Raw genomic sequence first — 82,164 nt, forward strand, 5'->3', positions numbered from 1 at the left:
CGCGACCGTCCCGGTGCCCCGACCCTGCTCGCGACCTGGCTGTCCGACTACCGCGACCTCGCCCGCCGGGCGATCGCCGAAGGCGATCTGCGCGCCGAGGACCCCGACGCTGTCGCTGAACTGCTGGTGGAAACCTTCACCGGGGTCCACCTGCTGGCCGCGGCCACCGGCCACGTCGATGAACTGCCCGCCCGGTGGGCCACCTCCTGGGATCTGCTGCTGCCCGGCCTTCTCGACCCCATCAGACTCGACCACTTCCGGCGCCTCGCGACTCGATACGTGGCCGGGGTTCCCGGCCGTCGCCCGGCACTCCCACCGTCGGTGCCGCCGCATGAGCCGCGCCAGCCGAACAGGGGAAAGCGAAGGAGACCGTCTCCACGGACCCGCCGGCACGGGCGCGGCGAGCCACCGACGGTCGTTGCCCACACAGCGGGCAATTGACGTACCCGGCTCTTCCGGGAGTTACGCGGCAGAGGGCGGCCCTCACCTGATGAGCGCGCTGCCGCTGGTGTTCGGTGGTCCGCTTCCTATCGGGCCAGGTCGACGACCATTCGGGTCTTGCCCAGCACGGCCCGTCCCTTACTGCGGACGGTCAGATCGTTGCGGGCGGTCGCAGCAGCGCGGTCGGGCGGTCTTTTCGCGGAGGTGGAGCAGAGCGCGGACGTATCCGGCTTCGGCCGCCGTTGCAGGTCCGGCACCGCCCCTTCACAGGCGAGGGTGAGGTTGCCTGGGGCGTCGACTTGTTTCCCGTGCCCATGCGGCCAGCCACCCGATCTCCACGGCGGCGTCCAGCAGATACATTTTCGGTATTCGGCCCGCCGGAACGTAGAGGAGGTCGATCGTGAGCAATACCGTGGCGGTGGCCACCCCCAGATCGCGTGCACGCCGCCACCCTTCCGCGGAGTCAGTCGAGAGGATCTGCACGACACCGTTGCCGGTGAGCAGGCCGCCGACGGTGTAGAGCAACCATCGATCGTTCTTTGTCCCGAAGAGTGCTTCGAAACTCCGGCGATGCAGCAGGGGCCACAGGCCACCGAGCATGTTGAACAGTCCGTGCGCGTGAGCGATGGAGTTACCACCTGGAAGGCCACCGCGGTGCCATGTGCCCATGCTCGCGGATACCCGCTCGATCATTGGGTGAATCCGTGTGGGCGGCGGCCGGGTGGCGAGAGATCGGAAGCCCGGCAGGTCTGTCCATCGGGGACGAAGCCGAACGGTGCAGCCCGCAGAGCGGGTGCGGCGGGTGTACGGGCGCCCCGGCACCGGCGTCCTTGAAGGGGCGCCTGGTCTTCGCCGCGACCACCCGGGTGATCCCTGGACGGGTCAGCGGTCTCCACCCCTCCCACTCAGTGACCGGGGGACGGCGGGTATCGGCATGCACAATCGAGGCGGCGTAGAGAAGCGCGAGACGGCGTAGTGGAGCGGCCGTCGACTACGTCCTCGGTGGTAGCGCGGACACCGCCGCAACCCTGTCGTATCGCCGGGTGCCCTTCGCGTCGAAATAGTCACCGCCCTTGCGTTTCGCGTCGCCGGTTCCCCAGTCCCCGTGGTGCGCAGCGGGCTCCATGCGGGGGATGTGCTTGCGGCAGTGAATGTATGCCTCTTCGACCTCCACCATCACCCACCGCTGCGGGATGCGTCCCGGCGCGCAGTCGCCCGGTAGATCCGGCAGTTCGGAGCGCAGTACCTCGTCCTCGACGATCCGCGCCGCACCGTTGATGTGCAGCCCGATCAGATCGTGGACGAAATCGACGAGCACGAGTCCGACGTGCGGGTTCTCGGCGATGTTGCCGAGACTGGCCATCACCCCGTTGCCTCGGTACTCGGGGTAGGCGAGGGTTTTGGGGTCGATCACGTGCAGGAATCCGGGTGCGCCGGCGCGCAAGCTGTTGTCACATTCGCCGGCCGCGTCCGCGGTGGCGACAAACGCGATCTCCTGGCGGCCGACGAAGTCGATCATGGCCGGAGTGAGATGGTCGAGCACCTGTTCGGCGTAGAACCGGCCGGCACGCTCGACGGTGCCGTACCGATGCTGGAGGTGTCGTTCTCCCGCGCTACCGATCTGCCTCATCTGTCTCTCCATTACGGTTCGGCATCATTGGCCGGTTCACCCTACGGGACACACGCGGGTGCGTCGCGCCGCGCAACAACACCGGTGGGAGGGCTGCAACGCGGGCGATCCCGGGGCAGTATCGGTCGGTGAACTGGGCGTACGGTGAATGGATGAAGACCAAATCCCCTCGAGACGTGCTTGCCCACCGGCTGGCCGAGCGGGACGAGTTAGTGGTGGAAATCCTCGAACTCGAGGGCCGGCTGGAGAGGGCCAAACGCCGCCTCGACGAGGTATCCGCCGAGATCGACTCATCCGGGCACATCGAGTAACCATCTCCCTCGGGCGTCAGCACGACGACTTCACTCCTCAGGCTCGAGGGTCGCTTACCGACGCCTCGGCAAGTAGCGGACACCTGCCTCATCCGACCTACGGGCGGTATTCGCGGAGGTGGAGGAGGGGCGCGGACGCATCCGGCCAGGACCACTACGGCACCTGCGGCGGCTGCAAGGATGATCTTTCTCCTGGCTGGCTCTCTCTTAGAACGGGCATTCGTCTGGAAGCTCGTTACTCGCCGATGCACAGTCGCAGCACCCGGCGGGCCGCGGCCTGCACCGAATGATGCGGTGAATCCTGCTCGGCGAGCTCGGACAGAATCACCGCCGCCTGCTCGTCGCTGACCGCATGCGCGGCCATCAACACCCCGATCGCCCGGTCGACCTCTGCTTTCGAACTCACTCCACGGCGCAACTGCGCCAACACTCCCGCCAAGGCCCGGCGACGCCGAGCCTCCGACAACGTTGCCGACACGGTGGTGGTCACCAACTCCAACCCCGCCCACCACCGCGCGTCCTCGATCCCTTCCCCGCCGCTGGCGCGGGTGTAGGCGCCGACCACCCCGACCACCTTCTGATCGGGATCGCCGTCCGCGAACACCGGCACTGCCACCGCCTCGCCGAAGCCGGCCTCCCGTGCGGCCGCGGTGAACGCCGGCCATGCCTGGGCATACTCACCGATCCGCGCCTGCACCCGGCGCCGCTCATGAGCGGCCCGCTCCCCCGGCCCGGCACCGGCAGCGTACTGCGCCTGCTCCACCACCCGCACCGTCTCATCGGTGACCACACAACGCGGCCGCCCCACTCCCAACCCTGTCACCGACACCACCGCATCGACACCACCGACAGTGCGCAGGACCACCGAAGCCGATGCACACACCCGCTCGAGGGTGCGGTCGAGAACCTCGTCCGGGACCGGCACCGCACACCCCGCGAGAGCGACCAGCGCCGCGGTCATCGCATCCGAGGACACCACACCACCGGCCGGCACCACCGTCGGGGACGGGCCGGTAGTCCGGAAACGTTGTGACGTCATCGCTTTCACCCCGACACTCGCGCGTGTACCTTCGGCCGGGAACGGAAAGGCGATTACCCACCCCGCACGCCCCGGAAAACAGTGCCGCACTATGGGAAAGAGACGACACCGGCATCTCCCCACGCATACCCCATCACACGACTACCCCAAACGCATCGACCCCTCAACGCCACACAGCCACTGGCGATGGTCTCGGCGGAGGTGCGGCGAGGGTGGTCGCCGGGCGGGTGTAGTGGTTGCTCGGAGTCACCGATACTGCCTAAACCGCAGGTAAAGATAGGTTTACGTGCTGCCCGGCGGGGTGCGGGCAGGCGTCGGTGGGAGCCAGGGTTTGGCCGGTGGTCGAGTCGGGGTCAGCGTGCGCCGGGGGTGTAGGGGATGGTGGCGGCGCTGTTCTCGTCGACGTTGATGGTGCGGCCCAGTTGCGGGAAGGCCCGCTGGGCGCAGTTGGGGCGCTCGCACACCTTGCAGCCGGCGCCGATCGGGACGGCCGCGGTGGGGTCGTCGACGTGCAGGCCGTGCGAGTAGACGAGTTTGCTGGCGTAGGTGAGGTCGCAGCCGAGGCCGATGGCGAAGTCCCGTTTCTGGGAGAGGTAGCCGGGGGTGGACTCGTCGGTGGTGCGGGCCAGCCACAGATAGCTACGGCCGTCGGGCATCTGGGCGATCTGGGTGCGGATCCGACCCGGGGTGGCGAACGCCTCGTGTACCACCCACAGTGGGCAGCTGCCGCCGACGCGGGAAAAGTGGAAGGCGGTGGCGGACTGGCGTTTGGAGATGTTGCCGGCGCGGTCGGTGCGGACGAAGAAGAACGGCACCCCACGCCGGCCGCGGCGTTGCAGGGTGGACAGGCGGTGGCACACCGTTTCGAAGCCGACCTCGAACTTCATGCCGAGCAGGTCGATGTCGTAGCGCAGCGCTTCCGCGGCGGTCAGGAAGTGGGTGTAGGGCAGGATCAGGGCGCCGGCGAAATAGTTGGCGAGCCCGACCCGGGCCAGGGCCCGGGACTGGTCGGGCAACGATTCCGCCCGGGTGACGATGGTGTCGATCGTCTCGGCCTGGGTGAGGAAGGCGAGCTGGGTGGCGAGCTGGAAGGCCCGCTGGCCCGGGGACAGGCGCCTGGCCAGGGTCAGGATCCTCGCGGCCGGGTCGAAGGTCCGTTTGGGGCCGGGCCGGGCCGGGTCGTCGGTGCGGATGGACACGGTGATCCCGTGCTCGTCGGCCAATAACCGGCTCAGCTGCAGATCCAACCCGCCGAGGGTCAAACCCCGTGAGGTGAACAGGTTTTCGGCGGCGGTGTCGAGGGCGGGGATGTGGTTGCGCTGGTCGTAGAAGAAGTCGCGGACGTCCTCGTAGGGCATCGCCGTCGACCGGTCCGGTAGTTGGCCATCGATGCCGGAGGAGAACTGCTCGAGTTGTTCGGTGGCGCCGCGCAGGCGGCGGTGCAACCCCACCAAGACCCGGGCGGCGTCCGGGACCCGGGAGATGAGTTCGTCGATGTCGGTGGCGGAGATGTCGGCGGCGTCCGGGTTCTCCCCGAACACCTCCTGCAGGTCGGCGAGCAGCCGGGCGTCGGTGTCGGCGGCGAAGAATCCCATGTCGAGATCGAGTTCGGAGTTCAGCTTCAACAGGACCTGAACCGTCAGCGGGCGTTGGTCGTTCTCGAGCTGGTTGAAGTAACTCGTCGACAACCCGAGGGTCTTCGCGAGCGCGGACTGGGTCAGCCCGCGCTCCTCCCGCAGCCGGCGCAGACGAGCGCCCGCGTACATCTTCTGCATGCCCGAAATGTAGCACCACCGGGTTACGCAATGTTCGCAATATTGCAGGTTTCGGTCCGCAAAAATCGGCATCTGCAAGGCATTTTGCTGATCACGGCAGCTGTGTAGCGTGCGAAAGCGAGACAGCTCAACGATGCCGGAGGACCGACTGTGAAGACCCATCTCGTACGCACCCACCGCTCCGCCGAGGACTTCCCGCGCGAGGAGCACCTGGCGTTCAAGATCGCCGAGGTCGCCACCGACCCGGTCGAGGTGCCGGCCGAGACCGCGGAGATGATCGTCAACCGGATCATCGACAACGCCGCCGTCGCCGCGGCCTCCCTGACCCGCCGCCCGGTGTCCAACGCCCGGGCGCAGGCGCAGTCGCATCCCTACAGCCAGTCGTCATCGAACAAGGACGGGTCGACTGTGTTCGGGATCGATGGCACCTTCTCGCCCGAGTGGGCGGCCTGGGCCAACGGGGTCGCGGTCCGCGAACTCGACTTCCACGACACCTTCCTCGCCGCCGAGTACTCACATCCCGGCGACAACATCCCGCCGATCCTCGCCGTCGCCCAGCACACCGGCCGGTCCGGCGCCGACCTGATCCGCGGCCTGGCCACCGGCTACGAGATCCAGATCGACCTGGTCCGCGCAATCTGCCTGCACGAGCACAAGATCGACCACGTCGCCCACCTCGGCCCCTCGGCCGCGGCCGGGATCGGCACCCTCCTGGGCCTGGGCACCGACACCGTCTATCAGGCGATCGGGCAGGCCCTGCACACCACCACCGCCACCCGCCAGTCCCGCAAGGGTGAAATCTCGTCGTGGAAGGCCTACGCCCCCGCGTTCGCCGGGAAGATGGCCGTCGAGGCCGTCGACCGGGCACTGCGCGGCGAGGGTGCACCGTCCCCGATCTGGGAGGGCGAGGACGGTGTCATCGCCTGGCTGCTCGGCGGACCGAACGCCGAATACCAGGTGCCGCTGCCCGGCCCCGGCGAGGCCAAGCGGGCGATCCTCGACAGCTACACCAAGGAACACTCGGCCGAATACCAGAGCCAGGCCCCCATCGACCTCGCCCGCCGGATGCGCGACCGTATCGGCGACCTGGACCAGATCGCGTCGATCGTGCTGCACACCAGCCACCACACCCACGTCGTGATCGGCACCGGCTCGAACGACCCGCAGAAGTTCGACCCCACCGCGTCGCGGGAAACCCTGGATCACTCGGTGATGTACATCTTCGCGGTCGCTCTGCAGGACGGCACCTGGCACCACGAACGCTCCTACGCCCCCGAACGGGCCCAGCGCCCCGACACGATCGAGTTGTGGAACAAGATCTCCACCGCCGAGGACCCGGAGTGGACGCGTCGCTACCACTCCACCGACCCGGACGAGAAGGCATTCGGCGCCCGCGCCGAAATCACCCTCAAGAGCGGTGAAGTGATCGTCGACGAACTCGCGATCGCCGACGCACACCCCCTCGGCGCCCGCCCGTTCGCCCGCGAGCAGTACATCGCGAAGTTCCGCACCCTCGCCGACGGCGTGATCGCCCCGGCCGAGCAGGACCGCTTCCTCGCCGCCGCCGCCCGCACCCCGGAACTTGCGGCCGGGGAACTCAGCCAGCTCACCTTCACCGTCACCGATGACGTCCTCGCCCGGGCACCGAAGTCGCCGAAGGGACTGTTCTGATGACCGGACTCATCGCCTCGTCCACCTCCGCCGCCGACAAACGCATCGCCTTCCGAGCCGGCCTGTCCTCGGGCACGATCCAACGCCTGCCCGGCGCGATCAACCCGCTCACCGCGAAGCTGATCCAGGAGATCGGATTCGAAGGCGCCTACGTCTCGGGCGGTGCGTTCTCGGCCGCACTGGGTCTGCCCGACATCGGCCTGACCACCCTGACCGAGGTCGCCGCGCACAGCGCGCAGATCGCCCACGTCACCGACCTGCCGGTGCTGGTCGACGCCGACACCGGGTTCGGGGAACCGATGTCCGCGGCCCGCACGGTCACCGTGTTCGAGGACGCCGGTCTCGCTGGCCTGCACCTCGAGGACCAGGTCAACCCGAAACGCTGCGGGCACCTCGACGGCAAGGCCATCGTGCCCACCGAGGACATGGTCCGCCGGCTGCGGGCCGCCGTGGCCGCGCGCCGGGACCCGAACTTCGTGATCTGCGCCCGCACCGACGCCGCCGGCATCGACGGAATCGACGCCGCGATCGAGCGGGCCAAGGCCTACGCCGAGGCGGGGGCCGACCTGATCTTCACCGAGGCCCTCCGCGCCGAGGCCGACTTCGAAAAGTTCCGGGCGGCGGTGGATATCCCGTTGCTGGCGAACATGACCGAATTCGGCAAGTCGCAGCTGATTCCGGCGAAGACCCTCGAGTCGATCGGATTCAACGCCCTCATCTACCCGGTGACCACACTCCGGCTGGCGATGGGCGCGATCGAGACCGGCCTGCGCGAGATCCACGACACCGGCACCCAGGAAGGGTTGCTCGGCCAGATGCAGACCCGCTCCCGCCTGTACGAGCTGCTCGAGTACGAGCGGTACAGCGAGTTCGATTCCGGAGTTTTCAACTTCACTCTCTCCAGGAGCCAGTGATGACCGACACCGCGATCCCCACCATCTACAAGGGCCTGGCCGGCGTCGTCGTCGACACCACCGCCATCTCCAAGGTGGTGCCCGAGACCAACTCGCTGACCTACCGCGGCTACGCCGTGCAGGACCTGGCCGCGCACTGCAGCTTCGAGCAGGTCGCCTACCTGCTGTGGAACGGGGAGCTGCCCACCGACACCCAGCTCGCCCTGTTCTCCCAGCGCGAGCGCGCCGCCCGCCGCGCGGACCGTTCCCTGCTCTCGTTGGTGACGAAGATGCCCGACAACTGCCACCCGATGGATGTGGTGCGCACCGCGATCAGCTACCTCGGCGCCGAGGACCCGGCAGAGGACGACAATTCCCCGGCCGCCAACCGCACCAAAGCTTTGCGGATGATGGCGGTGCTGCCGACCATCGTGGCCGCCGATCACCGCCGCCGCCGCGGCCTCGATCCCATCGCTCCGCACAGCCATTTGGGGTTCGCGGAGAATTTCCTGAACATGTGCTTCGGGGAGGTGCCGCCGCCGGAGCTGGTCAAGGCGTTCGAGGTGTCGCTGATCCTGTACGCGGAGCACAGTTTCAACGCCTCCACCTTCGCCGCCCGGGTGGTGACCTCGACCCTGTCCGATATCTACAGTGCCGTGACCGCGGCGATCGGGGCGCTCAAGGGTCCGCTGCACGGCGGCGCCAACGAGGCCGTCATGCACGACATGCTCGAGATCGGCGACCCGGACCGCGCCGAGGCGTGGCTGCTCGGCAAGCTCGCCGCCAAGGACAAGGTGATGGGTTTCGGGCACCGGGTCTACAAGAACGGTGATTCCCGCGTCCCCACCATGAAGGCGGCCCTGCTCGACGTTGCCGCCCACACCGGCGGTGGGAAGTGGGTGCAGATGTACGAGATCCTGGAGAAGACGATGGCCGGCGCCACCGGTATCAAACCGAACCTCGACTTCCCCACCGGGCCGGCGTATTACCTGATGGGCTTCGACATCGAGGTGTTCACCCCGATCTTCGTGATGAGCCGGATCACCGGGTGGACCGCCCACATCATCGAGCAGGGCGAATCCAACGCCCTGATCCGGCCGCTCAGCGAATACGACGGCGTTCCGCAGCGTTCCGTCGTCGCCTGAGCCCCTAAAGTCTGCGTCCCGGGGTCAGCCGCGTGGGCATCACCGTCTCCTGACCCCGGGGCGCACCCAACCCCCTGTGGTCCCGCACCCGCGGGCTGTGGGCCGCCGGCGTCTGTGACCGGTTCCTCAGTCGTCGCCGGCGTCTGTGACCGGTTCCTCAGTCGTCGCCGGCGACTGGCGGGTGAGCGCCGTATATGGTGGCCGAGGCCGTCCGTACGGCCACGATCGGCGAGGGAACCCGGTGCGAATCCGGGACTGACGCGCAACGGTAACGAACCTTCATGGTCGGAGTCCGACTACTCACCGATCGAGTTCGGTGATCCTCGGCTCCGCGACTGGGCCCTGACGAAGGAGTTCAACGCTTCATGCGCACGTCCTGGCGGTACCTCGGTGCCACTGTCACTGCCGCTTCGGTCCTGCTCGTTTCCGGATGTTCGTCCACGGCGGACGAATCGGCACCGGAGACGGCCTCGGAGTCATCCGCCTACCCGATGACCATCGAGAACTGCGGCCACCCGGTCACGCTCGACGCACCCCCGCAACGTGCGGTCTCCCTGAACCAGGGCTCCACCGAGATCCTGCTCTCGCTGGGCCTGGCGAACCGGATGGTCGGCACCGCGACCTGGACCGACCCGGTCCGCGAGAACCTGGCCGCCGACAACGCCCGCGTTCCGCGGTTGGCCGACAACAAGCCGTCCTTCGAGGTGGTACTCGACACCGAACCCGACTTCGTGACGGCGTCGTTCGGCGGCACCCTCGGACCGGGCGGTGTCGCCGACCGCGACCAGTTCGACCAGCTCGGTGTGCCCAGCTACCTGTCCCCGACCGACTGTGACGGCAAGACGGACGAGAGCGTCAACGCGGACGGTGCCCGCACCGAACTCCTGCGCATCGACACGGTGTACAAGGAGATCCGCGAACTCGCCGCCATCTTCGACGTCCGTGACCGCGGCGAGGCGTTTGTCGCGGAATTGCAGCAGCGGTTCGAGGCGGCCTCGGGAACGGTGAACGCCGCCGGGGTGTCGCTGGCGTACTGGTTCGCCGACACCAAGACCCCGTACATGGCGGGCTGCTGCGGCTCGTCCGGGATCATCACCAACTCGGTGGGCGCCCAGAACATCTTCTCCGACACCACCGACGAGTGGCCGCAGGTGAGCTGGGAGAGCGTGCTCGACCGCGACCCCACCGCCCTCGTCCTCGCCGACCTCAGCCGCCGCAGCATCGACGGCGACGCCCTCGACAGCAAGATCGCGTTCCTCGAGTCGAACCCGGTGACGCAGCGGCTCACCGCAGTCCGCGACCAGCGGTACATCGTGGTCAACGGCGCCGACCTGAACCCGTCGATCCGCACCGTCGACGGCGTGGAGAAGACGGCGGCCGCGCTGAAGCAGTGGGGACCGGCCCGCTGACCGCGACCGCGACGCGGCGCGAATCCCGACCGACTCGGACGAAGTCCCGTCCGGTGATCGGGGTGCTCCTGTTCGTCGGACTCGCGGTGCTGGCCGGGTCCATTGCCGTCGTCATCACCATCGGCCCCGCCAGTCTCTCGGTCGGCGACGTCTACGCGGTGGTCCTCGAACACGTCGGTCTCGGCAGTTCCGGCGTGAGCAGGATCAAGGACGGCATCGTGTGGGAGCTGAGGCTGCCCCGGACCCTCCTCGCGGCGGTGTGCGGCGCCGGACTGGCGCTGTGCGGGACGATCATGCAGTCGCTGCTGCGCAATCCGCTCGCCGATCCGTTCGTGCTCGGCATCTCGTCGGGCGCATCCACCGGCGCCGTGCTGGTCGTCGTCCTCGGACTCGGCGCCGGGGCGGTGTCGCTGTCGGCGGGCGCCTTCGCCGGGGCGGTGCTCTCGTTCGCCCTGGTGATGCTGCTGGCGACCGGCGCCGGCGGCGGCACATCCAGGGTGGTGCTCGCCGGAGTGGCGGGAACGCAACTCTTCTCCGCGCTGACCTCCTTCATCGTGATCTCCTCCGCCGATGCGGAACAGACCCGCGGGGTCATGTTCTGGCTGCTGGGATCCCTGTCCGGTGCCGACTGGGCCGACGTGATTGTGTGCGGGGCCGTCACCGTCGCCGGCCTCCTGGTGTGCCTGACGCAGTCGTCGGCGCTCGACGCCTTCACCTTCGGCAACACCGCCGCCGCATCGCTCGGGGTCTCGGTGCGCGGGGTCCGGATCCTCCTGCTCGGCATCACCGCACTCGTCACCGCCGCCCTGGTCAGTGCCGCGGGGGCGATCGGGTTCGTCGGCCTGGTCCTGCCCCACGCCGCCCGATTCCTCGTCGGCCCCCGGCACAGCCGGCTGCTGCCCACCGCCGCCGTGGTCGGCGCGATCTTCATGGTGTGGATCGACGCGATCGCCCGCACAGTCTTCGCGCCACAGGAAGTTCCGGTCGGTGTCGTCACCGCCCTGATCGGCGTCCCCGCCTTCGCCGTCATCCTCTTCCGCATGCGGAGCACGCCATGACCCTGCGCGCGAAGAACGTCGGCTGGAGCCGTGGCGGACAACTCGTACTCGACGGGGTGTCCATCGAGCCGGCACCGGGCGAGACCATCGGACTGCTCGGCCCCAACGGCTCGGGCAAATCCTCGCTGCTGCGACTGTTCAGCGGGATCGCCGAACCCCACACCGGCCGGGTCCTCCTCGGCGACACCGACATCCGGACCCTCCGACGACGGCAGATCGCCCGCCGGGTGGCGATGGTCGATCAGCATTCCGACACCGAGGTCGACATCACCGTCGGCGACATCGTGCGGTTCGGGCGCATTCCGCACCGCGGGATGTTCGGCGGCGACGAGACCGCCGACGCCGTTGCTGTCGAGCAGGCACTCGAGCACACCGGCATGACGTCGAAAGCACATCGGCTGTGGCACACCCTCTCCGGGGGAGAACGTCAGCGCGCCCAGATCGCCCGGGCCCTCGCGCAGGAACCGGACGAACTGCTACTCGACGAGCCGACCAACCATCTCGACATCCGCCATCAACTCGACATCCTGTCCCTGGTCGCGCAGCTCCCCCTCACCAGCTACGTCGCCCTGCACGACCTCAACCTGGCCGCGATGTTCTGCGACCGCGTGATCGTCCTCGACCACGGGCGGGTCGTCGCCGCCGGCACCCCTACCGAGGTGATCACCGAGGCCCTCGTCGACCAGGTGTATCAGGTCCGGGCGTGCGTCACCGTCGACCCGGTCATCGGGTATCCCACCGTCACCTACCGGCCGCAATCCGCCCGCGACCCCGTACCCCGCTGATCGAATCCGCCGCCACCCGCCACGGTGACCGTCCCGTACAGGTACCGGCCCCCGTTCCACATCGGGTCTCACTCCTTCCGGCCGCCGGGACGCAATGGCGCCCCCGCACCACCCGGTGCGGGGGCGCCGTCGTCGTCAGAGGCTGGCGCGGACCAGCTTCGCGGCGTCGACCAGGTTGCGCAGCGACGCCTTCACCTCCACCGTGCCGCGGGTCTTCAGTCCGCAGTCCGGGTTGACCCACAACCGCTGCGCCGGAACCGCTTTGAGCGCCTCCTTCAACGACACCGTGATCTCCTCGACACTCGGCACCCGCGGGGAGTGAATGTCGTAGACACCCGGACCGACGCCGAGGTCGAAGCCGACCGCGTTCAGGTCACCCAGGACCTCCATGTGCGAGCGGGCAGCCTCGATCGACGTCACGTCGGCGTCGAGGTTCGCGATGGCGTCGATGACCTCACCGAACTCCGAATAGCACAGGTGGGTGTGGATCTGTGTCGAGTCCGCCACCCCCGACGTCGCCAGCCGGAACGCCCCGACCGACCAGTCCAGGTACGCGGGCTTCTCCGCCGCCCGCAGCGGCAGCAGCTCCCGCAGCGCCGGCTCGTCCACCTGCACGATCCGGATCCCGGCGCCCTGCAGATCCACCGTCTCGTCGCGAATCGCCAGGGCCACCTGGTTCGCCGAGTCCGCCAGCGGCTGATCGTCGCGCACGAACGACCACGCCAGGATCGTCACCGGACCGGTCAGCATCCCCTTGACCGGACGCTCGGTGAGCGACTGCGCGTACGTGATCCAGTCGACGGTCATCGGGTTCGGCCGTCGCACATCCCCGTACAGGATCGGCGGACGCACGCACCGGGACCCGTACGACTGCACCCACCCGTTCTCGGTGGCGAAGAACCCGTCCAACTGCTCGGCGAAGTACTGCACCATGTCGTTACGTTCCGGCTCGCCGTGCACCAGCACGTCGAGTCCCAACTTTTCCTGCAGCGCCACCACATCGGCGATCTCGGCGCGCATCCGGGCCAGGTACTCGGCCTCGTCGATCTCACCCCTGCGCAGCGCCGCCCGGGCCACACGAATCTGCGTCGTCTGCGGGTACGAGCCGATGGTGGTGGTCGGCAGCAGCGGCAACTCCAGCCCGGCCTGCGCCTGCCGGCGCTGATCCGCCGGGGAACGGCCGCCGTCGGAGCTCAGGATCGACTCGAGCCGGCCCCGGATCGCACCGTCGCGCAACCGGGGGTCGGTGGCGCGGGTCGACGCGGCCGCGCGGGCGAGGGCGAACTCCTCCTCGACCGTCTCGCGGCCCTGGGTGAGGGCAGCGGCGAGGGTGACGACTTCCCGGACCTTTTCGGTGCCGAACGCCAGCCACGAGCGCAGCGCCTTGTCCACGTTCTTCTCGGCGCCCAGGGTGTAGGGGACGTGCAGCAGCGAGCACGACGTCGAGACCGCGATCGACCCGGTACTGCCCAGCAACGTGCCGAGCGTGCCGAGGGCGTCCTCGAGGTCGGTGCGCCAGATGTTGCGGCCGTCCACGACGCCTGCCACGAGGTGCTTGCGGGACAGCTCGGGAACCGAGGCGAGGGTGTCGGATCCGGCGACCAGATCGACCGCCAGGCCTTCGACGCCGGTCGATGCGAGCGCAGGCAGTGCGTCGCCGAGGCTGCCGAAGTACGACGCGAGCAGGAGCGCGGGGCGGGATTCGACTGCGGAAAGCTGGTCGTAGACCCGCTTCGCGGTGGCGATCTCCTCCGGGGTGCGGTCGGCGACCAGGGCGGGCTCGTCGATCTGCACCCACTCGGCGCCGGCGTCGTAGAGCTGACCGAGCAGGTCCGCATACAGCGGCACGATCTCGTCGATCCGGTCGAGCAGGGGTGCGTCCGAGCCGACGGCCTTCGACAGCATCAGGAACGTCACCGGGCCGATCACCACGGGGCGGGCCGCGATCCCCAGCTCCAGTGCTTCGCCGAGCTCGGCGATCACCTTCGATGCATCCAGGGTGAAGGTGGTGTTCGGGGTGATCTCCGGGACCAGGTAGTGGTAGTTGGTGTCGAACCACTTGGTCATCTCCAAGGGGGTGACGGTGTCGGTGCCGCGGGCGGCGGCGAAGTACCGGTCCAGTGGGTTGTCGAGGTCGGCGACGCGGTCGGGCAGGGCGCCGAGCAGGACGGCGGTGTCGAGGACCTGGTCGTAGTACGAGAAGGTGCCCACGGGGATCGAGTCGAGGCCGGCGTCGCGCTGCGCGGTCCAGGTCTGCTCGCGGAGCTGGTTCCCGACGGTGGCCAGGGCGTCGGCGTCGATTCGGCCTGCCCAGTAGCCTTCGACGGCCTTTTTGAGTTCGCGGTTCGGACCGATACGAGGTGAGCCCAGTACGGTCGCGGTGAAGAGGGTGGTCACAGTGTCTTATCTCCAGTTACAAGCGTGGAAGGACCACCACCGGCAGAACGAGTACACCTCTCGAGCCCGAGAAAGAACATGCTGGCGCACGAGAAGGTCTACACGCCCATTCCCCGAGGCGGTGGACCGCCGGGCACGGCGTGCCCGACACAGTCGGCAGGTCTTCGGACTCGCGGGCACCCAGTGCTATCCACCGGACCTAGTGGCCGTCGCTTCCCAGACAAGGTGCCCAGTGCATGATGACGGCGGTCGTTCCCACTCACCGCTGCGGGACAGTCCCGGATTCTCACCGGGTTCCCTCTCACACCCCGAATCCCGAAAAGAGTTCGGCGTGCTTCGACGCCAGGTGCGGTCTTCGGGGCTCCTCACGACCGCGCCGGGCGAACCAGCTGCACCGGTGAGCATAAAGCACGCGCCCGGGCTCTGGTTCCCCCACCACCGGGGCTGTTCAGGTCCCTGACCACACCGCGCGTTCGCCCCGCAGGAACGCCGCCACCCCGGCCTGGAAATCGGTGCTGCCATACACCGCGCGGATCAGATCCGCGGAGTCCGGCAACCCAGCGACACGGATGCGGCGCAGCACCTCCCGCGTCGAGACCACCGTCAACGGCGCCGCCACCAATAACTCACCGGTCACCTCCGCCACGAGCGCATCGAAGCAGTCGGGGCCGGTGACCTCGGCGACGAACCCGATCGCCGCGGCCTCGACGGCGGGCAGCATCTTCGCTCTCGCGACCATTGCGGTCAGCCGGGCGGACCCGATCCGATCGGCGAGCAGTGCCAAGGGATACGCCGAGAGCGCATTGCCCAGGGTCCGGGCGATCGGCAGCCCGAACATCGAGCCCGTCGTCGCGATCCGGACATCGCACGCGGCCGCCAGCACCAACCCTGCCCCCGCGCACACCCCGTCGACCACCGCCAGCGTCGGCACCCGAACCCCCTCCAGCAGTTCGAGGATCGACACGAACCGGTCCTCGTACGCCACCCCGTCCTCCCCGTTGGCGAACGACCGGAAGTGCGCGATGTCCGATCCCGCCGCGAAGGCCCGACCCGATCCCCGCAACACCAGCAGCCTCACCGAAGGATCCGCGTTCACCCGGTCGCATACCTGCCCGAGCTCCTCGTACATCTGCGGTGTCAGCGCGTTGAGCTTGCCTGGCCGGTTGAAGGTGACGGTCACGACCGCGTCCACCTGGTCGACGATCAGCTCGCGTGTCGGGGGCTCGGGGGACACCGCCGCCCTGGTGGTTGTCATCGTCGTCATACTCGCCCTCACCGCTCAGCGTTCCAATTTTCCGCACCATGGTGGTCGGCCCCTGCAACGCTACGTCGGCAAGCAGAAAGGCGAAATACGTTGCAGCTGAGTTATTTTGCGGCATGATATGAGAAGATTTGCGAACCTTGCAACGACAGGCCACTCTCGGTGTCCCCCATATCGAGCTCCGCTGCGCTCCGCCCGGTGAAGAGCGTTCTTGTTTGTTCCCTTCTGGCCTTCCGACCTGACTTAGGACATTACTGGCGGGTAGATCCCCAGTCGCTGCTGTGACCAGCGGATTCGCGTGTTGTCGGGACCGGAATGGGGCACTAAGCGGGTAGGGTTCCGGTGTGACGTACGTGCGGAAGGTACGCACCGCGTCCGGTGCGGTGGCGGTGCAGGTCGTGCGCAAACACCGTGGTCGGCGGGAAATCGTGGCGCATGTCGGCTCCGCCCACACCGACGCCGAATTGGGTGTTCTGCTCGAGCAGGCCCGCCGGCTCGCCCTCGGTGACCAGGGCATGTTGGAGCTGGGTGTGCCCGAGCCAACCGCCCGGGTCGCCGAAGTGGCGGACTGGCGGTCCGGCCAACTCCCCGTTCCGACCGGCAAGAGTGGCGGGTTGGCTCCATCAGGGCGGACGGTGCGCACGAGCGCACGGCTGCTCTACGACGTGATCGGATCCGTCTACGACCGGCTCGGTTTCGATGTCGTCGACGACTCGGTGTTCAAGGACCTGGTGATCGCCCGGATCGTGGAGCCGACCTCGAAGGTTGACGCACTGCGGGTTCTCGGCGATCTCGGTGCAAACGACCTGTCCTACAAGACTGTTCAACGACACCTGGCGCAGATCGGCCCCGGAGGCTACCGCGACCAGATCGCCCGCCGGTGTTTCGAGTACGCCGCCGAAACCGGCGGACTGAGCCTGGTGTTGTACGACGTCACCACCCTGTACTTCGAGGCGGAGAAGGAGGACGACCTCCGCAAGGTCGGCTACTCGAAGGAACGCCGCGTCGACCCCCAGATCGTGGTCGGACTGCTCGTCGACCGCACCGGGTTCCCCCTCGAGATCGGCTGTTTCGAGGGCAACAAAGCCGAAACCCACACCATCGTGCCGATCGTCCGTCAGTTCCAGGCCCGGCACGACATCGCCGGCGTGGAGATGGTCGTCGCCGCCGACGCCGGCATGCTCTCCGCAGCGAACCTCAACTCCCTCGACGAGGCCGGGCTCAAGTTCATCGTCGGCTCCCGCATGACGAAGGCGCCCGGGGATCTGGCGAACCACTTTCATTGGAACGGTGACGTTTTCACCGACGGGCAGATCGTCGACACCGTCACCCCGCGACACGGGAACAGTGTCGTCAACAACGTGAAGAAGCGATCCGAGCCGGCGTGGGACCCAGCCGCGCACGCCAGTTCCTGGCGCGCGGTCTGGCAGTATTCGAAACGACGTGCGGTCCGCGACAACCAGACCCTCAATGCCCAGGAGGAACGCGCCCGTGCCGTCGTCGCCGGCGGGAAGGCGCCGAAGGCGACGCGGTTCGTCAAGACCACCGCCACCGGTCGCAGCCTCGACATCTCCGCGCTGGACCGTGCCCGGTCGCTGATCGGATTGAAGGGCTACATCCGCCATCATCCCCGCCTCGATCATGAACCCGGGTGAGGTGATCGCGAAGTACCACGACCTCTGGCAGGTCGAGCAGTCATTCCGCATGTCCAAGACAGATCTACGAGCCCGGCCGATCTTCCACCACACCCGCGACGCGATCGAAGCGCACCTGACCATTGTGTTCGCTGCCTTGGCGGTCGCCCGTTGCATTCAGGACCAGACCGGGATCGCGATCGCCAGGCTGGTCAAACAGCTGCGCCCCCTGCGGACATCCACCATCGACATCAACGGCGTCACGGAGGATTTCCCGCCGCAGGTACCGCCTGCTCAACGGGAGATCCTTACCCGACTCGGCCTCGAAACGGGGCACTAAGCGAAATGTCCTAAGTCAGGTCCGAGTCTCGCCGGCGGTGACCTGCGCACAACCGCCGACGCCTACGGCGGCCCAAGGGCTCCGAAAATTCTTTCCTGCGCTTCGCTCCCCCAAGGTTTTTCGGCTCGACAGTTGCACTCCGGCCCCCTCATACCGACGGACCTCTCCTTTGCCAGAAGGGCACAAAAAATGATCGGGCCGCGCAGGTGGCCCGGCTGAGCATCGGAGGTTCTGAGTGAGCACCACCATCGTCCTCGACACGGTCATCGACCCCATCGCCGTCGCACGCTATCAAGGCGGACGTGTCACTAGTAGCGTGTCGCTGCTTAGTTCCGGCCTGTTTCGTTGAGAGGGTGGGGAGCGGCAGACTTCCCTTCCCCTCTGCCGGTCAGGACTGTTGTCATGCCTTCGCAGAAGAAGCGTCCGGTGACGTTGAGCTCGGCTGATCGTGAATTCTTGGAACGATTGACCACCACCGGGGTGCATCCGGCCTCGATGATCCGCCGAGCCCGGGTGTTGCTGGCGCTGGACACCTCGGCCGGGGTGGTCGATGAGAAGAAGGTGATCGCGGCACGGCTGGGCGTCTCGGGTGAGACGGTGCGACTGGTGGCCAAGCGGTTCGCTGAAACCGGTCAGGACGTGGAAGCCACGATCGGACGCAAGCAGCGTGACCTCCCACCGGTGCCGTCGCAGATCACCGGCGAGATCGAGGCCAGATTGATTGCGTTGGCGTGCACACAGCCCCCGGCGGGGCATGCCCGGTGGTCGCTGCGACTGCTGGAGAAGCACGTCGCCCTGGTCGACGACATCCCCGACCTGGACCACTCGACCATCGGCCGGATCTTAAAAAAACGAAACTTCGTCCTCACCTGAAGAAGTGCTGGACCATCCCACCAAAGGCGAACGCGGAGTTCGCAGCCCGGATGGAAGATGTCCTGTCGGTCTACGCCCGCCCCCACGATCCCTCACGCCCGGTGGTGTGCATGGACGAGAAGCCCTACCAACTCCTCGCTCACGTGCGTGACCCGATCCCAGCAGGCCCGGGACGCGATCTGAAGGAGGACTGACGAGTACGTGCGGCACGGGACCTGCTCGATCTTCTGCTGGGTCGAGCCCCTGGCCGGCTGGCGGCGTGTCGATGCCCAGCCCCGGCGCACCAAGGTCGACTGGGCCCGGCAGGTCAAAGAGCTACTGTGCGTGGACTACCCGGACGCAGAGACGGTGGTGCTGGTGATGGACAACCTCAATACTCACGGCATCGGATCGCTCTACGAGGCCTTCGAGCCGGCCGAGGCGTTCGCGCTCGCGCAGCGGCTCGAGATCCACCACACCCCCAAACACGGCTCGTGGCTCAACATCGCCGAGATCGAGCTCTCGGTGCTGACCCGGCAGTGCCTGGACCGGCGCATCGAGGACCTCGAGACACTGGGCGCCGAACTCGCCGCCTGGCAACGACAGACCAATGCCGATCAACGTCAGGTCCAGTGGCACTTCACCACCGACGACGCCCGCATCAAACTCCGCCACCTATATCCCAAGACTTAGCGGCGACGGTCTACTAGTCCGGAGAAGCTGGTTGTGCGAGGAACGTCGGACCTGCACAAAGGTGCGTGGCCGTTGGGAGTGCCGAGGGTGCACCCGCGGATAGCTAGACCGCCCGTTCGGTGCGGCCGCTGAGAATCCCGCACCGAACGGAACTAGGAGGATTTCCGAACATCGGGGATAGTGTAGCCCCCGCCGAGTGCGGTCGAATTCCCATTCTCGCGCCATTTATGAAAGGGTTTGAATTACCTGTTCTAATTCTAGGGATTCGGTAATTCGAGCAGGTATATACGCTCGCTGCTGGGGCGAATTGCATTCCGGGGGAAGCCGCTTCTTCCTGGGGTGAAATACGTCGCCGTCCCGCCGTGCGCTCAACCGGGAGTCGATTCGATGAAAGTGGCATGTAAAGGCCACAATGTCGAAGTGGTGGCGAACTGGAGGCGGACGAAAGAAAGGCTCCAAATAGCTCGAAAAAGAGCCGGTATATGTAGAAATATCTCCAATTTCGACTACAATAAGAATTGCAGGTTCAGCGCAAATGGGGAGGATTAAAAATGTCGGTTCAGGTGTACAGCGAAAGCTCGTGTGTGCAATGTAATGCCACCTATCGGGCCCTCGATAAAGAGGGGATCGAGTACTCCGTGATCGATCTGGAGGGCGACCCTCACGCCGTGAACGCTCGGCTACAGCCAGGTCCCGGTCGTCATCGCCGGTGACCAGCATTGGGGCGGTTTCCGTCCTGACCGCATCAAAGCTCTCGTAGCTGCCTGAGTCCCGACCGACCCCGGCCCGACGACCATGCCATCACGAAAGGACCGCCCAGTGACCGCCGCCGCCCTCGCGCTCGTCCCGGATGACACCGCCGTCGACACCGACCAGATTCAGGGCCTCGAAATCGACACCAATACTCATACCGATGTCGAGGCCCTCTGCCTGTGTGCTCTCTTGTGGGCGCCCACTGAGGCTGCGGCCCGGGCTGTCGCCGCCCTCGAGGCCGAAGATTTCGAACGACCCATCCACCGCGAACTGTTCACCGTGATCGCCCGACTCGTGCGCGCCGGAAAACCCCACGACACCACGATGGTCGCCGCCGAACTCGAACGCACCGGAAACCTCGCCGGCCACCACGGCTCCGAACGGTCTCGCTACCTGGCGAACATCACCACCCGCGGAGCCGATCGCATCGCCGTCGACCACTACACCCGCACCGTTGTCAGCCAGGCGTACCGGCGCAGCTTCCGCGCCGCCGCCCAGTCCCTCGCGCAAGCCGCCGAGCAGCTGCCCGAAGATCAGCTCTTCGAGCACATGGTCGCGCTCGGGCGCCGGCAGCGAGTTGCCACCAATCGTCTCAACCACCTCAGAGGAGAAGGCCAGTGACCCTCCACGCCAACGGCATACACACCGACGACGAACGTGACGCGTGGAACCTCCACGAAGCGGGGCTCAGCTGGACGCAGGTGGGCCGGGAGATCGGCTGCACCGAATCCGCGGCCCGCGCGTTCGCCTCCGCCTACCAGCAGCGCACCGACGCAGCCGCGGGCGAGAACCAAGGCGCCTTGTTCTGATGCGGGAGAACCGCGTGAACGGAAATGCGGAAATACGGATAGGCGGAAATCCGTATGAGGAGAGTCCCCGGCCCGAGGCCGGGGACTCCCCTGGCGTTTGAGGTCTTGCGGGTCAGCTGCCGAACCGGAACCAGAACCTGACCACCCGGCCGACAGCGGCGATCACCTTCGCGAAGTCGCGGAGACCGACGGTGCTACCGGTGAGGATAACGATGAGGATGGCGGTGACCAGGCAGGCGGTCACGAAGAAGACGAAGCACGCGGCGATCACCAGGGCGATCGAGACCAGGATTTCGGGTTGGGCCATGTGGACCCCTTTCTGTTGGCGGACACACGACGACAGCAACCGTTGTGGTGCTGCCCAATGAGTGATCTCCAACAGAGGGGCGAGCCCTCTCCCCACCGCAGGTGGGATACCCCAATCATCACTTGGGCCTGGCGCTTCCGTCAATAGAGACGTCGCAAACAGCATGCGGGGTCGACACAGCCCCGCAGGGCCACGACGCCGCCGTCGTGCAGACCGTCGCCGACGAGGTCATCGACAGGCACGAACGACGATGATCCGGCGCGCCCGGCGGCCGGTGCGAACTCCCGGGTGATCACACGGCGGAGTCCGCGACAAGCCATGTCGGGACGGGGTGCGGGGACGCCTTTATCTCGCCCGGGGGTCGACCGCACGACGGTTTAGTGGTAATGATTCCCAATACTGATCATGTTTTTCTATCGAGGAGTTTCGCGTGTCTTGGTCCCGATCGTTCCGTGTCACCACTGTGGCCGCAGGCCTGTCCGTTGCCGCGGCCCTGACCCTCACCGCGTGTGGGTCCGACCAGGAGACCGACACGGCCGCCGGCCCGGTGACTGTGGTGGCCTCGACCAATGTGTGGGGCAGCGTCGCCCAGGCCGTCGCCGGGAACAGGGCCGAGGTCACCTCGATCATCACCGAGCCGTCCTCGGATCCGCACTCGTTCGAGGCGAGCCCGGCCGATGCCGCGACGATCTCCGACGCGTCCCTGGTCGTCTACAACGGCGGTGGGTACGACCAGTTCGTCGACGACATCCTGGGCAGCGGCAACGGAAACAGTGATCAGCGCACCGTCAACGCCGTCGACATTCTCGAAGGCGGAGGACAGGACCGGCACGAGAGCGCGGCGGCTCCCACCGGCGAGTCACCCGAGGGGCACGAGCACGGCGAGATCAACGAGCACGTCTGGTACGACGTCGCGGTGGTCGAGGCGACCGCGCATGCCATCGCGGACCAGTTGGGCGAACTCGATCCCGACAATGCCGGCGCGTATCGGGCCAACGCGGACGCCTTCTCCGGTCAGCTCGCGCAGATCACGGCGGTGACCGACTCGATCGCCGCGACCCATCGGGACGCCCCTGTCGCGGTGACCGAGCCGATCGCCCATTATCTCCTCGAGGAGGCCGCCCTGCGGGATGTCACTCCGGAAGGGTTCACCAGCGCCATCGAGAACGGCAACGACCCGGCGGCCGCCGACGTCGCCGCCGTCCGGCAACTGTTCGCGGACAAGCAGGTCAAGGCCCTGGTCTACAACGTGCAGACCCAGGACAACGTCACCGAGGACGTGCGGGCGACGGCCGAGGCGGACGGGATTCCCGTCGTCGAGGTCACCGAAACCCTGCCCGAGGGCCTCGACTACCTGCAGTGGCAGACCGACACCGCGAAGGCGCTGGCCGCAGCGCTCGATAGGGGTTGATCGTCTTGTGACCGAACCGATGTCGAGCAACGCCGACCACCGGCGCACCCCCGCGGTGCAGCTGCGGGGGGCGCGGCTGGCGTTCGGTGACCGCACCCTGTGGCAGGACCTCGACCTCACCGTGGAACCGGGCGAGTTCGTCGCCGTCCTCGGCCCCAACGGATCCGGCAAGACGTCGCTGCTGAAGGTCCTGCTCGGCCGGCTCGCCCTGCGCTCCGGCACCGCACGCATCGCCGGATCCCCGGCCCGGGCGGGCAATGCCCACGCCGGATACATCCCCCAGCAGCAGTCCCTCGACGACGGGCCGCGGCTGCGGGGACGCGACCTCGTCGGGCTCGGTGTCGACGGCCACCGGTGGGGCACCGGCCTGCGCCGGCGGAGGGCCCGGCGCGCGATCGTCGACGCCGCCATCGCCGAGGTCGGGGCGCAGGATTATGCGGACGCACCGATCGGGTCGCTGTCCGGCGGGGAGCAGCAGCGGCTGCGGATCGCGCAGGCCCTCGTCGGGGATCCGCAGGTCCTGCTGTGCGACGAGCCGCTGCTGAGCCTGGATCCGGCGAACCAGCGCCGGGTCTCGGGTCTGATCGACCGGCGGCGGCGCACCCACCAGACCGCGGTGCTGTTCGTGACCCACGAGATCAATCCGATCCTGCCGCTGGTCGACCGGATGCTCTACCTCGTCGACGGCCGGTTCCGCATCGGCAGATCGGGCGAGGTCATGACCTCGGCGGTGCTCTCGGAGCTGTACCGCACCGACGTCGAGGTGCTGCACGTACACGGCCGCGTCATCGTGATCGGGACCGGCGACGACCTCGACGCCCTCACCGGCGCGGGCGGACTGCGCCCCGGCGAGGGTGTGCGCCACCTCCCCGAGGAGGACCGGTGAGCAGCAGGTGACGACCGCTACGCGGCGGCGCCGTTGACGGTCCGGCGAGGACCGAGCAGGGCACCGGACCCTGCTACCTTTAACGGAAATGATTTCCATTACGGAGGTGTCATGGTTGCTCGCACCGACCCTGCCGACGAGGGTGGTCCGACGGTGGGACTGTGCGCGGGAATGCGGTGCGCCGCCCTGTGGCGCCGCCGCGGTGACGAATCCACGTCCGATGTGTTCCGCGCGGAAGGCCCCGAGCGGATTCGGAACCTGATCCGCACCACGAAAGGTGGGGTGCTGGTGCGACTCCCGTGTATGGGGTCGTGCAGCCAGGGTCCTGTCGTCGGTGTCGCCTACCGGCCCGCGCACAGCGCGACACCGGAGGGCGCGACGTGGATCGCTTGCGCCGATGCTCCGCGGACCTACTCCGCCCTCGTGGAATGGGTCGCCGCCGATTGGTCACGAGGTCCGGTGACGGCGCCACCGTCGCTGCGGCGGCGTCCGTAGCGCAGTACCGAGTGATGCGGGCGGCCGTGGCACCGGGTTGCCTCCGGTCGGGGCAGGCATGATGGGGCGCGTGCATGCTGCGACCGGGCCCCGTCTGACCTCGATGCACGTGTTCGGGGCGCTGCTGGTCGCGGCGTTGTTGTTCCGGCACTCGCTCATCGGCTTCGTCAACTCGTTTCCGACGCTGCAGACCGCTGCCACCGTGTTCACCGGCGTCTTCGTGCAGGCGACACCGTTCCTGGTGCTCGGGGTGCTGATCAGCGGGGCGCTCGCCGCGTTCGTGTCCCCGCGGGTGCTGCGCGCGGTGCTGCCCCGGCGTGAATCGGTGGCGGTCGGGGTGGCCGGGCTGGCGGGCGCCGCCCTGCCGGGATGTGAATGCGGGGCGGTGCCGGTGGCCCGCCGGCTGATGGATCAGGGGGCACCGAGCGCGGCGGCGTTGACGTTCCTTTTGTCCGCTCCGGCGATCAACCCGGTGGTACTGGTCGCCACCGCCGTCGCCTTCCCGGGTGAGCCGGCGATGGTGGTGGCACGCCTGGCCGGTTCGCTGGCGACCGCACTGGTCATGGGGTGGGTGTGGTCCCGAATTGGGGCGGGCCGAGTGGATCACCGCGAGGCTGCGCCACTACGACACCGACAGCGGTGGTTCCCGGTGGGTGGTGTTCGCCGAATCCGCCCGTCACGATCTGCTGCAGGCCGGGTCGTACCTGGTTCTCGGCGCCGCGGCCGCAGCCGGGCTGCACGTGTTGGTGCCGTCGTGGATCTACGAGCACCTTGCGGGGCAGATGCTGCTCGCCATCCTCGTGATGGCGCTGCTGGCGGTCGTGTTGGCCCTGTGCTCGGAGGCCGACGCGTTCGTGGCGGCGAGCATCTCGATGCTGCCGTTGCTGCCGCGGTTGGTGTTCCTGGTGGTCGGGCCCGCGGTGGACGTCAAGCTCATCGCCATGCAGGCGGGTAGTTTCGGCCGCGCGTTCACGATCCGGTTCGCCCCGCTCACCTTCGTCGTCGCGGTGGTGTGCGCCTGCGTGGCCGGGTATCTCGTGCTCGGTGGTGTCCGGTGAACCGCGAGACCGCGAACGTTCTGCTCCTGTTGGTCGGCGGGGCGCTGGTCAAGATCGCCGTCGACGGCAGCTACGTCCGCTACGTCAAACCCGGCCTGCTGCCGTATCTGCTGGCCGCCGCCCTGCTGATCATTGTCCTGGGAATCGCCGCGATTGCCCGCGATGTTCGCCGTGGGCAGGCGCCGGACGCAGACGATGACTCGGATGGGCACCGGCACGGCACCCGGCCCTACTGGATGCTGCTGGTGCCGGCCGCGGTGATCCTGTTCGTGGCACCGCCCGCGCTAGGGGCGTCGTCGGTGGGATCGTCGACGGCGCAGCAGACGATGGGGGCGCCGGAGAAGACGGCGTTTCCGCCGCTCCCGGACGGTCCCGCACCGGAAGTGCCGCTGCTCGAGGTCATCGGGCGGGCGGCCCGGGATTCGACCGGCAGCCTCGAGCACCGTCGGATCACCACCGCCGGGTTCGTGCTCGCCACCGGCCACGGCGGCTCCGCCCGGGTCGACGGCGGCCGTGACGGCCTGGACCTGGCCCGGGTGCTGATCATCTGCTGCGCCGCCGATGCCCGCACCATCCGGGTGCACCTCGACGGCAACCTCGGCGACATCCCCGAGGGGACCTGGCTGTCGGTCACCGGGGTCGTGCAGACCGGCTCCGCTACCGCCGGCACCGGCTACACACCCACCCTCACGGTCACGCACGCGTCCCGCATCCCGGCCCCGGTCAACACCTACGCGTACTGACCGGCCCGAACGACGGCCACACGAACCCACCCTCCCGCGCCCACGGCGGGCTGGGCGGTAACGGCCCGCTGACCAGAGTCTTTTCGGGTCCGGTGAGGGTGCGGCGCCCGGAGGTCGGTTCGACAGTGCAGCCACCCCACCCACCCTTATTGGCAATGGTTATCATTAATGGATGACTGCTGTACCCCCACCTTCGTCTGAGTCGCGTCCGCGGAGACCGCACCGACCGAGTCACCCGACCGGCTGGCCGATGCGCGCTCGGTGCCGCGGCACCGACACCGGGACGTTCTTCTCGCCCACCGGCGAGAGCCGCACGGCACGGGATCGGCGCGAGAATGCGGCGAAAAAGCTGTGCGCCCAGTGCACGGTGATGCGGCCCTGTCGTGACTACGCACTCGCAACGGGCGAGGCGTACGGCGTGTGGGGCGGGATGACGGAGCGCGAGCGCAGGCGCGCGGCAGCCCAGAGGCCGACGAGGCGCAGTGAGCAACAGTAGCTTCCGGCTTTCCCCTTGCGCAGGTCAGGGCGCTTGGCGGGGCACTAGCATGGGACACAAGTCCCCGGTAGAGAGGTCCTGCCGGCTCGGGCACCTGGGTGCGGGCACGGGATCCGTGACAAAGAGGAGTGGGTTCATGTTGCATGCGCTGGTGGTGAAGGCGGCGTCGACGGTCGTGACGGGCGCGGTCGGGGTGGCCGCGTACGAAGGGGTCAAGAAACTCGTCGGGAAGGCCCCGCTGCGGGGCGCCGCGGTGACGGCGACGGCCTGGGGTCTGCGCGGGGTCCGCAAGGCCGAAGAAGGCGCCGAGTCCGCCCGGCTCTCGGTCTCCGATGTCGTGGCCGAAGCCAAGGAGCGGATCGGTGAGGAGGCCTCCCTGCCCACCGAGCCCGAGCCCGGGCATGGGCATGGGCATGACCACGCCCACTGACATCGGCGCCGCCCCCACGGCACCCGGTGCGCTGACCGATGCCGACGTGCCGGACGGCGTGCGGGTCGTGGCCCATGCCGGTGGGCGCCTCCGGATCCGGGCGGACTGGCTCACATCCAGTCCCGGACGGGCGGTCGCCGTCGAGGACGCCGTCACCATGATCTCCGGGGTGCGGGCCGTGCACGCCTACCCGCGCACCGCGGCGGTCGTGGTCTGGTACTCCCGCACCCGAGCCGACCTGCACGAAGTCCTGGACGCCATCGCCACCGGTGAGAAGACTTCTCGGTCACACGTCCCGCATCGGCCACCCCGGTCGGCGGAGGTCACCACCGGTGATGTCCTGCGCATGGCGATCGGCGGCGCCGCGCTGGCCCTGCTGGGACTGCGCCGGTACGCCCTGCGCCGGCCGCCGATGCTCGGCCCCACCGGCCGTCTCGTCGCCACCGGTGCCACCGTCTTCACCGGCTACCCGTTCCTGCGCGGGGCGCTGCGCGCGCTCGCCGGCAAACGGTCCCCGGGCACCGACGCTTTGGTGTCGGCGGCCACCATCGCCAGCCTGGTGCTCCGGGAAAACGTGGTGGCCCTGACCGTGCTGTGGCTGCTCAACATCGGGGAATACCTGCAGGATCTGACCCTGCGCCGGACCCGCCGGGCGATCTCGGAGCTGCTGACCGGAACGCAGGACACCGCCTGGGTGCGGCTCCCGGACGGCTCCGAGGTGTCGGTGGACGTCGAGCGCCTCGAGGTCGGCGACGAGGTCATCGTCCACGATCACGTGGCGATCCCCGTCGACGGCACCGTCGTCGACGGACAGGCGATCGTGGACCAGTCGGCGATCACCGGGGAGACCCTGCCCGTCAGCATCGAGACCGGCAATCGGGTCCATGCCGGATCCGTGGTCATCCGCGGTCGCCTGGTGGTGACCGCCTCGGCGGTCGGCAAGGACACCACCATCGGGCGCATCATCACCCGGGTCGAGCAGGCCCAGGAGGATCGGGCCCCGATCCAGACCGTCGGGGAGAACTTCTCCCGCCGCTTCGTGCCCGCCTCCTTCGTGCTCTCGGCGGTGACCTTGCTGCTCACCCGCGATGTGCGGCGGGCGATGACGATGCTGCTGGTGGCGTGCCCGTGCGCGGTCGGCCTGTCCACCCCGACCGCGATCAGCGCGGCCATCGGCAACGGTGCCCGCCGCGGCATTCTCATCAAGGGCGGCTCGCACCTCGAGCAGGCCGGCCGCGTCGATGCGGTCGTGTTCGACAAAACGGGAACCCTGACCGTCGGGCGGCCGGTGGTGACCAACATCGTCGCCTTCGACGACGCCTGGACCCCCGAACAAGTCCTCGCCTACGCCGCCAGCTCCGAGATCCACTCCCGCCACCCCCTGGCCGCCGCCGTCATCCGCAGCACCGAGGAACGGCACATCGAGATTCCCCCGCACGAGGAATGCGAGGTCCTCGTCGGACTGGGCATGCGCACCATCGCCGACGGGCGCACCCTCCTGCTCGGCAGCCCCTCCCTGCTGCGCAACGAGAACATCACCGTCACCGGCGAAGCCGCGCAGTGGGTCAGCCGACTCCGCAGCCAGGCGGAAACCCCGCTCCTGTTGGCCGTCGACGGCACCCTCGTCGGGTTGATCAGCCTCCGCGACGAAGCCCGACCGAACGCCGCCGCCGTGCTGCGCAGACTCCGCGCCGACGGGGTCAAACGGATCGTGATGCTGACCGGTGACCACCCGGACACCGCGGCCGCGGTTGCTGCCGAACTCGGCATCGACGAATGGCGCGCCGAGGTCATGCCCGACGACAAACTCGAAGCGGTGCGCGCACTGCAGCAGGCCGGCCATGTCGTCGCCATGGTCGGGGACGGCACCAACGACGCCCCGGCGCTCGCGGCCGCACGGGCACCAACGACGCCCCGGCGCTCGCGGCCGCGGACATTGGCATCGCGATGGGGTTGGCCGGCACCGATGTCGCCGTCGAGACCGCCGACGTCGCCCTCGCGAGCGACGAGCTGGACCGGATCCTCGACGTCCGCGACCTCGGCCGCCATGCCGTCGCCGTCATCGGGCAAAACTACGGAATGTCCATCGCCGTCAATGCGATCGGACTCCTCGTCAGCGCCGGCGGTGCCCTCTCCCCGGTGCTCGCCGCCGTCCTGCACAACGCCTCCTCGGTCGCCGTGGTCGGTAACAGCTCGCGGCTGATCCGGTACACACTCTGAACTCGTCCACGAGGATGCAAGTTCGAGCAGCCGGCCATACTCTCCGCGGAAGACGTGGAGAGCTGGGAGGACCCCGGTGCACATCACCTGCGTGGCAACGGTAGTGGTTGCGGTGGGCTGCCTGGCAGCTGGGATGCTGTCCGCCTGCTCGTCCGGCGATTCGACGAGCGGCGGCGGCACGGGTCCTCCGACGGCGACTACTCGAACCCCGAGTTCGACCGGCTGCTGCGCGCGTCCGCCGGTGAGACCGATCCGCAGAAGGCGCAGGAACTCACCGATCAGGCGCAGGAGGTGCTGCTGCGTGACCTGCCCGCCGTCCCGATGTGGTACCGCAACGCCGCGAGCGGCTGGTCGGAGAACGTGTCGAACGTGACCATCGACTGGAAGGGCATCCCGATGTACTCCGACATCGAGAAGAACTGACATACCGAACAGCTGAAGGGCGCTCCGCCGCCCAGGGTTTCCGTCGACCACGGGGCGGGGCCGCGGTACTCGGCCGCTAGCCCGGCGAGGCAGGGACCGTTTGTTGTCGACGCATACCCGGCCGCGGCAGATGCCGTCGGGTATGCGGCGTTGACCGTCGTCGTCGTGACCCCGGTAGTGTCGGCCGCCCGTGTGCGGCATCAGATCGGGGACGGACCTGTTTACAAGGAATTGATTCCGATGACGGCCGCGACCGCGACGGCCGGGATCAACACACCCAGCCCGAGTGAGGCCAGCCGGGCCCCGGCGGTGCGGTGACGGGCGAGGTGGAACACCGCCAGTCCGGTCAATCCGAGGGCCGCCGCGGCCAGCACCAGGTAGATCGGAGTCACTACCAGCACTGCGCCGCCGCCGACAGCGACGCCAGCCAGAATCCAGCCCCACCGGACATCCTCGACTTCGAGACTCGACGCCGCACCCATCAGTCACTCCCTCGCTGACCGTGACCTTACCCGGCACGAGAAGGCGATGATAATCATTTTCGACAACGACGAAATTCCGATGTAGCGTTTCCGTTTACGTCATGACAATCGTTGTCGAAAGGGTGCTCGTGGGTGAGACAGTCGACGGCCGGACGCCGCTGATCCTGGTTTCCGGGTGGAACGGTCGCACCGAGGACGCGGCGCGGTCGCTGCTCCGCGACGGCACCGTTGTCGTGCATCACGACCTCGGCCTCGTCCGCGAAGGCGTCGTGCGCCGCACCGTCACCACGCTGGAGTCGGGGGCGCCGCGCGAGCGCCTCGGCATCCTCGAACTGGCGCACGGCTGCATCTCCTGCACGTTGCGCGAGGACCTTCTTCCGCTGCTCCGCCGCCTGCACACCCGCAGTTCGGTGCAGCGCATCGTGCTGCACCTCGACCGCAGGCTCGAACCCGAGGCGGTGTGCTGGGCGGTCGAGCACGTGGCGGTGTCCGGTGTGGTGGGGCAGATCGACGGCCCGGCGTCGCGGGACGTGCGCGTCGACGGCGTCGTCACCTGCCTCGACGCGGGATCGTGGCTGGCCGACGCCACCGGCGACGACGCGCTGGACGATGACCGCACCGTCGCTCAGGTCGCGGTCGGGCAGGTCGGGTTCGCCGACGCCCTGGTGGTGTCGGGTAGCGCAGGCGACGGCTGGCAGCAGGCCCGCCTCCACGCCGTCCTGTCCCGGCTCGCACCGGGCGCGCCGATCGACTGGGGCGGGGACACCCTCGATATCGAGCGGTTGCTGCTCCGCATCCCCGCCGACGCCCGACGCGGCGAACCGATGCACACCCATTCGCCGCTGCTGCGCGGGCAGCCGCCGCTGTCCCACGACTGCGGGGTGATGCTGGTCGAGTTCACCGCCACCCGGCCGTTCCACCCGGAGCGACTACACGAGGCGATCGACGTGCTGCTCGAGGGCGTCGTCACGGCTCGCGGACGGATATGGGTGGCGACCCAGCCGGACGAGGCGCTGTGGTTCGAGTCCGCCGGTGGGGGACTGCGGGTGGCGAGCGCCGACCGCTGGCTGGCCGCGATGACCCCGGAGGAACAGGGACAGGTCGCGGTCGGGCGGCGGGCGATGGCCGCGTTGTGCTGGGACGAGCGCTTCGGCGACCGGCACACGTCGATGGTGGTGCTGGTGCACGCGGCCGACCCCACCGAGATCGACCGCGCGCTGCAGTGGGCGCTCGTCACCGATGACGAACTCGCGGACGAGGACGGCTGGCAGTCGTGGCCCGACCCGTTCGGGCAGTTTCACGAAGATCCCTGCGAGAGCAGTGAATCACCCTATGCAGAAACCGAATCGAGAGAGGGACACGAATGAAACCAGGAATCCATCCCGACTACCACCCCGTGGTGTTCCAGGACGCGAGCACCGGAACGGCGTTTCTCACGCGGTCGACGGTGACGAGTGACCGCACCGCCCTGTGGGCGGACGGTAACACCTATCCGCTGGTGGTCGTGGACGTGACCAGCGAGTCGCACCCGTTCTGGACCGGCGCGCAGCGCGTGATGGACACCGCGGGCCGCGTCGAGAAGTTCGAACGCCGCTACGGAGTGCGCAAGCGCCCGTGAGTACTTCTCTAACCGCCTGCGGTTAACAAGTACTCACGGGTCGACGACGAAGGAGGAGACACACCATGGCAGTACCGAAACGCAGAATGTCGCGGTCCAATACCCGCAGCCGGAGATCGCAGTGGAAGGCCCAGGCGCCCGACCTCGTCGAGGTGACGGTGGGCGGCGCCACGCATCGCGTGCCGCGCCGGCTGGTGAGGGCCGTAAAGCTGGGAGTGGTGGACCCGGCCGGGAAGTGACGCTCCTCATGCGAACCTTGGCGGGTGCTGCTGTCCATCCTGGCACTGGTGGGTATCGCGATGTTCGCGGCCTCGGGCGCGCCCCGGTGTGGGTGACGAAGCGCCTCGACATCTTCGGTGTGCGTGGTCGGTGTCTTCACCGCTCTCGGTGGCGGGACCGTCCCAATCTCGGGATCACTCCGTACTCGAAAGGGTAGGCGAACAAATGCGCGGGCACGGTGCCACGTCGAGACGCGCCGGGCAGGCTCGCTGCACGAAAGGAGCCGTGCCCGGTTGACGAGACACTGCCCTCGTACCCGAGCCATTAATGAAAACAGTTATCATTATTGAATGACTGTTACTCGGCCGCCTCTCCCGGTCACCGTCCTGTCCGGGTTTCTCGGAGCGGGCAAGACCACCCTGCTCAATCACATCCTCGCCAACCGGGACGGACGACGGGTCGCTGTCATCGTCAACGACATGAGCGAGGTCAACATCGACGCGGCGCTCGTCGCCGGGCAAGGCCACTTGGACCGGACGCAGGAAAAGTTGGTGGAGCTCACCAACGGCTGCATCTGCTGCACCCTGCGGGAGGACCTGATCGAGGCGGTCGCGAGGTTGGCGGAGGAGGACCGGTTCGACCAGCTCGTCATCGAGTCCACGGGGATTTCGGAGCCGATGCCCGTCGCGGCCACCTTCGACTGGGAGTTCGAGGACGGGTTCAGCCTCGGCGCGGTCGCGGCACTGGACACGATGGTGACGGTCGTGGATGCGTCGACGTTCCTCGGTGAGCTGGCAAAGGGGCAGCGCCTCGACGAGCGCGACCTCGAGGCCGGAGAGGGCGATCAGCGCAGCATCTCCGACCTTCTCGTGGACCAGGTGGAGTTCGCCGACGTCATCCTGTTGAACAAGACCGATTTGGTGAGCGAGCGCGCCGCGGGGACGGTGGAGGCGGCGCTGCGCAGGCTCAACCCAACCGCAAAGCTACTGCGAACCAGGCAAGGGGTGGTTGACCTCGGCGAGGTCCTGGAGACGGGTCTGTACAACCCCGAGCTCGCCGCCCAGGCTCCGGGCTGGGCCGACGAGCTGGCCGGAGGTCACACCCCGGAGACCGAGGAGTACGGGATCCGCAGCGTCACGTACCGGGCGTCCCGCCCGTTCCACCCCGTCCGGCTCGAGCAGGCGTTGGGGCAGTTCACCGGACTGCTGCGCAGCAAGGGTTTCTGTTGGATCGCGAGCCGTCCCGACCTCGCGGCGATCTGGTCGCAGGCCGGTCCCAATCTGGTGATCGAGCCGGCGCAGCTGTGGACGTCGACCGAGGAGACACCCGGACAGGAGATCGTCTTCATCGGTGTGCGACTCGATCCGGACGGGCCCGCCCGCATCCTCGATCGTGCGCTGCTCACCGACGACGAACTGGCGGCAGGGCGCACCGCGTGGACCCGTTTCGAAGACCCCCTACCCGCGTGGGAGCCGGTGCACGACCACTAGACCGGCGATAGGAATGGGGACTCCAGTCTCGCCATTCTTGTCGAAAATTGTTGGTTTGACGACAACCGCTACGAACTGCGGAAATCGCCTGAAAATGCGTCGACAACACGTGTCGAGAAACTATGTCGAAAAACCTCTGATTGGGGTATTTTCGACATATGTTGCTTGGCTATGCACGTGTATCGACTGCAGACCAGAATCCCGAGCATCAAATCGACGCACTGCGCCGCGCCGGAGTGGCGGCCGCGGACATCCACGTCGACCATGCGGGTGGGGCGAAGGCATCACGGCCGCAGCTGGATCTGGTGCTGCAGCGGCTCCGCGAGGACGACGTCCTGGTGATCACCAGGTTGGACCGGCTGGGCCGGTCGATGCTGCACCTGATCACCCTCGGCGCCGACCTGCGCGAGCGGGGCATCGGTCTGAAGGTGCTCGAGCAGGGCATCGACACCGCCACTGCCGAGGACCGCGCCATGTTCGGGATGTTGTCGGTCCTGGCAGAATTCCAACGCGAGCTGATCGCCGCGAACACCCGCGACGGCCTGGCCGCCGCCCGGGCCCGCGGCCGCAAGGGTGGCCGCCCGTCGAAGCTCAGCTCCGACCAGATCGCGCTCGCGCAACGCCTGTACGACGCAGGCGAACACACCGTCGCGCAGATCGCGGACATGCTGAAAGTGCCGCGCACCACCGTGTACGGGCACCTGAGCAAGGAAAAGAAGACCCGATCGGTGCACGCGGCGCCGCCCGAACCTTCGCCGCCTCTACGGTCCTCGCGCATCTGCCCGACGTGCGGGCACGAGCCCACCACTCGCGCCGAGGCCGCGCATCAACGCGCCGACCTCGCGGTGGATTGGCTGCACCTGGATCCGGACAGGCCCGGACAGCTGACCATCAGACACCACTGCCGCCATTGCGAACCCGATCAGCCCGCCGTCGACATCGCCTGCACCGTCTGTGGTGACGGCCCCATCCTCACCGGACCGTCCGCCGCACCCATGGAGAGCGGTGCGCTTCCCGATTCGATTCTCCGGTGGCTGACCGCCGCCGACTGGGACACCGTGCCCGCACTGCGGTGCCCCGATCACGTAATCCAATAGGACAGTGGCCGAAGGTGCCCAGGGAGGGCTCTCATGTCGGGTCGGAACAACCGGCAACGAACTCCGTGGATACTTCTCACATTGGTCGTGGCGTTCCGGGTTCGAGGTGTTCGACCAGGCGCACGAAAAAATTTTTCGAGCTGCTAGCTGGGCTTTTGTTTGTATCCGGGACGGGCTCGATGGACCGCAAGAACGGGAGCGGCAGGTATCACTCGGATCGACCGCCCCTGGGGCCTGGTTGGCGGCCGCGCGGCGCAGCCGTGTCGAATCCGATCGTGGCCTAGAGACTATTTTCGTATTACGATAATGGGCATGGCTGAGGAGACGATCAACGGAGCGCCCGTCACGGACGGGATGATCCAGAAGTGGGCAGACGAGGCCGAGGCCGGTTACGACGTCGAAAAGTTGCGCAAACGCGGCCGGCCGACCGTGGGGGAAGGCCCCGGCGCGGTGGTGCCGGTACGGATGGACGAGGCATTGCTGAAGGCCTTGAACGCCCGTGCCGAGCAGGAGCATGTTTCCCGCTCCGAGGCGATTCGAGAAGCGGTGCGTGCCTGGACCCAGGTCGCGTGAAGGCGCATAAATCCGCGCTCAAACACGGGATCAGCGAAAACGATGGCATCTACGCGGCAGAGCATCACGTATATACCGCTGGTCTGGACGACGACAACCCCGCGCGCGAGTTCCGGCTGGGTTTCGACCCGAACGGTCGGCTCCTGGAACTGGTTGTCCTGCGCTTCGACAGCGGGAACGAGCTGCTCATTCATGCCATGAAGGCTCGCTCGCAGTACTTCGACCTCTTGTAGCGATCGCCGCGAGGCCGGTACGAGAGCCTCCGCTAGAGGCGGACGGTGCGGCCGCCGGTCGAGGGTGTGCACCACGATCACCTCGCCCGTTCGAACGTAGCTGTAGTTCGGGACGTCGGTGGTGGCCCCCGGACTTCTTGTCCGCGTAGACGTTCGCCGAGGGTTGATCTCAGCTTTGGTGGATCGATCCGGGCAGGCCCACGGTACGGGCGGATGCGCCAACCTCGGAAATGTCCAGATCACACGGTGCCGGTGCTCACGCCACGACGCGGGCGGTCAAGGTCGGGATCGGGGCCGCCGAGACCGCCGAATCCACAGCCGTTGCCTGTACCCTGCCCGAACGGGTGCGGGGCAACGGTTTCGGGGTACTCGGATTGGTGCAGTCATTCGGTGACATGGGCTCGACGGTGGTGGCCGGCATCCTCTGGTCGACGCTCTCCCCGCTGGTGGCGTTCGGTTACGCCGCCGCGTGGATGCTGGCCTCCGTCCTTCTCTCGCCGCTGCTGCGGCCGACCAGCCCGCCCTCCGACCCCAACGATTCCCCGAGATCGGTGAAGGGAGAAACCGCATGACCGACACAGTGCAGCGGGTGTATCTGGCCCGGCACGGCCAAACAGCCCTCAACGCCGACGGTCGCCTGCGCGGCCTCGCCGACCCACCCCTGGACGACGTGGGCCGCGCCGAAGCGCGCCGGCTGGCCGTCCTGCTCGCGACGAAACACCCGGCCGTGGTCATCTCCAGTCCCCTGCGGCGGGCCGTGGCGACCGCCGAGGAAATCGCGGACGCCGCCAACACGGCGGTCCTGGTCGACGACCGGCTCAACGACCGCGACTACGGGCCCTGGACCGGAGCCGTGAAGGCAGACGTCATCGATGAGTTCGGCAGCGTCGACGCCGCCCCAGGAGTCGAGAGCGCCGACGCTCTGTCCGACCGCGTCCTGGCCGCGTTCCGTGCTCTGGTCGCCGAGGCCGACACCTGGCCCGTGGTGCTGGTCTCGCACGACGCGGTCAACCGGGCACTGCTGGCTTGCCTCGACCCCACTCTCGTCGACATAGGCCAGCGCACTGCCTGCTGGAACGAACTCACCCACCGCGCCGGCACCTGGCACGTCGACCTCTACGACCAGAAACCGCCCTGACCGTTCGCGCCGGTGAGTCGGTCCCGCCCCCGGCAGTCCGGGCGACCAGGTTCGGCACTCCGGGCTCATCCGAGTAGGACCGACAGCGTCGGGGGCTCGCCCTCCTCATCGGGGGACAGCATTGCGTGTTCCGCTCGGATTTGCCCATCGCGTGAGGCCGCCTGATGGTTGCCGAGGGCAGCGAGGTTCACCACGACCATGTTGTTGTCGATCGGGTCCTTGTCCCGGCCGAGGCCGTCGATCACGCTCCGGTATCCATCGCCGTCGAGGACCGCCTGATAGCGGTGGTGGAAATGACCGTGCCACAACCGGGTCGGCCGCACACCGTCGACGATTCCGCGCAACACCTGACGGTGGCGTTCGGAGGCGGCGACCGCCTCGGCCGGGAACCCGTATCGGTCCCGCTCCATCCCTGGAACCGCGATCCCCGCCGGGCAATCGTGGCAGAACATCGCATCCACCCCCGGACCACCGTCGGTGATGCTGCGAGCCTGCTCTGCGGTGATCTCCTCCTGCGGCCACCACGTCACCTGCGGGGTCCGCAGGAAACTGTCGATCGAATGCGCACCGCCGACGGCCAGGCACCGGGTGTTCCCCCACCGCCACCGCTTGCCCCGCGGCAGGTGCACGATCCGCTGCCGCAGGTACCGCAACCCGTCCGCGGCCACCGGCTGGGCCAGCAGCCAGTCGAAGTTCTCGTGGTTGCCATCGACGAATCCGAGCACCAGATCATGCTGGGCGAGGGCGCGGTCGAGCGCGTTCAGATAGTCGCGCTTGAAGTGGAACCCGAAGTCACCGAGATGAATCACCACATCGGCGTTGCGCCTGCGGGCGTGCGCGATGGCTTCCACCGCGTAGTCGGTGTTGGCGTGCCAATCCCCGGCCAGCGCCACCCGCTTCGGGGTGCGTAGAAATCGTGGGTTGTGTCGGTGGAGGGTCATGATGGGCACCTACCTTTTGCGCATTCGTCGTGCGAAGGTAGGGACCGTTGGCGGAGATCGATCCGCGGTTGGGTGGCGAGCCCCTCCGCCACTGCACTACAGCCCCGATCCTACTCATCCCAATCGCCGCCAGGACGAAAATGTTCGCGCAGGCGACGGCGTCCGACCGGGCAGCGCTCCGGCGGAGCGGCTGTCACAGGCGGGTTTGAATTGGTTCTCACCTCCTTCCGGAACAGGTTCGTGACTACCCAGCAGCTATCGTCCGGTTGAGGGCGTCACCCACGGCATCCTGGTCGTCGTCGTCGCCGGTGGTCAACAGCATTGATCCGGCGAGTTGCGATACGACCGTGGCGATGCCGGGTTTCCGGGCGGCCACGATAGCGTGAGGATGGTGCGCCGGGAAGTCTGGTCGGCAAGTTGTTCCGCTGTATCCCAACCAGGACGAGGACCCCCCACCATATACATCGAGCCATTCACTCCGTCCGTTTGCGTTCGATCGTCGATGTGTTCGTCATGACCGGCGGCCGGGTGATGGGCATGAAGTATCTTCGGGCCGCCACCCACAGCATTTGTTACGAGACCGAGGATCGTGCCCCGGTCCGGCATGCCTGCCGCGACTAGCTCCATCAGTGGCACGTCCCACACGCTCGGGCCCGGTTCGATACCTCCTTGCTCGGCGCCGACGTCCACACTGTCCCGGTCTGCGGACCCCTCGCCCCGCGAGCGTCTTCCGAATCGGTGGCGGCCCTGATCTCCACCCTCCTACCTCGTCCGACCACTGAGAAAGACAGCGTGTGAATACTCCCCGCCCCGTCCGAGCGCCGCTGTTCCCTCGTGGATCTTGGGCGGAGACCTCCCGTATCGCGGAGATCCTGCGGAAGGAGACCGTCGGTGGGGCGCTGCTGCTGGCCGCGACCGTGATCGCGATGATCTGGGCGAACTCCCGCTGGTCCGACAGCTACGACACCCTCCGCGACTTCACGTTCGGGCCGGAAGCCTGGCACCTGAATCTGTCGCTACGCACTGACAATCACCAAAGAGTGAGTGGCAGGCCGGCGGCTTCGGCGCGGCGGATCCGTAACTCGATGCGGTCGGGTTCGTCGCCGTTTGCGAGGCCGGCGCGGACAGCGGCGGCGACGGCGCGGGTGCGCCCGGCGGGACCGCGGATGTCGGCGAGTGGACTGGCCAGGTTCCGTCGGCGCAGGTAGTACTCGGTGCGATTGACGGCGTTGGTGCCCAGGCGCATGTGGTGTGGGTTGACGCAACCGGCGAAGTCGCATTGATGGCACAGCACCGCGTCATCGGCACCGGACCACCCCAGCCTCGGGATCACTCCGTACTCGAGTTGGTAGGCGAACAGATGCGCGGGCACGGTGCCACGTCGAGACGTTCCGGGCAGGCTCGCGGCACGGAAGGACCCGTGGCCAGTTGATGAGACCCCGGCCAACCATGGTGTGCACAGGTTCCCGGCACGCCGATAGATTTTCGCTTCGAACCGAGCGACGATCGTGGGCTCGGTGAGCCACGACCGCCACAGTCGTGCAGGAACGCGCACCGGTTGCGGCTGTCCGATCAGAGCGAGCTGCTCGTCCTCCGCATATGGCGAGGGAACGGGCATACCCGGGAGCGGGGAAATGCCGCTGGTCACGCTCAGGGTGTCCTCCACTCAACCGGTTCCGGGTGCTGTTACCGGCGAGGATAGAGGCGGGGACCGACAGGTCGGACACAAGTGGTGACGCAGCGAGCGCCCCGACCCGGCACATCCGCTCCGGCAGCAAGCGTCTGGGCTGTTTCTGCGGGTGTGGCAAAATTTTCGATGTCCGTCGAGCCAGCGCGGCAAGAATTATGACCATGGCTCACGGATGCGCTGGGCCGGGAAGGTACCGGAAATGAGTGATCTCGACGAGGTCGTCGGGGCAGGCGCCCCGCGACGGGTGGGCAGTTTCCGGTTCTTCCTCGACGGTCACCGCTGGGAATGGTCCGACACCGTCGCCGCCATCCACGGCTACACCCCCGGGCAGGTCACCCCGACCACCGAACTGATGCTCTCCCACAAACACCCCGACGACCACCCGCAGGTCGCCGCCCTGTTCGACAAGATGATCGCCGACGGGCAACCGTTCAGCAGCCGGCACCGGATCCTCGACACCAGCGGCCGGATCCACCATGTCCTCGTCGTCGGCGATCGGATGCTCGACGAGCACGACCAGGTCATCGGCACGACCGGGTTCTACATCGACGTCACCGACCTCCGGGACCGGGACCGCCGCGACATGGTCGACGAAATGGTCGCCGACCTCGAAAAGTCCCGGGCGGTGATCGAGCAGGCCAAGAGCATGCTGATGCTCGCCCACACCATCCCCGCCGACCACGCCGTCGACATCCTCACCTGGCATTCCCAGCAGACCAACACCAAACTCCGCACCGTCGCCGAACACCTCGTCGCCACCGTCACCACTACCACCGTGCTCCCGGACGACGTACGGACCCGGTTCGACCACCTGCTGCTCACCACGCACCGCCCCCACCCCAAGTAGTGGTCGGTTCCGCGCGCTGCTCGGGTTGAACGCACGGAACCTCGATCCCCCGACCGCCGGCAGCCGAATCGACCGTGCATCCCGCTTGCCCGGCCCCGCCACCACCGAAACAACGAGCCGCAACCGGAACTCCGCGCCCCGAGGCCGTCTCGACACGGCCATTTCCGTCCCAACCCCACGGAAACAGCCGACCCCCAAGGGTCGGCTGATCGGGGGCCGGACGATGTCGGTGTGGGGTGCGTGGACTACGGCGTGGTGCTGTGGACCGTGCCCGGGGCCCAGGTCGAGACCGCCCAGATGACGACCACGTCGAGGGCGATGATCACGATCGACCACCACGGGTAGTAGGGCAGCCACAGGAAATTGGCGAGAATCGAGATCGCGGCGATCACGATCGCCGAGACCCGGGCCCATCCCGCCCCGGTGAACAGGGCGATGCCGACCAGGATGAGCAGCACCCCGAGCACGAGGTGGATCCAGCCCCATACGGTGATGTCGAACTTGTAGAGGTAGTTGGTTCCGGCGACGAACACCTTGTCCTTCGCGACCGCGGAGAGCCCCTGGAAGAATTCGATGATGCCGATGGTGACCAGGATGACCGCGGCCGCCATCGATGTGCCGGCGGCGATGGGTTGTTTGATCGAGGACTTGTCGGTCACGGCGGTTGCCTTTCCTTGATCGGGTGCTCGCTTCTCGGGGCACCCGAGGTTTACGGGTGAGTCGGCTGTTCGGTCGGTGGCCGGGTGGCGGCGGTTCGGGCGGGGCGGATGAGGAGTTCGAGGGCCAGGAGCGCGGCGAGGGCGATGAGGACGATCCACAGCACGACCAGGCCGGTGGGGTAGCGCTAGAACAGCAGCAGCGCCGCAACCCCGATAATCGCGCACCGCAACGGAATCCGAAGCTGGTAGGCCCACCGTTCCACCTCGTTCGGCGGCCGGTCGCTACCGGACCGCCGGACGAAGTCCAGTCCCTGCCCGAACCCGCGGCGTACCGCCGTCGCGGACGAGGACCCTCCGGTCAGGTACGCACCGAGCGCGATCACCAGGCCGAGGACCGCGACCGCACGCAGACTGGTCCGGAGCGGCACCAGGACGGTGTCGATGACCGCGGTCGCGGCGTCGGGCGACAAGACGTGCGCGTGGCGGCCCGTTCGACCAACAGAGGACGAAATCTCGGACCCGGCACCCGTCGAACCGGTCGAGCACGGCCACGATCAGGCTCTCGAGCACCTCCGACTCGAGATCGGGATAGCGCTGAATCAGTCGGCTTCGGACGACGCCGATGTCGTGTTCTTCGCGGTCGTCCATGTGAAACAGTGTGCGCCCGACCAGCCTGGGAAAGGCGACGAATCGGAGGCGCTGTTCCGCCTGGTGTCGCCGCGAATCCCGTCCGACGACTGCCCCGTCCTCACCTGGTGGGTCTCGGTGCCGGGTACCTGCTGTGCGAGCAGCACCGCGGCGCGCCGACTGCGGTCGACGACGTGCCGAAGGCCGAGTGGACTCCGGCGGAGGTCTCCTCCGCCCGCCTCACCACACCCCCGACCACCTCGGAGCGCGTGCGGGGGGTGGGCCGCGAGCTGGTCGTGAGACCCGCTTTGGGCCGGAGTCGAAGTCACCGCTCGACGACGACTGCTGGCCGTCTCGGCAACTGCCGCAAAGCCCGGACGAGACGACGACACGTCCTGATCTGCACCTGACAGTGCGCTTCGCGCCGGGGCGGGCGGTGGAGCCCATGTGGGGTGCGCCCCATTTCTGTCGGGCCGGCTTCCCGGCTGCAGGCAACCCGGGTGTGGGGAGCGGCGGGGTCACCCCGGACGCGTGGGCCTTCATCCGCGTATCCGCTGGTCGTCGTCCTATGCTTCGTCGTCTCGGCCCTGGGGTAGAGACCACCGCACCGACCGGACGGTGCGGCAAGGATCTTCCCTAGGAACTGTAGATTTATTCCGCTTACGGTCGTAGAATATGTCAAGAATTTCGATGGACGTCGGAGTGATCTCCAGGTTCGACGAAGGGGTGAGCACCGTGGACAATCCGTTGCACACCGTGCCGGAGGCGGATCGCCTCGAACAACTTCAGCCTGCCGATCCCGCGGCCGGCCGGTCTTTGATCGGCGGCGGGATCGACGAGGCCTGGGATGCGCCGGAGGCCGATCTGGTCGAGCAGACGCAACCGGCCACCGCTGCCGTGGACCCGGATCCGGCGGATACCGGTGACCTCGACATGAGATGGGACACCCCGGACGGCGACCGGCTCGAGCAGTCCGTTCCCGTCGCCTACGACGACGAGGATCGGGACGACGGCGTGGACGAGGCCCCCGAGGGGGATGACCGGTAACCACGTGTCATCGGCACGGGGCACCGGTCCTGGCCGATACCGGCGGGAAGGGATGCGAGATGAGCGTGAACGGCACCGATCAGATGCCCCTGTCCGAGGCGACGCGCGCCCTCGAGACCGTCACCGATGCGCTGACGATGCTGCGGGAGGAGACCGCGGCGCAGGAGTCGCTCGAGGACGTGCTCGGGCGGCTGGCGCAGACCGCGGCCGCGGCGGTTCCGGACGCGGACGCGGTCAGCGTCACTCACCTCGACGAGACCGGCCCGCGCACCGTGGCCCTGACCGACGACTACGCCGCCGACATCGACGATGAGCAGTACGCCGCGCACCGCGGTCCGTGCCTACAGGCCGCGGCGTCGCGACTGCCGGTCCGCGCCGTGGTCGGTGAACACGCGGACCGGTGGCCGGAATTCACCGCTGCCGCCCGACAGGCGGGAATCCGGGCGTATCTGTCGGTGCCGTTGATCATCGACACCCCCGGGGAGGGCCCCGGGGAGTTGGTGGGTTCGTTCAATGTCTATGCCCGCACCGCGGTGGCGTTCGATCCGTTCGACGAGAAGTTGATGCAGCTGCTGACCACCGCCGCGTCGGCTGCGATCGGCAATGCCCGCCGGTGGCGGCGCGCACAGCAGCGGGTCGAGCAGCTCACCGAGGCGCTGACCTCTCGGGCGGACATCGACCAGGCCAAGGGGATGATGATGGTGATGCACGGCATCGGGGCCGAGGAGGCCTTCGCCCGGTTGACCGTGATCTCCCAACGCACCAACACCAAGGTTCATCGCGTCGCCAAGGACCTCATCGACAAATTCAGCAAACCCTCATCGGGCTCCGACCCGGTGACACCCGCGCGCGCCGAGATGCGGCGATCTCGTGGATTGACGGGTGGGGTCCGGCGGTAGTGATACCGAAGGCACAAGAGAACATTCGAAGGGGCAACACCATGGTGGGGCGGGCACCGGGTCCGGTGCGGTGGTGGCGGCTGCAGCCGTGCAGCCGTAATCCGTTGATGCGCCGCACCGACCGGGTCGAGTCGGTGGTGGTGGCACTGGTGATCATGCTGGTGCTGCTGTGGGTGACGGTGTGCGCGGCGGTGGGGACCGAGATGTTCACCTCTTTGCAGCAGCAGAGCCGGGCGCTGCACGCTCGGTCGCGGCCGGTCCCCGCGGTCCTGCTGATCGACGCCGGCTCCGATCCGCGGGCCGAACCGGCGGTGCGGATCACCGACACCGGCGCCTCGTCGTGGGCGCGGTGGACGGTGGACGGGCGTGCGCACACCGGACAAGTTCCGGTCCAGCCGCAGGCGCGAGCGGGGGACACCATCACCCTCGAGGTGGGACCGGACGGGGAACGCATCGAGACCCGCGGGAGCACCGAGAATGCGGTGCTGGCGGTCTCGGCCACGTGTGGGCTGTGGGCGGTCGGTGCCGCGGCCGGGACACTGACGATCGCCGCGGTGCACCGACTGCTGGTCCGGTCCCGGCTGCGGGTATGGGATCAGGCGTGGGAGAAGTTCGCCCAGCCACCACGCTGACCCATCCCCGATGCCCGGATACCCCCGGGAGCACACCCCAAGAGGGTCGGACCCGCGGCAGGTGGACCGCGTACTACGCACCCGGGGCAGCACACGAAACGGGGGTTGTGCGTTTGGGATTCCTGCGGTCATCCGATGGATGAGGTGGAGCGGCGGGCGCCGAACCGCCGGCGGCGGGGGCGGGTCGAGTGGTCGAATCTCGGCCCAGTGATGGCGCCGTGTACGCGGGGCGGATGTGCGCGGCGGTGAACGCCTCGGCGACGGTGCCGAAGCACTCCGCCGCCTCGATTCCGGTGTCACGCAAAATGTGACGCACAGGTCCTAGCACGGCGACGGTCAGCGCTGCAATGCTTCACGGAGCCGGTTCCGGGCGAGGTCGCCCGGGCAGTGATCCACGGCCACCTGCACCTGCACCCGACACCGGCATCGCCGCACCACGACCCTCGCTGACTCCACCCGAAGGAGTGGGGCCGGGGGCCACGTGCGACCGCAGGGAAAGGGCTGGGGCCGTCCCCCGGGGGGCATTGCCGTCAGTGTTCCTCGAGAAATTCCCCACCCGAGTCCGGGGTTCGAGGAGCACCGATCCCCCGACGCCGGGGCCGGATGTGCCACCGTGATCCGCGGTCAGTGGGTGTCGCCGGTGGCGCGTTCCCGGACTGATCCGTCCCGCAGACGCGTTCGCTGCCCGGCGGCCGGGCGCCGCCGGCGCCCAGCACGGCCGGCCTCCTTCTTCGATGCTGGATCACCTGTGGGTCGGTCCTGGCCGAGATCGTCCTCGTCGGCAGCGGGGCCAGAACCGGTCTCTGGTGCCGGGGCCGGGGATTGTTCGGCGCGGAGTTGGGCGTTGTCCGCTTCCAGTCGGAGGTTGTCGCGTTCGAGTTCACCGGTACGGGTTTCGAGGTCGAGGACTCGGCCGATGCCGACGAGATTGACTCCGGCGTCGATGAGTTCGGCGATGCGTTTGAGCCGGGCCAGGTCGTAGTCGCTGTAGCGGCGGGTGCCGCCGTCGGTGCGGCCCGGGGTGATCAGCCCGTACTCCTCATACAGGCGCAGCGCCGCGACCCCGAACCCGGACAGCTCGGCGGCCACCGAGATGCCGTAAACCCCACGCACCGATGGTGATTGGGGGTTCTTCCGTTCGGATTCTTCGGACATTTTTTGCTCCGATCGGGAATTTTCTCGCATACTCTCTTGTCATAGTCTACGACAGATGCTATAACGAACCTACAGCATCTGCTGGAAGTTTACCTGATGGGATGAAAGGATTCTGGAGGTAGGTGGACATGATGTTGATGCGCACGGATCCGTTCCGTGATCTCGACCGTCTGACGCAGCAGATCCTCGGTACCGCGGCCCGTCCGGCGGTGATGCCGATGGACGCCTGGCGCGAAGAGGACCGGTTCGTGGTGGAGTTCGATCTCCCCGGAGTCGACGTCGACTCGCTGGATCTGGACGTCGAGAAGAACACGCTGACGGTGCGCGCCGAACGGGTCGCACTGGACGAGGACCGGGAGATGGTCGCCGCCGAGCGTCCCCGCGGGGTGTTCAGCCGACAGCTGTTCCTCGGTGAGAATCTCGATGTCGACAAGATCGAGGCGAACTACGACGCCGGTGTGCTGCGGTTGACGATCCCGATCGCGGAGAAGGCCAAGCCCCGCAAGATCGAGATCGGCAGCAACGGTCATTCCGACAGGAAGGCCGTAGGCGCCTGACCCCGAGGTGACCAGGTTCGGGAGGGGGTGAAGACGATGACACAGGCGAATAGGGTCGCGGAGGTGACCGCCCCTGAGGATTGGGAGCGCTCAGCACGCGAGGTGGTACGGACGTGGCACGAACTCGAATACGCTCTGCTCGTAGCTGATTCGGACCGCATCCTCGCCGACGCGCTCACGCCGCAGGCCGTAGTCCTGCTCGCGCGGGTGGCCACCACGCCGCCCGGTCCGCCGCGCCCATCACCTCCCGCTCCGGTGGGGTGGACGATCTCGGCTCCACCGGCCCCCGGGATCCGGGCCACGCAGCGCTCACCTCCGAGACCGAGAAACCACCAGCCACATCCACTCTCGTAGAGCACAGTCGATCGTCGAGCACAAAAGGGGTGATGAATCAGACGAGTGCATCAGCGCAGGGGTTCGCCTGCTGCCGCCTCCTTCACCTGTCTTTCCTTCCCGCGCGGCGCGGCGAACCCCCTTCCCGGAGCACGCCGCCCGGCACCGCCGACCCACCGATCGAATTGTGACGGCGCCGACCGCCGATCCGCCCGCCCGCATTGGGTTGTGCCGGATTCGACCGGGGCGCACCGCCATTGACTGGCAGACCGGTAGCCATCGGCCTTCCCGGGCGGGCAGTGCCCACCCCGATCGTGACAAAGCGGGGGCGGGTCCTTCGTGCGGGTCGGGCCCGCCCCGCCCAGGTGGTTCCGGCATCCCGAGCCCGGGACCACCCTGTGTCGTGGGTCGGCACGAAAGGCGGCGCGGTGATGACCACCGAGCAGGATCCGTATCGGGTGCTGGGCCTGTCTCCGTCGGCGTCGCAGGCCGAGATCGCCAGCGCCTACCGGCGGCTGTTGCGCCAGCACCACCCCGACACCCGCACCGGCGACCCGGTAACCGACCCGCCGGCGGATGAGCATCTCCAGCAGGTCCTGTCCGCCTACGCCCTGCTGCGCGACCCCCAGGCACGGGCCGCCCACCACCGGGCAGCGGCCGAACGGGACGCCGCCGAACGAGCGGCCGAGCGGGCAGCAGCAGCCGAGCGGGCGGCCGACGAACCCCAGCCTCGGCCCCGGCGACCGCCGCCGTCCCCGGCCCCGCCGCGCACCCGCGTGGTCGTCGTGGGCGACACCCCGCCCCCGTGCCACCCCCCGGCGACCGGCCTGTGGGTCGGACCGGTGCGGCGACACCGCTGAGGCGTCGATGCCGGCGAACGACGGGGTGATGAGCCGGCAGGCAGGGTCCGGGCGGCGGAGACCACCCTGTGCTCATGCCCCACAGGGCGCGGACGTCTCGGCGGGCGAGGACGCGGACGTCTCGGGGGATCGGTCGGATCCGACCACGGCGACTGAGGTCTCGGCAGTCATCGGTGTCGATGTTCGCGGTCGGTCCGGTTCCGGCCGCGGCGGAGCCACTCCCCCGTCCCGGCCGCGAACCGGCGATTCGTCACCGCCGCGGCTCAGACTCGGTGCGGCCGGTGCCGCTGTCGATTCGGTAGACGACGGTCGGAACCGGAAAGATATCTGGGGCAGAGCATTCGAGGTGCATCAGCTCCGCGACGAGCTCGTCGGTTCGGTCGGCGATGACCTCTGGTTGCGGGCGGCGGCCGATGCCCAACCCGCCGATGATCAGGACACGATCGGTGCGTTGACCCTCGATACCCAGCGACCACTCGAAGTGACGGTTCCACCCGACCAGGATGCGGCGTCCGCAGCAGTATCGAAACTACCCGTGCGCTGGTCAGGAAGATAAAGGGGAGCGGAGTACGTCACCGGCTCCGACCCGTCGACCGGCCGGGAATGTGTGGGATCGAACCAACCAGGGCAAGACCCGCAAACCCCACTGGACCCGCTCCCGTACTTCGATGGAGGTGTCCGCGATGGCAGCCTTGCACCGTGCCACCACCACCCCTCCCGGCGGCACGGGAACGCGTACCCGGCCCTCGACACCGCCGAGGGGGTGCTGATCGGGCTCCGCCGGATCGGGACCGCGGACGCGTTCGACGAATTGATCGGTGCAGCCCGCCGCCACGGCGTGTCCGTCCTCGCCGAGGCCCTCGTCGCGCTCGCCAGCGGAAACGAGCCGCCCGATCCCGTCGCCGCCCGTGCGCTGGACGGAATGGGGCACACTCTTTCGGCCCTGAACCGGACACCGCGGCGTCGAGGTTTGCGCTCCCGGGTTCCGGTCCGGGAGGTAGGGCCCACCAGCCGCGGTGACCGAGTAGGGCGCTCATTCCCGTTGGTGGGCCACCTCGCTCACCGCGATCCGGCCCGCACGCGATACCGAGGTCGCGGGTGGAACGACCACCCCGAAGAAGCCCACACGAGCTGACGGGGGCTGCCGATGTCGACGGCGGGGTGTGCCGGCGGACAGTCCACCGACCTGTGTCTGACCGAGGAGATGATGGTGCGGAAAACTGAGATGGGACGACGACGTCGATGAGGACCCCCTGCGCCGTCGTATCGACATCCTCGGGGGACGCATTGGTCGAGGACAACTTCGGCGGAAGTGTCGACGTGGTGTTGCTGTGGTGGCGCAGCGGGGACGGTGCTCTCGCCGACGAGCTGATCACCGCCCGCACATGTTGTCCGGCACCGGTGTCGTGTGGTTGGTGACGCCGAAACCGTCCCGCCTCGGTCACCTGGAAGCGGCGGAGGTGACCGCGGCTCCCGACCTCGCCGGGCTGCACGGCACCTCCAGAATCGACAGGGCACGACTGGCTCGGGCCCTGGCTCACCCAACGCCGCTCACCAGCACTCGGGCGTCCTCGTCCTCGGCGCAGCCGCCCGCCCGGTGATGACAGCCGGCGCCCCTGGCAGTCGTGGGTGCTCACACCGTTTCGGTCCGGCCGAACAGTGGCGCGAAACCCTCGGGCAGAGAACCCAGGACGGTGCGTAGGCAGTTGTCGTCGACCGCCTGGGCCACCGTGGACAGCACCGCGCTGGTGTCCCATTCGGCGGTGGTGGGGTGAGCATCGAGGGCTTGGGCGATCCGGTGGCGGAACTCCTCGACCCCGAAGGCGGGTGCGGACCGTCCGTCCTCGACCGGGCCGAGTGCCTCGCCCGCCAGGGGCGGGAGCTGCGCGGCCAGGGCGCGCACCTTGCCGGGCGACAGCCGCGCCCCGAGTTTTCGGAGCACCACCGTCGTCACCCGAGTGGCCTCGCCCAGGCTGTCGTACTCTCCGTATTCGCGGACCCGTGACAGGAATTCGGTGTCGTCCATCACCGTGTGTCCTTTCTGCATTTTCCGATTGTTCTTCTTGTTTCGGTCTTGAGGGGCAATCGTGGTCTCGCCGGTCGATCCACCCCCGGATCCCCCTCACCCATGCCGACCGGGGCGGGTTCAGGACAGGGCATTCGGGTCGGCGGGGTTCCCATCCGGTTCGGGGTACGTGGGGGCGTCGGGAACGGGCGGCGGCATGTCAGTCGGTGGTGACCTGGATGCGCCGGGACCGGGCGGCCGCGGTCGTCGGGAGGGTGACGGTGAGAACACCGTCGGCGAGTGCGGCGGTGATGTTGTCGGCATCGACGTCGCGGGCCAGCAGGGTGCGGAATTCGACGCTGCCGGTGCGGCGGGTGCGGCTGCGGGTGCGCAGCCACCCGAGCTTCTTCTTCTCCACGAACTTGCCGCTGATCTCGAGTTCGTTGGCCGACAGGGTGATGGCGAGGTCCTCGCGTGTGACGCCGGGCACCTCCACCTCCACCTCCACCAGGTACCCGTCCTCGGTCTCGGACACGTCCGCCAGCGGCCGCCAGGGTGGTCTGTCACCGAACGGGGCGGCCGGCACCGAGTTCCGTAAGGGGCTGATCCGATGTTCGATGTCGGCGAGCTCGGCGAGAGGGCCCCACCGCCCGGACTCGTGACCGCTGCGCTGCGCAGGTGCAACCATGGCACGACACCTCCCACTTGCCGCTGTGTGTTGTCCATCCCCCGGGGAGTGTGGACCGCCCGGGGACGGTTCTCCTGCAACAGGATTGGTACCCGGAATGCCCATCCCCCAAACCCGTCACCAGTGATCGAGCACCCCATCAGGTGACGATGAGGTGATACCGACTCGCCGCGTTTGCTGAGGCACGCACACCCCCGTCGGCGTCACTGGATGTCGGCGCCCACCGCGGCGAGGTCGCCGACCGCCGCGACGGTGCGGCCGGTGGCCGGATCGACCCAACAGGGGTGAGAGTCCCGGATTCGGGGAACCCACACCGTGGCCTCGTCGCGGCACGGCCATGGCATCCTCAGTTGCCGCAGCAGCGTCGCCTGCACGGTGTCGGCCACCCACATCGTCGCCTCGACCGCCGGCAGCCGCGGCGCCAGGCCGCGGCCGAGGACCCATCGGCTCGCGCCGGTCTCGTCGGGTTCCCCGCCGGGCCGGTCGATACCCGGTGGGGCGGGATCCCAGGCGAGAAACACCCCCTGAGGGTGTATTGCCAGCTCCCAGCACACCTCGTCCCAGCCCACCGCCCCCCGGCGGTGACAGCATCGCAGATCCCGGGCGACCGCTACCACGGCCTCCGCCCAGGCCGATGGCGCACCGGGCACCGGCGGTTCCTCGAACACCGGGAACCGCCACCTCCGGTCGACGTGCTGATGCCCACCCACCGCGGCACTCCCCACCCGTGTCTTCCCCTGGGCCACGCTCGCCGGCGGTCAGTCCTCGCGGCGGGCGAAGCATTCGGTGGCCGGGGTGAACCCCGGCTCGGTGAGCATGTCGATGTCCGCCCACCCGTCCTCGCCGAACACCACCGAATCGGTGTGCCAGACCAGGCTGACGTTCTCGCAGCCATGCTCGAGAATCAGGTATTCGTAGTTCTTCAGTGCCACCAGAGTTTCATCCGTCATCCTCACCACCCCCGAACCATGCGGTGTGCCGGCGCCCCGTGACCCGGGCCTGCCGGAGCGGATCCATTATGGCACAAGATCTACCAAGAATTAAAGAGAAAATCTTCCCAGCTATCGCGGACCGGGGACCGGTGGGGTGGCGTCGGTTCGGGCCCGCACGATCATCGGCGTCGTTGCGCCGGGATCGGCGGACGCGGAATGTTCGTGAGAGTCCCCTCGTAAGATTCGCCGATCACCTCCGCCGGGACACTGCAACTCAGAAGAATCCGGTGTGAGCGCCTGACGCGGCTCGGCGGCAGGCGCCCGGACCCAAACCTATAGGAGAAAACATGCTGTAGATGCGGCATATTTTCTTGACCGTGGTTGTTGTACGGAGAGAAAATTGAATTGTCAACGGAAGGGTTTCGGCGGGTGCGCCGACGGCGCGCCCGGGGTGTGAGGAGGACTGTCATGGCACGGGCGGTCGGGATCGATCTGGGCACCACGAACTCGGTGGTGTGTGTCCTCGAGGGCGGCGACCCGGTGGTGGTCGCCAACTCGGAGGGTTCACGCACCACCCCGTCGGTGGTGGCATTCGCGCGCAGCGGTGAGGTGCTGGTCGGCCAGCCCGCCAAGAATCAGGCCGTCACCAACGTGGACCGGACGGTGCGGTCGGTGAAGCGGGAGATCGGCACCGACTGGCATGTGGCGATCGACGACAAGAACTACACCGCGCAGGAGATCAGCGCCCGGGTGCTGATGAAACTGAAGCGGGACGCGGAATCGTATCTGGGTGAGGACATCACCGACGCGGTGATCACCGTCCCCGCCTACTTCAACGACGCCCAACGGCAGGCCACCAAGGAAGCCGGCCAGATCGCCGGGCTGACCGTGCTGCGGATCATCAACGAGCCCACCGCGGCCGCCCTCGCCTACGGCCTGGACAAGGGAGAGAAGGAACAGACCATCCTGGTCTTCGACCTCGGCGGCGGCACCTTCGACGTCTCCCTGCTCGAAATCGGCGAGGGCGTCGTGGAAGTGCGGGCCACCTCCGGTGACAACCACCTCGGCGGTGACGACTGGGACGACCGGATCGTGGGGTGGTTGGCCGAGAAGTTCAGGGCGAGCTCCGGATTCGACCTGACCAAGGACAAGATGGCGATGCAGCGGCTCCGGGAGGCCGCGGAGAAGGCGAAGATCGAACTGTCCTCGTCGCAGAGCACGTCGATCAACCTGCCCTACATCACCGTGGACGCGGACAAGAACCCGCTGTTCCTCGACGAGCAGCTCTCGCGCAGCGAGTTCGAGAAGATCAGCTCCGACCTCCTGGGCCGCACCCGGGCCCCGTTCCAATCGGTGATCAAGGACGCGAAGATCGCGGTCAAGGACATCGACCACGTGGTGCTGGTCGGTGGTTCCACCCGGATGCCCGCGGTGACGAATCTGGTGCGGGAGCTGACCGGTGGGAAGGAACCGAACAAGGGTGTCAACCCGGACGAGGTCGTCGCCGTCGGCGCCGCCCTGCAGGCCGGTGTCCTCGGCGGTGAGGTCAAGGACGTGCTGCTCCTCGACGTCACCCCGCTCTCGCTCGGCATCGAGACCAAGGGCGGGGTGATGACCAAGCTGATCGAGCGCAACACCACCATCCCCACCAAAAGGTCGGAGACCTTCACCACCGCGGACGACAACCAGCCGTCGGTGCAGATCCAGGTGTATCAGGGGGAGCGCGAGATCGCCTCGCACAACAAGCTGCTCGGCAGCTTCGAACTGGCCGGGATTCCGCCCGCCCCGCGGGGGGTGCCGCAGATCGAGGTCACCTTCGACATCGACGCCAACGGCATCGTGCACGTGACCGCCAAGGACAAGAGCACCGGCAAGGAGAACCGGATCCGGATCCAGGAAGGCTCGGCACTGTCGAAGGAGGACATCGACCGGATGATCCGCGACGCCGAGGCGCACGCCGCCGAGGACAGCCGCCGCCGGGAGGAAGCCGAAACCCGCAACCAGGCCGAGTCGCTGGTGTATCAGACCGAAAAATTCATCAAGGACAACGACGACAAGGTACCCGCCGACGTCACCGGCAAGGTGCGGTCGGCGATCACACAGGTGCAGGACGCGTTGGCCGGCACCGACCTCGCCGCGATCAAGACCGCGGTGGAGAAACTGGGCACCGAATCCCAGGCTCTCGGCGAGGCCATTTACGCCGCCCAAGCCGCACAGCAGGGCGGAGGAGCGACCGGTGGTGACGGCGCCGGTGCCGGTGACGGCGGAGCCGCTGCCGGAGCCTCCGGTGACGGGCAGGGCGCCGAGGACGTCGTCGACGCGGAGGTGGTGGACGAACCCCGGGAGGGACGATAAATGAACACCCCACATGACGAGCAGCAACGATCCGACAAGGCCGGTCGCAGGGGCAACGGTCGGCAGCCGCCGCGCGAACCGATCGCGATCACCGACCGGCGCCGCATCGACCCGGTCACCGGCCGGGTCCGCGACGACACCCCCGGATCCCGGCCCGCGCCCACGGACCGAGGGGCGAAACCGATGCTGGGCGAGAAGACGGGCACCGCGCCTCGGGGACCCGGAATCACACCCGCTGGCCGGGGACCCGGTGCCGACCGGTCGGCGTCCCGGCAGACCGATGCCGACCGGCTGGCGGAACTGACCGCCGATCTGCAGCGCCTGCAGGCCGAATACGCCAACTACCGGCGCCGGGTCGAGCGGGACCGGGCGGTGGCCGCGGAGAACGCGAAAGCGACGGTCGCTACCGCGTTTCTCGGTGTTCTCGACGACCTGGACTGGGCGCGTGAGCACGGTGATACCGCCCGGGAGCCGCTGCACAGTCTCTATCGGAAGATCCGGACCATCCTGGCCAGGATGGGTGTCTCGGCGTTCGGCGAACGCGGGGACCGGTTCGATCCCACCCTGCACGAGGCCGCCAGCCACGAAGGCCACGGCACCGACCTGGTAGTGGACACCGTGCTGCGCCGCGGCTACACCGTCGGCGTGCACAAGGTGCTGCGCACGGCGTTGGTCACGGTGATCGACCGCGACCGGTACGAGAACACCAGCACCGCCGGTGACCCACCGCAGGAGCCGAATCCACCGGCGGACCCGGACCCGGACCCGAATCCCTACCGCTGCGGGTGAGGTGGTCCGCGGCGGGACAGCCGGATGACATCGGATTCTGCCCCCAGGTGATGGTGACTAGTGACGCAGCTTGGTTGATAGTGGGAGGAGATATCCTGTGACGCAGCAGGAGTGGATCGAGCGTGACTTCTACGCGGACCTCGGTGTGCCCTCCACGGCGTCGGCGGAGCAGATCAAACGCGCCTACCGTACGCTGGCCCGCCGATTGCACCCGGACGCCAACCCGGACGACGCGGCGGCCGGGGAACGATTCAAGGCGGTCAGCGAGGCGCACGCGGTGCTCTCGGATCCGGCCACCCGCGCCGAGTACGACCGGACCCGGCAGTTGTATCGTCCTGGGCAGGGCGCCTTCCGGCGGGCCGGATCCCGGTCCCGGGCCGGAACCAGTGCCGGCGCCACCAACGGCATGGGCGGGTTCGATTTCTCCGACCTGTTCGGGAGCGGGAGTGCCACGTTCACCTCCGGCGATGCCGGCTTCGGGGACATGTTCGGAGATCTGTTCCGGCGCAACGGAACCCGCACCACCACTGCCTCGTCGCGCCCGCGGCGGGGCAGTGACGTCGAGGCGCAGACCCGGCTACCGCTGCGGCAGGCCGTCACCGGGGTGGTGCTGCCGCTGCAGGTCAGCGGACCCACGGTGTGCACCACCTGCCACGGCAGCGGCTCCCGGCCCGGAACCCGTCCGCGGCGGTGCCCCTCGTGCGGCGGTGCCGGGACCCTGAGCCGCAATCAGGGCGGCTTCGGGTTCAGCGAATCCTGCGACGACTGCCGCGGCACCGGGATGATCGTCGACCACCCGTGCGCGGACTGCCAGGGCACCGGGGTCGGGCACCGCACCCGCACCATCAACGTCCGCATCCCACCCGGGGTCACCGATGGTCAACGGATTCGGGTGCCAGCACAGGGCGAGCCCGGGCTGCGCGGAGCCCCCGCCGGGGATCTGTACGTCACCGTCACGGTGGATCCGGATCCGGTCTTCGGCCGCGACGGCGACGATCTCACGGTGACCGTGCCGGTCGGGTTCGGCGAACTCGCCCTCGGCACCACGATCTCGGTGCCCACCCTCGACGGGCGGGTCAGCGTGAAGATCCCCGCGGGCACCCCATCGGGGCGCACCTTCCGGATACGCGGGCGCGGCGTACCGCGCCGCAGCGGCCCACCGGGTGATCTGCGGGTGACCGTGCAGGTCGCGGTGCCGCCGCGGCTGGACCGAAAGGCCGTCGACGCGCTCCGCACCTACGAGAAAGCCGAGAAGACCGCCGGATTCGACCCCCGCGCCTCCTGGCCCGGCCGCTGAGGGGGTCGTAGTCGGTGGTCGCCCCGGGGAGGAACCCGAGCACCCGACCACCAGGACACCGCACCCGCCACCGCACCCGCCACCAGGGTCGCCGCCTGGACCGAGGTGGCGAACAGGGAACCACGCTGAGCAGGTTGTGTCGACGTCTTCGGAGCTATTGTCTTCATCGGGATGGATCGAGAAAGAAACACGCTGACCGGACCATTCGACCGAACTCCTCCCCCGAGGGCCGCATTCACGGTGAGTCGGGGAACGCCGGGGTGGGGGCGTCGAGCAGGGCATTGAGCCAGGTCAATGCCTCGATGAGAGTGGTGACCCGCACGTCGGCGTCGGGTTCGCGTTCGGCGGCACCCAGGTATACCCGGGCGGTGCCGGGGTCATCGGCCAGCAGGGCCAGCACCGACCGCGCCACTCGGGCGTGCCGCGGCGGCAACTGCCGGGCATCGACGACCTGCCCGGCCGGGGTGCGGACCTCGAGGATGAACGATTCGCCCTGCACGGCGGCACCCAGGCGGGCAACGGCGACGTCGGCGATCGCGCCCGTCAGCCAGGTCAGCACCCCGCCGTAGCAACTCCCGCGCCCGGGCACGGTGTCCGGCGGCGCCGCCAGCGCGGACAGCTCCTGCCCCAGGGCCGCGTACTGGTGTTCGGACACCAGCGCGAGCAGATGGCCGGCCACTTCCGCCTCCCGGTGGAACCGCCCCTCGAGATCGGACCCCATGACCGCCGGGTACCCAGCCCATGCTCCACACACACTGCCGCGGTGTGGGTGTCCTCGACGTCGACCGCCGACCGGCCTTCGCGGCGACAGGCGGTCAGTTTTGTCGAGGGCATCGTCGCCGACCTCGTCAGGTCCGCCGGTGCGGGATGCGTCGTAATCGGTGGACATGTCTGCTGCTCGTCATCGGTATGAGATAGGGAGGCACGGCAAGAGCGGTGTCCACTGTCCGCTCACCGCGTCCCGCCCACAGCCGGAGGACCGCTCACTGCGTGACCGCGGCCATCTTCCGAAACCGGTCATATCGGACCGATTCGGCCCGGGGCCGAACCGACCCGGTTGCGCAGTGCGGCCGACCGTGCATGGGAAGGTAACGACGCCCGGAGACCGGGTATGCGGCCATTTCCACTGGTGGCACCGGGTGCCGAAAACATGCTGGACGACCGTCCGAGTAGCACATATCCGGCGAGTTGCTGTACAAAGGAACGCATCGACACCTACTTGTGACTCATCTCACACATTTTTGTGATGTGGTGTCACGGACGCGTGATCGTGCAACCGCCGGCCCGGACCCCGCTGGCGGACGCACCCGGGGAGAAAAGGGCCTGCTGTGCCGATGTTGTTGCCGATGTCGCCGACCGATTCGATGTTCCTGCTGGGGGAATCGCGTGAGCATCCGATGCACGTGGGTGGGTTGGCGGTGTTCACCCCACCCGACGGCGCCGACGCCCGGGCGGTGCGGGAGATGTTCGAGGCCGCCGTCGCCGACGGTCAGGTCACGCCGCTGTTCCGCACCCGGGCCCGCCGGTCGCTGACCTCGCTGGGCCAGTGGGGCTGGGACACCACCGACCACGTCGATCTCGACCATCACATCCGCCGGGACGCGTTGCCCCGGCCCGGCGGAACCGCGGAACTGCTGACCCTGGTCTCCCGGCTGCACGCGACCCTGCTGGATCGGTCCCGACCATTGTGGGAGATGCACCTGATCGAGGGTTTGGCCGACGGCCGGTACGCGGTCTACACCAAGATCCATCACGCTCTCGCCGACGGCGCGTCGGCGATGTCGCTGTTGCGGCGCAGCATGAGTGAGGATCCGGACCGCCGGAACATGCCCGCGCCCTGGCAGCCCACCCGCGCCGAGGACGCCCGAGCCCGGTTGAGTACACCAGTTCACCCCGCGCCCAGTGCCCTGGCGGAGATCCCGAATCCACTGGCCCTGCCGGGCCAATTGCTGCGCGCCGCCCGCGGGGTGGCCGGGGAGATCGCCGGTCTGGCACCGGCCGTGGCCGCGGCGGTGGACCGGGCCCTCGACGCCCGGGGCGGGCCACTGTCGCTAGGCGCCCCGCACACGATGTTCAACGTCCCGATCGGTGGAGCCCGGCACTTCGCCGGCCGATCCTGGCCGCTGGAACGGGTGCGACTGCTCGCCAAGCACGCCGACGCCACCGTCAACGACATCGTGCTGGCCCTGTGCGGCGGAGCTTTGCGCCGATTCCTCGACGACCTGGGGGCGCTGCCGGCCGATCCGCTGATCGCGATGGTGCCGGTCAACCTCCGCGGCTCCGACACCGACACCGGCCGCGCGGGGGCCGAGCGGGCCGGGAACCGGGTCGGGATGCTGATGTGCAACCTGGCCACCCACCTGCCCGACCCCGCCCACCGGCTCGAGACCATCCGCACCTGCATGCGCGAGGGCAAGGCGGCGCTGCGGGGCATGAGCCAGGCGCAGGCGCTCGCGGTCAGCGCCCTGGGCGCCGCCCCCCTCGGGCTGGAACTGCTCACCGGCCGCCGCGGACCGCACCGGCCCCCGTTCAACCTGGTGATCTCCAACGTCGCCGGCCCCAGCACCCCGTTGTACTGGAACGGCGCCCGGCTCGACGCCCTGTATCCGCTGTCCATCCCGGTCACCGGGCAAGCGCTCAACATCACCTGCACCAGCACCGACGACCAGCTCGTCTTCGGCCTCACCGGCTGCCGCGCGGCGGTACCGAACCTGCATCCGATGCTCGACCACCTGCACACCGAACTCCGCACCCTCGAAACCGTCGTCGGACTCTGACCAGTCAGCCGACCCATCGCCCCACGGCGACGCACGATCCACCGACGCCGGCGAATCCGGGAGAAGGGACACCGTCCATGCACCCCACCACACCCCTGACCGGCCACCACACTGCCGGCATCGACCGATCGCGCCCGGCCGGACGGCTGCGCACCGGCGCACTGATCGCCGCCGTCGCCGGGGGCCTGTGCGGCCGGCCCGGCCTGGGCGGTCACCGGATCACTCGGCGCGGCCGCCGCCATCGCCGCCGCGACCCTGGCCGCGGTCGCCGCCGCCGCCCTCATGATCTGACAATCGCCCTCCCACACAGCATTTCGCCGACGGTCACCAAGCAGAAAGGCAGTAGCCACCACCATGAGCGTCCCCACCGCCCACCGAACCCCCACCGCCGGTGCCCGCACCGGCACCCTCAGCACCGCCGAGATCAAGACCCGGATCGCCGCCATGTTCGCCGACGAACCCACCGACGTCCCCGACCCGACCTCACGGGTGCGTCCGCAACCGAATTGACCGGCACCCGAACCCTTCCATACCTGGCCACCTCATCCGGACACCTCCCGAGGAAGGACCCTGCTTTCCGTGAACACCAACGTCGCTCTCCTGCTCTTGCTCCTCGCCGGCGGTATCGGCGGCACCGCCGCCGTCCGGTCCGTCCTCACCCCTCCCACCGGTCGCCGGCGCGGCCGGGCAGTCCCGTTTCACCACGACGGCTGACGGTCGGGAAGAAGGACCCGCCGATGACAGCGGCCGACGCCGTCCGCACGATGATGCGGGTGCCGTACGAACTCGTCCGGGTCCCGGCGCTTGTCCTCGACGAGGCCGTGCTGCCGGCCTTCTTCGACGCCGACGCCGACGCCCCGGCCCGGTTGGCGTGCGAGCACCTCCTGGTCGGCTGTGACCGCGCCGACGCCCGCTGGCTCGCCGACGGCGCCGCCGCCGCCCGCGCGGACCGGCTGCGCCGGCGCAGTGCACCCGTCCGTTATGCAATCGCCTGCCACCTCCGCCAGGACCACGTGGCCACCGACGCGGTCCTGGCCCGGCACGGGCCCGATTCGAGCAACGACGGCACGGCGCGAGAACCGGCTGCCGCTGAGGGGCCACCGTCCCCCGCGACCGGGCACACCACCGCGGGGTCGGTACGCGGTCGTCTCGTACTCAGCGCCGGTGGCTGGGGTAACCCGCTGGGCGCCGGGGTGCGCGACGAGAAAATTGGGGAACTCGGATGCGATGTGCATGTCTGACACGACGCGAAGTCCCCGATCGCCGGCAGGGCGACGAGGCCCCCGTACGCCGAGGCCGGATTCACCGTGCTCGACGGTGATCCCGGTTACCGGGACGACTCGAAGATCCACTGGCGGTAATATCGCGACAGCCGACGCAGCGTGACAAACCCGTGCCACCAGCTCCCTGGATGCATATCCATCAAACGATCAGGTGCCGGTCATCGATCGGTGACGGGGTTCGTCGTGTGAGTGCTCTTCTGCCTACGCCGAGAGACGCGTGATCTTGGCGAGGGCGTCGCCTAGCTTGTCGGCCGCAAGGTCGAGCTCGTAGCGGTCCTGGATATTGAGCCAGAACTGCGCACTATTGCCGAACGCCTTGGCCAGCCGCAACGCGGTGTCCGCGGTGATCGACCGCTTGCCGAGCACGATCTCGTTGATCCGCCGGGGTGGCACACCGATGATCGTGGCTAGGCGGTTCTGCGTGATGCCGAACGGCTCGAGGAAGTCCTCGCGGAGGATCTCGCCGGGGTGAATGGGGCTCAGGTCTGTAGTCATTGTCGGGTTCCTTGGTCGGGTTCTTATGTCGAATGCTGGAGCGTCAGCTCCTGTCGGGTTGTTAGTGATAGTCGGTGATCTCCACGTCGTATGCGGCGGTAGCGCGCCAGATGAAACAGATGCGGTACTGATCGTTGATCCGGACGCTGTACTGGCCCACCCGGTCCCCGGAGAGCTTCTCCAGGCGGTTGCCTGGGGGCACCCGCAGGTCGTTGACGTCGGTAGCCGCCTCGATCAACAACAGACGCCGACGCGCGATCCGCTGAATGTCCTGCGGGAGCTTCCTCGAAAACTGCCGGCGAAAGACTCGCTCGGTCTCCTTGTCGGCGAACGATTCGATCACCTCACCACCATAACGCACTGCGTTAATAACGTGCAACGTTATGGACCGGGGAGGGTGGCGGCGTGTCTCCAGCGGTGCCTCAATTGGCCATCGTTGACAGGTGCAATCACCGGTCCGAACGGGTTAGCAGGCGAAGTCCACCTGTCGGGGTGCGTTCGCTAGCGCGCTGACGAGACACTCCCGGCTGCTCCTCGACGATCGACTCACTCAGGGGAAACGGCGTCGCTGGGGACTGTCGCACGCGCGTACCAGGCGCGGGCATCCAGAGAGAAGGCCCCGAGAGGGAGGGCTGCCCGGCACGCCTCGCGCACACTCGCCCGTCGCTCACCGGACAGGGACTGCAGGTACTGGCCGGCGGGGCCCACCGCAAATGTGAATGGCTCCCAGAAGTCGTCGAAGTCGACATAATCCGCACGGGCGGTGAGTTGGCCGCCGACCACGTTCGTCAGGTCGGCTCGGCGAAACCGCTGCGCGATGTCGCCTTCGGCGGTACCCGCCATCTGGGACTCGCCCTCCACGCCGGCGTCGAACTGGCACACCGCGGTCCAGAACACCCGGAGCATCGTCATCCCGCCCGTCGCGGTGTCCCACATGCAGGCGGCAACGGTGCCGCCCGGCCGCGTGACGCGTGCCATCTCCCGCACGCCTTGGTCGGCATCGCTCATGAAGCCGAGCACCAGCGAGGACAGCGTGGTATCGAACTCCGCGTTCGCCCAGGGCAGCTTTTCGGCCACGCCCTCGCGGACGTCGACACCCGGATTATGCTCGCGGCATGCCGCCGTGAATTGGGGTGCCGGGTCGATTGCCGCGACGTTCGTCGCACCTACCCGTGCGACGAGTTCCCGTGTGAGGCCGCCCGGCCCGCAGCCCACGTCACAGACCCGCTGATCCGACGTCACGCCGGCGGCATCGGCGAACACTGCTGCCAGTGACGGCGCGTAGCGTCCCATGAAGCGGTCATAGTGCTCGGCTGGCGCGGCGAACTGCATGGAGCAAATCAAGCGGACGCGGACGCTCACGTCAAGGAGGCTCTGGGAAACGCGGGGCATTCCCGACGCACGCCTGTGCCTCCAGCGCGCGGCGCCAGGAGCAGGGAACAGGCAAACGCGTTGCATCAACACGGATTCAGCCAGCCGCCAATGACGTTCCGCAAACGGAACCACCAGCGGGACGAGATCGGCGCCGAGTACATGTCCGGCCGCCGGCGGCCGCTGGCGACGCTCGGCCCGGAACGGGATCGATGACCGGTCACCCGCCGGACCATTGATTGTCGAGAGTCGCCAGGCGGGTTGTAGTCTCGTCTGCAGGTGACCCGATGCCCTCAGGCTTCGTCCTGCGGTTTCCCCCTAGTGCGTCGGGATCGACATGACGGTCCCGATTCGGGCACCCCCGGGTCGAATCTGGGAGTTCGCAGCGGCGAACGCCCAAGCGTCATCTGACGGTGTCTGGCGGCGGTGATCAGTCCGGCAATGCCCGCGACCGCGACGCAGGGTCGTCCGATTCGTCGGCGCGCACCATGGACATCGCAGCGGTGGCGTCAAGTAGCAGAGACCACCATCGGAACTGCGGTCAGGCCGAGCCGGTTGCCGCCGCCCGAGGCAATTACCAGAGTGTGAGAAGCAGTGCGGCTGCTTCCGTACACCGGATTCGTTTCTCGATCTCCTCATTGTTTTCCCCACGGGAGAGGCCGGCGGGATCGCGGATGTCAGCGAGTGGACTGGCGAGGTTCCGGCGGCGCAGGTAGTACTCGGCGCGGTTGACGGCGTTGGTGCCCCAGTCGCATGTGGTGCGGGTTGACGCATCCGGCGAAGTCGCATTGATGGCACAGAACCGTGTCGTCGGTGCCGGACCATCCCAGTCTCGGGATGGCTCCGTACTCGAGTTGGTAGGCGAACAGGTACGCGGGAACGGTGTCGCGCCGAGACGCACCGGGCAGGCTCGCCGCGCGAAAGGAACCGTGCCCGGTCGAACTCACACTCCCGATCCACACATCGCATTGCCCGTCGGCGCGGCGATAGCGTTTGGCGTCGAACCGGGCGACGATGGTGGGCTCGGCGAGCCACGTTCGTGCCACCGTTGCTCCGGAATGCGGATTGGTTGTGGTTGCCCGAGCAAAGCGAGCTGTTCGAAGTTCGTAGGCGCCGGAGGTCCGGGCATCCCGGGGCGCGTGGGGATGCCGTTGGTGGCGTTCACGGTCCTCCGCTCGACTGGTCCTGGGTCCGGAGAGCGTAGGTGTGGTGACCGACATAAAAGTTGCGGCTGGGCCGACAACCAGTTCCACGACCCTGACCGGATCGGGGAACTGGCGGCGTGCTTTGGTGGTTGTCTCATCACCCAGCCCACCATCATGATCGCGTCGTAATGCCGTGGGCCATGATCGACGGCCAGAGTGATCGTGTGTAGAGCGCGAGTGCTGTGTATATCGCTCCGCTGAGGAACGTGGAGGCAACGTTCGCGGTACCGAAGTCCGAGTGCGCTATCGCGAACAGCGTGGCGGATGTGGTCGCGGTGATCGCGATGAGGATCGTTGCATGCGGCCGCCACCTTTGCACGATCAGTGGGAGGCTGCGAAAGACAATTTCCTCGAAGAGGCTTGCACCGAGAAATGCTGTGGCAAGAGCGCTGTAGAGCCCGAGCGTCGTCGCCTCCGTTTGCCGCGTCTTCCTGGCGGCATGTTCTGCGGGATCGACCACGGGGAAGGCCGCGGTGAAGCGGAGCGGCGAGGCAGTGCAGAAGCGGGAGCACGATGGGAACGACCAGGATCCATACCAATTGAGTGCGCACGGCTACTTGTCGCTCCCGAATCCGCACCGGTCCGAGGCCCAGCCAGCGGAACCCGCGAGCGACCTCGGTGCGGATACTCCACCACGGACGCAGCGGGGAAGTGTCTTCGCAGGCGGCGGCCATAGCGAAGAAGCCAAGTGCGGCGAGAACTGCCTCCATTGGTTTGATGGGGGCAAGGCACGCGGCGAGGACCGTCCCCATGAACGGTCCTACAACTGTAATGGCAAAGCGCTTCTGCTCCGTTCGCGCGCGGTCCGATCATCTTCTGCTGGCCGGCCCTGTCTGCTGAGCGCGGCACCGCTCATCGAGACCCCCCGACGTGATGAACCTGAGCGTGCCACCGACACCTGCAGTGTCAGTGGCACGAGGGCGTGCGAGCCTGGTTCAGGCCGACGCAGCGAGCTTGTCCCCCGCTGTTTCGGGTGAGGCGGTGACCGCTCCGCTGTTGGTCGGTGTCACTGACTGTTCTTTCTGAGCGCTCTTGCGGGGCCGGCGTTGCGGTGCGCGTCGGCTGGCCTTGTTGTCGTCTTCCTGCCACCGCTTCAGATCGGAATCGGTGAATCCGGCGCTGCGGGCGTCGGCGATCGCGTCGGTCAAGGCCTTCTTGTTGGCCGCATCCGTGCGCGCGAACTCCTCGCGGGTGTCGGCGAGAGTTTTGTGTGCTGTGGCGACGACGCGGATCGCTTGCATCTTCTTCTCGGCTTCTCGTCGGATCTGTTCATCGAGAGCGGCGAATTCGGTTTCCAGCGACTGGTTCTCCATGCGGTCGATCGTATAGACGTTGCGCGCGAATCTCGAGCCGTACATGCGGCGTGTGCGCGAGTCGAGTCGCGCTCGGATTTCGTTGTCCCCGGGTGGGTGTCCGGGTAGGCGTTGTGTGCACACGACACAGCGGAGCGGAGAAATGTCGTGTGTGCCCAATGCCGTTAAGCCCGGTACCCACTTGGGGACAACTCCCCCGCTGCGAGGTCGCGTTGGATGCGCGCAGCGCGGCCCATTGTCAGCCCGTTCGGGCGCCGGCCGACCACAAGTGTGGAGCGCCCTGGTCCTCGTGTGGATGCCCGAGATTCCCTGTCCCGTTCCGCTCGATCTCAGGCACCCACAATCGGGTGCGCACCACAGGTGGGACGGCCGGAAATCGCGCAAAGGAACTCGCTGCGCTCGTCCTGTGCTTCTTTCAAGAACGGGCACACGACGCGGGCGCTGCGTGCCAACTGATCGAGCTCCGGGCGGAGCAAGATAGTGGATTAGGTGACCTAATCCGGCGTGTCAGACTCGGCGGTGCCCGCCTCACCTGAGACACTGTCGTGTAGCCCCACATCGGTGGGGTCGCTGCGCTGGGCTGGAAAGAGGTGACGACGGTGAGTGACGAATCGACTGAACGTCCGCGCCGTTTCCGGCGTGAAAGGCGCGCCAACGTCCTTGGTGGCCGGCAACATCGGCACATCGTGAAGGTCACTCCGGAGGAAGAGTCGGAGTTGCTGGCACGGGCGCAGAAGGCGAAGGTGAGTGTGCCTCGTCTGCTGGTCGAGTCCGCTATGGCCGATGGTCGTGAGACCGCCACTGACCGGCAGGAATTGGCGATCGAGTTGTTCGGTGCGTTCCGGCTTCTGTCGGCGCTGTCGAACAACATCAATCAGATGGCGAAGGCCGCCAACGCCACTGGGGATTTGCCCGAGAATCTCGGCGTCACGCTCGGTGAGGTGCGCCGGTTGGCGTCGCGGATCGACGGGATTCTCGACGGGTTCGATGCGCGATGATCGTCAAGATCGGACGCGGCGAGAAGATGTCGGGGCTGCTGTCGTACCTGCAGGGTCCGGGCCGTGCGAACGAACACTCCGACCCGCACCTGGTGACCGGCGACTCGGCGATCATGACATGGCACGACGACAATGAACTCTCGCACCAGGACGCGATCGAGATCGCCCGTCAGCTGGATCAACCTCGCCGGGTCTTCGGCACGGAAGTGAAGATCCCGAACTTCCTGCGCGACGACCATGGGAACGAGGTGCGGGACTCGCACGGCACGAAGGTCCGTGACCCGATCGATCCGTTCCGCGACGGAAACGTCTGGCACTGCTCGCTGTCACTGCACGCCGACGAAGGGCAGCTCACCGACGAGAAGTGGGGCGCGATCGCGCGGAGGTTCATGGACGAGATGGGCTTCACCGACACCTCCGGTCGCTCCCCCGCCCGCTGGATCGCGGTCCGCCACGGCCTCTCGGTCAGGGGCAACGACCACATCCACATCGCCGCGTCCGTGGTGCGCGAGGACGGTACCAAGGTCGACCTCTACCGTGACTGGAACCGCGCCAGCGAAGTCGTCAACAAACTCGAACACGAACACGGTCTCGCGGTTATCGAGTCCCGCAACACCAGGACCGGTGAGCGTGGCTACCACCGTGCCGAACAGCATCGCGCCCACCGGGAAGGTGGCACCGAACTGGACCGCGAACTGCTCGCCCGCCGGGTACGCGCATGCGCAACCGCATCGAACTCCGAGGCCGAGTTCGTGCGTCGTCTTCGCGGCCAGGGTCTGGTTGCCCGGCCACGGTTTGCCTCCGGTCGCGGCGATGTCGTCGTCGGCTACAAAGTGGCGATTCGACCCGCCAACGGACACTCTCCGATCTTCTACGGTGGAGGGCATCTCGCCAAAGACCTGACCTTGCCGCGGTTGCGCAGCGAGTGGGAGGACAGCCCACAGGCATCATCCGCGGCGGTTGACGAGTGGAACGCGGCTCGCCGTGAACGGCCGACCGTGCGTGCCGGACGTGAGAGTCAGGAACTCGACCCGAAACTGCTCGACCGGGCCACCGAGGACATCGGCAAGTGGAACACCTACCTGCGGTCCATCCCGCTCGACGACCGGGCACAGTGGGCACGCGCAGCCGGCCGCACCGCCGGGGTGTTCGCGGCGTGGTCGGCGAAGATCGAACCCACGCCCGGGCCGTTGGCCGCGGCCGCGCGTGAGCTCGCCCGTTCCGCGCAGCTTCCGGCGTACCGGGCGTACCGGGCGCCGAAGGGCACTATGTCCGCGGGCGGGGCCGCACTGATCGTGATGCAGACCAGTGGGCAGCTGCCGACGAGCGTGTCCGCGATGCTTCTGTTGCGGCAGCTGATGAAAGCCATGGAGGCAATCGCGGATGCACATCGCGCGGCGGGCGAACTGCATCGTGCACTCGACATCGAATACGCCGTCCGCAACGAACTCGCCACCATTCATGCCGCCCAGCAACCACGAATTCCGGTGCCGGATACCGCACGGACCGAGGCGACACAGAAGCACGCCACGACCTCGACACTCACCCCGGAGCAGGAAGAGCTGCGGCGGCTCGCCGCCCTCGACAACGCGGCACCTCCGTCCGATGCAGTGCGGCGCACCGATTCACCGCTCCCCTCCCGGATCGGTCCGTCCCTCCGCACCCACGCCGGTCGCCCCCGTACACGAGGCAACGATGGCAACGAAAGGTAGGAGCGCACGTCAGCACCGAAGATTTGCGACGCCCACCACACGGGCAGCGCTGCCAGTTACACCGTGCGCTTCGGCCGTAGGAGAACCCCCGCGAACCCGACACAGGGCTCCGGTCAGGGTAGTAGTCGGAGCTTGCGGGCAGTGACAACAGATTCGTGACGTGAACTCGTCCCGAGCTTGTTCATCGCGCTGCGGAGATAACTCTTCACTGTCTCGGTTCCCACGGAGAGCCGCTGGGCAGCTTCACTGTTGGTGCATCCCAGCGCGACTTGTGACAGCACATCGATCTCGCGTGGAGCCAGTCGCACGTCGGACTCCGGACCGAGAGCGTTCTCTGGCCGGCGTAGTGCGGCAATCCGTTCGGACAATTCGTGCAGTCGCGACTGCACGGTCTTGTCGGAGACGAGTTGTGCCACCGATCGCAGATCGGCGTGGATGTCGCGAAGCTCCTCGGTTGTCGAGCTGTTCGTGCCGCATTCTTTGAGTGCGTCAAGCATCTGGAGTCGGCGATCTACCTCATCGCGGACGGACATTTCGGTGCCGAGCCGGCGCGCCGCACCGAGGACGAGGTTGATGGTGCGCTCGCCGATCGGGATGCATTCGCGGACCGCGGCATAGAGAACAACCCGAGGGCGGCCACTGACCATGACCGGCACCGCGAGCACGGAGCGTAGTCCTTCGTTGAGGACGGGACGGTCGTACTGATGGGTGATAGTGGTCGAGCGACGGTAGTCGTGGACCGACGCTGGTGAGTGGCGGGCGATGACGCGACCTCCGAGCCCCGAGTGGGGCGGGATCGATAATCCTTTCAACCCCGTGGTGCGCGTCCCCACGAATTCGCTCAGACGCAGCACGTCGTTGTGGACCTGCCCACCGAAGACGACAGGCGCTACGCCGTGTGTTGCAAGGACTCGTAACTCGCCACGTACTGCGTCGCCGTCACAAGGCCGCAGAAGCGGGAGGGAAGCTGCTACCACTATCAGATTCGCTTTCGGATGGTCAGTTTGCTCGCAGTTGCGGCAGCCACGAACGATGCAGCGGTGGTGGGAAAGTTCCTGCTGAAGATTCCCTCGTTGTGCGCGAGGAGCGACGCTGCCGACCAGCGTCTCGCGACTGCTGCATCTTGGCGAGGGCATCTGCTCAACATCAGGACAAGCAACTGCAGGACTCGGTTCGCTACTGCACTGTTCAGATATCGTCGTCGTCGAACTGGATGTACTCGAAGGTTCGACTCGGTACGAGTACAAGATCCACGTAGGCCAGTACCGGCCTCACCATCGTGTCCCTGACTGCTGCCACAACTGAGCTGAGAATTGAAAATCCGATCATCAGGTGTCCACCTTGGAGTTCGAACGTGAATTTGTTTGCGGGCGCAGATGGGGGACGGCGAGGGATCGGATCTGGGCAGCGGTAGCCGGTCCGAGTTGTCTCTGCCATGAGGCGAGTGAGAGAAGGTACGAGAGCCGGCGCCAGTACGCGGCGGGGTGAACTCCGAACTGGATCCAGATTTCCTCTGCCGGTGGTCCCCCGTATGGGAGCCAGGCGACGGCGAGACCGACGAGCAGCTGGCCTTCCTCACTTCGGGGCCATCCACCTGGCGACTGGAATGCCGGGGTCCGTTGCCGCGATCTGTCGAGAGTGTGCCTGCTCGGGTGTATTCGATTCATGTTTGGGCAGTGCCGGAAGGCCGAGGCCGGGACGGTGGGGCCGCCCCGACCTCGGCGAGAATGGACTGCTATCCCTTCTTCAAGATCACTGTCTTGGTCTCGGTGTAGGCGTCGAGGGCGGACGAGCCGTGTTCGCGGCCCCACCCGGACTGCTTGTAGCCGCCGAATGGCAACGCCGGATCGAGCACGTGGTAGCTGTTGATCCAGACCGTTCCGGCCGCGAGCCGGCCAGCGAGGGTATGCGCCTTCGATACATCGGAGGTCCAGACGGCGGCGGCCAGCCCGTAGTCGGTGTCGTTGGCGGTGGCGATGACCTCGTCGGCGTCGTCGAACCGTGCGACGGTGACCACGGGTCCGAAGATTTCCTCCTTGACCACCCGCATGGTCGGGGTGGTGTCGACGAGGACGGTGGGTTCGACGAAGTACCCGACGTCGCCCTTGCGGCCTCCGCCCGCGACCGCGGTGGCGCCTTCGGTGCGACCGGACTCGAGGTAGCCGAGGACGGTGTCGAGTTGCTTCTCCGACACCAGCGGACCCATCTGCGATGACGGGTCGAGACTGTCGCCGACCTGGAGTTCGGATGCGATGCGGGCGACACCCTCCACGACCCGGTCGTAGGCCTTCGACTGCACGAACAGCCGCGATCCGGCCTCGCATGCTTCGCCCTGGTTGAAGAAGATCGCCATCGCGGCCCCTTCGATGGCGGCATCGATGTCGGCGTCGTCGAAGATAATGTTCGGGGACTTGCCGCCGAGCTCGAGGGTGACCTTCTTCAGATTCCCGCGGGCAGCGCTCACGATGCGCCGGCCGACCTCGGTGGAACCGGTGAACGACACCTTGTCGACACCGGGATGGGAGGTCAGGGCCGCGCCCACCGTCTCGCCGTAGCCCTGGACGATGTTGACCACACCGTCGGGCACCCCGGCTTCGCGGAGCACGTTACCGAGCAGCGCGGCGCTGAGTGGGGTCTGTTCGGCAGGTTTGAGGATCACCGTGTTGCCGGCGGCGAGCGCAGGTGCCAGCTTCCAGGCGGCGAGCATCAGCGGGAAGTTCCATGCCACGATCGCCGCGACCACTCCGACGCGTTCGCGCAGGGTGTAGGCGAAGTAGTCTCCCGGAGCTGCGGTCGAGGTGACCGGGATCGTGGTTCCTTCCATTTTGGTCGGCCAGCCTGCGAAGTAGCGGAACCAGTCGGCGGACAGGGGCACGTCGACCGCGCGGGCGTAGGTCAACGGTTTGCCGTTGTCGAGTGCTTCGACGAGCGCGAAGTCGTCCGCCCGCTCCTCGAGGAGGTCACCGACTCGCCACAGGATCTTGCTGCGCTGCGCCGGGGTCAACCGCCCCCAGGGTCCGTCGAGTGCCCGCCTTGCCGCCGTGACCGCAGCGTCGACGTCGTGGTCACCGCCGAAGGCGACCTGGGCCAACTCGTCGCCGTTGCAGGGATTGAAGGTCGCGAAGTTGTCGCCGGATATGGACGGAACGTGTTGTCCGTCGATCAGGTGCAGCACCGGTGCTGCCAGGAAATTAGTTACCGTCGCGGACGGTGCTGTGTGGGTGATCGTCATGGTGCTTGTTCTCCTTGCTCAGTGTGTCGTGGGTTGCCGCCGGTGGTCTTGACAGAGCCGGACGGAAGCGCCGAATCTGGTGGCATGCCGTACTGGTCCACCTCGGATCTCAGTCCCCGTGAACAGGCGAGTTACTGGGGTGACGTCGTCTGCGAGGCCTTCACTCCCTTGGCGCCCAAGCGTGCGCGGACGCACCTCGACCGCAGTGCCACGGCCGAGGGAGTGCCGGGGTGGGTTCGCTCCGATCCGCTGGCCGACACGAATTGCGCTGAAATCGCGTCGTGCACGCAGTTGTTGACGCATGGCCCGCGTGAGGTGCGTCGCGCGCCAGTGGAAGCGTTGTTCGTGAACCTACAATTGTCCGGCGTCTGCTACGGCGAGCAGGACGGCAGGCGCTGCATCGTGTCGGCGGGCAGTTACGCCGTGTTCGACACGACGCGCCCCTACACGCTCGAGTTCAACGAGCCGAAGACGGAAACCAGTTGGCGTGTTCTGTCGTTTCGTGTTCCTCGTGATCAATGGGCCCTCGGGGGGCGGACGGACGGTGCGACGGCTCGGGCCGTCGACACGACGACCGGTGCGGGGAACGTTGTCGGGGCGATGATGTGGTCTCTGTGGAATCAGCGGTCCCATCTGGACCGTCCCACCGCGACGATCATGGAAAGATCGTTTGCCGACGTCCTGTCCACGGTGATGTCGACCAGGTCCGGGCAGACCCACGACGGCCCAGAAGAGCGTGATGCGGCTCTTCGTCTGGTGGTCCGGCACCATATCCGGTCCGCGGTACCGCTCGGACGCGTCACCGCCGAGGCAGCCGCCCGGGAGGCGGCGATCTCGGTGCGCACCCTGCACCGGTTGTTTCAGGCGGTCGGCACGAGTTTTGCGGACTGCGTTCGGGAGGAGCGCCTGAGCGGAGCGATGGACGATCTCGCCTCGGCCCCGCTCACCGTCACCATCGGTGAGATCGCCGTCAGGTGGGGGTTCTGCGACAGCTCACATCTGACCCGCACCTTCCAGCGGTACGCCGGGTGCACCCCGACCGAGTACCGTGCCGCGAACAGCACGGCGACCGGTAGCCGGATGCTCGAAACCTAGGTCGTCACGATCCCGGCGGCGGACTGCATCGGGTCGTAGTCGGCGCGCTGGAGAAGAGCGTGCAGCTGCCGCCGGCGTACGCCCATGTTTCCGCCGTCGTAGAGCGGGAAACACAGCACGTCTTCCATGATCCCCGCGATCGGTGTCTGGTCGCCGTAGGAGTTCACCCCCACCACCCGCATCGTGTCGTACACGGTCTGGACGGACAGCTCGGATGCGTAGATCTTGGCCATGTGACCCAGCTCCTCGTCTGCGCCACCGGTCTTGTCGTACAGATCGCACGCTTTCCAGGTGAGATACCGTGCCGCCTCGATGCGGGTCTTGATGTCGACCAGCATGTAGCCGACCGTCGGGTAGTCGATGATCGGCACCGGACCGGATCGCCTGTCGGTCTTCGCGAACGCGAATGCGTAATCGAAGGCCGCCCGCATCCGGCCGACACAGGCCGCACCGATGATCGACGAGGTCCAATTGAACGTCTTGCGGGCGATCTCCCTTCCGTCTCCGGGCTGTCCGATGAGGTTTCCGGCGGGAACCCGGACATCGGTGAACGTGATGCGGGGAGAGATGGTTGCGCGGTGTCCCATGGTGTCGATGTAGGATTCAACTTTGATACCGGCGGTGTTACCCGGGACGACGATCACCGCCAACGATTCCGCCGGGGGCAGGGCCGGGTCGGTCCGACACAACACGCTGATCAGTTCGGAACCTGTCCCGTCCCATCCTGATGCGTTCGTGGTGAAGTGCTTGTCGCCGTTGATCACCCATTCGTCGCCGTCGAGGCGGGCGAACGTCTGCACCCCGCCCGAGGTGTCGCTGGTGTCGAAGTTCGCGCCACCGGCCGTCTCGGTGAAGGCCCACGCCGCCAGGAGCGGCTGATCACCGGCGAAAGCCGGCAAGAACTTGGCTTTCTGCTCGGCGGTACCGAAGTGGATGATCGGTTGCAGCCCGAGGCCGGTACCGAGCAGCGCAGTCGGCACGTTGATATCCGCGCGGGTGAGTTCTTCTGCCGCGATTGCGAAGTCGAGCGACGACATCGCGGTACCGCCGTACTCGACCGGCAGAAGCGCTTTGAGGAACCCCGCATCCACCATCTCCTGATAGAACGGTTTGATCGCCGCGAACCGCTCCTCCGGTGTCGGGAACGGCGCGATCACGCCCTCGACAAGGGCGAGCCGGTTATCCGCAAACGTCTGCGCCGCCTTCTGCAACGCTGCCTGCTCCGGACTCAGGTCGAAATCGATGGCCATGGGAATCAGTTCCTCCATTGCTTGCTGAGAAGTGAGCTCGAACACTTCGCTCTGAAACCCATACTCATCGTGTGCCCGCCGTCACGATTGGACGATTGCGACAACCCTCTTGGACCGTTGCGCCAATCACCGATTCGCTGGGAGGACAGAGGCGACTCCACTGATGTGGAGGTCCTCAACGTCGACCTTTACCAGGAGGTAAGGCGTCCAATCTTTCGATCGACACGGATACGAAGCCGCAAGCATGCCGTGGGTCGTGTTCACTGCGGCAGCCGTGGCAGCAATCGTTAGGAGGCAGAGGACCTGCTTCTTCGACTCGGACCCAGGCTGGCGGCATTGTGGGCAGGTCTCGGCACCATCGTGGTGGCGGAAGGTTTCCGGTGGGTTCAGTCGATCGCCGGTGCACTCGTCCCGGTCACGAGATGGGTTCAACGGGAACGGCTGCGGCCGCTCGTCGTTGCGGGCACGTTCGTCCGCGGGCTCCATCGGCACCGGGCGATCGACTGAACTTCATGCCTGGCTGCTACGGGCGGCGCAGGTCCGGTTGTGCTCGTCGCCGGCGGACTGCCCGCAGCTCCGAAGCCGGAGTGGCGCCGATGGCGTCGGGCACGATGGCGAGCTGCGTTTGTATGGCGGAGACGAGTGCCTCGAAGACGGAGTTGTCCCCCGGCGCCGGTGGAGACCATCCACCACCGAAGCGGCCCGCGTTCTCACCGAGCCCATAATCGGCCGGGCTTTGCAGGATCTGGTTTCCGTTGCCGTCGATTCGGAGGATGCGGTACGTGCCGCGCCCGTCTGCACCTGGTCCGCCGTTCCACCGCTCGAACGAGTACACCAGCACCTTTTCACCGGTGACGACGTTGGTGAACTCTGCGGCAGCGGTGTCCATCCGCAGATTCTGACGGTCGTCCGGCACCGGGCACCCATTGCGGGAGATGACGAGGTCCGAATGCAGTCCGTCCTCGCTGTGCCACTGCGAGGTGGTTGCGCTTGCGACGGTCCAGATTTCTTCGAGCGCGCCGTGCACGGCCAGAAGATGCCGCCTGTCTTCCGGACCCATTGGCGAATTCACGCCGTACTTCGTCCCCCGAACGCGCTCGGCCCACCGACGCAGCACAGCCCCGGCCATCTGCGCTGATGCGTGCGCACGCTCTCGACGGGTCATGCCCACCGCACGTCGCGCCTTCCCTACGCTCATCCCGCCGGTGACCAGCACCCCGACGGCCTTGTCACGCACCTGGTGGTCCACCTCCGTTGCCTGCCGTGCACGGCGGCGAGCCTCGGATACCGCGCCGCGCATTGCGTCTCGAACTGCATCGTTCTGTTCTGCCATTACCCCTCCCTCTGTTGAGCCGGCCGCGTCATGCTCACCGGCCGGTCATCGTCCGCTCGGCAGACTTACCACGTCTGACCCGACCCTTGCGGGCCTTGGGATGGCTGCCCGTACCGGCCACCGCTTCGACCGGGTGCTTGGCCTGGTCGAGGTCGGCGCGCATGCGGGTGGCGACTTCCTCTTCGTCGATGCCGGACGCTCTCATCTGGTCGGCGTCCTCCCCGCGTCGTTCGGCGGAGTCGTAGTCGTGGTCGGCCACCGAGCGCAGCGAATCACCGCCAGGTGCCTGCGGTTCGACGTCTTCGCTGTTCGTCTCGTTGCGTTCGTTCTCATCGGCGCGTTCGACATCCGCCCGCTCGGCCTGGTCGAGTATCTCACTGGCCGTCATGGTGTCGGCTTGGGATCGGCCGTGTTCGGCGCCGGCGCGGGCTTTTCGGTTCTCGGCATCGCGTAGCAGGGCGTCGACGATCTTCTCGTCCGCGCCCGGAGCGTCCGCGTCGATGCCATACCGTTTGGCGGTTTCGGCGCGGATCCGTTCGACCGCCTCCGCGGCGATATGGGAGTGTTCCTTCCACGCTTGTGCGTGCTGCCACTGGTCGGCGATCTCGCCGGGCTGTGCCCGGTTCCACCATTGGTCATCGAACGAGGCACGCAGAAACGCCTCGACGCCCGCGCGGTCGGTCTCGAGCCGTTGTGCGAGTTCGCGAGCATGTTCGGCTGATTCGCGGCGCGCCTGCTCGAGGTCACGCTCACGGTTGCGAGCCATCTTCTCGGCCATACGGGAGGCCAGTTGCAGTGCGACGCGCATCATGGCGCTGACTTCGTGGTTTGCCGAGTCGACTTCGGGACCTTCGGACATGTGGTTCTCCCTACCGGTTGTTGTGGTGACGGGCTTGGCCTAGAGGTCGAGGCTGGAGGTGCGGGTGGGCGCGGCCGTGGATTTATGGGTCGGTTCAGGCTGGTTCGGTGAGACGAGGACGGACCGGGCTGGGGAAGGGAAGTCGCTGGCAGCGAGTCTCGCGGCCGCTGTGATGTCCTGCTGGATGGTGGTGCTGCTGTCGAGTGAGGGGACAGCCGGGGGGACACCGCTCGGGGCCGCGAGTTCGGCGACGGTGTCCTCGGCCCTGTCGGCCGCGGCATGGAGGGCACTGGCCTGGTCTGGGGGGAGGTTGTAGTTGGTGGCGAAAGAGCGGAGGTCGCGGATCATGTTTGCGGACCGCTGGCGGAGGCTGTGCATGTCCATATCCGGGTCGGCGTGGGTCGCGCGGTCGATCTGGTCCTCGGTGTGTCCGGCGTCGCGGGCGAGGTTCTTGGCGCGGTCGAGTGCTTCACCGGTGTGGCTTTGGTAGGCGTCGCGGGTGCGGTGCCGGGGGCCGTACTGGTTCCTGGCGGCCCATGCCACATCACGTAACTCGGGGGTCGGATGGTGTACGAGCGCGTTCGGGTCACGCAGTTCTGCGATGAGGTCGTTCGCGTGGGCTTTGAGGATGTCCCATGCGCTGGAATATGCCGATCGTGCCTCGTTGATCGCGGAGCGAAGGCGATCGACTGTGGCGGGCCCTCCGGTGGCGAAGACGACTTCCCGTTGTGGGGTGTCGTCGCGGGTGATGGTGATGTCGTACCGGGGACCGACCTCGTAAGCAGTGCTGAGGAACTCGTGGAGGGCGTCGAATGCGGCAGCTCGAGAGGTGTGCTGGGTGGTAGTGACGCCGATTGGTCCTTCGGAACTTGGTCGGTGCTCGTAGTGGCGGCAGGTGGCGGTGTAGATGCCGTCGTCGCGGTGCATATCCATGAGAAGTGGTCCTTTTCGTGCGTCAGAGCTCGCGGGTGTCGGGGAACATCCCGGCGGGTGCCGGATCGGTCGGCAGCGGTGCGATGGCGTTGTCCGGCGTGTGGTGGCCGTGTTGGACGCTGCAGTTGCTGAACGGGCCGTCCGAAGACATCAGCACCGACATGTGGTGGTCGGCGTGGTCGCGCCACCACACGCTCATTCCGGTGGTGGCGTCGAGGCGGAAGTGTTCCCAGGTGCGCCACAGCGCTTCGAGGCGGGAGATCGCTTCTTCGTGCCGCCACCATTGAGGGCACCAGCGGATTTCCCGGTTGTCGATGACGTCGCGGCGGTAGCCCGGGGCCAGGCGCACCCGAACGAACTCTTCGGTCGACCCGAACACGGTGGTCGGCGGATTCTCCGCCGCGTCCGCTGCGTGGGCGGCCGCGACCAGCTGCGTCTCCAGCTCGGCGGCGAGTCGACGCCGGGAGAGCTCTTCGATCCGCTGATAGATCTCCGGGGTGAGTAGCTCGGCGAGCTGAGTTTCCGCGATCGCCTTGATCTGCGTACTCAGCAGCGTCCCGGTGACCTTCCCGATCCGGGCGCTCAGCTCGTCGGACAGCGCGAGGGCGTCGCCTGCACCGTTCCCGTCGGCCGGGGTAGCCGCCGGTGCGGGTGCGGGCACGAGACCCTCGAGCGGCGGCGCCCACGGATCCTCGGGTGGGGCGAGGTCCTCGTCGGGCGGTTCGGGCAGGTCGAACTCGTCGAGGCTGGTCATACCGGCTGTACCTCTTTCGGTTCGGCGTCGTCGGTGAGGGTCACCGCTTCGGCGAGGGTCTTGTCCGCTTCGGGATCGTGACGTGCGATCGATGCCCGCACCTGCTCGGCGTAGGGGCCTTCCCACCAGGGCACGGTCTTGACGAGGGTGGCCCGGTTCCCGGATGAGCGGACGATCGCGCGGCCGCGGGGCAGTTCTTCGAGTTCGGACTCGGTGAAGGTGGTGATCTTCGTGCGTTGACGTGAGGTGGAGCGGCCTCCGCGACCGGAGGAGACCGATCCGCTGTATTCCCAGTGCTCCCCGATCGCGGTGGACAGCGATCGGAGGTAGTTGTCGTCGACGGCGACCTCGCAGCCGCCGCCGTAGACCTTCACGTTCGCGGCCGAGTGCAGCATCCCCATGCCCTTGTTGCCCCACACTTCGGTGCCCTGGGCGTAGCTCTGCAGGATGGCCATGATCACGATTCCACGAGAACCGTAGTGGGAGTACAGCTTTGGGAGCTGGGTCCAGCGGACGACGTTGGCTGCTTCGTCCAAGGCGGCGAGCAGCGGCACCGGCAGGCGCCCACCTTTCGACCGGGTCGCCAGTTCCTCGGCGGCCTCACAGATCGCGACGGTCAGCGCGGTCACCAGCGGTCCGGCGGACCCGTTGCCCTCGCGGGAGAGCAGGTAGATGGTGTCGTTCGAGCGGACGAACTCCCGCGGATCGAAATGCGGTACCCGGTTTCGCTGGCCGTCGGTCGACACCCACGGCCGGATGGACTGCATCTTCAAGCAGCGGATCATCTTCCGGGCCGTGCCGAAGACACCGCCGCGCTGTTTCGCCGGAGCGTTGTACTGGCCACTGAGACCGGATGCGTGCAGGTCGTAGCCGTGTTTGCGGAGAAGGTTGACCGGTTCGACGTTGGTCTCGTCGGTGACCCACGTGTACACCTGGGTGATCGGCTTCTGCTCGGCCGCGGCCGCCAGGAACAGGGCGGTGAGCAGGTCCTGGCCCTCCGGGTCGAAGAAGGAATCCTTCTTCGCGTCCAGGCCGTCGTCGCCGGCAGCGAAATGCGCGGCCAGGTCCGCGGCCCGGACCTCGTCGGTCACCCACGACAGCGGATCCCACCACCAGGTGTTCTCCCCGTCAGCGACTTTCTGCGGGTCGAAGATCCACACCTTCCCGCCCTTGGCTTCACGCGGGTCGCGGGTGGCATCGACCACGTCCCGCTTGTTCGAGGTGGTCAGCACCGCGCCGGGCGCCTCGAGGATCGCCGGAATCACCCGGGAGCTGCTCTTTCCCGAACGCGGACCCCAGATGTCGACGTGCATGTCCTCGTACTTCGCGTACAGGTTCTGCCCCGACAACAGGTGCTTTCCGATCGGGACCCCCGGCGCCGCACCCTCTTCGAGGATCACGCCCAACCGGTCCGACTCCTTACGGCACCGCTTCTCGGTCAGCGATCCCACGTCCCGCAACCGGCCCATGTGCTTGGCCTTGTCGTCGACGCGGGTGCGCTTGCCGCGGCTGCGAGCCACCAGCACCAAAATCACGAACGCTGCCGCCAGCACCAGCACTGCGTATACCGTGATGATCACCGTTGCGGTGGTCGACCATTGAAGATGGCCCTTCACCAGGTCGATCAGGACCACGGCCGGGTTCGCCGGCACCTCCTGATCGGTGCCCAGGCGCAGCGCCAGCATCACCCCGCCGCCCACCACCCCGACGACGGCCACCACTGCCGCGATCAGATACACCTCGCGTGCCGAATTGACTGGATCCTTGACTCCACGGTCACTCATCGCCGCTCCCTTCGCCCGAGGGTCGTGGCCACGACCGTCTTGGTCGAACTCGTCATCATCACTCCTGAAATGTCGTTGCAGCTGTCGGTCACCTGTCCGGTGTCAGCGGACGGTCAGAGCGCTCACCCGCCACACCCCGAGACGGGTTGCGCTCATGTAGACCGCCACCGTGGATTCATCGAGCACCGCTCCGGCTGGGGTGGTCGCGGTCTGGGTGACGGCGACCACCCGCGAGATCCGGGCGGGGGCGTCGGGCGGATGGTTGTCTCCGGTCAGCGCCGCGCGGGCTGTCACGGTCGCGTTCGCACTCGTCCACCGGTCCCACTGGGCGCCGGTGATCGGTGCCAGCACGGAGAACGCCGCCTTGTTCTCGGCGTAGAACCGCTCGTCGAGCAGCGGGGCGGCCCGGTCGGCGCCAGCGGCCTGGGTCGGGTCCGTCGCGGGGGTGTAGCTGAACAGGGTCTGCGCGGCGGCGACCATCACCGCTTCCGGATCGTTCTGATCGACACTGCTGAACTGTTCCGGCAGCGGCGGCGGTGGTGGGGTCGTCAATGCTGCCGTCGGGCCACCGGAATCCATTGGTTTGGCGGCATGGTCATGCCCGTCGTCGGAGCTGCCGCACCCGGCCGCCAACAGGGTTGCCGTCACCATCGCGGCGGCGACGCTGCTGCGGATCGTCCTGCTGTGATGCCGATTCATGTCGTCACCGGCCCAGTCCGGCGAACATGATCGCGATGAAGGTCGTCGTGACCACAGTGGCCATGCACACCACGGCTGCGGCGATGGCCAGGGCCAAGGCGCCACTGGTGTATCGCGGTCGGACGCGGCGCACGAGGGTGATCCCCGTGGTGACCAAGGCGGGTACCAGCAGGAGCGTGGCGGCGATGGCACCGGTCTGCCCGAGCCAGAACAGCCAGTTCGCTGCCGTCTGTTGCCGTTGCGGCCCCAACCAGAGTGTGTCGTCGATCCGGAGGAATCCACTGGCCGTGTCCCCCACCTTCCAGGTGAGGCCGACCGTAATCGCTGCCACCGCCACAAGCAGTCCCAGCGTCACCCTCTCCCAGGGCTTGACCGGGGCCGGCTGACCGGCGACCTTCCGCAGTTCGGTGGCGGTGATCTGGTGAATCGTGCTGGCGTAGAGCGGGGAGGGCTGACCCCGCCCCCGCAGCGGTCGCCGGAGAACCTCGGCATCAAGCGTTTCCAGCGCCGATAGGTACGCGAGGTCGCGTTGACGTTCGGTGATCTGCCATCCGTTCGCCTCGAGGATGTCGGTCTGGTCGCCCAGCACCTTGGCAGCCCAGTTGTGCGGGGCGACTTCTTCCTGGCCCCAACTCTTGATAGCCACGCTCTTCGGTGCGGGGTTCTCGATCACGTTTTCCGTCATGTGCCCTGTCCCTTCGTGTTCTTCAGTCGGTCTGTGTCCGGTCGTGTGAAGCGGTGGCCTAGAGGAATGGGTAAGTGCTGGTAGATCCGGTCAACGTGAGCGTGAATCCGAAGGACAACCAGATCCCGGGTGATCTCTCGTCCGTCCTCTGGGTCCACCGCCGCCACAGCCATACGGCGCCCGTCACTGTCACGATGACCGCGCCGGCGACGAGCGCGATCCAGGAGATCCACTCCAAGTGCTGTCCGAGCGGTGCGCCAATGACATGCGCGCTGGCCGTCATCGGACTGTCGTCCGTACTGATCGTGTTCGTCACTGGGGTTGCCTTTCTGTGGGTTGGTCGCCGAACCGGCGGACGTACATTTCTTCGCCGGCCCAGTTGGACAGCGGTTGGATGGAGACGACATCACCTGATTGCGGGGCGCCCAGGAGCATGTCCTGGCCGTCTGTGACGCCGTGGTAGATGCCGACGTGGTGGGTGCTGCCGCCGGACCCGAAATAGATCAGGTCACCGGGTTGCTTCTGGTCGAACGGAATGTCCTGCCCGCGAGCGTCGTAGAGCTGGCCGGGGTTGGAGTGGTCTCCGGTGAAGTGCGGCAGACTGATCGCACCCCCGGATGCCTGGTAGACGGCGTAGAGGGTCAGGCCGGAGCAGTCGAAGCCGATCTTGCCCGTGTCCCCGTGGGCGTCGGCCGCGCCGCCGCCGTCGCTGATCCCGCGGGTGGGGCCATTCACGTCACCGCCGCCCCAGGCGTATTCGGTGCCGAGCCAGCGGGACGCGGCCTCGATGACCTTCTGCCCGAACGGGCCCGGTGCGAGCGGGCCGTGCTCGCCGCCTGCGGGTGGGCACGCATCGGGCAAGATGCCTCCCGCTGCGACGGCCGTAGCCCGACCAGCGGAGGAGATCTGTGACAGTTCGTCGGTGGTGAGTTCCTTCCTCGCACCCTTGAACTCGCTGTACATGGCGTGCGCGGCGTCTTCCCACGGGGCGTACGCCTCCGGGTGCGCCGAGGCCTGCACGGTCTGAGCGGCGAGGGTGACCGGCATCGACTCCCACCCGGAGACCTGCAGAAGGGCCTGGTAGAACTTCACGTTCGCGGTGACCGGGTTCATCAACTCTTCGACCGTTCCCCAGATCCCGACCTGCTGCTGGTACTGGTTGACGGACTTGTTGTCGCTGCCGACGCCGTCGTGCGGGTAGTTCAGGGATTCGGGCACCACGGAGCTGGCGAGCATCCGGAACGTCGACTCGCGGCCGATCGTGGCGAGGGCGACGGTGATGCCGCGCTCGGAGACACCCATCGCTTCCCCGATCGCGACGGCCTGCTTGGCGATCGCGAGTTGGCGGGCGTTGTAGACCGCGAGCCCCGGTGCCGTAGAGGTGCCGGGCGAGGTCCGCGCCCCACCGTCCCCCTCCCCTGTCTCGGGAGCCGGTGCCTGGCCGGGCTCGATGGCCTGGTCCACCCAGGGAGCCGGGTCGACGGCGGTGCCGACACCGTCCGGGAGACGGCCCCCGTCCCAGACCTCGAAGTGCAGGTGCGCGCCGGTGCTCTCGCCCGCGTTGCCGATACGGCCGATCTCCTGACCGGCGGACACCCGGTCACCGGCCTTGACCAGCACACCGTCGTCGAACATGTGCCCGTAGACGGTCGAAACCACCTTCCCGTCGATCTGATGGTCGACGATGATCCAGTTCCCGAATCCGGAGGCGGGACCGGCAGCGATGACCCGGCCGTCGGTGAACGCGTAGATGGGAGTGCCGACCTCGCCGGCGAAGTCGATGCCCCGGTGCTCGGTCCCCCACCGCGGCCCGAATCCCGAGGTCAGTGTGGTGGTGCCGGACTTGGTCGGTTTGACCAGCGATCCGGCAGGAGCTGTGCTGCCGCCGGGCGTCGCCGGGGCCGGGCACTCGTTGCCGCTGTCGGAGGCGACGACGACCACCAGCAGCACGAGTCCCAACACGGCGGCCACGGCGGCGGCGACCAGCTTCTTGATGTCCACGGCCGGGTTCAGTCCCGCCCGGCGTGGCCTGGGATCCGCGACGACAGGTCGGCGATCATCTCCGACGCCGCGGCCAGCGCCGCATCCCGTTCGCGCAGTTCGCGTTCGAGGTCGCGGCGCGGGGATCGGGGTCCGTCGGGGTGCGCTTGCACCCAGTTGCGCAGCGTGTTCGGGTGCACGCCGGTGGCTTCGGCGACGAGCTGGATCGCCCGCCAGCGGGAGGAGACCTCGTTCTGGAGGAGGGCGACACTCTTGACGGCGGCGGTCCTCAGTTCCGGGGAGACGTCCCGGTAGCGGCGTTGCGGGATCACGCGGCGTCCTCCTCACGGGCGGCGGTGTCGGTGTAGCGGGCGTTGGTGTTGTGGACTCCGGATTCGATCTCGGAGCGGGTGAAGATCACGTGCACCGGGATTCCGGGGGCGCGCGGGTCGTCACCGGTCTTGATCAGCACGTTTCCGGTTCCCGGCGGGGGCGGGGCGGGCTGGTCTTCCCGAGGCTGCTCACCGGTCATCGGCGGCGGGGACGACCACTTGGTGACCATGTCGGCTTCGGTGTCGGTGAAGGTGACCACGCCGTCGAGGCGGTCGATTTCCTTCTCCGGGATCGGGCCGATGATCTTCACCCGGGCGCGCTCGAGGAAGCCGACCGCGCGGGAGGTGGTGGCGCCGTCGGCGGCGGTCTCGAGGTCCGCCATCGAGTGGGTGATCATCCACAGCCCGGTGGCGATCTGCCGGTTCAGGCGGGTGAGGGCATCGATCCGGTCAACCATGAAGGGGCCGAGTCCGAGTACATCCCAGATTTCATCCATCACCGCTTCGAAAAACCGCTGCGGAGCCAGGCCCGCATCAGTCAGGGCGTTCGCTGCGTCGATCAGGGCGAACCCGTCCGACCAGCACACCAGCATCACCGCAGCTCGCAGCTTCTTGTCCCCATTGGGGATGTGCGAGACATCGAAGCCGATCGCCGGGTGATCGAGACTGAGTGGATGGGTGGTCTGTCCGTTGAAGATCCGCCCGAACCGGCTCTTGGGATTGACGAAGGCGCGCAGGGAGCGGCGCAGCGGCCGCACCGCCTCGCGGTAGTCCTCGATGGTGTCGACTCCGGCGTCCTCGAGGAGCTGGGGGTGTCCCTCGATGATCAGGCCGAGCATGTCCTCGAGCAGCGGCGGCTCGTCGGGGGTGAAGCCCTTCTCGTCAAACAGGATCGCGATGGCCGAGCCGACGATCGACTCTTCCCAGTCCTCGAGCGCTTGTCCGCGCCGCAACTCGATCAGGGCGCTCACAGTTTCGGTCTGGCGGCCCCGCAGTTCCTCGAGCCAACGCAGCTGCAGATCGGGGAACGCGGCCAGTCGCGGGATGATCGACCCGAGCACACCACCGGCCAGTGGGTTGATGTGTCCGAAGGCGTAGCCGACATCGACGACCGCGTCCTCACCGGCGACTTCCTCGACGATCTTGCGGTAGTCGGGTTTCTTGTCGGCGAGGAATAGCGCGGTCACCCCTTGTGCCATCGCGCCGAGAATCACCTTGCGGACGAACGAGGACTTGCCGTAGCCGTTGAGGCCCAGGACAAACGCGACCGGGGCGGTGATGAAGCCGCGGCGGAACCAGTTGAGCAGCCCGAACGAGACCGGGGCGTGGGTGACCAGGTGGCTGCCGATCACCGGGCCGACCGCGGGGGCACCTGCGCCGACGGACCACGGCCAGAACGCGCCGGCAGCGTGCACACTCGTCGAGCGCAGTTCGGGTTGCTTGCCGACCGATGCGGCGCGGCCGCCCCCGGCACCGCGGTGGCCCCGATCGCTCAGCTTCGGGCCACCCGCGGTGGTGCTCTGCTCGGTGCGCTCGCGGGCGCTCG

83 protein-coding genes, 10 pseudogenes and 2 riboswitches (1 of these 95 running past the window's edge) are annotated in these 82,164 nt (G+C 67.6%); of the genes and pseudogenes, 53 read left to right on the top strand and 40 right to left on the bottom strand.

What is annotated here, in order from left to right:
* Positions 1-441, top strand: the 3' portion of a protein-coding gene (locus tag H0B43_RS37785) for a TetR/AcrR family transcriptional regulator (protein WP_185730237.1). 333 nt of this gene lie to the left of the window's left edge; only the last 441 of its 774 coding nucleotides appear in the window; the start codon falls outside the window, past its left edge; the stop codon is at positions 439-441.
* A gap of 264 nt (positions 442-705) precedes the next feature.
* On the opposite strand, the gene H0B43_RS37790 is transcribed toward H0B43_RS37785, so the two are convergent.
* Together H0B43_RS37790 and H0B43_RS37795 are read right to left on the bottom strand one after the other, a co-directional pair.
* On the bottom strand, positions 706-1,134 hold the full coding sequence (locus H0B43_RS37790) for a hypothetical protein (RefSeq protein ID WP_213016528.1): 429 nt from the start codon (positions 1,132-1,134) through the stop codon (positions 706-708).
* 298 nt (positions 1,135-1,432) lie between these two features.
* Entirely contained in the window at positions 1,433-2,071 is a 639-nt protein-coding gene (locus H0B43_RS37795; RefSeq protein WP_185730236.1) for a pyridoxamine 5'-phosphate oxidase family protein, read from the bottom strand.
* Positions 2,072-2,223: 152 nt separating this feature from the next.
* On the opposite strand from H0B43_RS37795, the gene H0B43_RS37800 reads away from it, so the two are divergent.
* On the top strand, positions 2,224-2,382 hold the full coding sequence (locus H0B43_RS37800) for a hypothetical protein (protein ID WP_185730235.1): 159 nt from the start codon (positions 2,224-2,226) through the stop codon (positions 2,380-2,382).
* A 235-nt stretch (positions 2,383-2,617) separates the two neighbouring features.
* On the opposite strand, the gene H0B43_RS37805 is transcribed toward H0B43_RS37800, so the two are convergent.
* Positions 2,618-3,421, bottom strand: coding sequence for a GAF and ANTAR domain-containing protein (locus H0B43_RS37805; RefSeq protein ID WP_185730234.1), 804 nt, complete (start codon positions 3,419-3,421; stop codon positions 2,618-2,620).
* Positions 3,422-3,774: 353 nt separating this feature from the next.
* The gene (locus H0B43_RS37810; protein WP_185730233.1) at positions 3,775-5,196 is read right to left on the bottom strand and encodes a short-chain fatty acyl-CoA regulator family protein; all 1,422 of its coding nucleotides are present in this window, start codon (positions 5,194-5,196) and stop codon (positions 3,775-3,777) included.
* Positions 5,197-5,346: 150 nt separating this feature from the next.
* On the opposite strand from H0B43_RS37810, the gene prpD reads away from it, so the two are divergent.
* From prpD to H0B43_RS37840, 6 genes are all read left to right on the top strand, one after another.
* Complete coding sequence (gene prpD, locus H0B43_RS37815; RefSeq protein WP_185730232.1) at positions 5,347-6,867, top strand: 2-methylcitrate dehydratase PrpD; 1,521 nt, start codon at positions 5,347-5,349, stop codon at positions 6,865-6,867.
* Complete coding sequence (gene prpB / locus H0B43_RS37820) at positions 6,867-7,781, top strand: methylisocitrate lyase (protein WP_185730231.1); 915 nt, start codon at positions 6,867-6,869, stop codon at positions 7,779-7,781. The genes prpD and prpB overlap by 1 nt, the downstream gene beginning before the upstream one ends.
* Complete coding sequence (locus H0B43_RS37825) at positions 7,781-8,905, top strand: bifunctional 2-methylcitrate synthase/citrate synthase (protein WP_185730230.1); 1,125 nt, start codon at positions 7,781-7,783, stop codon at positions 8,903-8,905. The genes prpB and H0B43_RS37825 overlap by 1 nt, the downstream gene beginning before the upstream one ends.
* A 190-nt stretch (positions 8,906-9,095) precedes the next feature.
* A riboswitch (cobalamin riboswitch) is annotated at positions 9,096-9,228 on the top strand.
* A gap of 42 nt (positions 9,229-9,270) precedes the next feature.
* The gene (locus tag H0B43_RS37830) at positions 9,271-10,314 is read left to right on the top strand and encodes an ABC transporter substrate-binding protein (RefSeq protein WP_185730229.1); all 1,044 of its coding nucleotides are present in this window, start codon (positions 9,271-9,273) and stop codon (positions 10,312-10,314) included.
* Between the two features lie 53 nt (positions 10,315-10,367).
* A complete protein-coding gene (locus H0B43_RS37835; protein WP_312034081.1) occupies positions 10,368-11,372 on the top strand; it encodes an iron chelate uptake ABC transporter family permease subunit in 1,005 nt (334 codons plus the stop codon).
* Positions 11,369-12,157, top strand: coding sequence for an ABC transporter ATP-binding protein (locus H0B43_RS37840; RefSeq protein ID WP_185730227.1), 789 nt, complete (start codon positions 11,369-11,371; stop codon positions 12,155-12,157). Before H0B43_RS37835 ends, H0B43_RS37840 begins: the two co-directional genes overlap by 4 nt.
* A 135-nt stretch (positions 12,158-12,292) precedes the next feature.
* On the opposite strand, the gene metE is transcribed toward H0B43_RS37840, so the two are convergent.
* The gene (gene metE, locus H0B43_RS37845; protein WP_185730226.1) at positions 12,293-14,554 is read right to left on the bottom strand and encodes a 5-methyltetrahydropteroyltriglutamate--homocysteine S-methyltransferase; all 2,262 of its coding nucleotides are present in this window, start codon (positions 14,552-14,554) and stop codon (positions 12,293-12,295) included.
* 137 nt (positions 14,555-14,691) lie between these two features.
* Positions 14,692-14,889: riboswitch (cobalamin riboswitch) on the bottom strand.
* Positions 14,890-15,002: 113 nt separating this feature from the next.
* Positions 15,003-15,809, bottom strand: coding sequence for an enoyl-CoA hydratase (locus tag H0B43_RS37850; RefSeq protein ID WP_185730225.1), 807 nt, complete (start codon positions 15,807-15,809; stop codon positions 15,003-15,005).
* 350 nt (positions 15,810-16,159) lie between these two features.
* On the opposite strand from H0B43_RS37850, the pseudogene H0B43_RS37855 reads away from it, so the two are divergent.
* The 7 genes and pseudogenes from H0B43_RS37855 to H0B43_RS37885 all read left to right on the top strand — a co-directional run bounded on the left by H0B43_RS37855 (position 16,160) and on the right by H0B43_RS37885 (position 20,896).
* Positions 16,160-17,789, top strand: a pseudogene (locus H0B43_RS37855) (IS1634 family transposase).
* A gap of 402 nt (positions 17,790-18,191) precedes the next feature.
* On the top strand, positions 18,192-18,662 hold the full coding sequence (locus H0B43_RS37860; protein ID WP_185730224.1) for a helix-turn-helix domain-containing protein: 471 nt from the start codon (positions 18,192-18,194) through the stop codon (positions 18,660-18,662).
* A gap of 50 nt (positions 18,663-18,712) precedes the next feature.
* On the top strand, positions 18,713-18,856 hold the full coding sequence (locus H0B43_RS37865) for a hypothetical protein (protein WP_185730223.1): 144 nt from the start codon (positions 18,713-18,715) through the stop codon (positions 18,854-18,856).
* Positions 18,857-18,863: 7 nt separating this feature from the next.
* Positions 18,864-19,334, top strand: a complete 471-nt coding sequence (locus H0B43_RS37870; protein WP_185730222.1) for a transposase — start codon at positions 18,864-18,866, stop codon at positions 19,332-19,334.
* 551 nt (positions 19,335-19,885) lie between these two features.
* Positions 19,886-20,102 (top strand): annotated as a pseudogene (gene nrdH, locus H0B43_RS37875) (glutaredoxin-like protein NrdH).
* Positions 20,103-20,129: 27 nt separating this feature from the next.
* A complete protein-coding gene (locus H0B43_RS37880) occupies positions 20,130-20,708 on the top strand; it encodes a DnaB-like helicase N-terminal domain-containing protein (RefSeq protein WP_185730221.1) in 579 nt (192 codons plus the stop codon).
* Positions 20,705-20,896 carry a hypothetical protein gene (locus H0B43_RS37885; RefSeq protein ID WP_185730220.1) on the top strand — a complete coding sequence of 64 codons (192 nt, stop codon included), beginning with the start codon at positions 20,705-20,707 and terminating at the stop codon, positions 20,894-20,896. The genes H0B43_RS37880 and H0B43_RS37885 overlap by 4 nt, the downstream gene beginning before the upstream one ends.
* A gap of 112 nt (positions 20,897-21,008) precedes the next feature.
* Here the strand turns inward: H0B43_RS37885 and H0B43_RS37890 are convergent, their stop codons facing one another.
* Complete coding sequence (locus H0B43_RS37890; protein ID WP_185730219.1) at positions 21,009-21,203, bottom strand: hypothetical protein; 195 nt, start codon at positions 21,201-21,203, stop codon at positions 21,009-21,011.
* Between the two features lie 430 nt (positions 21,204-21,633).
* Between H0B43_RS37890 and H0B43_RS37895 the strand changes: the two genes are divergently transcribed.
* The 9 genes and pseudogenes from H0B43_RS37895 to H0B43_RS37935 form a co-directional block, all read left to right on the top strand.
* The gene (locus tag H0B43_RS37895) at positions 21,634-22,614 is read left to right on the top strand and encodes a metal ABC transporter solute-binding protein, Zn/Mn family (RefSeq protein ID WP_185730218.1); all 981 of its coding nucleotides are present in this window, start codon (positions 21,634-21,636) and stop codon (positions 22,612-22,614) included.
* Between the two features lie 7 nt (positions 22,615-22,621).
* The gene (locus H0B43_RS37900; protein WP_312034079.1) at positions 22,622-23,500 is read left to right on the top strand and encodes an ATP-binding cassette domain-containing protein; all 879 of its coding nucleotides are present in this window, start codon (positions 22,622-22,624) and stop codon (positions 23,498-23,500) included.
* 111 nt (positions 23,501-23,611) lie between these two features.
* Positions 23,612-23,995 carry a hypothetical protein gene (locus H0B43_RS37905; RefSeq protein WP_185730217.1) on the top strand — a complete coding sequence of 128 codons (384 nt, stop codon included), beginning with the start codon at positions 23,612-23,614 and terminating at the stop codon, positions 23,993-23,995.
* 61 nt (positions 23,996-24,056) lie between these two features.
* Positions 24,057-25,053: pseudogene (locus H0B43_RS37910) on the top strand (permease).
* Positions 25,050-25,796, top strand: coding sequence for a TIGR03943 family putative permease subunit (locus tag H0B43_RS37915; RefSeq protein ID WP_185730216.1), 747 nt, complete (start codon positions 25,050-25,052; stop codon positions 25,794-25,796). The pseudogene H0B43_RS37910 and the gene H0B43_RS37915 overlap by 4 nt, the downstream one beginning before the upstream one ends.
* 250 nt (positions 25,797-26,046) lie before the next feature.
* Positions 26,047-26,292 (top strand): WhiB family transcriptional regulator, encoded by a 246-nt coding sequence (locus H0B43_RS37920; protein WP_252190321.1) that lies wholly within the window; start codon positions 26,047-26,049, stop codon positions 26,290-26,292.
* A 136-nt stretch (positions 26,293-26,428) separates the two neighbouring features.
* Positions 26,429-26,722, top strand: coding sequence for a DUF1490 family protein (locus tag H0B43_RS37925; protein ID WP_185730214.1), 294 nt, complete (start codon positions 26,429-26,431; stop codon positions 26,720-26,722).
* Positions 26,706-28,942: pseudogene (locus tag H0B43_RS37930) on the top strand (heavy metal translocating P-type ATPase). The gene H0B43_RS37925 and the pseudogene H0B43_RS37930 overlap by 17 nt, the downstream one beginning before the upstream one ends.
* 183 nt (positions 28,943-29,125) lie before the next feature.
* Positions 29,126-29,365: pseudogene (locus tag H0B43_RS37935) on the top strand (ABC transporter substrate-binding protein); the annotation flags it as partial.
* A gap of 221 nt (positions 29,366-29,586) precedes the next feature.
* On the opposite strand, the gene H0B43_RS37940 reads toward H0B43_RS37935, so the two are convergent.
* A complete protein-coding gene (locus H0B43_RS37940) occupies positions 29,587-29,847 on the bottom strand; it encodes a hypothetical protein (RefSeq protein WP_185730212.1) in 261 nt (86 codons plus the stop codon).
* A 101-nt stretch (positions 29,848-29,948) separates the two neighbouring features.
* On the opposite strand from H0B43_RS37940, the gene mrf reads away from it, so the two are divergent.
* The 9 genes from mrf (at position 29,949) to H0B43_RS37985 (ending at position 36,215) form a co-directional block, all read left to right on the top strand.
* Positions 29,949-31,214 (top strand): ribosome hibernation factor-recruiting GTPase MRF, encoded by a 1,266-nt coding sequence (gene mrf / locus H0B43_RS37945; protein ID WP_185730211.1) that lies wholly within the window; start codon positions 29,949-29,951, stop codon positions 31,212-31,214.
* The gene (locus tag H0B43_RS37950) at positions 31,211-31,465 is read left to right on the top strand and encodes a type B 50S ribosomal protein L31 (protein ID WP_185730210.1); all 255 of its coding nucleotides are present in this window, start codon (positions 31,211-31,213) and stop codon (positions 31,463-31,465) included. Before mrf ends, H0B43_RS37950 begins: the two co-directional genes overlap by 4 nt.
* A gap of 65 nt (positions 31,466-31,530) precedes the next feature.
* Complete coding sequence (gene rpmF, locus H0B43_RS37955; RefSeq protein ID WP_185730209.1) at positions 31,531-31,704, top strand: 50S ribosomal protein L32; 174 nt, start codon at positions 31,531-31,533, stop codon at positions 31,702-31,704.
* 330 nt (positions 31,705-32,034) lie between these two features.
* The gene (locus tag H0B43_RS37960; protein ID WP_185730208.1) at positions 32,035-33,174 is read left to right on the top strand and encodes a GTP-binding protein; all 1,140 of its coding nucleotides are present in this window, start codon (positions 32,035-32,037) and stop codon (positions 33,172-33,174) included.
* 158 nt (positions 33,175-33,332) lie between these two features.
* Complete coding sequence (locus tag H0B43_RS37965; RefSeq protein WP_185730207.1) at positions 33,333-34,271, top strand: recombinase family protein; 939 nt, start codon at positions 33,333-33,335, stop codon at positions 34,269-34,271.
* A gap of 312 nt (positions 34,272-34,583) precedes the next feature.
* Positions 34,584-34,844: a ribbon-helix-helix domain-containing protein gene (locus tag H0B43_RS37970; protein WP_185730206.1), complete on the top strand. Its 261-nt coding sequence runs from the start codon at positions 34,584-34,586 to the stop codon at positions 34,842-34,844.
* Entirely contained in the window at positions 34,841-35,077 is a 237-nt protein-coding gene (locus H0B43_RS37975; RefSeq protein ID WP_064079968.1) for a hypothetical protein, read from the top strand. Before H0B43_RS37970 ends, H0B43_RS37975 begins: the two co-directional genes overlap by 4 nt.
* Before the next feature lie 230 nt (positions 35,078-35,307).
* Complete coding sequence (locus tag H0B43_RS37980) at positions 35,308-35,649, top strand: hypothetical protein (protein WP_185730205.1); 342 nt, start codon at positions 35,308-35,310, stop codon at positions 35,647-35,649.
* On the top strand, positions 35,646-36,215 hold the full coding sequence (locus H0B43_RS37985) for a histidine phosphatase family protein (RefSeq protein ID WP_185730204.1): 570 nt from the start codon (positions 35,646-35,648) through the stop codon (positions 36,213-36,215). Before H0B43_RS37980 ends, H0B43_RS37985 begins: the two co-directional genes overlap by 4 nt.
* Positions 36,216-36,280: 65 nt before the next feature.
* Here H0B43_RS37985 and H0B43_RS37990 read toward each other — a convergent pair whose 3' ends face one another.
* On the bottom strand, positions 36,281-37,156 hold the full coding sequence (locus H0B43_RS37990; protein WP_185730203.1) for a metallophosphoesterase: 876 nt from the start codon (positions 37,154-37,156) through the stop codon (positions 36,281-36,283).
* A gap of 486 nt (positions 37,157-37,642) precedes the next feature.
* On the opposite strand from H0B43_RS37990, the gene H0B43_RS42675 reads away from it, so the two are divergent.
* Together H0B43_RS42675 and H0B43_RS37995 are read left to right on the top strand one after the other, a co-directional pair.
* Positions 37,643-37,777: a hypothetical protein gene (locus H0B43_RS42675; RefSeq protein WP_282555516.1), complete on the top strand. Its 135-nt coding sequence runs from the start codon at positions 37,643-37,645 to the stop codon at positions 37,775-37,777.
* Between the two features lie 173 nt (positions 37,778-37,950).
* Positions 37,951-38,181: pseudogene (locus H0B43_RS37995) on the top strand (Na+/H+ antiporter NhaA); the annotation flags it as partial.
* 5 nt (positions 38,182-38,186) lie between these two features.
* Here H0B43_RS37995 and H0B43_RS38000 read toward each other — a convergent pair.
* Complete coding sequence (locus H0B43_RS38000; RefSeq protein ID WP_185730423.1) at positions 38,187-38,774, bottom strand: hypothetical protein; 588 nt, start codon at positions 38,772-38,774, stop codon at positions 38,187-38,189.
* A gap of 271 nt (positions 38,775-39,045) precedes the next feature.
* On the opposite strand from H0B43_RS38000, the gene H0B43_RS38005 reads away from it, so the two are divergent.
* Complete coding sequence (locus H0B43_RS38005; RefSeq protein WP_185730202.1) at positions 39,046-39,693, top strand: PAS and ANTAR domain-containing protein; 648 nt, start codon at positions 39,046-39,048, stop codon at positions 39,691-39,693.
* A gap of 245 nt (positions 39,694-39,938) precedes the next feature.
* Here the strand turns inward: H0B43_RS38005 and H0B43_RS38010 are convergent, their stop codons facing one another.
* From H0B43_RS38010 to H0B43_RS43385, 3 genes and pseudogenes are all read right to left on the bottom strand, one after another.
* A complete protein-coding gene (locus H0B43_RS38010) occupies positions 39,939-40,304 on the bottom strand; it encodes a hypothetical protein (protein WP_213016560.1) in 366 nt (121 codons plus the stop codon).
* Positions 40,305-40,402: 98 nt separating this feature from the next.
* Positions 40,403-40,825 (bottom strand): annotated as a pseudogene (locus H0B43_RS38015) (hypothetical protein); the annotation flags it as partial.
* A gap of 91 nt (positions 40,826-40,916) precedes the next feature.
* Positions 40,917-41,000: pseudogene (locus H0B43_RS43385) on the bottom strand (hypothetical protein); the annotation flags it as partial.
* A gap of 654 nt (positions 41,001-41,654) precedes the next feature.
* Between H0B43_RS43385 and H0B43_RS38020 the strand changes: the two are divergent.
* From H0B43_RS38020 to H0B43_RS38030, 3 genes are read left to right on the top strand one after another with little or no spacing between them, the layout of a single operon-like run.
* Complete coding sequence (locus tag H0B43_RS38020) at positions 41,655-42,026, top strand: hypothetical protein (RefSeq protein ID WP_252190320.1); 372 nt, start codon at positions 41,655-41,657, stop codon at positions 42,024-42,026.
* A gap of 59 nt (positions 42,027-42,085) precedes the next feature.
* The gene (locus H0B43_RS38025) at positions 42,086-42,925 is read left to right on the top strand and encodes an ANTAR domain-containing response regulator (protein ID WP_185730200.1); all 840 of its coding nucleotides are present in this window, start codon (positions 42,086-42,088) and stop codon (positions 42,923-42,925) included.
* A gap of 41 nt (positions 42,926-42,966) precedes the next feature.
* On the top strand, positions 42,967-43,557 hold the full coding sequence (locus H0B43_RS38030; protein ID WP_185730199.1) for a hypothetical protein: 591 nt from the start codon (positions 42,967-42,969) through the stop codon (positions 43,555-43,557).
* Positions 43,558-44,181: 624 nt separating this feature from the next.
* On the opposite strand, the gene H0B43_RS38035 is transcribed toward H0B43_RS38030, so the two are convergent.
* Positions 44,182-44,712 carry a MerR family transcriptional regulator gene (locus H0B43_RS38035; protein WP_185730198.1) on the bottom strand — a complete coding sequence of 177 codons (531 nt, stop codon included), beginning with the start codon at positions 44,710-44,712 and terminating at the stop codon, positions 44,182-44,184.
* Positions 44,713-44,843: 131 nt separating this feature from the next.
* On the opposite strand from H0B43_RS38035, the gene H0B43_RS38040 reads away from it, so the two are divergent.
* On the top strand, positions 44,844-45,269 hold the full coding sequence (locus H0B43_RS38040) for an Hsp20/alpha crystallin family protein (RefSeq protein ID WP_185730421.1): 426 nt from the start codon (positions 44,844-44,846) through the stop codon (positions 45,267-45,269).
* Positions 45,270-46,033: 764 nt separating this feature from the next.
* Positions 46,034-46,462: a J domain-containing protein gene (locus H0B43_RS38045; RefSeq protein WP_185730197.1), complete on the top strand. Its 429-nt coding sequence runs from the start codon at positions 46,034-46,036 to the stop codon at positions 46,460-46,462.
* Positions 46,463-46,712: 250 nt separating this feature from the next.
* Here H0B43_RS38045 and H0B43_RS42205 read toward each other — a convergent pair whose 3' ends face one another.
* Positions 46,713-46,883 (bottom strand): hypothetical protein, encoded by a 171-nt coding sequence (locus H0B43_RS42205; protein WP_252190318.1) that lies wholly within the window; start codon positions 46,881-46,883, stop codon positions 46,713-46,715.
* 342 nt (positions 46,884-47,225) lie between these two features.
* Between H0B43_RS42205 and H0B43_RS42210 the strand changes: the two genes are divergently transcribed.
* Positions 47,226-47,597, top strand: a complete 372-nt coding sequence (locus tag H0B43_RS42210; RefSeq protein ID WP_252190317.1) for a hypothetical protein — start codon at positions 47,226-47,228, stop codon at positions 47,595-47,597.
* 107 nt (positions 47,598-47,704) lie between these two features.
* A pseudogene (locus tag H0B43_RS38060) lies at positions 47,705-48,063 on the top strand (DUF3052 family protein).
* A gap of 32 nt (positions 48,064-48,095) precedes the next feature.
* On the opposite strand, the gene H0B43_RS38065 reads toward H0B43_RS38060, so the two are convergent.
* The 4 genes from H0B43_RS38065 to H0B43_RS38080 form a co-directional block, all read right to left on the bottom strand.
* Complete coding sequence (locus H0B43_RS38065) at positions 48,096-48,509, bottom strand: DUF2267 domain-containing protein (RefSeq protein ID WP_252190316.1); 414 nt, start codon at positions 48,507-48,509, stop codon at positions 48,096-48,098.
* A gap of 178 nt (positions 48,510-48,687) precedes the next feature.
* The gene (locus H0B43_RS38070; protein ID WP_185730196.1) at positions 48,688-49,155 is read right to left on the bottom strand and encodes an Hsp20/alpha crystallin family protein; all 468 of its coding nucleotides are present in this window, start codon (positions 49,153-49,155) and stop codon (positions 48,688-48,690) included.
* 203 nt (positions 49,156-49,358) lie between these two features.
* The gene (locus H0B43_RS38075; protein ID WP_185730195.1) at positions 49,359-49,865 is read right to left on the bottom strand and encodes a hypothetical protein; all 507 of its coding nucleotides are present in this window, start codon (positions 49,863-49,865) and stop codon (positions 49,359-49,361) included.
* Positions 49,866-49,913: 48 nt separating this feature from the next.
* Complete coding sequence (locus H0B43_RS38080; protein WP_185730194.1) at positions 49,914-50,105, bottom strand: hypothetical protein; 192 nt, start codon at positions 50,103-50,105, stop codon at positions 49,914-49,916.
* 450 nt (positions 50,106-50,555) lie between these two features.
* On the opposite strand from H0B43_RS38080, the gene dnaK reads away from it, so the two are divergent.
* The 3 genes from dnaK to dnaJ all read left to right on the top strand — a co-directional run bounded on the left by dnaK (position 50,556) and on the right by dnaJ (position 54,528).
* On the top strand, positions 50,556-52,442 hold the full coding sequence (gene dnaK, locus H0B43_RS38085) for a molecular chaperone DnaK (RefSeq protein WP_185730193.1): 1,887 nt from the start codon (positions 50,556-50,558) through the stop codon (positions 52,440-52,442).
* Positions 52,443-53,231 carry a nucleotide exchange factor GrpE gene (grpE, locus tag H0B43_RS38090; protein WP_213016529.1) on the top strand — a complete coding sequence of 263 codons (789 nt, stop codon included), beginning with the start codon at positions 52,443-52,445 and terminating at the stop codon, positions 53,229-53,231.
* Positions 53,232-53,328: 97 nt separating this feature from the next.
* Positions 53,329-54,528: a molecular chaperone DnaJ gene (dnaJ, locus tag H0B43_RS38095; protein ID WP_185730192.1), complete on the top strand. Its 1,200-nt coding sequence runs from the start codon at positions 53,329-53,331 to the stop codon at positions 54,526-54,528.
* 235 nt (positions 54,529-54,763) lie between these two features.
* On the opposite strand, the gene H0B43_RS38100 is transcribed toward dnaJ, so the two are convergent.
* Positions 54,764-55,249: a hypothetical protein gene (locus tag H0B43_RS38100; RefSeq protein WP_185730191.1), complete on the bottom strand. Its 486-nt coding sequence runs from the start codon at positions 55,247-55,249 to the stop codon at positions 54,764-54,766.
* 613 nt (positions 55,250-55,862) lie between these two features.
* On the opposite strand from H0B43_RS38100, the gene H0B43_RS38105 reads away from it, so the two are divergent.
* From H0B43_RS38105 to H0B43_RS38115, 4 genes are all read left to right on the top strand, one after another.
* A complete protein-coding gene (locus H0B43_RS38105; protein ID WP_185730418.1) occupies positions 55,863-57,305 on the top strand; it encodes a wax ester/triacylglycerol synthase family O-acyltransferase in 1,443 nt (480 codons plus the stop codon).
* 354 nt (positions 57,306-57,659) lie between these two features.
* A complete protein-coding gene (locus H0B43_RS38110; protein WP_185730190.1) occupies positions 57,660-57,815 on the top strand; it encodes an AMP-binding protein in 156 nt (51 codons plus the stop codon).
* Positions 57,816-57,884: 69 nt separating this feature from the next.
* Positions 57,885-58,019 carry a hypothetical protein gene (locus H0B43_RS42680; RefSeq protein WP_282555524.1) on the top strand — a complete coding sequence of 45 codons (135 nt, stop codon included), beginning with the start codon at positions 57,885-57,887 and terminating at the stop codon, positions 58,017-58,019.
* Positions 58,020-58,042: 23 nt separating this feature from the next.
* Positions 58,043-58,546, top strand: a complete 504-nt coding sequence (locus H0B43_RS38115) for a hypothetical protein (protein WP_252190315.1) — start codon at positions 58,043-58,045, stop codon at positions 58,544-58,546.
* 243 nt (positions 58,547-58,789) lie between these two features.
* Here H0B43_RS38115 and H0B43_RS38120 read toward each other — a convergent pair whose 3' ends face one another.
* The 6 genes and pseudogenes from H0B43_RS38120 to H0B43_RS38145 form a co-directional block, all read right to left on the bottom strand.
* Positions 58,790-59,083 carry a HigA family addiction module antitoxin gene (locus H0B43_RS38120; RefSeq protein ID WP_185730189.1) on the bottom strand — a complete coding sequence of 98 codons (294 nt, stop codon included), beginning with the start codon at positions 59,081-59,083 and terminating at the stop codon, positions 58,790-58,792.
* A gap of 61 nt (positions 59,084-59,144) precedes the next feature.
* Complete coding sequence (locus H0B43_RS38125; protein WP_185730188.1) at positions 59,145-59,426, bottom strand: type II toxin-antitoxin system RelE/ParE family toxin; 282 nt, start codon at positions 59,424-59,426, stop codon at positions 59,145-59,147.
* A gap of 203 nt (positions 59,427-59,629) precedes the next feature.
* On the bottom strand, positions 59,630-60,445 hold the full coding sequence (locus H0B43_RS38130; RefSeq protein ID WP_312034077.1) for a class I SAM-dependent methyltransferase: 816 nt from the start codon (positions 60,443-60,445) through the stop codon (positions 59,630-59,632).
* A gap of 583 nt (positions 60,446-61,028) precedes the next feature.
* Positions 61,029-61,583 (bottom strand): annotated as a pseudogene (locus H0B43_RS38135) (hypothetical protein).
* Positions 61,584-61,771: 188 nt separating this feature from the next.
* Positions 61,772-62,119, bottom strand: a complete 348-nt coding sequence (locus H0B43_RS42215; RefSeq protein WP_185730187.1) for a CPBP family intramembrane glutamic endopeptidase — start codon at positions 62,117-62,119, stop codon at positions 61,772-61,774.
* 475 nt (positions 62,120-62,594) lie between these two features.
* A complete protein-coding gene (locus H0B43_RS38145) occupies positions 62,595-62,972 on the bottom strand; it encodes a heat shock 70 family protein (protein ID WP_252190314.1) in 378 nt (125 codons plus the stop codon).
* Between the two features lie 599 nt (positions 62,973-63,571).
* On the opposite strand from H0B43_RS38145, the gene H0B43_RS38150 reads away from it, so the two are divergent.
* Together H0B43_RS38150 and H0B43_RS38155 are read left to right on the top strand one after the other, a co-directional pair.
* On the top strand, positions 63,572-63,970 hold the full coding sequence (locus tag H0B43_RS38150) for a plasmid mobilization protein (protein WP_312034076.1): 399 nt from the start codon (positions 63,572-63,574) through the stop codon (positions 63,968-63,970).
* Positions 63,967-65,682 carry a relaxase/mobilization nuclease domain-containing protein gene (locus H0B43_RS38155; protein ID WP_185730185.1) on the top strand — a complete coding sequence of 572 codons (1,716 nt, stop codon included), beginning with the start codon at positions 63,967-63,969 and terminating at the stop codon, positions 65,680-65,682. The genes H0B43_RS38150 and H0B43_RS38155 overlap by 4 nt, the downstream gene beginning before the upstream one ends.
* A 113-nt stretch (positions 65,683-65,795) precedes the next feature.
* On the opposite strand, the gene H0B43_RS38160 is transcribed toward H0B43_RS38155, so the two are convergent.
* Together H0B43_RS38160 and H0B43_RS38165 are read right to left on the bottom strand one after the other, a co-directional pair.
* On the bottom strand, positions 65,796-66,659 hold the full coding sequence (locus H0B43_RS38160; RefSeq protein ID WP_312034123.1) for a LuxR C-terminal-related transcriptional regulator: 864 nt from the start codon (positions 66,657-66,659) through the stop codon (positions 65,796-65,798).
* Positions 66,660-67,417: 758 nt separating this feature from the next.
* Positions 67,418-68,914 (bottom strand): aldehyde dehydrogenase family protein, encoded by a 1,497-nt coding sequence (locus H0B43_RS38165; protein WP_185730184.1) that lies wholly within the window; start codon positions 68,912-68,914, stop codon positions 67,418-67,420.
* Between the two features lie 84 nt (positions 68,915-68,998).
* Between H0B43_RS38165 and H0B43_RS38170 the strand changes: the two genes are divergently transcribed.
* A complete protein-coding gene (locus tag H0B43_RS38170; protein WP_185730183.1) occupies positions 68,999-70,009 on the top strand; it encodes a helix-turn-helix domain-containing protein in 1,011 nt (336 codons plus the stop codon).
* Here the strand turns inward: H0B43_RS38170 and H0B43_RS38175 are convergent.
* From H0B43_RS38175 to H0B43_RS38230, 12 genes are all read right to left on the bottom strand, one after another.
* Positions 70,006-71,259, bottom strand: coding sequence for an acyl-CoA dehydrogenase family protein (locus H0B43_RS38175; RefSeq protein WP_185730182.1), 1,254 nt, complete (start codon positions 71,257-71,259; stop codon positions 70,006-70,008). The two genes, H0B43_RS38170 and H0B43_RS38175, sit on opposite strands and share 4 nt — an antisense overlap.
* 523 nt (positions 71,260-71,782) lie before the next feature.
* Entirely contained in the window at positions 71,783-72,592 is an 810-nt protein-coding gene (locus tag H0B43_RS38180) for a hypothetical protein (protein ID WP_185730181.1), read from the bottom strand.
* A 34-nt stretch (positions 72,593-72,626) separates the two neighbouring features.
* The gene (locus tag H0B43_RS38185; RefSeq protein WP_185730180.1) at positions 72,627-73,451 is read right to left on the bottom strand and encodes a hypothetical protein; all 825 of its coding nucleotides are present in this window, start codon (positions 73,449-73,451) and stop codon (positions 72,627-72,629) included.
* A gap of 39 nt (positions 73,452-73,490) precedes the next feature.
* The gene (locus H0B43_RS38190; protein WP_185730179.1) at positions 73,491-74,384 is read right to left on the bottom strand and encodes a hypothetical protein; all 894 of its coding nucleotides are present in this window, start codon (positions 74,382-74,384) and stop codon (positions 73,491-73,493) included.
* A gap of 22 nt (positions 74,385-74,406) precedes the next feature.
* Positions 74,407-75,138, bottom strand: coding sequence for a DUF4913 domain-containing protein (locus H0B43_RS38195; RefSeq protein ID WP_185730178.1), 732 nt, complete (start codon positions 75,136-75,138; stop codon positions 74,407-74,409).
* Positions 75,135-76,922, bottom strand: a complete 1,788-nt coding sequence (locus tag H0B43_RS38200; protein ID WP_185730177.1) for a type IV secretory system conjugative DNA transfer family protein — start codon at positions 76,920-76,922, stop codon at positions 75,135-75,137. Before H0B43_RS38200 ends, H0B43_RS38195 begins: the two co-directional genes overlap by 4 nt.
* A gap of 102 nt (positions 76,923-77,024) precedes the next feature.
* Positions 77,025-77,621 (bottom strand): hypothetical protein, encoded by a 597-nt coding sequence (locus tag H0B43_RS38205; protein WP_185730176.1) that lies wholly within the window; start codon positions 77,619-77,621, stop codon positions 77,025-77,027.
* A gap of 4 nt (positions 77,622-77,625) precedes the next feature.
* Complete coding sequence (locus H0B43_RS38210; RefSeq protein ID WP_185730175.1) at positions 77,626-78,306, bottom strand: hypothetical protein; 681 nt, start codon at positions 78,304-78,306, stop codon at positions 77,626-77,628.
* 58 nt (positions 78,307-78,364) lie between these two features.
* Positions 78,365-78,622, bottom strand: coding sequence for a hypothetical protein (locus tag H0B43_RS38215; protein WP_185730174.1), 258 nt, complete (start codon positions 78,620-78,622; stop codon positions 78,365-78,367).
* Entirely contained in the window at positions 78,619-80,307 is a 1,689-nt protein-coding gene (locus H0B43_RS38220; RefSeq protein WP_185950112.1) for a peptidoglycan DD-metalloendopeptidase family protein, read from the bottom strand. The genes H0B43_RS38215 and H0B43_RS38220 overlap by 4 nt, the downstream gene beginning before the upstream one ends.
* Positions 80,308-80,315: 8 nt before the next feature.
* Positions 80,316-80,618, bottom strand: a complete 303-nt coding sequence (locus tag H0B43_RS38225; RefSeq protein ID WP_185950113.1) for a transposase — start codon at positions 80,616-80,618, stop codon at positions 80,316-80,318.
* Positions 80,615-82,164, bottom strand: a 1,550-nt coding sequence (locus tag H0B43_RS38230; RefSeq protein ID WP_185950114.1) for a hypothetical protein, incomplete at its 5' end; no start/stop codon positions are given. The genes H0B43_RS38225 and H0B43_RS38230, both read right to left, overlap by 4 nt.

This window comes from Rhodococcus sp. 4CII, from assembly GCF_014256275.1.
In the GTDB taxonomy this organism is placed as follows: Bacteria; Actinomycetota; Actinomycetes; order Mycobacteriales; family Mycobacteriaceae; genus Rhodococcus_F; species Rhodococcus_F wratislaviensis_A.

Coding starts and splice junctions, on each gene's coding strand:
- H0B43_RS37825 (WP_185730230.1), top strand. CDS start 7,781: ATGACCGACACCGCGATCCCCACCATCTACAAGGGCCTGGCCGGCGTC.
- H0B43_RS38030 (WP_185730199.1), top strand. CDS start 42,967: ATGGTGGGGCGGGCACCGGGTCCGGTGCGGTGGTGGCGGCTGCAGCCG.
- H0B43_RS38145 (WP_252190314.1), bottom strand. CDS start 62,972: ATGGAGAACCAGTCGCTGGAAACCGAATTCGCCGCTCTCGATGAACAG.
- H0B43_RS37905 (WP_185730217.1), top strand. CDS start 23,612: ATGGTTGCTCGCACCGACCCTGCCGACGAGGGTGGTCCGACGGTGGGA.
- H0B43_RS38070 (WP_185730196.1), bottom strand. CDS start 49,155: ATGGTTGCACCTGCGCAGCGCAGCGGTCACGAGTCCGGGCGGTGGGGC.
- H0B43_RS38100 (WP_185730191.1), bottom strand. CDS start 55,249: ATGGGGTCCGATCTCGAGGGGCGGTTCCACCGGGAGGCGGAAGTGGCC.
- H0B43_RS37970 (WP_185730206.1), top strand. CDS start 34,584: ATGGCTGAGGAGACGATCAACGGAGCGCCCGTCACGGACGGGATGATC.
- H0B43_RS37940 (WP_185730212.1), bottom strand. CDS start 29,847: ATGGGTGCGGCGTCGAGTCTCGAAGTCGAGGATGTCCGGTGGGGCTGG.
- H0B43_RS38020 (WP_252190320.1), top strand. CDS start 41,655: ATGTCAAGAATTTCGATGGACGTCGGAGTGATCTCCAGGTTCGACGAA.
- H0B43_RS37805 (WP_185730234.1), bottom strand. CDS start 3,421: ATGACGTCACAACGTTTCCGGACTACCGGCCCGTCCCCGACGGTGGTG.
- H0B43_RS37795 (WP_185730236.1), bottom strand. CDS start 2,071: ATGAGGCAGATCGGTAGCGCGGGAGAACGACACCTCCAGCATCGGTAC.
- H0B43_RS38180 (WP_185730181.1), bottom strand. CDS start 72,592: ATGGCAGAACAGAACGATGCAGTTCGAGACGCAATGCGCGGCGCGGTA.
- H0B43_RS38065 (WP_252190316.1), bottom strand. CDS start 48,509: ATGCAGAAAGGACACACGGTGATGGACGACACCGAATTCCTGTCACGG.
- H0B43_RS37800 (WP_185730235.1), top strand. CDS start 2,224: ATGAAGACCAAATCCCCTCGAGACGTGCTTGCCCACCGGCTGGCCGAG.
- H0B43_RS38105 (WP_185730418.1), top strand. CDS start 55,863: ATGTTGTTGCCGATGTCGCCGACCGATTCGATGTTCCTGCTGGGGGAA.
- mrf (WP_185730211.1), top strand. CDS start 29,949: ATGACAATCGTTGTCGAAAGGGTGCTCGTGGGTGAGACAGTCGACGGC.
- H0B43_RS37860 (WP_185730224.1), top strand. CDS start 18,192: ATGCCTTCGCAGAAGAAGCGTCCGGTGACGTTGAGCTCGGCTGATCGT.
- H0B43_RS37850 (WP_185730225.1), bottom strand. CDS start 15,809: ATGACAACCACCAGGGCGGCGGTGTCCCCCGAGCCCCCGACACGCGAG.
- H0B43_RS37840 (WP_185730227.1), top strand. CDS start 11,369: ATGACCCTGCGCGCGAAGAACGTCGGCTGGAGCCGTGGCGGACAACTC.
- H0B43_RS38175 (WP_185730182.1), bottom strand. CDS start 71,259: ATGGCCATCGATTTCGACCTGAGTCCGGAGCAGGCAGCGTTGCAGAAG.
- H0B43_RS37950 (WP_185730210.1), top strand. CDS start 31,211: ATGAAACCAGGAATCCATCCCGACTACCACCCCGTGGTGTTCCAGGAC.
- prpB (WP_185730231.1), top strand. CDS start 6,867: ATGACCGGACTCATCGCCTCGTCCACCTCCGCCGCCGACAAACGCATC.
- grpE (WP_213016529.1), top strand. CDS start 52,443: ATGAACACCCCACATGACGAGCAGCAACGATCCGACAAGGCCGGTCGC.
- H0B43_RS37865 (WP_185730223.1), top strand. CDS start 18,713: ATGGAAGATGTCCTGTCGGTCTACGCCCGCCCCCACGATCCCTCACGC.
- H0B43_RS37790 (WP_213016528.1), bottom strand. CDS start 1,134: ATGATCGAGCGGGTATCCGCGAGCATGGGCACATGGCACCGCGGTGGC.
- H0B43_RS38040 (WP_185730421.1), top strand. CDS start 44,844: ATGTTGATGCGCACGGATCCGTTCCGTGATCTCGACCGTCTGACGCAG.
- H0B43_RS38115 (WP_252190315.1), top strand. CDS start 58,043: ATGACAGCGGCCGACGCCGTCCGCACGATGATGCGGGTGCCGTACGAA.
- dnaK (WP_185730193.1), top strand. CDS start 50,556: ATGGCACGGGCGGTCGGGATCGATCTGGGCACCACGAACTCGGTGGTG.
- H0B43_RS37925 (WP_185730214.1), top strand. CDS start 26,429: ATGTTGCATGCGCTGGTGGTGAAGGCGGCGTCGACGGTCGTGACGGGC.
- H0B43_RS38165 (WP_185730184.1), bottom strand. CDS start 68,914: ATGACGATCACCCACACAGCACCGTCCGCGACGGTAACTAATTTCCTG.
- H0B43_RS37810 (WP_185730233.1), bottom strand. CDS start 5,196: ATGCAGAAGATGTACGCGGGCGCTCGTCTGCGCCGGCTGCGGGAGGAG.
- H0B43_RS37965 (WP_185730207.1), top strand. CDS start 33,333: ATGTTGCTTGGCTATGCACGTGTATCGACTGCAGACCAGAATCCCGAG.
- H0B43_RS38080 (WP_185730194.1), bottom strand. CDS start 50,105: ATGACGGATGAAACTCTGGTGGCACTGAAGAACTACGAATACCTGATT.
- H0B43_RS38005 (WP_185730202.1), top strand. CDS start 39,046: ATGAGTGATCTCGACGAGGTCGTCGGGGCAGGCGCCCCGCGACGGGTG.
- H0B43_RS38200 (WP_185730177.1), bottom strand. CDS start 76,922: ATGAGTGACCGTGGAGTCAAGGATCCAGTCAATTCGGCACGCGAGGTG.
- H0B43_RS38035 (WP_185730198.1), bottom strand. CDS start 44,712: ATGTCCGAAGAATCCGAACGGAAGAACCCCCAATCACCATCGGTGCGT.
- H0B43_RS38110 (WP_185730190.1), top strand. CDS start 57,660: ATGAGCGTCCCCACCGCCCACCGAACCCCCACCGCCGGTGCCCGCACC.
- H0B43_RS37985 (WP_185730204.1), top strand. CDS start 35,646: ATGACCGACACAGTGCAGCGGGTGTATCTGGCCCGGCACGGCCAAACA.
- H0B43_RS38120 (WP_185730189.1), bottom strand. CDS start 59,083: ATGACTACAGACCTGAGCCCCATTCACCCCGGCGAGATCCTCCGCGAG.
- H0B43_RS38205 (WP_185730176.1), bottom strand. CDS start 77,621: ATGAATCGGCATCACAGCAGGACGATCCGCAGCAGCGTCGCCGCCGCG.
- H0B43_RS37990 (WP_185730203.1), bottom strand. CDS start 37,156: ATGACCCTCCACCGACACAACCCACGATTTCTACGCACCCCGAAGCGG.
- H0B43_RS38185 (WP_185730180.1), bottom strand. CDS start 73,451: ATGTCCGAAGGTCCCGAAGTCGACTCGGCAAACCACGAAGTCAGCGCC.
- H0B43_RS37960 (WP_185730208.1), top strand. CDS start 32,035: ATGACTGTTACTCGGCCGCCTCTCCCGGTCACCGTCCTGTCCGGGTTT.
- H0B43_RS38010 (WP_213016560.1), bottom strand. CDS start 40,304: ATGGCGGCCGCGGTCATCCTGGTCACCATCGGCATCATCGAATTCTTC.
- rpmF (WP_185730209.1), top strand. CDS start 31,531: ATGGCAGTACCGAAACGCAGAATGTCGCGGTCCAATACCCGCAGCCGG.
- H0B43_RS37890 (WP_185730219.1), bottom strand. CDS start 21,203: ATGGCCCAACCCGAAATCCTGGTCTCGATCGCCCTGGTGATCGCCGCG.
- H0B43_RS38190 (WP_185730179.1), bottom strand. CDS start 74,384: ATGGATATGCACCGCGACGACGGCATCTACACCGCCACCTGCCGCCAC.
- H0B43_RS37920 (WP_252190321.1), top strand. CDS start 26,047: ATGCGCGCTCGGTGCCGCGGCACCGACACCGGGACGTTCTTCTCGCCC.
- H0B43_RS37830 (WP_185730229.1), top strand. CDS start 9,271: ATGCGCACGTCCTGGCGGTACCTCGGTGCCACTGTCACTGCCGCTTCG.
- H0B43_RS38045 (WP_185730197.1), top strand. CDS start 46,034: ATGACCACCGAGCAGGATCCGTATCGGGTGCTGGGCCTGTCTCCGTCG.
- H0B43_RS38155 (WP_185730185.1), top strand. CDS start 63,967: ATGATCGTCAAGATCGGACGCGGCGAGAAGATGTCGGGGCTGCTGTCG.
- H0B43_RS38210 (WP_185730175.1), bottom strand. CDS start 78,306: ATGACGGAAAACGTGATCGAGAACCCCGCACCGAAGAGCGTGGCTATC.
- H0B43_RS38195 (WP_185730178.1), bottom strand. CDS start 75,138: ATGACCAGCCTCGACGAGTTCGACCTGCCCGAACCGCCCGACGAGGAC.
- H0B43_RS38025 (WP_185730200.1), top strand. CDS start 42,086: ATGAGCGTGAACGGCACCGATCAGATGCCCCTGTCCGAGGCGACGCGC.
- H0B43_RS37980 (WP_185730205.1), top strand. CDS start 35,308: ATGTCCAGATCACACGGTGCCGGTGCTCACGCCACGACGCGGGCGGTC.
- H0B43_RS38000 (WP_185730423.1), bottom strand. CDS start 38,774: ATGCCCGTTCCCTCGCCATATGCGGAGGACGAGCAGCTCGCTCTGATC.
- H0B43_RS37880 (WP_185730221.1), top strand. CDS start 20,130: ATGCCATCACGAAAGGACCGCCCAGTGACCGCCGCCGCCCTCGCGCTC.
- H0B43_RS38170 (WP_185730183.1), top strand. CDS start 68,999: ATGCCGTACTGGTCCACCTCGGATCTCAGTCCCCGTGAACAGGCGAGT.